The following is a 114,923-nucleotide window of genomic DNA, read 5'->3' on the forward strand; positions in this document are numbered from 1 at the left end:
TCGACCACGTTCTGCACCGCCTGCAGCACCACTTCCTCTTCGCCTTCGGCGTAGACCACGCGCTGCTTGTCGGTGCGTGCACGGTCGTACACCGGCTTCATCATCAGGCTGGTGCGGTAGACGAACTGGGCCAGTTTGTCACGGTAGGCGCCCATGTCGGCGATCGGCCGGGCGGCCACGCCCGAGTCCATCGCGGCCTGGGCCACGGCAGCGGACAGCTCCACCAGCAGGCGGCGGTCGAACGGGCGCGGGATCAGGTACTCGCGGCCGAAGCTCGGGGTTTCACCACCGTAGGCCGAGCCCATGTCGGTCGCGGCGCGGCGTGCCAGCGCGGCGATGGCGCGCACGCAGGCGATCTTCATTTCCTCGTTGATCGCGGTGGCGCCCACGTCCAGCGCACCGCGGAACAGGTACGGGAAGCACAGCACGTTGTTGACCTGATTCGGGTAATCCGAACGGCCGGTGCCGATGATCGCGTCCGGACGCGCCGCACGCGCCACTTCCGGCATGATTTCCGGGGTCGGATTGGCCAGTGCGAAGATCACCGGGTCCGGCGCCATGGTCTTGACCATTTCGGCGGTGAGGATGCCGGGCGCCGACAGGCCCAGGAAGATATCCGCGCCGTCGACGATCTCGGCCAGGGTGCGCTTGTCGGTGTCGCGTGCGTAACGCTGCTTTTCCGGGTCCAGATCGGTACGACCGGTGTGGATCACGCCCTCGCGGTCGAACGCCAGGATGTTCTCCGGCTTCAGGCCCAGCTGCACCAGCATGTTGACGCAGGAAACGCCCGCCGCGCCCATGCCCGTGGTCGCCAGCTTCACCTCCTCGATCTTCTTGCCGGTGATCGCCATGGCGTTCAGCACCGCCGCGCCGACGATGATCGCCGTACCGTGCTGGTCGTCATGGAACACCGGGATCTTCATGCGCTCGCGCAGCTTGCGCTCGACCACGAAGCATTCCGGCGCCTTGATGTCTTCCAGGTTGATGCCGCCGAACGTCGGCTCCAGCGAGGCGATGATGTCGACCAGCTTGTCCGGATCGGTTTCGTCCACTTCGATGTCGAACACATCGATGCCGGCGAACTTCTGGAACAGCACGCCCTTGCCTTCCATCACCGGCTTGCCGGCCAGTGCGCCGATGTTGCCCAGGCCCAGCACCGCGGTGCCGTTGGAGATCACCGCCACCAGGTTGCCGCGGGCGGTCAGCTCGCTGGCCTGCTGCGGGTCGGCCTTGATTGCTTCACAGGCGTACGCCACGCCCGGCGAGTACGCCAGCGACAGGTCGCGCTGGGTCAGCATCGGCTTGGTCGCGGAGACCTTGATCTTGCCCGGCGGGGACATCCGGTGGTAATCGAGGGCGGCCTGTTTGAAATCTTCGTTGGACATCGACGTTGGATACATGAATGGGCAAGAGGGACAGGGGATCATACCCCCGTTGGGGCGCCCGGACCTGTCGCTATCCTGTCGCAGGCATGCTGCGACCGCACAATTCCCTGGCGTATGCGACAACCTGGAGCCACCAGCTTCGGCGCTGCCGATGACAGCCATGGGACGCCTTGAAACGCCGCGGGGCCGCACCACTCACGTGACCGGCCCCGCGGTACCACACACCTGGATCAGCCCTTGGCGGGCAGTGCCTCCGGCACGGCATCGACCGGCGGCGGCAGTTCGCTTTCGCGACCATCCAGCGCCAGCTTCAGGCGGTCACGGTCCAGTGCGCCTTCCCAGCGCGAGACCACCACCGTGGCCACGGCATTGCCGATGAAGTTGGTCAGCGAGCGGCATTCGCTCATGAAGCGGTCCACGCCGAGGATCAGCGCCATGCCGGCCACGGGCACTTCCGGCACCACGGCCAGGGTGGCCGCCAGGGTGATGAAGCCGGCACCGGTGACGCCGGCCGCGCCCTTGGAGCTGAGCATGGCGACCAGCAGCAGCGCGATCTGGTGGCCCAGGGTCAGTTCGGTGTTGGTGGCCTGGGCGATGAACAGCGCCGCCAGGGTCATGTAGATGTTGGTGCCGTCCAGGTTGAACGAGTAGCCGGTGGGGACCACCAGGCCCACCACCGACTTGCTGCAGCCGGCCCGCTCCATCTTCTCCATCAGCGACGGCAGCGCCGACTCGGACGAAGAGGTACCCAGCACCAGCAGCAGTTCGGCCTTCAGGTAGCGCGCCAGCTTGAACACCGAGAACCCGCACAGGCGGCAGACCACGCCCAGGATGACCGCCACGAACAGGAAGGCGGTGATGTAGAACGAACCGACCAGCCAGGCCAGGTTGATCAACGACCCCACGCCGTACTTGCCGATGGTGAAGGCGATCGCGCCGAAGGCACCGATCGGAGCAGCCTTCATCAGCATGTGCACCAGCTTGAACACCGGAGCCACCAGCGCTTCGAGGAAGTTCTGGATCGGCTTGCCCTTCTCGCCGACCGACGCCAGCGCGATGCCGAACAGCACGGCCACGAACAGCACCTGCAGGATGTTGCCGTCCACGAAGGCGCTGATCAGCGTCTTCGGGATGACATCCATCAGGAAGCCGACCAGGGTCAGGTCATGCGACTTCTCGACGTAGCTGTGCACCGCGGTCTGGTCCAGCTCGGCCGGGTTGATGTTCATGCCCGCGCCAGGCTGTACCACGTGGGCCACGATCATGCCCACGACCAGCGCCAGCGTGGAGAAGAACAGGAAGTAGGCCATGGCCTTGGCGAACACGCGGCCGACCGTACGCAGATGGGTCATGCCGGCAATGCCGGTGACGATGGTCAGGAAGATCACCGGCGCGATGATCATCTTCACCAGGTTGATGAAGGCATCGCCGAGCGGCTTCATCTTCTCGCCGATCAGGGGTTCGTAATGGCCGAGGATGGCGCCCAGGACGATCGCCACGATCACCTGGAAGTACAGCTGGCGGTAGATCGGCAACGGCTTTGCAGGCGCCGGGGCAGCGGTCGGGATGTGCATGGCGGACTCCGGGGAAGGGCGTTTTCAGGCACGTATGGCCCCGGAACTGCATGGGAGCCGATACCGTGGAAGCTGGTCACCGCCCCCTCGCTCCACGCGCAGGGTGGCGACCAATGGACGCCTTTGTACGCGCCGGGCACGCCAACGCAGATAACCTATTGGTACTAGCCCCCCGGTTCAGGTGGCCGGGACCCCTAAACTGGCCCGGCATCGCACCGCGCCGGGAGGCCGGTGGCGCGGGCTGAACGGCCCGCAGCGTCCCTGCCCAAGTTCCGGCCCTGGCGGCCGTTGTTGTCCTGACCCTACGCAATCCGAGAGAGCCGCACCCAACATGCGCCCCATTCCCACCCTGCTGGCCCTGTCGCTGGCCGCCCTGCCCGCCTTCGCGTCCGCTGCCGATTTCGACAACTGGCCGACCAAGTACGCGTTCGGCGACGGCACCGAGCTGGCGGCCACCGCCAACATTGCCTACGACTACAACGATTTCTCCTCCGGCAGCGGTCTGGAGGATGACGATGCCGTGCGCCGCAAGGAATTCGGCGCCACACTGAAGAAGAAGGGCGTGTACGACGCGATGGTGTACTACGACTTCCAGGCCGACACCTGGCTGGACGTATTCCTGCGCCTGGAGAGCAAGGCCTTCGTGGGCCGCGACATCGGCCGCTTCCGCTTCGGCTACATGAAGACGCCGGTCGGCCTGGATGCCAACACCTCCTCGCGCGCCGGTACCTTCCTGGAGACCGCGCTGCCGGTGCAGGCGTTCTACGCCGGCCGCCGCACCGGTGTGGAATGGGTGCTTGAGCGCCCGCAGTACCTGCTGCAGGCCGGTGCCTACGGCGGCAAGGACCTGCAGGGCGACAACCCCGGCACCACGCAGGCGGTACGTGCGGTGTGGACGCCGGTGAAGGCACCGGGCGATGTGATCCACCTGGGCCTGGCCTACTCGCAGGAAAACCCGCGCGGCTACCGCGATGGCCGTGACGTCCATCACGAGGCCAGCGCACGGTTGCGCGCGCGCCCGGAAGCCGGCCTGACCGACATCCGCTACGTGGATTCCGGCGCGCTGGTGACCGCCGACCAGATCCGCCGCACCGGCCTGGAAGGCATCTGGATCCGTGGCCCCTTCTCGCTGCAGGCCGAAGCGCTGCAGGCCACTGTCACCCGCAACGACGGCAAGCCCGACTACACCGGCCACGGCCAGTACGCGATGGCCAGCTGGGTGCTGACCGGCGAGTCCCGTCCGTACAACGCCGGCGCCGTGGCCAACATCAAGCCCGCCCACGACTACGGCGCGGTCGAGCTGGTGGCACGCTACAGCCGCCTGGATCTGGACGACGGCAGTATCCTCGGGGGCCGTCAGCACGACCTGACCCTGGGCGCGAACTGGTACCTGACCAGCCATTTCAAGTTCCAGGCCAACTACGTCAAGGTCGATGCCAGCCGCCGCGGTGTGCACAGCACCCCGGAGATCTTCGAACTGCGCGCACAGATGCACTTCTGATCCGCGCCACGGTGCGGAATCCGGCGGGCATGCACGTCATGCCCGCCCTCACTGCGTAGACTGCCGCCATGTACTGGCTCGGCCGCCACCGGATGCTGCTGCTGACCCTCCTCGCGCTGGCCGGAGGCACCGTGCTGTGCGCGATCGCGGCGGGCCACTACGCGTGGCGCAGCGCCCTGGCGGCCGAGAGCACGCAGGTCCAGCGCCAGCTGCAGCTGTACGGCCAGGGCCTGCAGCAGCGTATCGACCGCTTCGGCACCCTGCCGCAGGTGATGGCACTGGACCCGGACCTGCTGCGCGTACTGCGCACGCCGCCCTCGCCCGCCGAGCGCCAGCAGCTGAACCTGAAACTGCAGCGCGCCAACCAGGTCACCCGAACCTCCACCCTGACCCTGGTCGGCCGCGATGGCGTCGCGGTCGCGGCCAGCAACTGGGACCAGCCGACCACCAACGTCGGCGAGGACTACAGCTACCGGCCCTATTACCAGCAGGCCCTGGCCCACGGCCGCGGCCGCTTCTACGGCATCGGCATGACCACCGGCGTGCCCGGCTATTTCATGTCCGAGGCGATCGTCGACGACCGCGGCCAGCGCATCGGCGTGATCGTGATCAAGATCGAGCTGTCGGCACTGGAACAGGAGTGGCTGAACAGCCCGGACGTGGTGCTGGCCAGCGACAACCATGACGTGGTGTTCCTGTCCAACCGCGATGCCTGGCGCTACCGCCTGCTGCGGCCGCTGGGCGCGGACGAGCGCCGCGAGATGCTTGATGCCCGCCAGTATGCCGACCGCTCGTTGCAGCCCCTGCGGGTGCGTACCGAGGATGTGCTGGCCGATGGTGGCCGCATGGTGCGCCTGCTCGACCCGGTGCTGCCGCAGGCGATGCTGTGGCAGAGCCTGGCGCTGCCCGACGAACACTGGAACCTGCATCTGCTGCACGATGCCAGTGCCGCCACCAGCGCCGGACGCGGTGCCGCCCTGGCCGGCGCCGCTGCGTGGCTGGCACTGGGGTTCCTGCTGCTGTTCGTGCAGCAGCGCCGGCGCCTGGCCCGGCACCGCCAGCGCAGCCGCAGCGAACTGGAAACCCTGCTCAAGCAGCATGCACAGGAACTGCGCACCGCCCAGGACGGATTGCTGCAGGCTGCCACCGATGCCGACAGCGGCCTGAGCCGCAGCCTGGAGCACCTGCCGCAGGGCGTGGTGATCATTGATCGCGAACAGCGCCTGGTCGCCTGGAATTCGCGCTATCTGGAACTGTTCCGCTTCCCGCCGGGGCTGGTCCGTGTCGGCCGGCCCATCGAAGAGTTGTTCCGCTACAACGCACGCCGCGGCCTGCTCGGGCCGGGGCCGATCGACGAGGCCATCGAGCGTCGCCTGAACCACCTGCGCAGTGGCCGCCCGCACATGCGCGAGAGCGAAAAGGACGATGGCACCGTTCTGGAGATCCGTGGCAATCCGCTGCCTGATGGCGGCTTCGTCACCAGCTACGCCGACATCACCAGCTACAAGAACGCTGCACGCGAACTGCGGTCACTGGCCGATGCGCTGGAACACCGCGTGGCCGAGCGCACCCATGACCTCGACGAGGCCCGCCGCGAAGCCGAACAGGCCAACCGCTACAAGACACGTTTCGTCGCATCCGCGGTGCACGACCTGCTGCAACCGTTGAACGCCGCGCGCATGTTCGTCTCCGTGCTGCGCGGCAAGCTGACCGACCCGGCGCAGCAGCAGACCACCGACCACATCGATGCCGCACTGGCCGCGCAGGATGCCATCCTCAACAGCCTGCTCGACATCGCGCGACTGGAGTCAGGCAGCCTGCCCACGCGCGTGCATGCGTTCCGGCTGGGCCCGCTGCTGCAGACGCTGGCACGCGAGTTCGGCATCGCCGCGCAGACACGCGGGCTGGTCGTGGACTGGGTGGATACCCGCGCGGTGGTGGTCAGCGACGAAGCACTGCTGCGCCGCATCCTGCAGAATTTCCTGTCCAACGCACTGCGCTACAGCGAGCGTGGCCGGGTGCTGCTCGGCTGCCGCCGGCGCGGAGACCAGTTGTGGATTGAAGTGCATGACCAGGGCCCCGGCATTCCTGATGCGCTGCAGGGTGAAATCTTCGAGGAATTCCGCCGTCTGCACGATGGTCACCAGCGCGGCGCCGGCCTGGGCCTGGCAATCGTCGACCGTATCGGCCGCCTGCTCGGCCATCCGATCCGCCTGCGCTCGCAACTGGGGCGAGGCAGCGTGTTCGCAGTGGGCGTACCTCTTGGCGATGCCAACGCGATTCCCGCTGTTGCGCAGGCACCGGCGCAGGCACAGGAACCGGCGGCAGACAATCCGCTGCGCGGCCGCCGCGTGTGGGTGATCGATGATGATCCGCATGTCTGCGCTGCCAGCCGTGCCCTGCTGGAGCGCTGGGGATGCGAGGTGGTGCTGGCCGATGGCCCCCAGGCCGCGCTGCAGCTGGCCGGCGTGGGGTCCGTCCCGGAGCTGGTGCTGCTGGACGTTCGCATGGGCGACCATCACGGGCCGGTGCTGTACGAAGTGCTGGCCGAGCACTGGCAGGCACGGCCGCCGGTGGTGCTGGTGACCGCCGAGCGCGACGCAGGTCTGCGCGAAATGGCGGCCGAACGAGGCTGGGGCATGATGGCCAAGCCGGTGAAGCCGCCGGCGCTGCGGGCGCTGATGACACAATTGCTGCTGCGACATCGCGGGTAGCGCGGTTCCGCCACGTAGGGCACCGCTGCACACTCCCCGAATGGCATCGTACTCCGCAGATTCCGCTCACGTTGCGCAGGCCATTGTTCGCGCGATACCGGCCGGGCGGGAAAGCCCAGCATGCCCCTCAGATGGGTATGGATGCGCAGTACACAGAAAAATGCGGAATGAAGACAGGTAGTTTCCCGACTGACATGCGCCGCAGAACGGAGGACCATCTCGTGACCTGGCCGATCGGGCGACCACACTCAGCGCAATGGATGGACAAACGTCATCCTGGCAGCGTCGTTCTGGCAGCAGGCCTGGCAATGACAGACAGCGAAGCGCGTGCAGAAAGCGAAACGATCTTCAACGGCGTCAGGTATCGCTGCACAAACAGCTGTGTCGTCACTGTCGGCACAGCCGGAAACTGGAGAGTCACCGACTGCTGCGGCGGAAGAGTGAAGACTGTGTTTCAGACAACTCGTCCGCCGGACTGCAACGGTCCCTTCGATTGCCCTCTGGATTGACTGCCGCGACCCACGACCGAGGATCCACCGTGCGCTTCCCTGACATATCCCGCTCAATCATGCCGTTCGCTCATCTGGCCACTGCAATGCTGCTTTGCTTGTCCTGTGCAGGGTGCACCGACGACAGAACCTCAGACCCCAACGCCAGTCATCGAAATGCGGCGGCGGGACCGGAGCTCAATCAAGACGGATCAAATGCTGCCAGCACAGAACCGCCAACCAAGCGGCCGACAACAGACATTCCGGCGGCGACCATCCAGCACGCAGCATCATCACCCGGGCATCTGCGTTCAGAATCCATGCTCATGTTCGAGCATGGCATCTCAGGCCAGGCTGCTGAAGACCTCCTGCACTCCAGCAGAAGCATGTCAGATGCGATGGATCGCATGGACAAGGACGCTGCGTCCATCCCCGAAGCGCAGGATCTGACCAGGCACTATCGGTCATCACTCACGCGCGCAATGGGTCAGGAGGCCGTACTGGAGCAGCTGTCATGCGGCCTGACCATCTGCCTCGGCATCGCCCGGGCCCGAAGCAACGCCGAGCATGAAGCCTGGGGCCGCAGGTTCGCATCGGATGCATCCTCACCCACCTTCAGCTACGCCGAAGCTTCTGAGAATCTTGGCTCGAGCTACCAGAACAGATTCATCTTCTCCACCGATCCTGCAGCGAACTCGATCGGCGGAAACTGATGGATCAATCAGACTGAAGCATCCCGTTGCATCAGGCCACGAACAACACCCTCTCCGATGAATTTGAAGAAAACAATCTTCGTGCAGATACCGAGCTATCGAGACCCACAGCTGGTGCCCACGCTGAAGGACATGATAGAAAACGCCACCTCGCCATCCCGGTTGCGCATTGTTGTCTGCTGGCAACATGGAGCAGAACAGGATATTCAGATCTTCGAAGCAGCTGGATTCGAACTGATCGATACAACAGACAAAGAAGGCACGACGGTCCACTGCCTTCGGAGGCACGGGGCCAGCATCGAGTTGATCGACATAGATTACGTCCACGCCAAGGGATGCGGCTGGGCCAGAAACATGGCGCAGCAGCGCTATCGGGGTGAGGACTACAATCTTCAGATCGACTCACACCACCGCTTTTCAAGCGATTGGGACGCCAAGATGATGAGCCTGCTCGAGCTTCTGAAGGCGCGCTCACCAAAACCACTTCTGACAGGATACCCCCCAGCTTCGATCCTGGCACCTACCCTGCGGGACGGCAGGAATTCTCCGCCGCAATGATCTTCGACGCTTTCTCACCAACTGCCGTAGTCAGATTGCGATCTGTCCCCCTTCCGCCCCCGGCCCATGCTGACACCGCGTTCGGAGCGAAATTCCTCGCCGGCCAGCGCACCGACAGATCATCAGCTTTCAGTTTTCGTTGAAGAGGTTCTTGCCTGACTGCAGCAGACGAAGCATCGCCGTCTGGATGCCTGCCTCCATCAGCCATTCAATCCTGTCCGCGCATCACCTTCCGGCTCAAGCGCCTTCACCAGCACCGCGGCCTGCGTGCGGCTGTGGCATTCGAGCTTCTTCAGGATCGCGGTGACATGCACCTTCACCGTGTTTTCGGCCAACCCCAGCGTGTAGGCGATCTGCTTGTTGAGCAGGCCATCGGCCAGGCACAGCAGCACCCGGAACTGCTGCGGTGTCAGCTGAGCCAGGCGGCTGGCCAGCAGTGCATCGGCCTCAGAACGCTCGGCCGCCATCGCCGGGAACCACAGGCCACCTTCCAGCACCGCCGTCACCGCCTCGCCAATGGTCTCGGCGGGCGCCGACTTCGGAATGAAACCGGCTGCGCCGAACTGCTGCGCGCGCCGGATCACCCGTGGATGATCGTTGGACGACAGGATCACCACCGGAATGTCCGGATGCGAGCCGCGCACGTGTAGCAGCGCGGAGAAACCGTGGGCACCGGGCATGGTCAGGTCGAGCAGCACCAGGTCCACGTCAGGATGCGCATCCAGCGCCTCGGCGAGCGCGTCGGCACTGGCGACCTCGCGCACCTGGGCAAGCGGCAGGCTCTGCCGCAATGACTGCACCACCGCCGAACGCAGCAACGGGTGGTCATCGGCGATCAGGATGGTGTATTCGCTCATGCGGCCATTGTACGGGCAGCGCACTGCATCCGCCGGGCATGGCCCGGCGCTACCAGGGCATCAGCGCCCGGCGGGCTCCACGCTGCTGCGCCAGGCATCGAGGAACTGGCGCCGCTTGAGCGCGTCCAGGTAGACCAGCAGTCCCGGCCCGAGCTGGATCGGGCGTCGGCTGCGACCGGGCGCATCATCGCGCCGGGCATCGCTGCGCACGATCGGCATCAGCCGCGCCTCGCGCGACAGCACCTGCTGGCCACGCGGCGACAGCAGGTAATCGAGGAAACGCCGCGCCTCCTCCGGATGCGGACCGGTGCGCGGGATCACGGCCGTGCGCAGCACCACCAGCGTGTAGTCCTCCGGCTCGATGATGGCCAGTGGCGCGCCGGCATCGATGCGCGCCTGCGCGTACGAGCCGAGCACGTTGTAGACCAGCGACAGCTGGCCGCTGGCAACCTTGTCCAGCAGCACCCCGGTGCGCTCCTCGCGAACCACCTCGTTGTCGCCGAGCGCCCCGAGCAGCGCACCGGCAATGCTGCCACGCTGCGCATCCTGCGTGGCCAGCAGGTAGCCCACGCTGCTGCGTTCGATGTCGTAGGTGCCCACCCGTCCGCGCAGGGGCGCGCCTTCCGCGCGCAGCAGGTCCAGCAGCTGCCGGCGTGTATGCGGCACCTTGGCAGCAGGCAATGTGCGCGTGTTGTGGACCATCACCACCGGCTCGTAGCTGATCCCGAATGCCTCGCCCCGCCACTGTGCCCAGGCCGGCAGCGCCGCGGTCTGCGCCGAGCGGTGTGGCAGGGCATGACCGTCATTGACCAGCTTGGTCTGCAGGTCCATGCCGCTGGAGATCAGCAGATCCGGCGACGCAGGGCGGGTGCGGTCCTGCAGGTAACGCGCGTACAGATCCTGGGTGATGATGTCCTCGTACACCACTTCCGTGCCGGGATGCAGCCGCTGGTAGTCGGCGATCACCACGGCGAACACCTCGATGTCGGTGGTGCCGTGGATGCGCAGCTGGGCAGTGGCGGTCTCACGTGCGGGGAAACGGCGCACATCGCCGGGTGCAGCCTGCGCAGGCAGAGCCAGCAGCAGCGCGATGACGGCGGCTAACAGGCGGATCATGGGTTGCTCCGGGGCAGGCGGATGGTGGCGATCAGCCCCCCCTGCGGGCGGTTGCTGAGGTCGATATGGCCTGCATGGCTGTCGATCACGCGTTTGACGATGGCCAGCCCCAGACCGGCGCCACCGGATGGCACGCCTTCGCCACGGGCGAATCGCTCGAACACCCGTTCGGCGTCGGCCGCGGCGATGCCCGGGCCGTGGTCGGCAATGGTCAGCACCGCCTGGCCGCCCTCGACCGTCAGTGCGATCTGCAGCGGGCCATCGCCGCCGTACTTCAACGCATTGTCGACCAGGTTCTTGATCGCCTCGCGCAGCAGCAGCGCATCGCCGTGCACATGCACCTGCTCGGAGGTAACGGCCAGCTGCACGCGGGGCACGGGACCGGCCTGCGGCAACGCCTCGTGCAATGCCTGGTGCACGGCTTCCGCCAGGTCCACCGGCGCGAACCGCTGCAGATGCGAACGGTGGATGACGCTGGCATCGCTGAGCAGCTGGTTGAGCAGCCGGCTCATGTGCGTGGCATTGCGCTCGATGGCCTGCAGGCTGCGCCGCATGTCCTGCGGGTCGTCATCATCCAGCGCCAGCTGCGCCTGCGCGCGCAGGGCGGCCAGCGGGGTACGCATCTGGTGCGCGGCTTCCGCCATGAACGCGCGCAGGGTCTCGTTGCTGCTCGACAGCCGCTCCATGAAGCGGTTCAGCGCCGCCACCATCTGGTCCATCTCACGGGGCACACGTGCATCCAGCGGCTTCAGGTCCGACGGTTCACGGCGCGAGAGTTCGCGTTCTACCCTCACCAGTGGCCGGAATGCACGGTGTACACCGAAGGCGACCAGCGCCAGCAGCAGACCGGACAGCACACCGATCGCCAGCAGCGACCGGTTGACCATGTCCTGCGCCACCGCCTCGCGCGCGCGCCGGGTCTGGCCGACCTGCACCAGCACCTCCCCCTGCGCGGACGCAGCAGCGAAGCTGCGGCCCACCACCACGAAGCGCACGGTCTCACCGCTGTAGCGCGCATCGAAGAACTGCGGTTGGCTCCCCGGCCGCCGGGGTGGCACCGGCAGGTCGCCGTAGCCAGTGATCAGCGTGCCGCGACTGTCCGCGACGCGGTAGAACACCCGGTCCTCCGGCGCCATCGCCAGCAGGTCGAGCGCCGCGTACGGCAGGTCGACCTGCCATTGGCCATCGGCCAGCGCCACCGAATCCGCGATGGACAGTGCAGAGGACGCCAGCAGGTGATCGTAGGAGCGATTGGCCGCACGCTGGCCGTAGTCGCGTGCGGCAAACAGCAGGGCGACTGCGAACACCGCCAGCAGCGCACCCAGATACAGCAGCAGGGTCCGCCGCAGCGAACCCGGCGCGGCCGCTGCCGGGCGCGCGTCAGCCATCGCTGTCCACGCCTTCGTCGCGGGCCTCGAGCAGGTAACCGACGCCGCGCACGGTCGTGATGCGCAGCGGCGCGTCGGCGAGCTTCCTGCGCAGGCGGCCGACATAGAGCTCGATCGCGTTCGGCCCGGCCTCGTCATCGAAGCCGAACAGGCCGTTGCCGATCTCATCCTTGCCGACCACGTGGCCCAACCGGCCGACCAGGATTTCCAGCAGACGGTACTCGCGGTTGGGCAGCTCGATGGGCTCGCCATCCAGGGTGACCCGATGCGCAGCATTGTCGAACTGGAAGCCGCCCACCTGCACCACCTCACTGGCCTGGCCGCGGGCCCGTCGCAGCAGCACGCGGCAACGCGCCTCGAACTCGCGGAAGTCGAAGGGCTTGCCGAGATAATCATCGGCACCCACGTCCAGCGCCTGCACGCGGTCCTCGATGCCGTCGCGCGCGGTCAGCATCAGCACCGGCGTGCTGTCGCCGCGCTCGCGCATGCCGGCCAGCACGCGTAGCCCATCAAGCTTGGGCAGGCCGATATCCAGCACCACCAGATCGAAACTCTGGTAGCGCAGCACGCTTGCAGCGGCCAGGCCATCGGCCTGCCAATCCACCGCGTGCCCACTGCGGCGCATGCGACGGATGATCGCATCGGCCAGATCCGGGTTGTCTTCAACCAGCAGCAGGCGCATGGGGACAAGCGTGGGAGGGGAAGCGAATGCTACCGCATGCCGCCCGGCCTGCCCGCCGGGCATGGCCCGGCGCTACCCGGCATCGCGCGGGGATACATCCGCCGGGCATGGCCCGGCGCTACCGGGCATCGCGGGGATGCATCCGCCGGGCATGGCCCGGCGCTACCCGGCATCGCGGGGATACATCCGCCGGGCGTGGCCCGGCGCTACCGGGCGTCGCGGGGGGATGGATGGACCGGCGCGACCGGGCAGCCTGCACGGGGGTAGCGCCGGGCCATGCCCGGCGAGCGCAGCGGCCGCTTTTACGCTGCAACGCACAAACCGCTGACAGGCGGATGACAGCTTGCGCGACCCAGACTGCGGCCGCGCACCATCCGGTGCCCACGATTGCCGCGCGCCTGGCGCGCACCTGGGAGGGTTTGTGGAATTCACGTTTGCCTGGCCGCGTTCCGCCGCCATGATGGCCCTGGCTGCGTTGGCCGCGCCGGCCTTTGCCGCTGAAGACGAGCGGCCGGTCACCGCCACGCTGGGCGGTCGCCTGCACCTGGACTTCGCCACGTTCGACAATGACAACCGCGGTACGCCGAACAAGGATGACACCGAGATCCGCCGCGCCTGGCTGGATGTCTCCGGCAGGTTCTTCGTGGTCGACTACAAGATGGAAGCCGACTTCTCCGGCGACCGTGTAGAAGCCAAGGACGTCTACCTGGCACGCAGCTTCGGCAAGGCCGGCAAGCTGACGGTCGGCCAGTTCAAGCAGTACTTCTCGCTGGATGACCGCACCAGCTCCAACTACGGCAGCTTCCTGGAGCGCGGCAATGCCGGTACCACGCTGGCGCCGCTGTACCGGCTGGGTGCCTCGTGGCAGGCCAATCCGGGTGACTTCACCTGGGCCGCCAGCGTCTACAGCCTGGAGAGCATCGATGCCTGGCAGGTGAAGGGGCGCGCCGTCGGCGGCCGCGTGACCTGGGCGCCCTCGCCCAGCGACGGCGATGTACTGCACCTGGGCCTGTCGCTGGCCCGTGAGGCGTACGACAACCCTGGCGCCAACGGCGTGCCGGCACTGCGCATCCGCCCGCGCCCCGCCGGCCATCTGTCCGATGAGAGCCGCCTGACCCTGGTCGATTTCTCCGCAGGCCGCGATACCGACGTCAACAAGTGGTCGCTGGAGTACGCCCAGGTCCGTGGCCCGTTGTCATGGCAGGGCGAGTTCAGCGGCGCGACCTTCGATGACGGCGCCCAGCGCGGCGACGTCATGGCCGGCTACGGCATGCTCAGCTGGTTCGTTACCGGCGAGAGCCGCGCCTACGACCGCAAGACCGGCCGCTTCGCCAGGGTGAAGGACATCCGTCACAAGGCCGGTGCCTTTGAAGTCGCGCTGCGCTACGACCGGATGTGGGGCGCGCAGCACCTCGACGGCGCTCCCGACCTGCGCCGCGGCAGCACCGAAGCCTGGACGCTCGGCGGCAACTGGTACCTGCGCGACAACCTGCGATTCATGCTCAACGTCATCGAAAGCCGCAACCGTGACCGCCTGGCCGGGATCACGGTGGACCGCACGCGCGCCGTGACCGGCCGCCTGCAGTACGACTTCTGAGCCTCTTCCGCGCCCGCCCCTCCCTTTCCCACGTCCTGTTTTCTCAAGGAGTCCGCAGATGATGCTGAGCATCCTCGGCTTTGGCATGGTCATTACATTCATGTACTTGATCATGAGCAAGCGGCTGTCACCGCTGGTGGCCCTGATCACCATCCCGATCCTGTTCGCGCTGATCGGTGGCTTTGGCGCCGGCATCGACGAAATGATGCTGGAAGGCATCAAGAAGATCGCGCCGACGGGCGTGATGCTGATGTTCGCCATCCTCTACTTCGGCGTGATGATCGACGCGGGACTGTTCGATCCGCTGGTGCGGGTGATCCTGCGCTTCGTCAAGGGCGATCCGATGAAGATCGTGCTCGGCACCGCCGTGCTGGCGATGCTGATCTCGCTCGATGGCGATGGCTCGACCACGTACATGATCACGGTCTCGGCAATGCTGCCGCTGTATCAGCGGCTGGGCATGAACGCGCTGAACATGACCTGCGTGACCATCCTGGCCGGTGGCGTGATGAACCTGACTCCGTGGGGCGGCCCGACCGCACGCGCCGCCACCGCACTGCACGTTGATCCTGCTGATGTGTTCGTGCCGCTGATCCCATCGATGGTGATCGCCTGCGCGGGCGTGCTGCTGCTGGCGTGGTACCTGGGCCTGAAGGAACGCCGCCGGCTGGGCGTGGTGACGCTGCCCAAGGGCGGCAGCTGGATGGACAGCAGCGTGTCCGACGACAGCAATGCGCTGCCGACGGTCGAGGATGCCGAGGACATCAAGCGACCCAAGCTGCTGTGGGTGAACCTGGTGCTGACCCTGGTCCTGATGACCGCGCTGATCGTCGGCGTGCTGCCGATGCCGGTGCTGTTCATGGTCGGCTTCGCCATTGCCCTGGTGATCAACTACCCGAACCTGGCCGAGCAGCGCCGTCGCGTGGTCAACCACGCCGGCAACGTGCTGTCGGTGGTGTCGCTGATCTTCGCGGCGGGCATCTTCACCGGCATCCTCAACAACACCGGCATGGTCGAGGCGATGTCGCACAGCTTCCTGGCGGTGATTCCGGATTCGTGGGGCCCCTATCTGGCGGTGATCACTGCCGTGGCCTCGATGCCGTTCACCTTCTTCATGTCCAACGACGCGTTCTACTTCGGCGTGTTGCCGATCCTGTCCGAAGCCGCTGGCAACTACGGCATCACGCCGGTGGAAATGGCCCGCGCCTCGCTGGCCGGCCAGCCGGTGCATCTGCTCAGCCCACTGGTGCCCTCCACCTACCTGCTGGTGGGCCTGGCCAAGGTCGAGTTCGCCGACCACCAGAAATTCACCCTGAAGTGGGCCATCGCCATCTCGCTGCTGTTGATGGTCGGCAGCCTGCTGTTCGGCCTGTATCCCCTCGCCGCCTGATCCCGTTACCAAGGAGCGTTCCGCAATGACTCTTCGCATCGCTTACGTCACCAGCGGCATGGGCAGTGTCGGCACTGCCATCTGCCAGAGCCTGGCCCGCGCCGGCCATACGGTTGTTGCCGGCTGTGCGCCGAACTCGCCGCGCAAGGCCAACTGGCTGCGCGAGCAGCGCGAGCAGGGCTTTGACTTCATCGCCTCCGAGGGCAATGCCACCGACTGGGCCTCGACCAGCGCCGCCTTCGCCAAAGTGCGCGCGGAAGTGGGTGAAGTGGACGTGCTGGTCAACAACTCCGGAGGCAGCCGCGACCTGCTGTTCCGGCAGATGACGGTGGAGGACTGGAATGCGGTGATCGCCTCCAACCTCAACGCGCTCTTCAACCTGACCAAGCAGGTGGTCGATGGCATGGCCACGCGGGGCTGGGGACGCATCATCAACATCGGTTCGGTCAGCGCCCACAAGGGGCAGATCGGCCAGGTGAACTACGCCACCGCCAAGGCCGCCATGCATGGCTTCAGCCGGGCGCTTGCCGCCGAAGTAGCGTCACGCGGAGTGACGGTCAACACGCTCTCGCCGGGCTACATCGCCAGCCAGGCCATCAGCAGTTTCCCCCCGGATGTCCTGGACCGCCTGGCCGCATCGGTGCCGGTGCGGCGCTTGGGCCGTCCGGAAGAAGTCGCCGGCCTGTGCGCCTGGCTGGCCTCGGACGAGGCGTCGTATGTGACCGGCGCCGATTATCCGGTCAATGGTGGGCTGTACATGGGCTAATGAGCCGCCCTGGGTGCGCCGCCAACGCGGCGGCGCGTACCCGCATGGGTGTTCCGTAAAGAAGCTTTCATGTTCCGTTCGCATAGTGGGGCGGCATCGCGCACGCACGCCGGTGCCCATCCCCCATGCAACGGACCACCATGCAGACTCGACACCTGACGATCGCCGTAGCGATCGCGCTTTCCGCCGCTACCAGCGCCTCCGCCGCCGATACCGACGCCGCGCCCAGCGCGCAGACGCTGGATACCGTCTCGGTGATCGGCCAGGGCGAGACCCGTCAGGTGCAGCGCATCACCAGCGTCGACAAGCAGGTGCTCCCGCCAGGCACCAGCGGCCAGAAGATCCTCGATCGGCTGCCGGGCGTCTCGGTGCAGTCCAACGATGCGTTCGGCGCCAATGAGGAATCGCAGACCATCAGCCTGCGCGGATTCGACAAGAGCCGGCTGGGCTATACCCTCGATGGCATTCCGCTGGGCGACAACAGCTACGGCAACTACAACGGCCTGAGCATCGCCCGTGCGCTGATCGCCGAAAACCTGGCCGGCGCCGAGCTGTCGCAGGGCATCGGTTCACTCGGCGTGGCCTCGACCAGCAATCTCGGCGGCACCATCCAGTACTTCTCGTCCGATCCGTCCACCGAGTTCGGCGGCCGTGCCAGCGTCACCGTCGGCGACGACAATCAGCGCCGTGGTTACCTGCGCGTGGATACGGGCGACCTCAACGGCTTCTCTGCGTATGTCTCCGGCGTTCACCAGGACCAGGACATGTGGGCCGCGCCGCATCAGAACCAGACCACCCGCCAGTTCAATGCCAAGGCCGTGTGGAACGTGGGCGACCATCGTTTTGGCGCGTTCGTGGCGACCTCGCGTGCCAGCCAGGCCAACTACGCCTACCTGTCCAAGGACATGCTGGCCAGGGGCCTGGGCTGGGACTGGAACATCTATGCGCCGGACTGGAACCGCGCGGTGGCCGCCGCCTACTGCGCGCCGGCTACGCGTGATCCGGCGCGATGTGCCTACAGCGGCGGCGTGACCAGCATCGACGATGCGTACTACCAGAGCCGTGCGCTGCGCGATGACAACCTGTACTCGATCGATGCCGACCTTCGCCTGGGCGAGCAGGGCCGCCTGAAGCTGCTGGCCTACCACCATGACAACCGCGGCCAGGGTCACTGGTGGGCGCCGGGCCAGCCGTCCTACCCCGGCACCGACCGGATGCTGCCGATCTCCATCCGCAGCACCAACTACACGATCAACCGCGACGGCGTGACCGCAGCGCTGTCATGGACGGCTGGCATCCACCAGCTGGAAGCCGGCCTGTGGTACGAGCAGAACGACCACAACGTGTCGCGCAATTTCTACTACATCAGCGGTCCGTTCCTGGACGACCTGTACCTGAAGAATCCGGACCGCCTGCTGTTCAACCAGGACTACGACATCCGCACGCAGCAGTTCTACGTGCAGGACCGCATGCGCTTCCTCGACCAGCGCCTGACCGTTGATGTCGGCATCAAGAGCCCGAACACCCGCATGCGTGCCACGGCCCGCCCGGGCGTGGAAACCCGCCTGGCGTCCGGCACGCTGACGGCCAAGGAGTCGGTGCTGCCGCAGCTGGGCGTGGGCTTCAAGCTCAACGCCAACAACGAGCTGTTCGCCTCGTACGCCGAGAACATCGCCGCCTTCGTCGGTGGTGGCAGTGGCGGCCCGTTACAGGTGGCACCGGAATCGTTCGCTGCCAGCGCCGACCTGGAACCGGAAAAGTCGAAGAGCCTGGAGGCCGGTTTCCGCACGTTCGGCGAGAAGTACCAGGCCTCGATCGCCGCCTACAACGTCACGTTCGACAACCGCCTGCTGTCACTGAACCCGTGCTCCAGCATCGAAGTGGGCACCCGACCGGAGTGCGTGACACGCTTCATCAACGTCGGCTCGGTGAAGAGCCACGGCGCGGAACTGACCTTCATCCTCAAGCCGGTCGATGGCCTGCAGTGGTACAACGCGCTGTCCTGGAACAAGACCACCTACGAAGATGACTACATCTCCGGCGGCGCGGTGGTGCCGGTGGCCGGCAAGATCACGGTGGACACGCCGCAGCGCATGGCCTCCAGCGAAATCAGCTGGAACCGCGATGGCTTCTTCGCCAGCCTGCGTGCCAAGTACACCGGCAAGCGTTATTACACCTACACCAACGATCAGTCGGTACCGGGCGTGACCACCTTCGACGCGGGTGCCGGCTATGACTTCGGCCCGGGTCTGGGGCTGCGCAACCTGCGGGTCTCGTTGAACGCGACCAACCTGACCAACAAGCGCTACGCCGGCCAGCTGAGCTCGTTCGCGCCGACCGACCCGGAAGGCAAGCGCTACGCGATCCACGCCAGCGCGCCGCGGCAGGTGTTCATGACGGTGGCGGCAGAGTTCTAAGTCAGAAGCGGGCGCTGCGGCGCATCAAGTGTTCCTGCATGGCGCGGGTAGGCAGGCCCATGCAGGATCCGCCAACGCATGTCACTCCGGCGCCAGCTGGTCCATCCGTATCCGGTTGGCAAACAGCGAAAATGCCAGCATGCCGGCCAGGCCATTGGCCCGGCTGACCCAGTGCGGCAGCCAGCGTGGTGGCTTCAACACCCCGGCCTGGAACAACGGTGCGAACGCGATGGCGTCCTGCAGGCTCATCTTGCCCGCGAACAGCCACCGGCAGACCTGCAGGCGATCCTCGGCCAGCATGTGGCGGAAGAAGGTGTGCACCGATACCAGCCCGCGCAGGTACACGGTGTCCTTGGTGAAGGCCAGCCCGCCGCCGGGGGGCACCCCGCGGAACACGCGCTGGGCCGATGCGAAGCTCTCTTCCGGGTTCTGCCCGGCATCGCAGAAGTAGCGGAACACCTCGATGAAGTCGGCGCCCTCGCGGGCCATCGCGATGGCTTCGGTACGCAGGCTGATCCGCTTCAGGCGCTCGATGTCGATGCTGCCGGTGATCTGCTCGGCAAACGTGGCCAACCCTTCCTGGGTAGCCGTCACCCGGGGTGAGGACAAGGCCAGGCTGGGCAGCACCGGTTGCTCCCGGCCATTCAACGCGGTCAGCGAATGCACCAGCGCTTCGTGATGGAACAGCTGTGCACGATCGTAGGCGCTGAAGCGCGCACTGGTACGCAGTCGGATCCGCGTCGGTCCGGCGGCCGCCTTGGACACCAGTTCCGGGTCCAGCTGCACCTGGATGATGCGCGATTCGAAGAAGGCATCCAGATCGTTCTGCAGCTGCAGTTGCAGCGCGATCGCAGACACCGGCACCTGTTCTTCCGGCGCCAGCAGTTCATGGTCCAGCTCGGCCGCGATCTGGATGAAATGGCGCGCTGCATCGCGCGTGCTCGGGCCATTGCCCGGCAAGGGCTGTTCGGGGGCGCCGAACAGCTGCACCGAACAGGTGTCCACCGCTGCGGTACCCAAGCCCTCCAGCAGGCGTGCGGCCAGGTCCCAGCTGTGCGCGGACTGCTGCACGTAGTGACCCAGGGGATGCCCCGCGTCGCAGTCGGCGGCGATGGCTGCCAAGGTGCGGCGTTCCTCGCTGAAATCCAGCTTCGGGTAGTCCACCTTCGGCAACTGCGGCTGCCCGCGCGCAACGCTGTCCAGGAACGGTGCCTGCACCGTCGCCGGCCAGCTGGTCAGGCCCAGCAGGCGGATGCCACCCACGGCCTCGACCAGCCGCGCATCGAGCGCCGCATGGTGGGCCACCTCGCGATCCAGCACGGCGGTCGTTTCCATGCGCGGACTATAGCGCCCTGCCAGGCCGTGCGCTGTCCACCGCGGGCCCCGGCATCAGCGAGGGCGTTACCCCGGCATCCCGGGATGAATCTCCATGCAGCCGCGCCCGTGGCCGGCTGCCTCATCAACGACGTCGCGGCTTTCCTGCCGGACGGAACTGCTGGCCCTTGCCTTTCCTGCCACCACGTTCCTGCGCGGTCTCGGCCTGGCGCACGGCCAGCTTGGCGGCGGCGGCCGCCACTTCTTCCTTCAGTTTGAAGTAGTTCAGCAGCCGGCTTTCCTCGATCTCGCCCGCGTCGATGGCCGCCCGTACCGCACAACCGGGCTCCTGGTGATGCGAGCAGTCGCGGAAGCGGCACTGTTCGGCCAGTGCTTCGATATCGGCGAAGCCCCCTTCGGCCAGCGTCTCCTCGCCGGTCGGCTTGAGCTCGCGCATGCCGGGCGTGTCGATCAGGCAGGCACCGGTCGGCAACGGCATCAGCGCACGATGGGTGGTGGTATGACGCCCGCGTGAGTCGTTGGCGCGCACCGCATTGGTCTTCATCCGCTGCTCGCCGAGCAGCGTGTTGGTCAGCGTGGATTTGCCGGCGCCGGAGGAGCCCACCAGCACCACGGTGCGGCCCGGCCCCAGCCACGGCTGCAGCACAGCCACGCTGCCAGCATCCAGGCCATTGATGGCATGCAGGGCGATTCCCTGCATTTCCAGCTCTTCCAGCACCGCCAGCGCATCTTCGCTGTATTCGGTCTGGTCGGCCTTGGTCAGCACCACCACCGGTTCGGCACCACCGCCGCCCACCAGCAGCAGGTAACGCTCGATACGCCGCGGATTGAAATCCGCATCCAGCCCGCAGACGATGAACACCGTATCGATGTTGGCCGCGATCACCTGCTGGTGATAATGCTCGCCGGCAGCACCGCGCTTGATCGCGGTGCGACGTGGCAGCAGGGCCACGATGCGGATGCCGTCGAGCAGCACCCAGTCGCCGACCGCCGGCCGCTCATGGCTGGGAAAGCGTGGCCGCTGCCATTCCGGCAGCGATTCGGCCTTGATCGCAGCGTCCGGGGCGTCGGCCACGACATAGTGCGTACGGTGCTGCTCGATCACCCGGGCCGGGCGGGCCTGCGGGTGCTCGGCCATCATGGCCTGCCAGTCGGCCTGCTGCGCCGGGCCTGGCCAGGGCCAGCCGATGGTCTGCAGGGCGGTGAAATCGGGGGTCTGGGTCATCGCCTCCATTCTACCCGTGCTAACGCCGCTCCAGCCCAGCAGCGGCGGGCCCTGGGGGCCTTGCCATGCAGCGCAGCAATTCCGCTACCATGGAACCTCCATGCCATCCGACGGCTCACCGACCATGTCAACCTCCGCGCCCAAGCCCCTGGCCACCCGCGAGCGCCTTTCCGAAGTGCGCTACGAAATCCGCGGAGAACTGGCCCGGCGAGCCCGGGAGCTGGAGGCGCAGGGCCGCAAGCTGATCAAGCTCAACATCGGCAACCCCGGCAATTTCGGCTTCCGCGCCCCGGAACACCTGCAGCGCGCGATCGCCGACGACATGGGTCGCACCGATCCCTATACCCACCAGCAGGGCCTGCCGGTGGCGCGCGAGGCGATCGCTGCCTACTACACCCGTCGCGGCGCTCCCGACGCGCACCCGGACCGTGTGTTCGTCGGCAACGGCGTCAGCGAACTGATCGACCTGTCGCTGCGTGCGCTGCTCAACCCCGGCGATGAAGTGCTGGTGCCGTCCCCGGACTACCCGTTGTGGTCGGCCTCCACCATCCTCAACGACGGCCGGCCGGTGTACTACCGTTGCGCCGCCGAGAACGGCTTCCAGCCGGACCCGAGCGAGATCGAGACCCTGGTGTCCTCGCGCACCCGCGCGATCGTGCTGATCAATCCGAACAATCCCAGTGGCGCCAGCTACCCGCGCGAACTGCTTGAACGCGTGGTGGACATCGCGCGCCGGCACAACCTGCTGCTGCTGGTCGACGAGATCTACGACCAGATCCTGTATGACGAGGCGGTGTTCCAGCCGGTCGCACCGCTGGCGGGCGACCATCCGTGCCTGACCTTCAGCGGGCTGAGCAAGGTGCATCGCGCCTGCGGCTGGCGCGTGGGTTGGGCGCACCTCAGCGGCGATGACGCACGCCTGGGCGACTTCCGCGCGGCGATGGACCTGCTCAGCGCGCTGCGCCTGTGCGCCAATGTGCCCGGCCAGTACGCCATCGAGGCTGCGGTGAACGGGCCCGACACCATTTCGGCACTGTGTGCCCCGGGCGGGCGCCTGTACGAAACCCGCCGCGCGGTGATCGAAGCATGCGAGGCCAGCGAGCATCTGTCGCTGGTGGCCCCCGCCGGCGCGCTGTATGCCTTCCCGGCGGTGGTCGGCGCTGCCGCCAAGGGCTTCGACGATCACACCTTCGCCCTGGACCTGATGGACAACGAGGGCGTGCTGGTGGTGCCCGGTTCCAGCTTCAACGTGCCCTACCGCAACCACTTCCGCGTAACCCTGCTGCCGGAGGCCTCGGTGATGCGCGATGTGTTCGCCCGCATCGACCGCGTGCTGGCCCGCCGCGCCGAGGATGCAACCAAGGTCGTACCGATCAAGCCACGCCGTTCGGTGGCCTGAGTCGTGGGCTTGTCCTATCTGGCGCTGGGCGACTCCTACACCATCGGTGAGGCCGTCGCGGTCGAAGGCCGCTGGCCCCATCAGCTGGCCGCCGCGATGCGCGCACAGGGCGTCGCGCTGGCCGATCCGCAGACCATCGCCACCACCGGCTGGACCACGGACGAGCTCGATGCCGGCATCGACGAGGCCGCCCCGCAGGGGCCGTTCGACTTCGTCAGCCTGCTGATCGGGGTCAACAACCAGTACCGCGGCCGCCCGCTCGACGAATACCGCACGCAGTTCCAGGCCCTGCTGCAGCGCGCGATCGGTTTTGCCGGCGGCCGTACCGATCGGGTGCTGGTGCTGTCGTTTCCCGATTGGGGCGTGACGCCGTTCGGCGCCAGCAGCGGCCGACACCGTGGCCGCATCGGCATCGAAACCGACGCGTTCAACGCGGCTGCGGAGCAGGTCTGCAGTGGCCTCGGCGTCGACTTCGTCGACATCACCGACATCAGCCGCGTCCACGGTCACGACCCGGCGATGATCGCCGAAGACGGTCTGCACCCCTCCGCGCGCATGTATGCATTGTGGAGCGAGCGCGCCTTGCCGGTCGCCCTGCGCCGGCTCGGCGACGCCGGCTGACCCGATGGACGGCACGCCACGGAATGGCACGCCCCTGCCCTGCTCCCCGCTGACCTCCCCGCAGGCCCGCGCGATCGCCGAGGCGTTCCGACCTGCACAGGCCTGGGGCAGCCGCCGCGACTATTACTACACCCGCGGCAAGCTCGGCAGCGATCCGTTGTACGACGGCGTGCTGCAACAGCTGCCCGAGGATGGCCAGCCGGTGCTGGACCTGGGTTGCGGACTGGGCCTGTTCGCGCATGTGCTGCGCCAGCGCGGGCGCGGCCAGCCCTATCTCGGGGTGGACGTGGACGCCGCCAAGATCGAGCGGGCGCGGCAAGCCGGTGAAGGCCTGCCGGCCGTGCGCTTCGAATGCCTGGATGTGCAGGCTGCGCTGCCGTCGCACGTCGGCCATGTACTGCTGCTGGACGTAGTGCAGTACCTGGATGCCGGACCGCAGCAGACACTGCTGCGTGCCGCAAGCGCGCGGGTGTCCCCCGGAGGACGGCTGCTGCTGCGCACGCCGCTGGCGACCGGTGATGGCCGGGACCGCACCACGCGGGTCGCGGACCGCCTTGCCTGGCTGGTGGGCTGGATGGGTACCCGCCCGCGGCACTATCCGCAGCCGACGACCCTGCTGGCGACACTGAGCGAAGCGGGATTGCGCGTCGCCGCACCGCGGCCGCTGCACGGGCGCACACCGTTCAACAGCTGGCTGGTGGTGGCCGAACGGCCTGAGTGACGCCGGGCGTGGCCCGGCGCTACCGGATGCCTGGCTGCCCATTCCCTTGACGGATCAAAGGCAGCGTTGCCTTCAATCCACGCTCATCCAGTGCCTGCAGCACGCGTTCGATGATTACCAGGTTGTGGCCATGGGCGGCCCCCTCATGCAGCAGCACGATGGCGCCCGGGCGAAGATCCGGCAGCAGGCGCTCCAGCACGCGCTCGGGGGTACAGCCGACACCATCGAAGCCGCGGGCGCTCCATCCCACCCGCACCAGGCCCAGGCGGCGCAGCACCGGGCCCACGAACGGATTGGTCATGCCCACCACCGACCGGTACCAGCGCACCGGCGTGCCCGACAATGCCTGCAGCGCATGCTGGCAGCCTTCGATCTCCGCACGCATCGCCTTCGGTCCCAGCCGCCAGAAGCGCGCCTGCGGATGGCTGAAGCTGTGGTTGCCCAGATCGTGCCCGCGGCGCAGGATCTCGGCCACCAGCGCCGGCTGGGCCAGCGCCCGCTCGCCCACCAGGAAGAATGTCGCCCGCGCCTGATGCCGATCCAGCAGATCAAGCACGGCCAGCGTGTCCGCACCGGGACCGTCATCGATGGTCAACCAGACCGCGTCGTCCGCCTGCGCCAGGCGGCTCAGCACCGGCGTGTAGAAGCGGCTGTTGGGCTGGAACACCGGCACGATGAACAGCGCGTGGCTGGCCACCATCAGCGGCAGACCCCAGTGCCATCCCGCCAGCACCCAGGCCAGGATCACCCCCAACTGCGACGCCACCAGCCAGGGCAGCCAGCGCCATGGCCGGGGCGGAATGCGATGCAATGTTCCTGCGCTGCTCATACCCCATGATGCCATGAGGGGTAGAATCGAAGATTCGAATTACTGGACCCCCGACTTCCCATGTCTCTCGATCCTGCCCTGCGTTCGCGCATCGAATCCCTCCTCAACGCCAACCGCGTCGTGCTGTTCATGAAGGGCCAGCCGTCGATGCCGCAGTGCGGCTTCTCGGCCAAGGCCGTGGGCGCGCTGCAGGACCTGGGCGTCGAGTTCGCTCACGTCAACGTGCTGGCCGACCAGGAAATCCGTGAAGGCATCAAGGCCTACGGCGACTGGCCGACCATCCCGCAGCTGTACATCGACGGCGAACTGGTCGGTGGCAGCGACATCGTGCTGCAGATGGCCGCCAGCGGCGAACTGAGCAGCGTGCTGGGCCTGCCCGCACCGGACCGCACCCCGCCGCGCATCACCGTCACCCCGGCCGCGGTGGAGATGCTCAAGGGCGCGCTGGCCGACGCCCCGGGCGCCGCTCTGCAGCTGAGCATCGATGCAGGCTTCCAGCCCAACTTCCAGCTCGCTCCGCATGACGAGGCTGCGATCGCCGCCGAATCCAATGGACTGCGCGTGCAGTTCGACCTGGCCAGCGCGCGCCGTGCCGAAGGCATCACCATCGACTGGGTGGACGACATCCGCGGCAAGGGCCTGGCCATCGACAACCCGAATGCGCCCAAGCCGGTGCAGGAAATCAGCGTGCGCGACGCCGACGACCTGGTGCGCGCCGGCAACGTGATCCTGGTGGACGTGCGCCCGGCTGACGAGCGCGCCATCGCCGCCGTCGGCGTGCCGTTCAAGGTGTTCGACGGCAACGGCCGCGCCGAGCTGGAAGCACTGCCGAAGGACACCGCACTGGCCTTCCTGTGCCACCACGGTGGTCGCAGTGCGCAGGCTGCCGAGCAGTTCCGCGCGCTTGGCTTCACCAAGGTCTTCAACATCACCGGCGGCATCAACGCCTGGTCCGAAGAGGTGGACAACGGCGTGCCGAAGTACTGATCGGCTGCAGCGCGGAACGGGAAAACGCCGGCGCACGCCGGCGTTTTTCGTTTCCTGCCTGTCGCGCGCGTGGCCGGCCCCGCCCGGTCAGCCGGCAAACCCGCCTTCGGCCAGGTAGTCCAGTTCCTCCGGCGTGGGAATGCGGCCCAGCACGGCGTTGCGGTGCGGGAAGCGGCCAAAACGGCGGATGATGTCGCGATGAAGGTCGGCGTACTGCAGGTATTCCTTGTCACCCAGCACGTCGAACATGGCCACCGAACGGTCCTGGTCCAGCGGATCCTCGGAATGCTCGAACGGCAGGTAGATGAAGGCCCGCAGCTTCGGAACCAGCTGCAGGTCCAAGCCTTCCTCGATGGCACGCATGGCGTAGTGCCGGGCCAGCCCATCGGTGGCGTAGGAGTGGGCGGTGCCACGGAAGCAGTTGCGCGGGAACTGGTCCAACAGCAGCATCAGGGCCAGCGCACCGTCAGCGCTGCCCAGCCAGTGTTCGCGCGCACGCGCGGCCGCAGCGAAATGCTCATCGAGGAACAATCGGCGGAACTGCGCGTCGAACGCATCGTCGCGGGCGAACCACTTCGCAGGGCCCGCCTCCTTCCAGAATTCCACCACCTGCGCGGCAACGTCCATTACCTACTCCCGGGCCCGGACGTCCCGCGCCCGGCCCTCATCATCATTCGTCGAAGCGCAGATGGCGGACCGACTTGCCGTTGCGCCGGATAAGCTTAAGCGCCTCGATGCCGATCTGGATATGGTTTTCCACGAACTGGGAGCTGACCTTGGCATCGGAGGCCTCGGTCTTGACCCCGTCGGGAATCATCGGCTGGTCCGAAACCAGCAGCAGGGCGCCGCTGGGGATGTGGTTGGCGAAGCCGGCGGCGAACACCGTGGCCGTTTCCATGTCGATGGCCATGCAGCGCATCGCGCGCAGCCGTTCCTTGAATGCCTCGTCGTGTTCCCAGACCCGCCGGTTGGTGGTGTAGACGGTACCGGTCCAGTAGTCGTGCCCCAGATCGCGGATCATGGTCGAGACCGCGCGCTGCAGGGCGAAGGCCGGCAGTGCCGGTACTTCCGGTGGCAGATAGTCGCCCGAAGTGCCTTCACCACGGATCGCGGCGATCGGCAGCACCAGGTCGCCCAGCTGGTTCTTGCGCTTCAGGCCCCCGCACTTGCCCAGGAACAATACCGCCTTGGGCATCACCGCCGACAGCAGGTCCATGATGATCGCGGCATTGGGGCTGCCCATGCCGAAGTTGATCATCGTGATGCCATCGCTGGTGGCGCTGGCCATAGGCCGGTCCAGGCCGACGATGGGCGCACCGGTCAGTTCGGAGAAGGTGTGCAGGTAGCCGCCGAAGTTGGTCAGCAGGACGTGCGGGCCGAACTGGTCCAGGGGCACGCCGGTATAGCGCGGCAGCCAGTTGTCGACGATTTCCTGCTTGCTCTTCATGCTCGGTCTGGAACGGCGGGGACCGCCTATTTTCGGCCAGTGGGGCGACGCCGTCGAGGCACGCGGTCGCACCCTGTGAAGAAGGTCACTTGGCAAGCCCACCGCTGCCCGGCTAGCGTCAGCGGTTGCTTACGTAGCCGAGGGGATCTGCATGACGTCGACGTTGTTGCGCGCCGGGCTGGGGCTGGCGCTGGTTACGCTGGCCGCCGCGCCAGCACTGGGCGCCTCGCGCTTCATGGCCGATCCTTACCCCAGCACCTATCGGGCGCAGCCCGATGCGCCGGTGCTGATCCACAACGCAACGGTGCTGACCGGCACCGGCCAGCGCCTGGACAATGCCGACGTCCTGCTGCGTGAGGGCCGCATCGTTGCTGTCGGCCAGCAGCTGCAGGCCGAGGCCGATGTCACCCGCATCGACGCGCAGGGCAAGTGGGTCACCCCCGGGCTGATCGACGTGCACTCGCACCTGGGCGTATATCCCAGCCCGGGGGTGGGCGCCCACAGCGATGGCAACGAGATGACCGCACCGGTCACGGCCAATGTCTGGGCGGAGCATTCGGTTTGGCCGCAGGATCCCGGCTTCGCTGCCGCCCTGGCCGGCGGCGTGACCAGCATGCAGGTGCTGCCCGGCTCGGCCAACCTGGTCGGTGGCCGCGGCGTGACCCTGAAGAACGTTCCGGCCATTACCTACCAGGCGATGAAGTTTCCCGGCGCGCCGTGGGGCCTGAAGATGGCCTGCGGAGAGAACCCCAAACGCGTCTATGGCGAAGGCAAGGGTGTGATGCCTGCTACCCGGATGGGCAACGTCGCCGGCTACCGCGCAGCCTTCATCGATGCCGCCGACTACATCACCAAGAACACGCCCAAGGCAGCCAAGCGCAAGCGCTGGTTCGGCAGCGACAAAGGTGACAGCGCGGGCGATGCCGGTGGCAAGCGCGATCTCAAGCTGGACACCCTGGCCGGCGCGATCCAGGGCGACATCCGCGTGCACATCCACTGCTACCGCGCCGATGAAATGGCCACCATGCTCGACCTGGCCAAGGAATTCGGTTTCAAGGTGGCAGCGTTCCACCACGGCGTGGAGGCCTACAAGCTGGCCGACCGGCTGGCGGCGGACGGCGTCTGCGGCGCACTGTGGGCCGACTGGTGGGGCTTCAAGATGGAAGCCTTCGATGGCATCCCCGAGAACATCGCGCTGGTGGACCGGGCGAAGAACAGCTGCGCCATCGTCCATTCCGATTCGCCCGAAGGCATCCAGCGCCTGAACCAGGAAGCCGCCAAGGTCATGGCCGCCGCGCGCCGCGCACGCATGGCCCCGATCACTCCTGAACATGCGATCACCTGGATGACCGCCAATGCCGCCAAGGCGCTGGGCATCGAGCGCCAGACCGGCACGCTGGAGCCCGGCAAGATGGCCGACGTGGTGGTGTGGAACGGCAATCCCTTCAGCTCCTACGCATTGGCCGAGCAGGTCTATGTCGATGGCCGCCGCCTGTACGACCGCAGTGCGTTGCCGGCAACGCCGCAGTCGGACTTCCAGCTCGGGCAGGAGGTGCACTGATGGCCGGTTCCATGCAGATGGCAAGGTCTTCCAGCCGCAACCGGGCATGGCTCGGCGTTGCGATCATGGTGCTGGCAGCCATCACCGGCACGGCATCGGCACAGGATCTGCTGGTGCGCGGCGCGACGGTTCACACCGCCGGCGCACGCGGCAGCCTGCAGCACGCCGATGTGCTGGTGCAGGGCGGCATCATCCGTGCCGTGGGTACGGGCCTGGCCGCACCGGCCGGCACGACCGTGGTTGAAGCCGATGGCCGCCCGCTCACGCCCGCGCTGTTCGGTGGCATCGCCGAGATCGGCATCGAGGAAGTCTCGGGAGAAGCGAGTACGGTCGACAGCAGCCTGAAGATCGGCGAGCAACCGCTGCGTCCGGAGTTCGACGTGACCCTGGCCTACAACCCCGCGTCGGTGCTCATTCCGGTGGCGCGACTGGAGGGCATCGGCTTCACCGCGCTGGGCGCCGTCACCGGCGGTGGCTTCGTGGCGGGCCAGGGCGGGGTGATGCGGCTCGATGGCAGTGCCGACCCGCTGGGTCCACGTGCGCTGTTCCTGCGGCTGGGTGCCGCAGCGTCGGAACTGACCGGTCATTCGCGTGCAGCACAGTGGATGCTGCTGCAGCAGATGGTGGATGAGGCGCGCGGCCAGGTCGCCGCCGATTCACCGCACGCCGTGCTGACACCGGCCGGTCGCCGCACACTGTCGCGCTATCTGGCCGGCCAGGGCCGCATCGTGGTTGAAATCGATCGCGCTGCCGATATCCGTCAGCTGCTGCGCTGGGCTGCACGCGAAAAGGTGAAGATCGCCCTGTCTGGAGCCAGCGAAGCCTGGCAGCTCGCACCGGAGCTGGCTGCGGCCGGCGTGCCGGTGTTCGTCGACGTGCTGGCCAACCTGCCGGCCAGCTTCGACCAGATCGGCGCCACCCTGGAAAACGCGGCACGACTGCAGCGTGCGGGCGTGCCCGTCAGCTTCGTGCAACGTGGCGATGCCTCGCACAACGCACGCAAGATCCGCCAGCTCGCAGGCAATGCGGTAGCCCATGGCCTGCCCTGGGCCGACGGGCTGGCAGGCCTGACCCGGGTTCCCGCACAGGCGTTCGGGGTGGCCGACCAGATCGGCAGCATCGAGCCCGGCAAGCGCGCCGACCTGGTGCTGTGGGAAGGCGACCCGCTGGATGTGGCGCACTATGCCGAACAGGTCTGGATGGGCGGGCGGCCGATGCCGATGCGCTCGCGCCAGACCGACCTGCGCGACCGCTATCTGCAGCGCAACGCGCAGCCCTGACCGACGAGGAAAGCCCCATGGCCCCGCTGCACTGGTACTTCGATTTCGTCTCGCCCTACTCCTACCTGCATTGGCAGAAGGTCAAGCAACTGCCCCAGTTCGCACAGGTACAGCCGGTGCCGATCGCCTTCGGGGCGGTGCTGCAGCAGCTTGGCAATCTCGGCCCGGCCGAGATCCCGGCCAAGCGGCGCTTCATCTACCGCCAGTTGCTCTGGAACGCGCAGGCGGAAGGCGTGACGCTGCGCTTCCCGCCTGCCCACCCGTTCAACCCGCTGGCCGCCCTGCGGCTGTGCCTGGCCGCAGGCGGCGGCGCGCAGGCCGTGAACGTGCTGTTCGACTGGATCTGGCGCGAGGGCAACGCCGCCGACAGCGCCGAGGCGCTGCGCGAACCCGGCGCGCGGCTGGGCATCGCGGATGTGGCGGCCGCCACGGCAACCGCAGAGGTCAAGGAGCAGTTGCGGCGCAACACCGAGGCTGCGCTCGCGGCCGGCGTGTTCGGCGTACCGACCTTGGCCATCGGCGACGAGCTGTTCTGGGGCAATGACGCGCACCCGCTGATGGCCGCTGTGCTGGCCGATCCGGACCTGCTGAAGCAGCCGGAATGGCAGCGGGTGGAGGCCCTGCCGATCGCGGTACAGCGCAGACGCTGAACAGGGCGCCTGCGCTTCCCTCGCGCGCGGGCTCCCGTTTTGAGATATTTTTCACACTTCCGAACCAACAACCGCCCTGGAGGGGGAGCCGCGGATGCGCATCGGAATCGTCGTCGACTCGGCCTGCGACCTGCCGCAGGCGTTCATTGCCGAACACAACATCGTGCTGCTCCCGATCACCGTACGGATCGGCGAAGCCGTACTCGCCGACCATCGCGACGAACAGGCCACGCTCAGCTTCCTGCACGCGCACGTGGCCGAACATGGTGCCGAGGCGGAGACCATCCCCTTCAGCGTCAACCAGATCCGTGACCTGTTCCTGCAGCAGCTGGTGATCGACTATGACCACGTCTTCTGCATGACCATCACCAAGACCCGCAGCCCGATCCACGACAACGCCCTGCAGGCCAGCTTCGCCATCCTCAACGACTACAAGCCGGTGCGGCAGGCCGCGGGCTACAACTCGCCCTTCGCACTGCGCGTGCTCGACACCCAGAACCTGTTCGCCGCGCAGGCGGTGACGGCGGTGGAAGCGGTGCGCCTGCGCGACAGCAACGCCAGCGTGCAGCAGATCCGCGAGCGGCTGGAGGAACTGGCCGGCAACGTGCATGGCTACATGGTCACCCGTGACCTGTATTACATGCGGGCCCGCGCGCGGCACAAGGGCGACCGCAGTGTCGGCCTGCTCAGTGCCGCGCTGGGCAGCGCACTGGACATCAAGCCGGTGCTGCACGGTTACCGCGGTGAGACCGGCCCGGTAGCCAAGATCAAGGGCTTCGACAATGCCGTGCAGAAGCTCTTCGCCGTGGTTGGCCAGCGCGTGCGCAGCGGACTCATGACACCGACAGTCTGCGTCAGCTATGGCGGTGAGCTGGAGGAGCTGCGCGCCCTGCCCGGCTATGCGCAGCTGACGGACGTCTGCGCCACCCACGGCGTCACCGTGTACGAATCGGTGATGAGCCTGACCGGCATGGTCAACGTCGGCAAGGGCGCCGTTACCGTGGGCTTTGCCGATGGACCGCATCGGTTCGAATGAGGGCAGACGACGCCTGCATGCAGGTGCGCCGGATGTACACAAGCATTGCACCGCGTCTATGCCAGCCTTGCCGCACTTCAAGGAGATCACCATGCCTGCGCAGTACCACATCAGCCTTCCCGACCCGTCCAAGGCCCGCGGCAACGACCCCGACCTGTCCTTCCATTCGCAGGGCGCCGCCGGCTTTGCCGAAGAACTGCAGGACGCCCTGCGCAGCGGCGCGCTGTTCGAGCGCTGGAAAGCCAAGCAACCCGATCCGGATGCAGTGGAGCCGCAGTGGGGCGTGACCGACCCGGACGCCACCGTAACCGGTGAGCAGAAGGACCTGCGCATCAACCTGGTGGCCACCACCCGCATCGACAGCGATGTGTTCAAGCAGCGCCTGCGTCTGCTGGCCGGCCATCACTGGGAACTGCGCGACGTGCGTTGAGCGGTGAAAGCGGTGGCGTCTGCAGGGCTTCGCCCGTCGAAGCCCTCATCGCGCGGACGTGGGGCGGGCCTGGCCGTATTCGGCCCGCAGCGCATCGCCACGGATGAAGTCCGTCATCAGCTGGAAGTACCCGGCCGGCTGCCGTGTCGATACACGTTCCCCGGCCGCATCCAGCTCGAACTCGTACATGCCATGATCGGCGTCTGCATACACCGCCGTGGAGATCGGCCGTCCCTGGCCCTGCAGAACCGCAAGACGCCTGAGCGTCTCTCCCGGCGGCGCATCGCGGTCCTGCCCGCCAAAGATCCACAACTGCGGCACCTGCAGATGCGTGAGCACCGGTAAAGGGTCGTAATGGGCCGGCACCCCGTCCAGCAGCCGCGGCCCCTGCTCGCGCGCAGTGACCTCCGGAGTCGACAACAGATACCCGGTAATGTTCCCGCGTACCGCAGGGAACCAGGGCGCATGCTGGTAACGCTGCTTCACCTCCGCCAGTACATCGAATCCCTCGGTGAATCCGCTTTCGACGATGGTCGCCACCGCATCGGCGATCTGCATCGCCTGCGCAGTGGCTTCCGCGCCCTGGCCGGCCCGCTGCATGTCGAAGGCGATCGCCTCGCGGTCTTCCTCCAGCGGCGAGACCGCCAGGCCGAAGCTGATCACGATGAAATCCACAGGCTCGATGCGTGCCGCCAGCGGCGCCACCCAGCCACCCTGGCTGCCGGCCTGGTAGCCGACCCGCTGCGCACGTGCCCCCGCCAGCCGGCGTGCTTCGCGCGTGGCCAGGATCAGATCATTGGCCAGGGTCAGGTAGTTCTGCGTGTACCGCCCGCCAGAGCGTCCCGTGCCCCGCTTGTCGTACGCGAACACGGCGATGCCGGCACTGGCGAACTCGCGCTGCAGCGAGTAGCGCTCCAGCGCGGAGCTGTTCTCCGCACCATGCACCAGCACCACCAGTGGAACCGGCGCATCGCCCGGGGGTAGCGTCAGCCGCCCCTGCAGCGTTGCGCCGGCACCGCTGAAACGGGTGTCGATCTGCCGCAGCGGAATGCGCTCGCCCTTCATTCCATCGACGCTGATGCCGCGCTTCCCACAGTCCGTGAGCACCATCCGGTGCCCGTCCGGCTGCCCGGTCCAGCCGCGGGTACTGATCCAGGCATCGCCCGCGGTGCGCTGCAGTGCGCCGCTGCGACCATCTGGCGTGCGCCAGCGCAGCTGATCACCCGCACCCGGGCCGATGTCCAGCGTACTGCCATCGGCCATCCGGTAGCTCGCAGCGGCGCAAGGCGACGCCGCCGTGGCCGCGACCGCCTGCGCACTGAAGGCCATCGCGCTCCACGCGGCCAGCGACACCAGGGTTCTGTGCATGTCTGCTCCTCTCCACACTGGTGGGTGACGGTGAACCAGCTCCCGCGTGATCGCCAGCGCGGTGCGACGAAGTGCGGGTACCGCCGACGAAGGCGCGTCCGCGGGCGACAGCCACCGGCAGCGGAGCCCCGTTCCCCTGGCGAATGCGTGGGGCGGGGTCTAGCGGCGGTCTGCGCCGGCCGGCGCTTCGCCCTGCATCACCACGCGATTGCGTCCCGCGCGTTTGGCCGCATACAACGCCGCGTCCGCATCGGCGAGCAGCTGCCCGGCATCGGCTGTTGCCGGCGGATGCAGGAATGCGATGCCGATGCTGATGCTCACCCGCCCTTCCGGCAGCTGCAGCGCTTCCACCGCGCGTCGCAGCCGCTCGGCCAAGGCCTGTACGCCGTCCAACGCCGTGCCTGGCACGATCACCGCGAATTCCTCACCGCCGTAACGCGCCACGCTGTCGCCCGCACGCCCGGCGCTGTGCTGCAGCAGCGCCGCCACGGCCTGCAGGCAACGGTCGCCGGCGGGATGACCATGGGCATCGTTGAACGCCTTGAAATGATCGATATCGACCAGCAGCAGCGCCAGTTCGCTGCCGCTCCGCCGCGCCCGGTTCCATTCGGCCTGCAGTTCGGCATCGAACTGGCGGCGGTTGGCTACGCCGGTCAGGCCATCCTGGCGCGCGAGCTGGTCGAGCCCGGCCTGCCGTTCCAGCAGATCGATCTGCAGAAGCGCACTGCGCAGGCTGAAGCCCAACGTGGCCAGAACGAATCCAGCCAATGCCAGGGGCCTGGCATGGTCCACCACCAGGGTGCCCACCACCAGCAACAGCAGCGGCAGGATGATCGGGCCGCCGGCCTGCACCAGCCGGGCCAGCCGCGGCTGCAGCACGAATCCGGTAGCCGGCGACCGCCGCAGTGCCAGCAGCGCGAGCAACAGGAACGGCACGTCGATCAGCAGATCGTTGTAGGCGCCGAAAGACTGTTCGGAAGTGAAGTGGTTGATGTAGTAGGCCACCAGCAGATAGGCCAGCGCGTACAGCGCCAGCGCGCGGAACACGCTGCGTCGCTCCGGGACATCACAGGACACCCAGCGCACGATGGCAAAGACAGCGATGCACAGGTTCTGGATATCGAACATGCGCTGCATGTTGGCCAGCGCCTGGTCGTCGATGCCGACACGGTCGGCAAATGACTGGGTATGCACGAAGAACAGCACGCCCAGCAGGGCCGCCATGATTCCGTCGATCACGCTGATGGCCCAGCGCTCCCGCCGCGAGCGGGCCAGGATGAACACCAGCGGCACGCCATACAGCACGTACAGCAGCAGGCTGGCGCCCGGGGTGATGTCGGGGCGGTCGGCACGGAGTGCATCGAGCATGTTGATGCCCATGCCCCCCGCCCACAGCAGCAGTGCCAGCGCGATGGCACGCCAGCCCAGCGCGGCGCGATCCGCACGCGCGCGCCACAGGCATGCGGCGGCGGCCAGCAGCGGCGCGCCGGTGAGGAACACGAACGAACCCAGGCCTGCCGGCCCCGGCAACAGGGCCACGACCAGGCCATGGCCGAACACGTACAGCAGCGCCAGCACTACCGGCATGCATCCCCCACTGCGCAAGCCTGTCTGCACGCACGATAGCGCGACAGGCCGCCATGGAGGCGTGATCCACGCCACACCTGCTTCCCCTGCCCCTGCGCCGGGCATGGCGCGGCGCTACATCGACGCAGGCGTTCCGTCGCGCCGGGGCATGCGCGGTTGCGTCCCCGGGACCGCAGCTGTCACGCGGGCTATTCAGCCGTGCAGCGCGCGGGCGTGGTGAGCGATGTGCTCGCCGATGAAGCTGGCGATGAAGTAATAGCTGTGGTCGTAGCCATCCTGCAGGCGCAGGGTCAGCGGATGGCCGACGGCGTCGCAGGCCTGCTGCAGGCGCTGCGGCTGCAGCTGGCTCTGCAGGAACTCATCGGCCCCGCCCTGGTCCACCAGCAGCGGCAAGCGTTCGCTGGCCGCAGCGATCAGTTCGCAGGCATCCCACGCGGCCCAGTCGGCGCGGTTGTCGCCCAGATAGGCCTGGAACGCCTTCTGCCCCCAGGGCACCTGGCTGGGGGCAACAATCGGCGAAAATGCCGACACGCTGCGGTAACGCCCCGGATTGCGCAGCGCGACCACCAGTGCCCCGTGACCTCCCATCGAGTGACCACTGATCGCGCGTGCCCCGGTCACCGCGAAGTTCGCCTCGATCAGCGCCGGCAGTTCCTGCGCCACATAGTCATGCATGCGGTAGTGCTTGGACCACGGCTCGCGGGTGGCGTTGAGGTAGAAGCCGGCACCCTTGCCCAGATCGTAGCCCTCCGCGTCGGCGACATCGTCGCCACGCGGGCTGGTGTCGGGCGCGACCAGAATCACGCCATGTTCGGCCGCATAGCGCTGCGCGCCCGCCTTGGTAATGACGTTCTGTTCGGTGCAGGTCAGTCCGCTCAGCCAGTACAGCACCGGCAGCGCCTGCGTTTCCGCCTGCGGCGGCAGGTAAACGGCGAACTGCATGTCGCAGCCCAGCGTGGACGAGGGATGACGGTACACGTCCTGCCAACCGCCGAAGCAGGCACGATGTTCGATGCGTTCCATGGTGTCTCTCCAGAAGGGTGGCAGCCCTGACGGCCTGCCACCCGGGATGGCTCAGTAGTGCACGACCGAACGGATCGACTTGCCTTCGTGCATCAGATCGAAGGCATCGTTGATCCCGTCCAGATCCATGGTGTGGGTGACGAACGGCGCCAGTTCGATGTCGCCCTTCATCGCGTCCTCCACCATGCCCGGCAGCTGGCTGCGACCCTTGACGCCACCGAAGGCCGTGCCCATCCACTTGCGGCCGGTGACCAGCTGGAAGGGACGGGTGGAGATTTCCTGGCCGGCGCCGGCCACGCCGATCACCACGCTCTGGCCCCAGCCACGGTGCGCGCACTCCAGCGCCGCGCGCATCACGTTGACGTTGCCGATGCACTCGAAGCTGTGGTCCACGCCCCAGGTGGTCATTTCAACAATGACCTGCTGGATCGGCTTGTCGAAGTCCTTCGGATTGATGCAGTCGGTCGCACCGAACTCACGCGCCAGCTCGAACTTGGACGGATTGGTATCCACCGCGATGATGCGGCCGGCCTTGGCCTGGCGCGCGCCCTGGATCACGGCCAGGCCGATGCCGCCGAGGCCGAACACTGCCACGCTGTCGCCTTCCTGCACCTTGGCCGTGTTGTGCACCGCACCGATGCCGGTAGTGACACCGCAGCCGAGCAGGCAGACATGTTCCGGGTTCGCCTGCGGATTGATCTTCGCCAGCGAGACTTCGGCCACCACTGTGTACTCGCTGAACGTCGAGCAGCCCATGTAGTGATAGATCGGCTCGCCGTTGTAGCTGAAGCGGCTGGTGCCATCGGGCATCACGCCCTTGCCCTGGGTCGCGCGTACCGACACGCACAGGTTGGTCTTGCCACTCTTGCAGAACAGGCATTCGCCGCACTCGGCGGTGTACAGCGGAATCACGTGGTCACCCGGCTTGACGCTGGTCACGCCCTCGCCTACTTCCACCACGATGCCGGCACCTTCATGGCCCAGCACCACCGGGAACAGACCTTCCGGATCATCCCCTGACAGGGTGAACGCATCGGTGTGGCAGACGCCGGTGTGGGTGATCTTGACCAGCACTTCGCCGGCCTTCGGCGGGGCGACGTCGATCTCGACGATCTGCAGCGGCTGGCCGGGAGCAAAGGCGACGGCGGCACGGGATTTCATGGTGGGATTCTCCAAAGACAGGCAGTAACGGATGGACGACGCTATGCTGCGCCGTTGCTTATTTCAGGTACGAGCGGATCAGCCCGCTCATCTCGCGCACGCGCTCGGCGCGCTGTTCATCGGACGCTGCGGGTTGTCCGAACTCTTCGCGCAGGTGGGCTTCCATCACCTCGGACATCAGCCCGTTGACCGCCCCGCGGATGGCGGCGATCTGCTGCAGGACGGGCCCGCAGTCGGCGCCGGCTTCCAGCGCACGGTCCAGTGCATCGCACTGGCCGCGGATGCGGCGCACGCGGGCCAGGACCTTCTTCTTCTCTTCGGGAGAGTGCGGCATGGCAGGGCCACCCAGGAACTATACTGGGGGATAGTATACACAGGTGACGGAAAGGTACATCCTGCGCCTCAGCGCAGGCGGTGCGCGGGTACGCCCTCGTGCGTCATCTTCACCGGCAGGATGCGGCCCTGCGCGTCGAAGTACAGGCGATCGATCGCGGTGACGCGGGCATTGCGGTCGGTCTGGTCGAGCGGCCGGCGGTGGTAGACGATGTACCACGTGTCATCGCCGGGCGCGTGGATCAGGGAGTGGTGCCCGGCGCTGGTCGCGATGGCCGGGTCCTGCTGCAGGACCCGGCCGATGCGTGTGAACGGCCCGGTCGGCGCGTCGGCGATCGCATAGGCCACCGAGTAGTCCGGCTCGCCCCAGCCGCCTTCGGACCACATGAAGTAGTAGCGACCGCCCCGCTTGAACATCAGCGGACCTTCCACGTACTCCGGCGCCGGCGTGATCTCCTTGAACAGCGTGCCGTCGTCCCAGGGCAGCAGGCCGCTGAAATCCGCCTTCAGGCGCACGATGTTGGCGTGCTTCCAGCCGCCATAGATCATGTACCAGGCACCATCGTCATCCTTGAACACATACTGGTCGATCGGCTGCGCGCCATTGTGGAACGCGCCCACCAGTGGCTTGCCGAGCAGATCGCGGTAAGGCCCTTCGGGCTGGTCGGCCACGGCCACGCCGATGCCACCGGTCTCGCCGTCGTTCTGGATGTCATTGGCGGAAAAGAAGAAGTAGTAGCGCCCGTCGTTGGCCACCACCGAGGGGGCCCACAACGCCTGCCTGGCCCAGGGAATGTTCTCGATGGACAGCACGCTGTCGTGCCGGCGCCAGTGCACCAGGTCAGGCGACGAAAAGGCATCGAAGGCAACCTGTTCTGCATAGGGCCGCGAGCGCGTGGGGAAGATCCAGTAGGTGCTGCCGAATACGGCCGCCTCCGGGTCCGCGTACCAGCCCGGCAGGATCGGATTGCCGGACATCACCGGTGCCTGGCTGTCACGCGCATCCGCGATGCCGACGCCAGTGGCTGCGAGCAGCACGGCCAGTGCGGCCCCCCTCCCCCATTCGCGCAGTCCCATCAGAGCCACTCCCATGCAGGTTCGATCGCTCGAGTCTAGAACGATCGCCGGCGCCTTTCCGCGACACGCTGCCTCAAACCGCGCACCCTCTTGATCGACGGGAATCATCGGCGCATGGTGCCTGGCACAACGCAGGACCCGGGCCATGATCCCCTTCATCATCAATCTGGACGTTCCGGACCTCGCGGCCGCCGAGGCGTTCTACACACGCGCCTTCGGCCTCCATGCCGGGCGCCGTCTCGGCCCGGAGGTGCTGGAACTGCTGGGCGGCCCGACCCCGCTCTATCTGCTGCAGAACGAAGCGGGCAGCGCGGCTACCGTCGACGGTGACGTGCGGGATTACGAACGTCACTGGACCCCGCTGCACATCGACTGGATCGTGGAGGACCTCGACGCCGCGCTTGCCCAGGCGTTGGCGGCAGGCGCGGCGCTCGAGCAGGCGCCACGCGAGCGTTCATGGGGGCGCATCGCAGTACTGGCGGATCCGTTCGGGCACGGCTTCTGCCTGATCCAGTTCAACGGCCCCGGCTACGACGCCTTGCTGGATTGATCGGCGCAGTGCACCGGGCCCGCCGCAGGCATCAACGCACGTAGGCGAACGATTCGTCCAGCCGCTCGAATCCGATCATCTGCTGCACCAGCGCCTGCGCCTGGTCCTCATCGATCTCTCCCTGCTCGATCTCTGCGCTGCGTGCAAACAGGGCCTCCAGCGCAGTGGCCTGGTCGTCCCGCAGCCACGCGCGATGCGAGCCCAGCCAGCGCTGGAGATTGTCGGCCAGGTCACCGTGCGACAACAGCGTGTAGGGGGCCTCGTAGTCCGCCACTGCCTCCACCATCTTGCGGAACAGGAAATCCTGAAGGTTGCGGGCCAGTACGTCAGCGCGATCATCGTCGTGCCACACCAGCAGCACCGGCGGCTCGTCGCAGCCCGGCGCATTGGTCCAGAAGCAGTAGCTGTCACCGGCCCCCGTGCGGGCGAACGGCAGCAGCTGCAGATCCTCGCGCAATGGGTTGTAGTGATCCTCTGCAGTCAGCTCCTGCCAGGCCTCGAGCAGTTCGCCACGCTCAAGCGGCTCGTAATCCTGCGCATACAGCAGAATCGGCGGTACCGGTTGCAGCTCCGGAAGGCACACCTGCGCCCATTGCGGATGGGTCGCCCCCCAGCTCAGCCGGTCTTCTGCATCGAGCCGGTGGTAGAGAGCAGGAAAGGTCTGGCCGGTGGCCAGTTCGATCTCGGCAAGCGTATGCATGAACGTCCCTGTGATTGGATCGGCACGCACTTTACCTCGACAGGCAGCATCCGCGCAGGCACGGATCTATTCGCGCAGCATGTCCACGAATGCGCGCAAGGCCGACGCCATCTGCCGTTGCCTGGGGTAATACAGCACGAAGCTGGGAAACGGTTCGCTCCAGTCCTGCAGTACCGCCACCATCCGCCCGGCTTCGATGTGCGGGCGCGCGGCATCCTCAAGCACATAGGCCAGGCCGAAGCCATCCAGCACCGCGCGCATGATGGTGGTCTGCTCGCTCAGCGTCAGTCGCCCACGCACGTCGATTTCCAGCGACTGCCCGTCGCGGTCGAACTGCCACTTGTACAGGTGACCGCTGGCGAAGCGGAAGCGGATGCATTCGTGCTGCAGCAGGTCGCGGGGATGCTGCGGTGCCGGGTGCTGGCGCAGATACCCGGGCGAGGCCACGATCATGCCGTGCAGGGCCGGGCCCAACGGCACGGCCACCATGTCCTCGGGCACGAACTCATGCAGCCGCACGCCGGCATCGAAGCCTTCGGCAACGATGTCCACCAGCCCATCGTTCTCGGTCAGCTCCAGGCGCACATCGGGGTGCGCGCGCAGGAAGCGGGTCAGGCGTGGGCCGAGCTGGGTCGGCACTGCCGCGCGGGCCGCGTTGATGCGCAGCAGGCCCGTCGGGCTGTCCCTGAACTGGTTCATTTCCTCCAGCGCCTCGTGCACCTGGCCCAGCGCCGGCTGCAACCGGTCCAGCAGGCGCTGCCCGGCCTCGGTCAGGGCCACGCTGCGGGTAGTTCGATGGAACAGGCCCACCCCCAACCGCTCTTCCAGTGCCCGGATCGCATAGCTCACCGCCGAGGTCGACAGGGCCAGCTCGGCGCCGGCCCGGCGGAAGCTGCGGTGGCGGGCCACCGCCGCGAAGGCGGCCAGGTGGGTGAGATTGTCAGTGGCCATGATTGTGCAGTCTGCCTTGATGAATCATGCCGATATCCACGCTTTGTGGGCGGGTATGAGGGGCGTATTGTAAAACGCCTTTCCACAAACCCGCCAAGGATTCCCCATGTCCCTCGCCCATGGTTATGCGGTGCGTACCAATACCGCTCCGCTCGAGCCCTTCACCTTCGAACGCCGCGCCGTCGGCGCCAACGATGTCCGCATCGAAGTGCTGTACAGCGGCATCTGCCACTCCGACCTGCACCAGGCCCGCGACGACTGGGGCGGCGCGGAGTACCCGATGGTTCCCGGCCACGAAATCATCGGCCGCGTGGTCGAAGTCGGTCCGGCCGTCACCCGCCTCAGCGTCGGCGATATCGCCGGCGTCGGCTGCATGGTGGATTCCTGTCGCCATTGCGATGCCTGCGACCACGACCTTGAGCAGTACTGCGAAAAGGGCCCGACCTATACCTACAACAGCCGCGACCGCAATACCGGTGAGCTGACGATGGGCGGCTACTCCGACCACATCGTGGTCGAGCAGCGCTTCGTGGTGAAGGTCTCCGAGACGCTGGACCTGAAGGCCGCCGCGCCGCTGCTGTGCGCCGGCATCACCACCTACTCGCCGCTGCGCCACTGGAAGGTCGGCCCCGGCCAGAAGGTGGGCGTGATCGGCCTGGGCGGTCTGGGCCACATGGGCGTGAAGTTTGCCAAGGCGATGGGCGCCACCGTAGTGATGATCACCACCACCCCGGAAAAGGGCGCCGACGCCAAGCGCCTGGGCGCGGACGAGGTGCTGGTCTCGCGCGATCCGGCGCAGATGAAGGCGCACGCCAACAGCTTCGACTTCCTGCTCAACACCGTGCCGGTCAGCCATGACACCAACCCGTACATGAGCCTGCTCAAGCGCGATGCCACCATGTGCCTGGTCGGCGTCATCACCGAGCTGGACCCGCCCCTGATGGGTGCCAGCGTGATCTTCGGCCGCAAGCACGTCACCGGCTCGGCCATCGGCGGCATGGCCGAGACCCAGGAAATGATGGATTTCTGCGCCGAGCACAACATCGTCAGCGATGTTGAGGTGATCGACATCAAGGATGTCAACCACGCGTGGGAGCGCATGGCGAAGAACGATGTGCGCTATCGCTTCGTGATCGACATGGCCAGCCTCAAGGCCTGACGGCCCGGCTGATGGAATGAAAAACCCCGGCGTCGAGGCCGGGGTTTTTTCTGCGCGCAACACCCGCCGGGCATGGCCCGGCGCTACCGGAATCATGGCGGGCATGACCCGGCGCTACCGGAATCATGGCGGGCATGGCCCGGCGCCACCGGAATCATGGCGGGCATGGCCCGGCGCCACCGGAATCATGGCGGGCATGGCGCGGCGCCACCGGAATCATGGCGGGCATGGCGCGGCGCCACCGGAATCATGGCGGGCATGGCGCGGCGCCGCCGGAGCCCTGGCGGGTAGCGCCGGGCCATGCCCGGCGGCCTCATTCAGTACGCGAATTCCCGGAACACCGGATCCACGTTGCCGTGCCAGCGACCATGGAACAGCGCCAGCTTGCGCTCGGCCGGTGTCAGGCCGGATTCGACGATCTCCTGCAGCACATCCAGGAACTTGCTCTCGTCCTGGCCATCGGCATTGCGCGCGGCGCGGCGCTTCAGGCCCTCAACGGAAATCTTCACCGCCTCGCGCGCCAGATCGCGCACCGTGCCATCGCGGAACGGCAGGTTCATCGCATGCTTCGGCACGCCGTCGCGCAGGACATGGCGCTCGGCCAGGGTGAAGTCACGCACCAGATCCCAGGCCGCATCCAGCGCGGTGTCGTCGTACAGCAGGCCGACCCAGAACGCCGGCAGGGCGCACAGGCGGCTCCACGGACCGCCATCGGCGCCGCGCATCTCCAGATACTTCTTCAGGCGCACTTCCGGGAACGCCGTGGTCGTGTGGTCCGACCAGTCGCGCAGGGTCGGCAACTCGCCCGGCAGCACCGGCAGCCGGCCCTGCATGAAATCGCGGAAGCTCTGCCCGCTGGCATCGTGGTAGATGCCATCGCGGTAGGAGAAGTACATCGGCACGTCCAGCAGGTAATCGACGTAACGCTCATAGCCGAAGCCATCCTCGAACACGAAGTCGAGCATGCCGGTGCGGTCGGCGTCGGTGTCGGTCCAGATGTGCGATCGATAGCTCAGGTAGCCGTTCGGCTTGCCTTCGGTGAACGGCGAGTCGGCGAACAGCGCGGTGGCGATCGGCTGCAGTGCCAGCGAAACACGGAACTTTTTCACCATGTCCGCTTCGCTGGCGTAGTCCAGGTTGACCTGCACCGTGCAGGTGCGGGTCATCATGTCCAGGCCGAGCGAACCGACCTTGGGCATGTACGCGCGCATGATCCTGTAGCGGCCCTTCGGCATCCACGGCATCTCATCGCGCGCCCACTTCGGCTGGAAGCCCATGCCCAGGAAGCCCAGCTGGAGCTCGCCGGCCACCTGCGCCACTTCGTTGAGATGGGTACCGGTCTCCACGCAGGTCTGGTGGATGGTCTCCAGCGCCGCGCCGGACAGTTCCAGCTGGCCGGCCGGTTCCAGCGTCACCGACGCGCCATCGCGCAGCAGGGCGATGGTGTTGCCGTTTTCCTGCACGGGTTCCCAGCCGAAACGGACCAGGCCGTTGAGCAGGGCCTCGATGCCACGCTCGCCTTCAAAGGCCGGCGGTCGCAGGTCGTCCAGGCGGAAGCCGAACTTCTCGTGCTCGGTGCCGATGCGCCACTGCGCGCGGGGCTTTTCGCCGGAGGCGATCACCTCCACCAGCTGCGAGCGGTCGGTAATGGGCGTATCGGCGACGTGGCTGGGGCTCGACAAGGGGAAGACTCGCTGTACGGTGACGGGGGATGTGGGGCTGGGAGCCTTCCATCGCAAGGGCGCACTATAGCGTGGCGCCCCGTCGCAGCATGCGACGGAGACGGGTTTCAGCATCCTACCGACGACCTCTTGACCCTCGTACACTGCAAGGCATGACCCGTCATTCGCGCCATCCGGAACGACACAGGGCCGACCGCGTCGGCTGGCTGCGCGCCGCCGTGCTCGGCGCCAACGACGGCATCGTTTCAGTGGCAGGGCTGGTGGTCGGCGTTGCCGCCAGTGGCGCATCGGCCAGCACCCTGCTGGCCACCGGCCTGGCGGGCACGGTCGCAGGGGCGATGTCGATGGCCGCCGGCGAGTACGTCTCGGTGCAGACCCAGGCCGACACCGAAGGCGCCGACCTGGCGATGGAGAAGCGCGAACTGCAGGACGATCCGCACAGCGAGCTGGAAGAGCTGGCCGCCATCTACCGCCATCGCGGCCTGGCCCCGGCGCTGGCGCGGCAGGTGGCCGAACAGCTCACGGCCCATGATGCCCTCGGTGCGCACGCTCGCGACGAACTGGGCATCACCGATACCCTGCGCGCCCGGCCGCTGCAGGCCGCACTGGCCTCGGCCGCAGCCTTCACCTGTGGGGCGGCCCTGCCGGTGCTGACCGCACTGCTGGCACCGGCCGACTCCGTGGCAGGGGTGACCACCGCCAGCACCCTGCTGGGCCTGTGCGTGACCGGCGCGATGGCGGCCCGCGCCGGAGGTGCGCCTGCCCTGCGCGGCGCCCTGCGCGTCATGTTCTGGGGCGCACTGGCAATGGCTGCAGCCGCCGGCGTCGGCCGGCTGCTGGGAGCCCACGTGACATGACCACGATGCTGCCCGCCGCAACGGCGCTGCTGGCCGAGATGTCTTCGCTGGCCGGTTGTGATCGCGCCGAGGGTTATGCCTGCATCACCGCACGGCGCGAGCATGGCGCCAGCTCGGTGGAGATCCCGCAACCGCAGTTCGCGATCCTGCTGGAAGGACGCAAGCAGGTACGTACCGCACACCAGACGCTGGAGTTCGCGCCCGGCGACATACTGCTGCTGACCCAGCGTTGCCGCATCGACGTGGTCAACCGTCCAGACCCGCGCAGCGGCCGTTACCTCAGCGCCATCGTGCCGCTGTGTGCGGAAGTACTGGCTGCGGCGCGGACACTGTGGAACGAGGAACTGCCCAACGCCGGTCCGTCGATGGCGCGGTTGTCGCTGGCCGAACATGGCGCCGTGCTGCGCCGCTGGCGGCAATCGCTGCAGGATGGCCATTACAGCGACGCCCGGCTGGCCCTGGCCTCGATGGTGCTGACCCTGTGCCGGCAAGGCCACGGCAACCTGCTGCTGCCCACGGCACCGACGCTGGGTGAGCAGATACGGGATCGCGTCGCCGCTGAACCTGCGCGCGACTGGCAATCGCGTGATGTGGAGGAGCAGTTCGCACTGAGCGGCGCCACCCTGCGTCGTCGGCTGGCGGCCGAGCGCACCAGCCTGCGCCAGCTGCTGACCGAGGCACGACTGGCCCACGCCATGCAGTTGCTGTACACCACCGACCTGCCGCTGAAGACCGTGGCCGCGCGCGCGGGCTACCGTTCCGCGGCCAGTTTCAGCAAGCGCTTCGCCGAGCAGTACGGACTGGCTCCTACAGACATCTGAGGGGGTCAGGCAGGGCTGCGCCCTGCACCCGCAGAGGCAACGGCCGAAGCAACAGCAACAGCGGGCTATCCGTGGGAGGGCGGGGCACTGTGGATGGCCAGGACACGCCGTAAACCCATCCATGGGGGCTCGATGGCGCCATCCATGGCGCCAACGGTCCTGCCCACCCACAGTGCCCCGCCTTCGACAGATTCCGGCGGCTGATCGAACGAATTTCCGGGGTCAGATCCGTTTTCCTGCGGAAAACGGATCTGACCCCAAGAGCATTTCCGACAGATCGTGGAAAACTGTCGAAGGCGGGGTGGGTCCGGTTGCGGGGGCGTGAGCGCCATGGATGGCGCGACCGAGCCTACAGGGACGTATTTACGGCGTCCCCCGCAGCCGGACCCACCCCGCCATCCACGGATAGCCCGCTGTTGCTTCGGCCGTTGCCTCTGCGGGTGCAGGGCGCAGCCCTGCCAGCCCCCACTCCCTGAGCATTCCGCGCAGCGGTTTGAGCGCCGCGCGCACGCCGGCCACGGCACGCTAGCCGCAACGGAACCGCCCGTCCTCCATCGAGAACCCTCATGACCCTGCATCACCTGCCGCTGCGCGGCGCCCTGCTGCTGGCCCTGGCTGCGCTGCCGCTGACCGCACTCGCCGAAGCCACCTCACCCGCACCCACCCGGCAGATGCCCGGCGTCTATCACCACCGCATCGGCACCCTGCAGGTCACCGCCCTGTTCGATGGCGTGGTCGCACTCGGCCGGCAGGAAGTGGTCGACGTGCCGCCGACGCTGGTCACCCGCCTGCTGGAAGGCCGCTATGTCCCCGAAGACAGCAAGGGCCTGCAGACCGCGGTCAATGCTTACCTGATCCGCCAGGGCAATCACCTCACTCTGGTCGACACGGGCACCGCGCAGTGCTTCGGTCCCGGCCTGGGCCAGGTACTGGGCAACCTGCGTGCCGCAGGCGTGGATCCCGCCGAGGTGGACGACATCCTGCTGACCCACGCCCATCCTGACCATCTGTGCGGCGTGCTCGACGCGCAGGGCAAGCCGGCCTATCCGAACGCGACGGTGTGGCTGTCCAGGGCCGACGCGGACTACTGGCTCAACCCGGCCAGCGAAACCACCGCACCGGAGGGCGTGCGCTTTGCCTTCCCGCTCGCCCGAACCGCCGTGGCGCCTTATCAGGCCAGCGGCCACCTGCGTACCTTCCAGCCTGGCGATGCCCTCCCCGGCGGTGCCCTGGCGATGGATACCCATGGCCACACTCCCGGCCACGTCTCTTACCGGTTCGACAGCCAGGGCCAGTCACTGCTGGTGTGGGGCGACGTGCTGCACTTCCACGCGGTGCAGTTCGCCCACCCGGAAGCCGCGTTCGAGGCCGATTCGGACCGCAAGGCGGCCACGGCCAGCCGCCGCAGTCTGTTGCAGCAGGCCACCGCCGGGGCGTGGTGGGTGGCGGGTGCGCATCTGCCTTTCCCGGGCCTGGGCCACGTGCGCAGGGAAGGCCAGGCCTATGCCTGGGTGCCGGCGGAGTATTCGCCATTGTGAGGGTCTGCCGACCAAGGTCGGCCCCCACCGATCCGGTAGCGCCGGGCCATGCCCGGCGGGCGAGAGGTTATTCCAGGCCCAGCCAGCCACCGATCACGGCACGGGCTTCGTCCACGCCGGTGCGGTCCTCACCGGAAAACACCTGCACGCTGACGCTGTCGCCGTAGGCCGACTGCAGTTCCTTGCGCACCTTCTGCAGCGTCTGCATCTGCTGGCCGCGGCCCAGCTTGTCGGCCTTGGTCAGCAGCGCATGCGCCGGCAGGCCGCGCTGTACGGCGTAAGACAGCATCTGGCGGTCGTAGTCCTTCAGCGGGTGGCGGATGTCCATCACCACCACCAGCCCCTTCAGTGCCTCCCGGGTACGGAAGTACCTGTCGATGAAGGCCTGCCAGTGCGCCTGCAGCTCCAGCGGCACCTTGGCGTAGCCGTAGCCGGGAAGGTCGACCAGGCTTGCTTCCGGGGTGATCTGGAAGAACACCAGCTGCTGCGTGCGGCCGGGGGTCTTGGAGACGCGGGCCAGGGCATTCTGCCGGGTCAACGCATTGAGGGCGCTGGACTTGCCGGCGTTGGAGCGGCCGGCGAAGGCCACTTCGGCCCCTTCGTCGGGCGGCAGCTGCCGCGCGTTGTGGGCCGAGAGGTGGTAACGGGCGCGTTCAAGGAGCAATGACATGCGCATAGGATCGCATGTTGCGGCGCCGCGCGCCCGTGCCGACGGCCCCAGCGGGGATTTTGCTGCACTGCTTCGTTGACCGTGCGTGGAAACGCCGTTGATAATCCGGGCGATGCCGGCGGCCACCGCCCGGCCCGGTCCATACGGAGCTTTAGCATGCGCCACGCTCGCGTTCTTGCCGTATCCGCCCTTGCCACTGCTGTCGTTGTTGCCGCCGCTGCGTTCGCGCAGACCACGTTGACCCCGCTGCCCGACAACGGGCCGATCAACACCGCCTCGCTGGAGGTGGATTTCAGCAAGACGACCTGGGGCGATGCCAAGGCTGGCCAGGGCAAGGCTGCGGCCTGCGCGGCCTGCCATGGTGCCGACGGCAATTCCACGGTCGAGATGTACCCGTCCATCGCCGGCCAGAGCGAGCGCTATGTCGCCCAGCAGATGGCCCTGATCGCCAACGGCCAGCGAAGCTCCGGTGCGGCAGTGGCGATGGTGCCGTTCGTGCAGAACCTCACCCCGCAGGACATGCGCGACATCGGCGCGTTCTTCGCCACGCAGAAGGCCACCGCCGGCATCGCCGACGACACGGCGGTGACCGAAGGCCCCTACAAGGGCATGAAGTTCTACCAGATCGGCCAGCAGCTGTACCGCGGCGGCGACGCGTCGCGCGGGCTGCCGGCCTGCATGGCCTGTCACGGCCCCAGCGGCGCCGGCAACCCGGGCCCGGCCTACCCGCATATCGGTGGCCAGCACGCCAGCTATGTCGCGCGCCGCCTGCAGGAGTACCAGGCCGGGCAGACCAACGAAACCGACAAGGCACACTTCCAGATCATGGCCGCGGTGGCACAGAAGCTGACCGAACAGGAAGTGCAGGCGCTGTCCAGCTACCTGCAGGGCCTGCACAACCGGGCCGACGACGTGGCCACCGAAGCCACGCCGGCACGACCGGCCGCCGCCCCCTGACCGCCACTGGTCGGCCCGGGCCGCCACCACGGCCCGCGCCTGCGGTATGTTTCCTTCACGCCGGCGACTGCGCCGGCGTTGCTTTTTCAACGGAGATGCGTGTCGATGAGGTTGATTCCCCGCCTGCTGTTGTCCCTGCTGGTGCTGCTGCCGATGGCCGCCAGTGCCGCCCCTGCCGCAGCCCCGCTGGTCGAAGGTCGCGACTACGAGCGCATCGCCCAGGCCGGTCCGTTCCAGCCGCTCGCCGGCAAGATCGAAGTGGTCGAGGTGTTCGGCTACACCTGCCCGCACTGCGCGCGTTTCGAACCACAGCTGGAAGCCTGGGCGGCCAAGCTGCCGGCGGATGTGCGCTTCACTCCGGTGCCGGCGGCGTTCGGGGGCGCCTGGGATGCCTGGGCGCTGGCCTATTACGCCGCCGAAGAAGTCGGCGTCGCCAAGCGCAGCCATGCGGCCGTGTTCAAGGCTCTGCACGAGCAGGGCACCCTGCCGATGCAGAATGTCTCGGCCGATGAGCTCGCCACCTTCTACAAGGCGTACGGCGTGGCGCCCGAGCGTTACACCCAGGCCCTGCGGGGCGACGCCGTGCAGAAGAAGGTCGACGCGGCGCGGGCATTTGCCCAGCGCACCCGCATCCCCGGCACCCCGGCGCTGATCATCAACGGCCAGTATCTGGTCCGCGGTAACAGCTTCGACGACCAGCTGCGCATTGCCTCGGCGCTGATCGCCCAGGTCCGCGCCAACCGCGGCCGCTGAACCAACGCCCACTCCCGACACGGCGCTGTCGCCGCCGCGTGTCATCATTTCCCCCTGGCCGGCGCCCGCCGCCGGCCCCACCATTCCAGATGCTGGAGACGCTTCCATGAAGATCCGCTACGCCCTCGCACTCGCAGCGCTGCTGCCGATCCTGGCGGCCTGCAAGGCCGACGACGGCACCGCCAACACCTCCGCCGCCCCGGCCGAGCCGACCACCACCCCGGCCAGCACCGAGCCCGCTGCGGCACCGGCCGCTGACAGCGCAGGCGCGGCCCCGGCAGCCGAAGGCGAGAAGGCCGCCGAAGCCGCTCCGGCGGCCGCTCCGGCCCCGACCACCACCGCACTGACCGGTCCGGCGCCGGTGGCCGGTGAGGACTACCAGGAAATTCCGAACGGCCAGCCCTTCCAGCCGGTTGCCGGCAAGGTCGAAGTGGTCGAGATCTTCGGCTACGTCTGCCCGGCCTGCGCCGCCTTCCAGCCGCTGGTCGGCCCGTGGAAGGCCGGTCTGCCGGGCGACGTGAACTTCGTCTACGTGCCCGCCATGTTCGGCGGCACCTGGGACGACTACGCCCGTGCCTTCTATGCCGCGCAGACGCTGGGCGTGCAGGAGAAGACCCACGAGGCGCTGTACGCCGCCATCCACTCGCAGAAGACCCTGAAGGGCGAACGCGGCCGTGATTCGGTCGAGGACATCGCCAAGTTCTACGCCGGCTACGGCGTCGATCCGAAGCAGTTCGCCGCTACCATGGGCAGCTTCGCGGTGAATGCCAAGACCAACTCGGCCAAGCAGTTCGCGCAGCGCAGCCAGATCAGCGGCACCCCGTCGATCATCGTCAACGGCAAGTACCTGGTGAAGGGCAAGAGCTTCCCGGACATGCTGCGCATCGCCGACCACCTGATCGCCCGCGAGCGCGGTGCGGCCCAGGCTCACTGATCCAAGAGAAGCTGTCCCCGGCCGTGAATTCCCCCTCTACACGGACCCTGCGCCTGCTGACGGCCAACATCCAGGCCGGCTCCAGTACCCGCCGCTACAGCGACTATGTGACCCGCAGCTGGTCACATGCGCTGCCGGCGGGTCGCAAGCGCAGCAGTCTTGATGCGATTGCCACACTGGCGCGTGGGCACGACATCGTTGGCCTGCAGGAAGCCGATCCAGGCAGCCTGCGTTCGGGCTTCACCAACCAGACCCACTACCTGGCCCAGCGTGCCGGCTTCAACTACTGGAGCCACCAGCCGAACCGGCGCATGGGCGGGGTTGCATCCAGTGCCAACGGCCTGCTGAGCAAACTGGAGCCGGTGGAGGTGCAGGACCACGCCCTGCCCGGCCGCATCGGCGGGCGTGGCGTGCTGCTGGCCAGGTTCGGTGATGGCAGGGACGGCCTGGCCGTGGCCGTGGCCCACCTCTCGCTGGGTGCCGGTTCGCGGATGGCACAGCTCGGTTTCATTGCCGAGCTGCTGTCCGACCACCCCAATGCCGTGCTGATGGGTGACTTCAACTGCCTGGCCGAACGGCCGGAAATGCAGGTGCTGTACCAGAAGACCCGGCTGCAGCCTCCAGGCTGCATCGTGCCGACATTCCCCAGCTGGCGCCCGGACCGCGCCATCGACCACATCCTGGTCAGCAGCAGCCTGCAGACCCGCGCGGTCGAAGCCGTACCGGCGGCCTTCTCGGACCATCTGGCGCTGGCCATGGCCATCGACGTACCGGCCAGCGCCCTGCGCTGATCGGTAGCGCCGGGCCATGGCCGGCGAACGGAACCCAATCCGCCGGGCATGGCCCGGCGCTACCCCGCCTGCATCGCTGGCGCCTTCGACCGCCGCGCCGTCATCGTGCTCCCCACCGAAGCCACCACGGTGCAGCCGATCGCCAGCCACTGCAGTCCATGCAGGTGTTCGTGCAGCAGCAGCATCGCCCACAGCGCGGCCACCGCCGGCTCCATGCTGATCAGGATGCCGAAGGTTTCCTTCGGCAGGCGCTTGAGCGCCATCATCTCCAGCGACATCGGAATCGCACTGGACACCAGTGCCACCAGCAGGCCCGCCAGCAGGATCTTCGGATCGAGCAGGGCCGCGCCGGCATGGATCACCCCGACCGGCACCACCACCAGCGACGCCGCCAGCAGGCCCAGCGACACCGAATGGCCGGCATGCAGGTGGCCGGCGCGCTTGCCGAACACGATGTACAGGCCCCAGCACGCCGCCGCACCCAGTGCATACAGCACGCCCACCGGGTCCAGTGCCGCCGCACCGCCCAGCGGTAACAGCAGGAGCAGGCCGACCACTGCGCATCCCACCCACAGGAAATCGATCGGGCGCCGTGACGACAGCATCGCCACGGTCAACGGCCCGGTGAACTCGATGGCCACCGCGATGCCGAACGGGATCGTGCGGATGGCCATGTAGAACAGCAGGTTCATCAGGCCCAGCGTGAGCCCGTAGCGCAGGATGGTGATCGCATCCGCGCGGCGGGTCTTCCAGCGCCAGGGTCGCCAGAACAGCAGCAGCAACAGTGCGGAGAAGCCCACGCGCAGCGCGCTGGTGCCCTGCGCGCCGATCAGCGGGAACAGGTGCTTTGCATAGGACGTGCCAACGGACAGCGCCGTTACCGAGCCGAGCACCGCCAGCGCCGGCAACATCGGCGCGAATCGTGAAGTCTGCATGCGTCCAGTCTATTGCGTCGACGGCGAGCACTTGGCTCAATTACCGGCCCGTCCATGCAACTTCTGCTCACCATGGCCACTGCCCCCGTGCTGGACAGCTTCGACCGCGCCATCCTCACCCTGCTGCAGCGGGACAACACGCTGCCACAGCGGGAGATCGCCGAAGCCGTGCACCTGTCGACGCCGGCGGTGCAGCGGCGGGTCAGGCGTCTGCAGGACAGCGGTGTGATCGCGGCCAATGTGGCCGTGGTGGCGGCGGCGCGGATCGGCCGACCGCTGACCCTCATTGTCGAGGTGCGCATGGTCAGCGAGCAGCGTGATCGCGTGGCGCCGTTCAAGCAGCGCGTGCAGGACGACCCGGCGGTGCAGCAGTGCTATGCCATCACCGGTGACGGCGATTTCCTGCTGGTGCTTTCGGCCACCTCGATGGAGGAGTACGACACCATCAGCGAGCGGCTGTTCGGTGGCGACGACAACATCGAACGATTCCGCACCGCGGTGGCACTGTCCACGCTGAAGCGCAGTTTCGAAGTCCCCCTGCAATGAACCGGCCTCGACACCCACCGCGCCATACTGGCGCGGCATGAATCCTTCGCCCCGCACACCCTCCACGTCTTCCGCCCGCCTGCTGCGCCGTTGGCTGCTGCGTGCGTTCCTGCTTGTCGTCACCGTCGTTGCCGCCCTGTCCGTCTGGAACAGCCGCTGGGCCGAAGCGCCGAAGATGCTGTGGTCATTGGCCCGGATGCCACCGGCCACCGAGCTGCCGGTACCGGTGGACGGCGTGCGGCCGGGCCAGATCGCCGATACCTTCGGCGCGCCGCGAGGGCGCGACCGCAGCCATGCCGGCATCGACATCTTCGCCGCGCGGGGTACCCCGGTCCGCAGCGCGACCCCGGGCGTGGTTGCCGAGGTGCGGGAAGGCGGCCTGGGTGGCCGTCAGGTCTGGGTGATCGGCCCCGGCCGCGAGCGCTACTACTACGCCCATCTGGAGAGCTGGGCCGCAGGCCTCGCCCGCGGCCAGGTCGTAGCCGCGGGCGATCTGCTCGGCCACGTCGGCGACAGCGGCAACGCCAAGGGCACCCCGCCGCACCTGCACTGGGGCATCTATGGCGCAGACGGCGCGCGGGATCCTCTGCCACTGCTGCGCCGCTAAGCCGCCGGACGGCGGTCGTCCCCGGCAGCCGGACGATCCTGCCCCGCGCGCCCTTGTTCATCGTTTGTAAATAGGAATAGTTCGTATTAACATTCCTTTCGATTACGGCGCCGCCAGGAGGGCGCGCCCGCCTCTCCCCTACCCCTAGCGCCTCGCCTCCTGGATGTCGGCCGAACGCGCATGCTCGTCCAGGAATCCCATGAACCGTCCTGCATTCCGTATCCCGCAGCCACAGCGGCTGTCCGTTGCCGTGCTCGCCGCACTCTGCGCCATCGCCCCGACCGCCTTCGCAGAGACTGCCACCGATGCGACCACCCTCGACAAGGTGGTGGTCAAGGGCGAGCGCGCGGAGGGCTACTCGGTGCGCCGCACCTCGGCCGGTACCCGCTTCGACCTGACGCCGCGCGAGATTCCGCAGTCGGTCAGCATCATCAGCCATCAGCGCATTGAAGATCAGAACCTGGACGACATCATCGACGTGCTGGCCAACACTACCGGTGTGACCAGCACGCAATCGGACAGCGAGCGCACCGAGTTCTATGCGCGCGGCTTCTACATCGACAGTTACCAGTTCGATGGCCTGCCCACGCAGATGGTGCAGAACTGGAGCTACGGCGATTCCGGCCTGGACCTCGCTCTGTATGACCGCGTGGAGGTGGTGCGCGGCGCCACCGGCCTGCTCAGTGGCGCAGGCAACCCGTCTGCCTCGGTGAACCTGATCCGCAAGCATGCCGACAGCGCCGAGCTGGCCGGCAGCGTATCGGTGAACGTCGGCAGCTGGGGCCGTACCCGTACCACCGTGGACGTGGGCAGCGCGCTGAATGCCAGTGGCACCGTGCGTGGCCGGGTGATCGGCAGCTACCTCGACACCGACGCGCAGATGGACCGCTACAACCAGCACAAGACGCTGGGCTACGCGGTGATCGACGCCGACCTGACTCCGGACACGCAGTTGAGCGTGGGCTACGACTACCAGCAGAAGCGCGCCAATGGTGCGACCTGGGGCGGCTTCCCGATGCTGTTCTCCGACGGCTCGGCCACCGGCTACGACGAATCGTTCAACGCCAGTCCGAACTGGACCTACTGGGACACCACCAGCAAGCGCGCGTTCGCCACCCTGCAGCATGCCTTCAGCAATGGCTGGAAGTTCAAGGTCGGTGCGACCCACGATGAGACCAAGGCCGACGACAAGCTGTTCTACCCGGCCTACAACGACTGGACCAGTGGTGCCTCGTTCTTCGACAGGACCACCGGCACCGGCATTTCGCCGTCGGCCGGCTTCTACAACACCGAGCGCAAGGTCAACGCAGTCGATGGCTATGTCGACGGCCCGTTCCGGCTGTTCGGCCGCGAGCACCAGTTCATGGCCGGCCTGAGCTACAACAAGCGCGAGTACGCCAACTACGGCGACTACCAGATTGGCGGCCCCGGCCAGAGCTGGGACCCGTTCACCAGTTATCTTGGCTGGACCGGCGACATCTCCGAGCCGAACTGGAACCCGCTGGCGCTGGCCAGCGAAGGCACCATCACCCAGAAGGCCGGTTACATGGCCACGCGCCTGTCGCTGGCCGACCCGCTGAAGCTCATCGTCGGTGCACGCTACACCGACTGGAAGAGTGAAGGCGAAGGTGCGGACCGCTCACACAAGGTCACCACGCCCTATGCCGGCCTGGTATTGGACATCAACGATACCTTCTCCACCTACGCCGCCTATACCGAGATCTTCCAGCCGCAGACACTGAAGGACCGCAACGGCAGCTACCTCGATCCGGTCGATGGCAAGAGCTACGAAGTGGGCGTCAAGGGCGCCTGGTTCGACAACCGCCTCAATGCTTCGCTGGCGGTGTTCCGCATCGAGCAGGACAACGTGGGCTAGGCCACCGGTGAGCCGGTGCAGGGCAGCCAGAACGAATTCGCCTACCGCGCCGCGCGCGGCACGGTCAGCCGCGGCTTCGAATTCGAACTGAACGGCGAGCTGGCCCCGGGCTGGAACGCGACCTTCGGTGCCTCGCGTTACGTGGCCAAGGATGCCAACGATGCCGACATCAACACCAACCTGCCGCAGACTGCGCTGAAGCTGTTCACCAGCTACACGCCGCAGTCGCTGCAGGCACTGACGGTCGGCGGTGGGGCGAACTGGCAGAACCGCATCTACTATGCGGTGCCGGCCTACGGCCGCATCGAGCAGAACGGCTATGCCCTGGTCAGCGCCTTCGTGCGCTACCGCATCTCGCCGGAGTTCAGCGTGCAGGCCAACCTCAACAACCTGCTGGACAAGCAGTACCTCTCGCAGATCAACGGCTACGGTGCGTACGGCGATGGCCGCAACGGCTCGCTGACGTTCACCTGGTCGTTCTGATCAGCTGCAGGGAATCAGCCGAGCATGGGCTCGGCTCTACACCCGCAAGGCAGCGCCGGAGTGTCCGGCGCTGCCCCTCATCACATCAGAACCGCAGGTCCGCGCGCATGTACCAGTAGCGGCCACGCGGAATGTCATAGGTCGACGCGTCATAGCCGTTCAGCGAGCACGACAGGCAGATCGGCGGATCCTTGTCGAACACGTTGTTCAGGCCAGCGGTCAGCTGCAGTCCCTTCATCCAGTCGATCCTGTAACCCACCTGCAGATCATGGAAGGTGGTCGCCGAGAGCGTGTTGGTGCCCGCCACCTGGTTGCTGCACACCGGGAACGCCACGGCGTCGCCACAGTCTTCGGTCAACTCGGAGATGTGCCGCACCGTCCAGTTCGCGCTCCAGTTGTCCAGTGTCCAGCCAATGCTGGCGTTGCTGGTCCATTCCGGAATCGAGCTGTCGGCCACTTCCACGCCCGGCTTCTGTGGCTGCCGCTGGCCGGCCGCACCGGTGGCCTCGTAACGACCGACGAAGGTGTTCTTCCAGCCCAGCTTGAACTGGCCGATCGAGGTCTGCGGCAGGGTCCAGAACAGATCCACGTCCCAGCCATCGGTCTTGATCGAACCCAGGTTGGTCAGTCGGTTGTTGAAGCTGCTGACCGCGCCGGTGCTGGCACGGGTGATGCCATCGCAGTACACCGGATCCAGCGTATCCACGCACAGGTCCAGCTGGGTCTGCGCGTTGATCGCCTGGATCGCGCCATCGATGTTGTGGCGGTAGAACGTCACTTCCACGTCGAAGCGCTCCGACCAGGAGGTGTTGTTGCCGAACCACGGGCTCCAGACGAATCCGGCACTGAAGCTGCGTGAACGCTCCGGTTCCAGCTCGCGGTTGCCGCCGGTGGTCACCGAGATCTGCGAGTTGGCCTGCTGGAAGCCGGCCGGCACGCCCAGCGCGGCACAGTTGGCGGCGCTGCCACGCGGCGGCGTGCCGCCCAGGCCGATCGAGCACGGATCGAACAGCTGCAGGTCCGCGCGCGCGGCCGAGCCGTACAGTTCGCCGATCGACGGCGCGCGGAAGCCTTCGGCATAGGTGGTGCGCAGCACGAAGTCATCGGTCACCTGCCAGCGCAGGCCGTACTTGGGCGTGAACTCACCACCAAAGGTGGAGTAATCCGAGTAGCGGCCTGCCAGACTCAGGTCGAGCTTCTTGCCCAGTGCCGAGTCGGCGAAGATCGGCACGCTCAGTTCCAGGTAGGCTTCATTGACGTCGTACGAGCCGGAAGTCGGCTGCGACGGCACGCCGTTGTAGTGACCGATCACCGTCAACGGGTCGGGCTGGTACCAGCCTTCGTACTTGCGGTACTCGTAACCGGTGGCGAAGGACAGCGGGCCGGCCGGCAGGTTGAACAGATCGCTGGACAGATTGGCGGTGAACAGGCTCAGCTCGTTCTGGCTGCGGTCGCGTACCACCGGCTGGATCCAGCGCAGCATGTCCGGGGTGATGGAACCGGCACCGCCGAAGATGTTCAGCGGCACGCAGCCCGGCGTCGCCGCACATGCGGCCGGATCGCCCAGCGCCAGGTTGACGTTGTAGATGTTGTAGCTGCCGTAGTTGGTCTGTTCGGCCTTGTTCTTGCTGTACATGCCGTTGACGTCCCAGAACCAGCTGCGGTCGGCCGCCTGGAAGTTGCCGACCAGGCCGGTGGCAAAGTACGTGGTGTTGACCTCCTGCTCGAACACGCGCGCGCCACCTTCCACCGGGCGACGGCCGATCAGGCTCATGTTGCCGGACGACACCAGGTCGAAGCCGAACGGGTTGTAGGGGTTGAGCGCCGAGATGGTGATGTTGTCGGCCAGCGGATTGCCGGTGGCGCCATCGGGGCCGAAGAACAGCGGCTCGGGGCCAGCCTGGTTGGTCGACTCGCGACGGTTGCCCAGTGCCTTGACGTACCACTGCACGTTGTCGGTGATGTCAAAGCGGAACTGGCCGAAGAGACCCTTCCGCTCCGACGGCGTCAGCACCATGTTGTACTCGGCGAAGTTGAAGCGGTCAGCGCTGGTGAAGCAGTGGTAGTCATCGGTGCGGTTGCAGCCCGCGCTGCCGTCGTAGCGCGGATTGCTCACGCCGGTATTGGGGACGATGTCCTGCTCTGCGCCGGTATTGGGATCGACGAAAGCGAAGCGGCCCTGCGGGATACCGCCGCTGCCGAACGCCAGGCCGGTACCGGGAATAGGGAAGCGCGACTGTTCACGGTCCTTCGCATACACCGGATCCTGCTTGGTCCAGCTGGCGCCGAGGAACAGGCTGAAGCGATCACCACTCTTGCCCCAGGCCAGGTCCACGCCCTTCTGCGTGCCGTCGCCCTTGCTGTATTCGCCGTAGTTCAGGGTCACCTGGCCGCCATCGAAATCACGGCGGGTGATGATGTTGACCACGCCGGCGATGGCATCGGAGCCGTACAGCGACGACGCGCCGTCTTCCAGCACCTCGATGCGCTCGACGATGGCCAGCGGAATGGTATTGAGATCGGTCGCGGCGCCGACACCCGACGCCGATGACTCATTGACCCAGCGGATGCCATCGACCAGCACCAGCACGCGCTTGGCCCCCAGGTGGCGCAGATCGACCTGCGCCGAACCCGCACCGACGCCGCTGCCATCCGGGGGGAAGCCAAAGTTGCCGGACGAATTGAACTTGGCATTGAGCGCCGAACCGGAGCCGGTGAGCTGCTGCAGCACTTCGCCGATCGAACTCAGGCCGGTGCGCTCGATGTCGCCGCGGGTCAGGGTCTGGATCGGAACCTGGCCCTCCACTTCAGCGCGCTTGATGCGGGTACCGGTGACCTCGACCGCGTCCAGGTTGGTGGTGGACTGTGCGGCGGCGCCCAGCGGTGCCAGGGCAGTCACGCACAGGGCGACGGCAACCGCCAGGGGGCGGTGGTGCAGGTGATTCATTCGCTCTCTCTCCAAAGGAATGTCGGGACATTGGCTGCCGTACGCCCCTCCTGCATGGCGGCAGCGTCTCCTTTGTAAACAAGTAGTCAAAATCACGGCGTGACGACCGACACCCTTTCACGCGGGCTTGACGCGATTGACGGGCAATCGCCTCAGATAGCGACAGATTGTGTGTCGTGTTCCAGCCTTGGCGCGCTGACCACGCGCCTGTTGCGACAGCAGGTGCCGGCATCCGCGGAGTGCTCCAAAGCACTCTTGGTGGAGGGGCTGTGCATCGACAGCCCCTCGTCCGCTGCTCAGCGCACGAACGCAATGCGCTCCATGCCGGTGGCCTCGGCCGCCGCCAGGATGCGTGCCATCCCTTCGTACTCGGCCGCCGGATCGGTCGCGATGCGCAGCTCCGGCAGGTTGCCGGCATGCTCACCCGCCTGCGCCTGCAGGCGCGACTGCAGATCGGCAATGGCCAGAGGCTGGCCGTTCCAGCTGAGCTGGTTGGCTGCATCCAGACGCAGTTCGATCGGCGGCGGCGGGTCCGGCCGGGCGACCACGCGATCGGTCGCCTGCGGCAACTGCACTGCGATCGGCCGGGCCACGATCGGTGCGGTCACGATGAAGATGATCAACAGCACCAGCATCACATCCACCAATGGCGTGACATTGATCTCCGCCAGCGGGCCATTCCTTCCTGTGCTACTGAACGCCATGTGCCGCTCCCTGCAGCCGGGCGGTTCGCCCGGCTCTGACGTTACGCCGGCATCCCGCCGTTGCGGCAGAGGCTGCATGCACCTGCATTCAGCCGCCGTTGCCTTCGCCTGGCGTGCACGCGATGCGAAACTGAATTCAGCCAGTGCCCGCTATGCTGGCGCCATGACCCGACGCTCTTCGACCGCCCTGTCCCTGCTCCCGCTGGCCTCCCTGCTGCTGATCGGCTGCGCCGGTGCCCAGTCCCTCGATGCCCAGAACGCGCAGCTCAAAGCCGCCATCGCCGCTGCCGAACGCGGCCAGTTCGATCCCGGCCAGGCCGCCGCGCTCAGCCGCCATCCGGCCTATGGCTGGCTGGAGTACGCCAATCTGCGGCGCAACATCGACACGGTCGACACCGCGCAGGCGCAGGCCTTCCTCAAGCGCTACGAGGGCCAGGCCGTGGCCACCTCCTTCCGCAGCGTGTGGCTGCCCTCGGTGGCACGCCGGCAGGACTGGCCCACCCTGCTCGCCAACTGGGCGCCTACCGACAATCTCGGCCTGCGCTGTGCGCAGTTGACCGCGCGACAGGTGACCGGCGGCGTCGATCCGCAATGGATCAGCGACGCCCAGGAGCTGTGGCGCCGGAACGGCAAGTCGCTGCCCGACGGCTGCGATGCAGTGTTCGCCGTGCTGCAGGCCCAGGGGGGCCTGAGCGACGCACTGCGCTGGGAGCGCATCGACGCGGCCGCCGACGCGCAGCAGCCGGCGGTGATGCGCAGCGCCGCGCGCGGACTGCCGGCTGCCGACCTGGCGCTGGCCAACACCTATGCTGCGTTCGTCGACAAGCCCAATGCCAGCGCACTGAACTGGCCGCGCAACGATCGCAGCCGGCGCATCGCCACCGATGGCCTGGTCAAGCTGGCCAAGGCCGATCCGGATGCCACCGAGCAGCAGCTGCCGCAGTACGCGCAGGCCCTGGGCCTGAGTGCCGAGCAGCAGGCCCAGGTGCGCTACCAGATCGCGTTGTGGACGGTTGCCTCCTACCTGCCTGATTCCGCGCGGCGCCTCAATGCAGTCCCCGACGCCGCCTACGACGAGCGCCTGCATGAATGGCGCGTGCGCGAAGCGATGTCGCGTGGCGACTGGCCGGCGACCCTGGCAGCAATCCGCAAGATGGGGCCGAAACAGCGCAACGATCCACGCTGGCGCTATTACGAAGGACGCATGCTGGAGAAGACCGGGCAGGCACAGCAGGCACAGTCTCTGTTCCGGGAGGCCGCGCGCACGCCCACCTTCCACGGCTTCCTCGCGGCCGACAAGCTGCAGCAGGGCTACACGCTGTGCCCGTGGAAACCCAACGACAGCGAACAGGCCAAGGCCGCAGTGGCTCGCGATCCTGCCATCCAGCGCGCCGTGGCGTTGTTCCAGATCGATCGCGCCGGCTGGGCGGTGGCCGAATGGAACAGCGCGCTGTCGCGCTTCGATGACACCCAGCGCCGACTGGCGGTGCGGGTGGCCCAGGACAATGGCTGGTTCGACCGCGCGGTGTTCTCCCTCGGCAAGCAGCCGCAGGAACAGCGCCTGTACGATCTGCGCTTCCCCCTGCACCATGACGCCACGATCCGCCGCGAATCGGCGCGCAATGCCATCGATCCGGCCTGGGTCGCTGCGGAAATCCGCGCCGAAAGCATCTTCACTCCGCGCGCGCGCTCGCCTGCCAATGCGATGGGCCTGATGCAGGTGCTGCCGGCCACCGGTGCCGCCGTGGCAAAGTCCATCGGCCTGACCGGCTACGGCGGTGCCGACAGCCTCTACGACCCCGACACCAACATCGCCATCGGCACCGCCTACCTGCGCCAGCTGATGAACAAGTACGACGGCCTGCCCTATGTGACCATCGCCGCCTACAACGCCGGTCCGACGCCGACGGCACGCTGGCAGAGCCAGCGCCCCAGTTTCGATCCCGACCTGTGGATCGAGACGATCAGCTACAAGGAAACGCGCGAGTACGTCGCGCGCGTGCTGGCCTTCAGCGTGATCTACGACTGGCGCCTCAACGGTGACGCCCTGCCGCTGAGCGACCGCCTGATGGGACGCCTGGTCGACAAGCGCAAGCGCTTCAGCTGTCCGGCGGACGCGGGCCAGGGCGGCGACTGATTCGGCTCTGCGCGCCGGGCATGCCATCATCCCCGCCATGAAGATCTATCTTGTCGGCGGCGCCGTGCGCGACCGCCTGCTGCAGCGTCCCGCCGGCGACCGCGACTGGGTGGTGGTCGGGGCCACGCCCGCGCAGATGGAAGCGCAGGGCTTCAGCGCCGTGGGTCGGGACTTCCCGGTGTTCCTGCATCCGCAGACCGGTGAGGAATACGCCCTGGCCCGCACCGAGCGCAAATCCGGCCGCGGTTATCGCGGCTTCGTGGTCGATGCCGATCCGGCGGTCACGCTGGAAGAGGACCTGCAGCGCCGCGACTTCACCATCAATGCCATTGCCTGCGACGAAGACAGCGGTGCGCTGGTCGATCCTTACGGCGGCGTGCGTGACATCGAGCAGCGCGTGCTGCGCCACGTCGGTCCTGCCTTCGTTGAAGATCCATTGCGCGTGCTGCGCGCGGCCCGCTTCATGGCCCGCTTTGCCCCGCTGGGGTTCACCGTTGCCCCCGAAACCATGGCGCTGATGCGCGAGGTCGCTGCCAGCGGTGAGCTCGACGCGCTGGTACCAGAGCGCGTCTGGCAGGAACTACGAAGGGCGCTGGCAAGCGAACGGCCTTCGGCGTTCCTGCGCACCCTGCACGAGGCGCACGCACTGGGCCCGGTCCTGCCCGAGCTGGAAGCGCTGTATGGCGTTCCGCAGCGTGCCGAGTTCCATCCGGAAATCGACACCGGCCTGCACCAGGAGATGGTCAGTGACATGGCAGCGGGACTGGCCCCGGGCGATGACCTGGTCGGCTTCGCCGCGCTCACCCACGATCTCGGCAAGGGCCTCACCCCGCCGGAGGAATGGCCGCGCCACATCATGCATGAGCAGCGCGGGATCAGGCCGCTGAAGGCGCTGTGCGCCCGCTTGAAGGTCCCGGCCGAACACCAGCAGCTGGCGGAAGCGGTCTGCCGCGAGCACTTGAACGTGCACCGCATCGACGAGCTCCGCGATGCCACCGTGCTGGAGCTGCTGGGTCGCTGCGACGCGTTGCGGCGGCCCGAACGCATCGCGCGCATCGCCCTGTGCTGCGAGGCCGACAAGCGCGGACGGCTGGGATTCGAGGACAGTGACTACCCGCAGGGCGAAACGCTCAAGCGCCTGCATCAGGCGGCGCTCTCGGTACAGGCGCGGGATCTGGAAACGGCGCACCTGAAAGGCCCGGCGATTGGTGAAGCATTGGCCAGGGCGCGGGTGAAGGCGATTGCGGCGGCACGGTAACCCCCGCCATTTTTAGGTTCTTCTCCCGTCTGAGGGGAGAAGGCTCATGGCCGACACGCCAGATCGTGGTTGTCGAGACTACAAACCGGGGCAGGTCAAATGCCGACGCGGCCGATCTTGCGTCAAGTCTTTGGAGCAGCCCACGCCTCAGACTCCGACAGCTTTCGCCCCAAGGCCGCCATTGCCTCATCCGGGGACTTGGGAAGTCGGCCCGTGCTGAAGGTCTTGAACTCTTCGCCCGGGTCCAAAGCGGGGCCGGCATCGTTCATGTATTGACGAATGTGCTCCCAAAGCTGCAGCAACTCGAAATCGTCTCCCCATCCCTTGAAGCCGATGTTCACCTCACTGGCGACCTTCGTGAGGTCGTCTTCACGTCCGAAAACCATCGTCAGGATGTATGTCCAGCGAGCAGAACTCATGCCAGCAGTGACCTCGAGGATCCTGTATGTTCGAGGTTGAAGACTTTCCCAACTGTGCCGTTCAAACCTCACCGGAATAAATTCAAAGATCCGTATGAATGACGGCATCGAAGGAACTGTCACCCAGACATCCTTCGTTTTCCTGTTAAAAATCACCGGGAAATCCGATGGCATCAGCACCAGAATACGAAACAGAACACTGAATCCACTAGTTCCAAAGAGTGCACCGAACAAGGTCCCAAATGCGAAGCCAAACGCAACGCCGGGCTCATGCACCAGAAACTCCCAGCCCCCTTGAGCAAGACAGAGGCACCAAAGAACGAGGACGCGACGAGACCCAGGGCTGGAAGAAATCCGAACCACGCAAGTAATGAAAGACTTGCGGACCCTCTCAGGCCGCTAATCATGATGCCGTTCTCATAGGCCGCCAGAACAACATCGGACGATGAGGGGCCACTGTGAACTTGATCGCCGCCAGTGGAATTCAGGATCCGGCGGGGTTGGGCCACACCAACCTGTCCGGTGCCGTTAGTCCGCTTCTTTGCAAAATCCGTATCAAAGAAGGGCTCCTCGCCCTCCCACTCTTCAACCAGAACGTCGCCATACCGCTTTCTGGGTCTATTCATTCAACCAAAATCCTCTCATAGACCGACCTCCTCTGTTTTTCAGCAGCGGGGCTCTTTAGAGTTCACATTTCATCTGGCCCACCGCCAATAACAGGGCCATTAGGCCCCCGTAATCTCCCAAGCCTCGGATTCCGAGAGCTTTCGTCCCAAGGCCGCCATTGCCTCATCCGGGAACTTGGGAAGTCGGCCCGTGCTGAAGGTCTTGAACTTTTCGCCTTGGTCCAAAGCCGGGCCAGCGTCGTTCATGTATCGGCGAATATGCTCCCAAAGCTGCAGCAGCTCGAAATCGTCTCCCCAGCCTTTGAAGCCGATATTCATTTCACAGGCCACCTTTCGTGGATCATCCTCTTGCCCAAAGACCAGCGTCAGAATGTAAGTCCACCGAGCGGAACTTGCGCCTGGCGTAACCTCAAGAAGCCGGTAGGTACGCGGCTTCAGGCTGGCCCAACTATGCCGTTCGAAGATAACCGGAGAAAGTTCAAATATTCGAAAGAATGATGGCATCGCTGGAACCGCAACCCAAACCTCCTTGAGCTTCCTATTAAGCAAAACCGGAAAATCAGATGGCATGAATACAAGAACACGCAGCAGTACGCTAAATATACTTACACCCGATGTAAAACCAATCACACCAGCAATTGCCAAGCCAATTGCAAGACCTGGCTGATCCATAACCCCCGCCCCGGCCTGAACGATTACATAGGCACACCAAAGCCCCATGAACATCAGCCCGCATGCAGGCAGGAATCCGAACCACGCGAGCAACGAAATGCTCAACGATCCCCTTAGCCCTCCAACGAGTATTCCATTCTCATATGCAGCAACTACAGCATCAGAGGACGATGGACAAGTATGCGCGCCGGTCAGGTCAGAGCCATCCAGGATTCTTCTTGGCTGCGCAACTCCAACTTGCGCGCCACCTTGGCTTCGAGCCCGCGCAAAAACCACATCAAAATAGGGCTCCTCCCCTTCCCATTCCGGGATTGTAACTGCACCTGTTCTTTTGAATGAAGTGCTCACTCAATCACCATTATCTCTTGAATAATTGCATCCCCACCTTCAAGAGCATCCCGGATGGTCAACTCTATTGCCAGCATGGAGAATCTACCACTTTGCACATACCCAGAAATCGTCAGTGCTTCCAGAGCAGTGTGATCGATTTTACCGGCTGACACTCCCCGCCCCCAGTTCTCCCCTGGTCTACCGCTGGTGTCGGTTGAGTACGCAACTATGGTCTCAGCGCCCGCGACACCTTGACCGCGGATCTGAATTCTGATTCCTAGTCGCCTCCTCATTTGCTCCACCAACTTCAGCTTCACAACGAATTCCCTGGTGAACTGCACGTCGGACTCCTGGGCAACCATTCGCCGAACGGCCTCTCCGATGAACACATCGTCAACGCTAGTGATGTTCTTCCAACTAAGCGAACTTCTAAACTGCGCGTCGATCTCAACACCCAGAAGAACCTTGTTAAGCTCCTGCAGCTCTACCTCATTGTTTGACCACGTCGACGCAAACCTGCTCCCCCAAGTGCATCTCGCCGCCCAGTCTTCCATGGGAAGAGTCATGAATAGGGATGCTACAAAGCCCAAGGCAAGACCGATGACAATGAATACGATTCCCCAGCCCAGCCAGGAAGTGGACACACCAAAACCTTTAGCAACTATAGAAACCGCATAAATACTAAGTGCCGCACCCCCTAGGAACATAGATACTGCCTGAAGTGCATGGGCGGTAGTAGCCACTCCTCGCCCATTCTTCAAATCGTCCGCAGCAGCAACAAAAGCCTGCGCCGAATCAATGAACGAACCAATAGCCGCAAACAGAGCAACGGTGGCCTCCAGACGCTTGGCAAGCCCCTTCTTGAGAACATTCTGCGCGTACGATTTCGCGACATCGAGGAATGCCGAGACCACACCTAACCCTGCCGAGAAGAAACTGAAGATGGCATCTCTGCGCTCCTTCGCTGTGCCAACCTCCATCTTCTTCCATGCTTTGGCTACTTCCATCGCGTGAATGATGCCGGCACCGGCACTCATCACCGTGGGCACATCGGCAATCACCTTGGGGGTGGCCGAAGCCAGGCTCATCAGACCGCTGGACCCCATCGTGATGGGAGCAGCCGCAACTACAACTCCCGTCATCATCGATCCCGGTGCTGGCCGCGCATTTGCCACGGATTGCCCCGGCTGGACCGTGGATTGAAGCGCGCGCAGTTGCTCTTCACTCTGGTTGGTCCACAGATGCAGCTTCACTCGCGTATCAGCCGCTTCACCGGCACCTGCCAGCTGGAGAGAGCTTCCGCTTCCAATCACCAGGCTCTTCACGCCATTGCGCTTGCCGGCCGGCGTGTCGGCCGCAGCCGCAGTGAATGCCCTTGAGACCTCCCGCCACGCGCGCCCTGCCATCCGCAGAGGGGCATCAACAATCAGATGTGTAATCTGCGGGGCTGCTCGTTTGACCATACTGCTCAACAAGGCCATGACACGGTCGTACAGAAGCGGGGAGAGCGTCTTCTTCACTTTCCCTGCGCCAAGCGCTACGGCGCCCACCATCGCGATCAGCGGGCTGGCATACGCACGTGCAAGAATCCGCAGCGTGTCAACGTGCTTCACGGCCAACGCGGCCGCCTTCCCGCCCTGGTTGGACTCGCTCAGCTTCTCTGCCAGATCAAGCAGATTGTTGAGAACCTCAGTGGCCTTGTTTCTCTGGCCCTCTTCGACGCTCCACCCGGAAAACTGCTCAAACGCGTCTTTCTGATTGCCCAGCATGGCCCTGACCAGCAGATTGTCCTTGTTGCTGGGATCATCCTTTACGAAGTCGGCGTACCACTCCACAGCCTCGTCGTCGATGGGCCCGCCGTGCAATAGGTTGGCGACCACCTGGCTGTAATAGATGCCATCTTCGGGGCTCGTCTCATCGAAATCGAACCCGGTGACCAGCTTGCGGCCATTCCACGACAGAAGATCGCGGTGATCCCCCTGGATGTGCTTGCGCAGTGCCTTGTCTTCAGCGGAGTACCTACCAAACTCCTTCAGGTAGTCTTCCCAGCCCAGTGACTTTCCGGTGACGGTGTCGCGAGTTTTGCCGGACGCCTTCTTCTTGATCTTATCGATCAGCTCAAGCGCGTCGGCCTCAAAAGCGCCGCCGGCTACGTGCACAGTCCCGTAGCCGTTCTGTCCGCTTGAGGCGACGCCTTTACCCCACGGGCCGTTCATGGGAATGGCGAGCGGCGACCAGCTGGCGGACGAAGGAACGATGCCTGCCTTCTGGCGGGCCTCGAACTCTGTCTTCGTTATCATTTCCGCACGAAGATCCATTGCAGACATCGCAGGCGGATTGCGATCACGGAAGTCAGCCTCCCGCACCCTGGCCTGCTCAACCAGCATCTGCTGAAGCCCCACCAGCGTCACTGCAGTCTGCAGGCGTCGGGCACCGTCCTTCTGCGCCATCAACCACGTCACAGCCTTGCTGGGCAGTGTCAGGCGCAGATGCGCGGCTTCGTGGGCCATGCCGACCGGGTCGCTGACACCCAGGATCAGAGGCTGCCTGGCGGCTGGATCCCTGGATGCGCCCGCGATTGCAGCCGCCGCCGCGGCAACGTCCTTGGCGGACTCGCGCCGCTCTTCGGTCTGCGCATCTTCCGAAGCCGGCTTCTCCGGGACCTTGCCATTCTTGTCCAGCGCTACCTGCCCTGGACGATGGGGATTTCCGCGCAGGCCTTCAAGCATGCGACCGCGCTCGACGTCGTAGTCCGCAATTGCGCCCTGTATCGCACCATCCGTGAGCGCCAGCGCACGGCTGCTTTGACCGGTGGACGCGTTCAGGCGAGTAAAACGCTGGTTCAGAAGCTCCGGGTCTGCCGCGTAGTTCTGCCTTACCTTCACGGATAGCGGCACTTCGCTGAAACCTATCCAGACCTCACCAGCGCGGGAGGGCTCTTTGATGTTGATCAGCATAGCGGCGGCATAGCCCGCCGCGCGCTCACAACTGAAGCGCGGCATTTCCTCTGGCAGAGGTGGATTCTCCAACGGAATGGGGCTGACATAGCCTGCCTCGTCGACAGCGTAAGCCTCCCAACCTTCTCCACCAATCAGCGCATGCATTGCTGGAGTCTGATAGTAGACGTAGACGTACCCTGTCCTCAGCGCGCGCATGACATAGTCGGAGAACTTCAGGTCGGGCGCGGAAAGCCCGGCCATCAGTTGGCGTGTCTGCACGGCTGATCTGGCGGCGTATCGTGCTTCAGCCAGCCCCGGCCGGGTAAGCAACACGGGCAGGCCAGACTTGACACATGACGGGCAACCGCCAGCACCGCACGTCTTGGTTCTCCTGGCAGCGGTGATGGCGTTGCTCGAATATTGATTGCTATCACCTGAAGCCATGAATGCTCTCTCCTTGAGTGGCCTCCAGATGGCGAGCGCCGGACCGGCCTTGTCGGACGGCCAGTGCCATGGCGTCCCACCTGCTATCGGGAATCGCAGCAAGGGCCAAAGCGAGATTCGTGGCCTGTGCCTGGGATGTGGCAACAAGTCGCCGAAGCTCTGGCGACCTGAGAACGTGATTGTCTACCTGCAAGGCGTACGCTCCGAGGAGCACTCGATCATGCAGGCTTTGGGCGCCAGCGGCCTGCGCCTCGGATAGCGCGAACTCGGCCAGATCGAGGTAGTTCGCCGGAACGGTTGGTGCGAATCGCCGCCATCCTCTGAGCATGCTCTGCACAGCCTCGCACTCGTCAAGCATGCTCCCATCGAACTTCCATCGGAGCCCAGTGCGCTCCTGCTGTGGTGTCATTGACACGCGGAGTTCAGCGACACTCGAATCTCGCCCCAACACCAGGATCTGCGTCATGGGTCCTGCCATGAAGGCCTGCTGGGCGGCGTCCAGGCGGCGCCAGAGCCACTTGAGTACCCGCCGATCCGCGAGGCGCAGATACCGGCGTCCCTGCCCGGCTACTCGAATCGTACAGATCGTGGCCCAATGTCTGGCGATCTCATCAGGCTCGGAGTCGAAGCCGATCCAAGGCCCAATGGCGAACCCGTGCTCTGCCTCACTATCGGGGTTCCGCTGCTCTTCCATTGCCTCAAGGCAGGTGGCGTGCAGCAGCGCGACGCCGTCAGAGGTTGCTTCCAGCAGAAGCAGGTACGGAAGGCGCGATGGCGTTTTGTCACGAAGCGGCACATTGATTCTGAGTTTGGTTGCTCCCAGCTCCGCGACAAGCCCATCATCAAGTGGGTCGCGCACCAATGGATCGATGATTGCGCCTGCCCAGCGCGGCTGGCGCGGACCATGCAATCTTTCACCGACATCCCGGATCAACGATTCAAGCGAGTGATGATTCATTTCAGATAGTTGCAGCGCCGGCCGCTGCCAGCTGACTGTCCTTGGTTGGGCACGCTTTGAGATCTGCGGCAAGCACGGGGAGTTGCCCCACCACACTCGCCGGCCCCAGCCATTCCCTCTGGCTCGCCTTGAATTCCACCTTGCCCGGTGCGCCCAGTTCGATGTTGTCGCCCTCGATCCGGATGTAGGCCCCGGCCGCCGTCGCCAGCAGATGCTTGCTCGGTGCCGACAGCTGCACGTCCGCTTCGGTGCTCGCGATGCGCACCTGCGTCTTTGCGGCCACGATCGCCTGGTTCTTGTGCGCACGCGCACTCACCTTGCCCTGTGCCGCATGCAGCGCGATCCCGCGCTCCTGGTTCGGGCTCTCGCCGCTGGGTTCCATGCCGGCGGTGTACAGCACCAGCCCGCCGGCCACGGCCATCGTCAAGGAGCCCTGCGTCATCCAGTTCAGTGCCACGCCGCTGGCCAGCGTGGTATGCGTGCCACTGACCCATACCTGGTCGGCCGGGGTCAGGCTCAGCACGCCGGCCACGCCACTGCCCAGCAGGACCGGCGCACTCCAGCCCGGCGCTTCGCCGTCGCCACCGGCGATGCTGCCCGCCGCGCTGCCACTGTGGGTGGCGCGCAGGGTCTCCTGCAGTTCGGTCAGCGTCGTGTCTACCGGCAGTTCGGCCGCCTCGCCGGCAGCTGCGCCTGCTGCTTGCCTGCCGACTCGGCCAGCTGCTGCAGCAGCTGCTGGCTTTCCTGCAACTGGCTCAGTGCCTGCGGCGCCGCCAGCTGCGGCGTACCCGGCTCGGTGGTCAGCAGCAGGCCACGGCCGGCGCGCAGTGCACCCTGGGCCTGCGTGGACAGCTCCACACCAAAGCCCCGCTCGCCCTCGCGCACGTTGTCCTGGCCGCCCTTGAGATGGCCCAGGGTCAGGGTGGTCTCGTGCTGGGTGGTGGACAGCTGCGCGCGGCCCTGGCCCGGCGTGTCATCGAAGCGCAGCTGCTGGTAGCCGCCCTGCCCGCCCTGGCTGTCGGCCAGCGCCCGGCTCTTGAAGCCGGTATACACCGCGGCGTGATCGTTGCCCTCAAACCACGCCGCCGCATTACCGGTGGCGTTGGCACCGCCACCGTTGATCTGGTTGTGCTGCGCGTCCTGCTGGCCACGGCCGTTGTACACCGCACCGACCACCACCGGGCGGTCGATGTCGCCCTCCAGGAAGGCCACCAGCACTTCCTGGCCGCGCCGTGGCAGCACCACGCCGCCCCAGTTGTCGCCCGCCCATGGGGTCATCACCCGCACCCACGTCCAGGCCCCCCCGGTGGCCGGGGCATTGTCGTCCCCGCCCGGATGGGCCAGCCCGCTGCTGGCGTTGCCGCCGCGCTGCCACGGGAACTGCACCTTGATGCGGTGGTCGCGGTCGGACAGCAGCGGGTCGCCATCGCTGACCACGATCGCACTGAGCGTGCCGGTGATGGTCGGCCTCGGATGCAGATGCGCGCCATGGCCATCGTCGGTCTGTGGCCGGTAGGTCACTTCGGCCGGGATGGCCACGAAGCGGTTGTCGTAGAAGGCGGTGGAGACCTCACCGGGCGCACGTCCATTGGCCAGGGCCCGACAGCGCGCCCGGCAGTGCCGGCGCGGCCACGCTGGACGGACCCAGGGTCTGCTCCAGCGCATCGAATACATCGGCATCGAGGTTGTTGCGCGCCTGGTGCTGCACCGACAGGCACAGGAACTGCGCGTCCTGGCTCACCTGCGGGTGCTGCGACAGCCCGAACCGTGCACCCGGGGCCAGCGTGCGCCACTGGCCGGCACCCTCGATGGTCTGCGCGCGCACGCGCAGCGCATCCAGGTGCTGCTGCGCGCGGCGCTGGCCGCGGGCATTGTCCTGCCAGCCGTAGGGGCCGCAGGTGTCGCGGTCGATGATGCCCAGGTCGTTGGCCTGCCCGCTTTCGGCGCTGGCCTGGCGGCGCTCCAGCGTGCGGTAGTCCCAGGTGGCACGCTGCACCTTGCCCGGACGCCAGCGGTGCGCGGTCGACCACTGCTGCACGCTGTCACTGCGCTCGCTTTCATCGCGCCGATGGAAGCGCACGCTGCCCAGCTCGGCGGTGTCATGGCTGTGATCGGCCAGCACCAGGGTGTGGCTGCCGAAGTCGGCACTGCCGGGGTCACCGGCGTGCTCGAACCAGTAATAGATGCCTTCCTCGGCCAGCAGGCGCTGCAGGAAGGCCGGGTCGCTTTCCTGGTACTGCGTGGTCAGACTGCGCCGCGCGTACTGGCCGGCATCGGCCAGCGACCAGCGCCAGGCCGGGGCCAGACCACCGTAGTCGGCGAAGATGTCCTCGACGATCTCCACGACCGTCCTGTCGTGGAACACATAGCTGTCCACCCGCTGCGACAGGAACGCCAGCCACGGCTGCAGGCGCAGCCGGTAGCGTGCCAGGCCGCCATTGCTGCCCAGCCGCTCGGCGGCGGTGATGCGTCCATGCAACGGCCGCAGGCTGCCGTCGGCCTGTTGCATCTGCAGCAGCGCGCCCTGCCCGATCAGCGGGGCCAGCGGCAGGCCCGCATCCAGCGACAGCGCCGTGATCGTCCACTGGAAACCGATGCCGTCGATCTGTTCGACGCCATCCAGCGTTTCGGCCACCAGCACGTCAGTGCCGCAGGGGGTGTGCAACCTGAGAAAGCGATCGTCGCTTCGCGGCGCTGCAAGCGCCGCGAGCAACGTCGCATGACGGAGGTGATGCGGAAGTCCTTCCATGAGCAACGCGCGTCCGGCTTGAAACGGGCCAGACTGTTCGGCTGCAGGGCACAGAAGAAAGAGTCAAAGACGACAACGCAGACATGCCAGCGCGGAGACTCACGCACAGCACTGCCAATTCTCTGTCGATGAAAACCTCAAAGTGATCGTCGAATCACTTCTTAGCGGCAAACCCGGTCCTTATGCGACACCACATGTGAGCGCATCCGGATCTACCACCGGCATCGGTGTGGTCAGTGCGCCATGCCCCGCGTGATCGCAGCAGCGCGCTGCTTCAACTGCGCCACGGCATCGGGAATCATCTCCATGCCCACGTCCAGGCCGGGGTTCAGCACCAGGCCGACACCGTCGCCGATTCCGGCCAGCAGCGCATGCACCGCGATCGGCATGGCATGCGCGAACTGCGGCAGCTGTTCGTGCCACAGGCCGGCGCGCTCGGGGGCGGTGAACACCGCGAACATCGGCTCGCCACTCTCGCTGGTCAGCACCAGGGGCGAGATGCTCTCATCCCATGCGCCGTCTTCGCCGATGGCCTTGTCCAGCAGCACGAACGCCGTCGAGGTCAGCAGCCCATCGAGGAACTGCGACGCGGTCAGCGTGCCATCCTGGGCCTGCAGCAGGCGCACCTCGAGGTCGTTGAGGGGTTCGAACGGGGTGTCGTGGTCCATGGTCGCTTCCGCTACGTGATTGCAGGAGAGACTTTAACAGGCCGGGCCCTCGAGCGATGAACCGGTGCAAGCGGCGCCTCCCACGGTTCGCCTTCCTGCGTGCAGATCAACGCCCCGAGCAGGTGGGCTGGGCCAGCAGCCAGTCCTGCGCGGCCCGCAGACCGGACGCTCCGGGGGCGGTGGGCTGATCCGGCTGCAGCTGGCGACCGTCACCCTGCCCCTGGCGGTCGGTCATGACATTGACGGTCAGCAGCAGCATGCTGCCATCCACCAGGGGCACGGGTTGATTGCCGGTGGAATAGCCTGCACTGGGCTGGCCGAAACTGCGGCTGCCGGGCTGGCCGCGGAAGGCCAGCGCCACGGCCTCGCCCGAACTGGCAGTACGCGGGCCGAACACTACCGCGACCGGTGCGGGACCGCCGCGCAGCGCATAGGCCGCCTGGCGCGAGCGAAGCCGCGAATTCGCGCCATCCAGGACCTCTCCGTCGCGTTGTCGCCACGGCCGTTGCCCTTCGGCGCTGCGGAAGCCGCCGATCACGGCCCCTTCCTTATCCGGGGTGCCCTGCAACAACGGCAGCAGGCCCAGCAGCATGGGCCACATGTTGCCGCCGCCATTGCCGGACAGATCGACCACCCAGCCGCACCGCGTGCCGTCATCCAGGGCCACGATGCGGTGCTGCAGCGCCAGCGCGTAGGTTCTGCGAGCGTCATACCGTGCCTGCTCGCCCACCTGAGGATCGTCCAGGAACGGGCTCACCTGCAGTACACCGACGCGCGCATCGGCCTGCCACGGCATTGGCGACGCCGCATCCTGGCCGGCCTTCGAGCGTTGCGCACGCCCGGAACGCTGGCGTTGCAGGCTGGGCGGAATCCAGCGGCCATGGCCGCCCGTGCTGCGGGTAGCGGCGTCATCCAGCAACTGGCGCCGGCCAGCATCATCGGTTGCGGCGGCCAGCGTCGCGCGTACACCGGCCCAATCGACACGGTCGCGATACAGCGCGCGCGCCTCCAGCACCTGCAGCATCTGCACCTGCGCCTCCGGTGAGGGCAGTTCAACCGCGGATGCCAAGGCCGTTGCGGCCATCGTCTGCGCAGCCCAAAGCACGACCACCGTCGCACCCGCGCGCCGCACTCCGTTGCAGATCTGCATACGACGTTCCTTGCCGTTGAGTCAGGCGCCCAGCATAGCGGGTTGATGATCGGCACGGCCATCGCGCAGGTTGTCGTATCTGACCTAGCTGGCACCGCAGGCATTGCGCGATGCCGACACGGCGCTCCGGGCGCGAGGAAGGCAGCCGATACGAACACACACATTGCAACTTTGCCCATGTCATCGCGCTGTAGACCGCGCGACGGTGGCATCTGCCAGCGCCCCTGTGCTGGCCGGGATTGGCGTCCCGAATGAAGCTTTTCAACGGCGGGCTTGCGACAACATCGCGGGCCCGAATAGTGCACCCTCCGTCGTTCTGCGGCGGGCGGTGCGTGGGGATCTCCGGATCCGCCGGCTTTTTCTCCGTTGAAAAGCTTCACCGGCACGCCAACCCGCACCGCCCGCCACCTTGCGTCCTGCAGGTGGACTCGCCTGTGAGGTTGCTGCCATGACCCTGCCCCATCCCACCCATCCCCGCCTGCACGCGCTGCTGGGCGACGCCCTGCCTGGGCTGCGGCTGCCCGCCGCTGCCGCCGACATCCTGGAAGATGCGCTGGCCGCAGCCCACGAGAACGTGCCGCAGCCTGCATTCTTCGCCCGGTTACGCAGCATCGCGCGCGGCGACGGTGCCAACGGCCAACCTTGGCCCGAAACGCGGATCACGGAAGCGAGGGCGCGTGATCTGGCCGGCGCTACGCGCTGCCTGGCCGCAGTGTCTTCCTGCGCAGGACTGCTGCTGGCCGCGCAGGCGGCGCGGGAGATGGACGATGCCCGAGCGCACTGCCCGCCGCAGGTGGAAGAAGGGCTGCTGCACGCGGTACAGGTGCTGGCCGATCACGCGGGGGCGCTGGTGGAGCCCGCAGCGGCAGTCCCCGGCCGGCAATGAGCCGAGTTGGCCCTGCTCCACCGCAGGTGCGTCCATACCCCGGCGCTGTCAGATCTTGAGATAGATCCTGCGCCGGTCCAGCCACCACGCAACGCCCCACCACAGGGTGACGAAGGCCAGGGCCTGCAGCATCGACGCCAGCTCCAGCGCACCCGGCATCGCCGCCGCCAGCTGCTGCCAGACCCAGCCCCAGGCGCCGGTTGCCAACAATGCCACCGACATCACCGAGGCCCCCAGGTACGCGGTGATCGCGTTGACCCCAAAACGACGGCCCCACGCGGGCCAGCCCTTCTGGTCGATCAGCACATGCGCCAGCCACAGGGCCAGCGCCGCAAGACCTCCGGTCCACAGCACGTAGCTGGGCGTCCACAGCTGCTTGTTCAACGGCAGCACAATGGCAAGCAGCAGGCCCAGCACTGCCGTTGCGGCGCCCACTCCTGCCAGCGCCACGGCGCGACCGCTGCGCAGCAGTGCGCCGGCCAGCAGGCCCAGGGTGGTGCTGGCCAGCGCGCCCAGCGTGCTCAGCAGCCCTTCCGGGTCATGGCCAAGCCCGGTATCGGCGTGCCACTGGTAGATCCACGGGGCGAACAGCGCGGTATCCAGACGGCTGGCCGGGTTGGTCCATGGCGCCAGATCACCGAGGCCGAGCAGCAGCACGGTATAGCCCACCAGCAGCCCGACAAGCACCCCGACCTGCACGTGCAGCCGCGCATACACCGCCAGCAGGCCAACCAGCGCCGCACACACCGCGATGCGTTGCAGCACGCCCCATATGCGGAAGTGATGCGTATCCAGCGCCCACCAGATCAGCAGATGCAACAACGCGCCGGCTAGCAGGATGCGCAACGCGCGCTCCAGCACGCCACGCGCCAGTGTGGGTCGCACCGACGCATCGAGCGCGCGCGGTGCCACGCTGAAGGCCATCGACACGCCCACCAGGAACAGGAAGAACGGGAACACCAGATCGGTGGGCGTGCAGCCATGCCAGTCCGAATGACGCAGCGGTGCGAACACCGCACTCCAGTCGCCCGGGTTGTTGACCAGCAGCATCGCCGCCACGGTGATGCCGCGCAGGGCGTCGATCGAGCCCAGGCGCGCTGACGGCGCAGCACTCATCAGGCGGCCTCGTACTGTCCGGCAATCCAGGTGCCCCGCACCTGCAGGGCATCGTCCAGCAGCACCAGGTCGGCCTGGTAACCCTCGGCGATGTGGCCCAGCCGGTTGTCCACATTGAGGAACTGCGCCGGATAGGTCGAGGCCATGCGCGCCGCTTCGGCAAGCGGCTGGCCGAGCATCTGCACGGTGTTGCGCACGGCCGTGGCCATGTCCAGTGCCGAGCCGGCCAGCGCGCCAGCTGCGTTGCGCACCACCCCATCGACGGCAGTGATGGTCTCGCCATACAGCACATAGCTGGGATCATCGGCGCCGACCGGCGGCATCGCATCGGTCACCAGCAGCAGGCGACCGCGTGGCTTGGCCGCCAGCGCTACCCGCAGGCTGGCCGGATGCACGTGCACGCCGTCGACGATGATGCCGATCCAGCTGTCGCGATCTTCCAGCGCGGCACCCACCGCACCCGGCTCCCGGCCCTGCAGCGGCGACATCGCGTTGTACAGATGGGTGAAGCCGCGCACACCGGCATCCAGGCCGGCGCAGATCTCTTCGTACGTTCCAGCGGTATGTCCAGCCGCGACGATCACCCCGCGCTCCACCAGTGCGCGGATCGACTCCAGCGGTACCCGCTCCGGCGCAAGGGTGAGCAGGGTCACGCCATTGTCCAGCGAGGCGGCCAGCGCGATCTCCTCCGCATCGGGCACGCGGAACTTGCTGGCGTCGTGGGTCCCCTTCCGTGCCGGGGCGATGTACGGCCCTTCCAGATGGATGCCGATGACACCGGGTACGCCTTGAGCGATGGCTTCGCGCAAGGCGGCGATCGCCTCGCGCATCACCGCCACGTCATCACTGATCAGCGTCGGCAGCATCGCGGTGGTGCCGAAACGGCGGTGCGCCTGCGCGATGGTGCGCAGGGCCGCCACGTCCGGCGTGTTGTTGAACAGCGCGCCGCCACCGCCATTGACCTGCACGTCGATGAAACCCGGCAGCAGCCAGCCGCCGCCGAGATCGACCTGCTCGGCCGCCTGGCCCACCTGCGGCGCGGCATCGGGGAGCAGCGCGCTGATCTTCCCGTCCTCGATGAGCACTGCCAGGTCATCGCGGAAATCATCCCCGACCAGGATGCGGGCATTGCGCAGCACGGTTGCCATCACACGGTCTCCGTGACCTTGTTCAGATGCGGCGGCAGGTCCGGGTTGAACCCGCGGCGCAGCGCCAGCGCATTGATCGCACGGTAGAAACTCTGCACGGTGAGCAGCGGGGCGCACAACGGATGCGGCGCGGCAGCCACCGGCAGGTTGCCTGCGGCGCCGGCCATCCATACCTGCGCACCACGCGCTGAGAACTCCTCCACCACGGCACGTGTGCCCGCGCCGGTCTCATCGGGCTGGGCGAAAGCCAGCACCGGGAAGCCGCGGCCGACCAGCGCCATCGGGCCATGCTTGACCTCGGCCGAGCTGTAGGCCTCGGCATGCAGACTGCAGGTTTCCTTGAACTTCAGCGCCGCTTCCTGCGCCGCGCCAAGCCCAAGCCCACGCCCGAGCACGAACAGGTTGGTGGCGTCCACCAGGCCATCGGCCAGCGCCGTCCAATCGCACTGCCATGCCTCGCGCAATGCATCCGGCAGCAGCTCCAGCGCAGCGCGCAGGCCACTGTCCTGCTTCCAGTACGTGGCCAGCTGCAGCAGTGCCGCAAGCGACGCCAGGTAGCTCTTGGTCGCGGCCACACTCTTCTCCGGGCCCGCATGCAGCGGAATCACCGTGTCGGCCAGCTGCGCCAACGGCGAATCCTCGACATTGACCAGTGCGACCACGCGCGCGCCGGCGGCCTTGGCCGCTTCGGCATTGCGCAGCAGATCCGGACTCTTGCCCGACTGCGAGATGACGATGAACAGTGCACCGCGCAGCTGCAGCGGCGCGGCATACACCGAGCCCACAGACGGCGAGGCGGAGGCGACCACCAGGCCCAGCTGGGTTTCCAGCAGGTACTTGCCGTAGGTGGCGGCATGATCGGAGCTGCCGCGCGCGCAGGTGACCACGAACGGGGGTGGCGCGGCGCGCAGGCTGGCAGCCAGCGTCTCCATCGTGGCGTGGTTGCGCGAGAACTGGCGGGCGACGACGTCGGCCGCTTCAGCGGCTTCGGCGAACATCAGGGTGGAGGTGGGGTCGGACAGCGACATGGCGGGCTCAGGCAGGATCGGAAGGGAGTGGGCGGGCGCCGGCGGGACGCATCGGCGCGGTCGATCCGCGCACGATCAGCTGCGGCACGAAGCCCTGGTTGTGCAGCGGTGCCGGCGCGTCGTCATAGGCATCGCTGCGTAGCTGCGCGATCAGCAGGCGCGCGGCGTGGCGTGCGATGTCCTCGGTGGCCTGCTTGGCGGTGGTCAACGGCGGCCAGGACTGGCGCGAGAACGGGCTGTCCTCGAAGCCGGCGATGGACAGGTCGTAGGGCACGTTCATTCCCGCCGATTTGGCAGCGGCCAGCACACCCGCAGCGATTTCATCGTTGGAACCGAAGATGGCGGTGGGCGGTTCGCGCAGCGCCAGCAGGCGGCGCGCGCCCCGGAAGCCGTCGTCGAAGGTGTAGTCGCCCTGCACCACCAGATGCTTGTCCACGGTCATGCCGTAGTCCTTCAGCGCCGCTTCGTAGCCGGCATAACGTTCGCCGGAAGAGCGGTGCGAGCTGCCACCCCACAGGAAGCCGATGCGCTGATGGCCCAGCTGGATCAGATGCTCGGTGATCTCGTAGGCCGCTTCGCGGTCGTCGACGAACACGCAGGCTCCGTCCGCCGGGTCCTCGGTCGCCGCGATGATGCGCACCAGCTTGATGCCGCGTGCGGTCAGCGCCTGCACCAGATCGCGGCGCTCGGACATCGGTGCGGTCAGCACCAGGCCGGCCAGGCGCGAGCGCTGTACCCAGTCGGCCAGTTCATCGGCCAACAGGGGCGAGCTCGAGTCGCAGGGATGGATCTGCAGGCCGAAGCCGGTCTCCCGGCACGCGGCCAGCACGCCGTTCTGCACGCCAATGATGTGGTACGGGTTGGGGTTGTCGTAGACCAGCCCGATCACGAAAGTGGTCCCGCTGCGCAGGTTGCGCGCGGACGGATCGGGCTCGTAGTCGAGCTCGGCGATCGCCCGCAGCACCCGTGCGCGGGTGGCCTGCATCACGGAGGGCTCGTTGTTGATCACCCGCGAGACCGTCTTCAGAGAGACCTTGGCCTTCTCCGCGACGTCCTTGATGGTCGCTCTGCGCATGGGTTTTCCCTGGGGTTGGCTGCCGTCCATCATCGCCTATCAGCGCTCCTGCGGCAGGCCGGCGCGGTGGCCGATGACCGAGTAGAACAGGATGTACAGGTAGCACGGCACCATCAGCAGCACGAACACCAGCTGGAAATCGATGTGCTGCTTGAGCACGGCGAACAACTGCGGAATGATCGCGCCACCGGCGATACCCATCACCAGCAGCGCCGAGCCGGTCTCGGTGAAACGGCCCAGGCCACGGATCGCCAGCGGGAAGATGGCCGGCCACATCATTGCGTTGGCAAAGCCCAGCAGGGCCACGAAGGCCACCGAAACGTAGCCGTGGGTGGCCCAAGCACCGAGGCAGAACACCACGCCCAGTACCGCCGAAACGGTCAGGTAGCGCGACTGCGAAACCACCCGGGGAATCAGCAGCAGGCCCACCACGTAGCCAGCCAGCATCGCCGCCAGGGTCAACGAGGTGAACATCTTGGTCTGGTCCAGCGGCAGGTCGAAGCCGTGGCCATAGGTACCGATGGCATCACCGGCCATCACTTCCACGCCGACATACACGAACAGGCAGAGCACGCCCAGCCACAGGTGCGGGAACTGGAAGATGCTGCTGCGCTCGGCTGCGCCGGCGGCCATCGGGGTGGCGTTGGCCTCGGAGGACTTGATCTCCGGCAGCGGCGAGAACAGTACGGCGACGGCCAGCAGCACCAGCAGGCCGGCCATCGCCAGGTACGGCGCATGGATCTTGGCGGCGAACTCATTGAGCAGGGCCACCTTGGTGACCGCGTCGGCCGCCTGCACCTGCTTGTCCAGGTCACCGATGCCATGCAGCACCAGGGTGCCGATCAGCACCGGCGCCAGCATGCCGGCGATCTTGTTGCAGATGCCCATCAGCGCGATGCGACGCGCTGCGGTCTCGATCGGGCCGAGGATGGAGATGTAGGGATTGATCGCCGTCTGCAGCAGGGCCAGGCCGCTGCCGATCACGAACAGCCCGCCCAGCGCGCCGGGGTACCAGCGCTGCGTCGCGAATTCACCGAAGAGTGCCGCGCCGCCGGCCATCACCAGCAGGCTCAGGCTGAGGCCCTTCTTCATGCCGGTGCGGCGCAGGATCCACGACGACGGCAGGGCCAGGAAGAAATAGGACAGGTAGAACACCATCAGCACCAGGAAGGCGCCGACCTCGCTGAGCTCGAAGGCCAGCTTGACGAAGGTGATCAGCGGGCCGTTGAGCCAGGTGAAGAAACCGATCAGGAAGAACAGGACGCCGACGATGGCGATGGAGGTGGCCACGTTCGGGCGCGCGCTTGCAGCGGGGACGGCGGACATCAGGAGGGCTCCTGCGGCGACGGTCGCAGAACGCGGCGTCGGAGAGTGGCTGGGAACAACGTTGTCACATTCTTTCGATGGACAACGGCGGTTTGTCAACTTCCCTCCGCGGGGCAGCGCAGGCCATGCTGCATCGCGCAACCGCCGCGTGCGGTCGCGTGCTGAATGCGCTGGAGCCGTTGAGCCCCGTGCAGCAAGGGCTCCGGCGTGAAGGCGCTGTTCACGCGATGGAAACGTTTACCGCACACCCCATTCGTTGCGCCGCAGCAACGAAAGTGTCACGAACTCGTTGACATCGTTGTCAGCGGGGTTACAGACTCCGCCCAACAGCCGGCCTCACCCTCGGATCCGGCCCCCTCTTCAGCAGGAGCCCGCGTGACCGCCAGCCATCCCGCCCCGGCCCATGTCCTGTCCCGCCTCGCGCCCTCGTTCCTGGCCGCCGACGTCGGCGGCACCCATGTGCGTGTCGCCCGGGTCCAGGCCAGCGGCGATGCCGCCCATCCGGTGCAGGTGCTGGAATACCGCAAGTATCGCAATGCCGACCACGCCGGCCTGAGTGCGATCCTGTCCGACTTCCTGGGCGACGGCCCGCGCCCGGCGCATTGCGTGGTGGCCACGGCCGGTTATGCGCGCGAAGACGGGACGGTCATCACTGCCAACGTGCCCTGGCCGCTGTCCGCGCGGCAGATCGAGGCCGACGTCGGCGTACAGCATGTCCACATCGTCAACGACTTCGAAGCGGTGGCCTATGCCGCGGCACAGGTCGACGCCAGCGGCGTCCTGCACCTGTGTGGGCCGGAAAGCGCCCCGCGCGGACCGACCCTGGTGGTCGGTCCGGGTACGGGCCTGGGTGCGGCACTGTGGATCCCGACCGCCCATGGCCCGGTCGTGCTGGCTACCGAAGCCGGGCAACCGACGCTGGCCGCCAGCACCGAACTGGAAATGGCCATCGTCCGCCACATGCAGCGCGAGCGCGCTCACGTGTCGATCGAGCACGCAATCTCCGGCCCCGGCCTGATGAACCTGTACCGCGCGGTGTGCGCCCTGCAGGGACAGCAGCCCACCCTGGCCAGTCCGGACGCGGTCACCGCCGCGGCGATGGCCGGCACTGATGCGCACGCACGCAAGGCGCTGGATGTGTTCTGCGGCCTGCTCGGCAGCACCATCGGCGACATGGCCCTGTTCTACGGCGCCCATGGGGGCGTCTATCTGGCCGGCGGCATCCTGCCGCAGATCCGCGAGTACCTGCGCACCAGCACCTTCGTCGAGCGCTACCTGCAGAAGGGGCCGATGGGCGAAGCACTGGCACGCATCCCGGTGAAGGTGGTCGAGCACGGCCAGCTGGGCGTGGTCGGTGCTGCCAGCTGGTACCTGCAGCAGTCGGCCGCCTGACACCGCAACAGGCTTCAACGCAATCGCAGCACGCAGTACGTGGCACGCCAATGCACGGGACATCGCCGCCGCCCCGCGCACGTCAACGCAACCGCAACCGAACACCGCCGCCGGCACCCAATCGAGTGATGAGGAGAGACATCATGAACACCCGCAAGACCCTGCTTTCGGCCGCCATCGTCAGCTGCCTCGCTTTCAGCGCACATGCCCAGCAGGCTGCGCCGACCGCAACCGACCTGGACACCGTGACCGTCACCGGCATCCGTGGCTCGATGGAGAAGTCGCTGGATACCAAGCGCGAAGCCAACGCGCGCGTGGAAGTGGTGACCGCCGAAGACGTCGGCAAGCTGCCGGCGCACAATGTGGCCGACACCCTGCAGCGCCTGCCCGGCGTCAACATCAGTTCGTCCAGCGCCGACGAAGGCGGCTTCGATGAAGCCGACCGCGTCAGCCTGCGTGGCACCAGCCCGAGCCTGACCCAGACCCTGATCAACGGCCACACCGTCGGCTCGGCCGACTGGTTCGTGCTCAGCCAGGGCAACAACGTCGGCCGCAGCGTCAGCTACTCGCTGCTGCCCTCCGAGCTGGTGAGCTCGGTGGAAGTGAACAAGTCCTCGCAGGCCAAGCTGCAGGATGGCGGCACCACCGGTACCGTCAACATCATCACCCGCAAGCCGCTGGAGTTCGCCAAGCCCTTCAGTGCGGAAGCCTCGGTGGGTGCGGTCCGTTCGGACCAGGCCAAGTCGACCGACCCGCAGTACTCGGCGCTGTTCAACTACAAGAATGACGCCAACAACTTCGGCGTGATGCTGCAGGCCTTCTACCAGAAGCGCGAGCTCCGCCGCGAGGCGCAGGAAATCCCGGGCGGTTTCACCCGGATCGGCGCCGATGATCCGGTGGCCCTCACCAATCCGGACCTGATCGGCGTGGCCGTCCCCGGCCTGCTGGGTTCGACCCTGTTCGAACAGACCCGCGAACGCAAGGGCGGGCTGGTGACCATCCAGTTCAAGCCGACCGATACGCTGAACCTGTCGCTGAGCGGCTTCTCCTCCAAGCTGGAAGCCAACAACTACAACCGCAATTTCATGCTGTGGGGCGGCAACTTCGCCAAGTCGCAGGCGCCGAACCCGGGCTACACCGTGACCGACGGCGTGCTGAGCAATGCCACCTACGCGGGCGTCCCGGGCACCAACTACGGTGTCTACGACATGATCTACCGTGAAGCCACGGCCAAGACCAACTACGTCACGTTCGACGCCGACTGGCAGATCAACGACACCCTGGACATGAAGTTCCAGGCCGGTACCACCAAGGGCACCGGTGAAACCCCGCGCCAGTTCATTGCTGAAGTCACGCTTGGCCAGGGCGGCGGTGCCAGCTGGGCAACGCACGGCGCCGGTTCGCCGGTGGACTGGAACATCGGCGGCGACATCAGCCCCAGCGGCGTCACCAGTTTCGGCACGTGGGGCAACCAGCTGGTCCGCGCCGAAGACAAGGAAGACTGGGCCACGCTGGACTTCAGCCAGTATTTCGGCACCGGCGTGCTGAACTCCGTGGACTTCGGCGTGCGCTTCGCCGACCACGAACGCGAAGCGCTCTCGCCGGAAGGTGCGACCCCGGGTGACATCTGGTCCGCACTGCAGGGCAGCGCCACCGCCAACTATCCCAGCGGCTTCGCCGGTGATGTCGGCGGCACCTTCCCGCGCAACATCTGGTACTACACGCCGGATGCACTGAAGAACGCGATCATCAACAACTCCACCTGGCTGGCCGGCAACGATGGCCCCACCGGCCGCCACAACTACGGTGCCGAGTGGAAGGTGAAGGAGAAGAACTTCGCCGGCTACGTGCAGGCCAACTTCAGCGGCGACTGGTGGAGCGGCAACGTCGGCCTGCGCTACGTCAACATCAAGCAGGACATCGACACCTACAACGCGGTCAGCAATGCCGCCGATGCCGATGTGAGCAGCCTGTTCGGCATGTGGGAGCGCACCGCCTTCCAGAACAAGCGCAACCGCGTCCTGCCCAGCGCCAACATCAAGTTCGACCTGGACGACAGGCTGGTGCTGCGCGTGGCCGCGTCGCAGACCCAGACCCTGCCGGATTATTCGGCCCTGGGCGCTTCGTCGTGGGGTTCGGACCTGAACAAGACCGGCGGCGGTGGCAACCCGAACCTGAAGCCGACCCTGTCCACGAACTTCGACGCCAACCTGGAGTGGTACTTCATGCCGCGCGGCCTGCTGTCGGTCGGTGCGTACCACATGGACATGAAGGACTACATCGCCTTCGACGTGGTCTCGCGCCAGCTGTACAGCGAACTGACCAACCAGCTCGAGACCTACCAGATCTCCACCCCGATCAATGCCGACGGCAAGGTCACCGGCGTGGAAGTGGCCTATGAGCAGCCGATCGGCGAGTACTTCGGCATCAACGCCAACTACACCTACGCCAACGGCACCACGGCCCACACCTGGTCCGACGGTTCGCACAACCTGCTGGGTACCTCGAAGAACACCTACAACGTGGGGGCCTATTTCGAGAACGAGCGATTCGGAGCACGCGTCAGCTACACGCACCGCTCGTCGTTCCTGATCAGCCTGTCGGGCACCAACCCTTACTACCAGGATGATTTCGGCACGCTGTCGGCCTCGTTGAGCTACAAGGCCACCGACTGGCTGAGCATCAGCCTGGATGCGCTGAACCTCAACAACCCGACCTACAAGTACTACCAGACCGCGGCCATTCCGACGTCGTTCTACAGCAACGGCCGCCAGTACTACCTCAACTTCCGCTTCAAGTACTGATCCATCGGCCGCGTCATCGCCGAGTCGTGCACGCACGCCGGGCCTGGGTCATTCCGGGCCCGGCGTTTTTCATGTATAGCGTTCATCGCACCGTTTCAAGGAGTCGTTCCGATGGTCAAGCCCTTCCACGCCAGGATGCACGGCGCACTGCTGCTGGGCAGCCTGTTTGCCCTGCTGCCGGCCCTGCCGGCCTTCGCCGCCGATCCGGTGCCCGCCGCTGAAGCTCCTGGCCCGCAGCTGCGCGCCAACAGCCTGATGCTGATTCCTGCCCCCGCCAGCGTGCAGCCCGGCCAGGGCAGTGGCATCACTGTGTCCGCCACGACCGCGCTGTACGCAGACGGCGAGGCCGCACAGCGGGTCGCCACCCAGTTCGCCGACCTGCTGGCGCGCAGCGGCGGCCCGCGACTGGCGCTGGCTACCGGCAAGGCTGCGGCCAAGGCCGGCGGCATCCGCTTCCAGATCATTCCCACCTTCCGCGACAGCGGCGAGAGCTACACGCTGGACAGCACCGCGCAGGGCGTGCTGGTGCAGGCCGGCAACGAGACCGGCCTGTTCTACGGCGCCACCACGCTGGCCCAGCTGGCCACCGGCGGCAGCCAGGGCGCGCTGCCGGCCGTGCAGATCCAGGATGCGCCGCGTTTCCCCTGGCGGGGCTTCATGCTCGACTCGGCGCGCCATTTCCAGAGCCTGGACGAGATCAAGCGCGTGCTTGATGCGATGTCCGCGCACAAGCTCAACACCTTCCATTGGCACCTGACCGATGACCAGGGCTGGCGCATGGAGATCAAGCGCTACCCGAAGCTGACCGAGGTCGGCAGCTGCCGCCTGCCGGCCGGCGATGGCGGCATCGATCCGGTGACCAGACAGGAGTACCCGTACTGCGGTTTCTACACGCAGGAGCAGATCCGTGAAGTGATTGCCTATGCAGCCAAGCTGCACATCCAGGTGATTCCAGAAATCGACGTGCCGGGCCATGCCACGGCCGCGATCGCCGCCTATCCGGAGCTGGGCTCGATCAGCACGCCGCTGAAGCCGATCAGCGAATGGGGCGTGTTCCCCAACCTCTTCAACGTGGAAGACAGCACCGTGAGCTTCCTCGAGAACGTGCTGGAGGAGGTGATCGCACTGTTCCCGGCGAAGTACGTTCATGTGGGCGGCGACGAGGCCGTAAAGGACCAGTGGGAGGCGTCCGCGCAGATTCAGCAGCGCATGCGCGAGCTGGGCATCAAGGATGAGATGGCCATGCAGAGCCACATCATCAAGCGCCTGGAGACATTCCTGGAGGAACACGACCGGCGCCTGATCGGCTGGGACGAAATTCTCGAGGGCGGGCTGCCCCCCCAGGCTACGGTGATGTCCTGGCGCGGTATCGAAGGCGGCCTGGCCGCTGCCAGCGCCGGCCATGACGTGATCATGTCGCCGGTCGGCTACCTGTACCTGGACTACCTGCAGACCGCCTCGCCCAATGAACCGCCGGGCCGTCCCACGCAGGTCAACCTCGGCAAGCTCTACAGCTTCGAGCCGGTGCCGGACGAACTGCCCGCCGACAAGCGCGGACACATCCTCGGCCTGCAGGCGAACATGTTCACCGAGCACACCCGCAGCTATGCGCGGCTGCAGCACAATCTGTTCCCGCGCCTGGCGGCGGTGGCCGAGACCGGCTGGAGCCCGCCCGGGAAGCGCGACTTCCGCGACTTCCTGGCACGCCTGCCGTCACAGCTGCAGCGCTACCGCGCATGGGGACTGGCCTATGCACAGACGCCGTTCGAAGTGGGCGTGGAGTACCACGATGATCGCGCCGCAGGCACGGTGACGGTGTCGCTGGCCAACCCGCTGGGCTACGAGGTGCGCTACAGCACCGATGGCCAGCCGGTGACCGCGCAGTCGCCGCTGTACCAGCGGCCGCTGACCGCGAAGGTGCCCGCCACGGTACAGGCCGCAGCGTTCTACCAGGGCCGGATGCTGGCCGCAGAGCCCACCGTGGCCGCATTCACTCCGCAATCGCTGCTTGCCCGCCGCAGCGACGAACTGCTCAGCTGCGTTGGCAACAAGGGCCTGGTGCTGCGCCTGGAAGACGATGGCCCGCGCGAGGGCGCACGCGCGGTCTTCAACGTGGACATCTTCCAGCCCTGCTGGCGCTGGCCACAGGCGCAGCTGGACGGCATCGGCAGCGTGGAGGTGCGCGCCGGTCGCATCCCCTACTACTTCCAGCTGGCGCATGACGAGCCGAACCGTCGCTTCGAGAAGGCCAGGCGTGCGCACGGCGAGATGCTGATCCGCCGGGGCAGCTGCACGGGCAAGGTGCTGGCCGAAGTCCCGCTGCCGGCCACGCCCGATGCCGATGGCTTCGTGAGCCTGCGTGCGACGCTGCCGAAGGGCACGCATGGCACCGACGACCTGTGCATCAACTTCACCGGTGATACCCGCCCGGCGATGTGGGTGCTGGACGAAGTGACGCTGCAGAAGTAACCGGAAGGCTGTGGAGCCGGGCCATGCCCGGTTCCACTTCAACCAGGGAAGGCGTGTCAGCCCCGCCAGCGCAGCAGGAGGTCGCGCAGCGGGGTCAGCGCGAGGCCCAATCCGGCAAGAACGCCAACCGTGTTGGCGAGGGCGTCCATCGGGTCGGCCATTCGGTCGCGTGTCAGCGCCCCCTGTGCGAACTCGATGCCGATTCCCATCAGCACCAGGCCCAGCCCGACCCACAGCAGCGGACGTCCTTGCCGGAACAGCTGCACGCCACTGCCGGACAGAATGAAGTACGCCAGGAAATGCTCGACCTTGTCGCCGTTCTCCGGCACGGGAATCGGTGGCGGCGGAATCAGGCAGACCACGATCACGAACAGCACGGCCAGCACCCACAGCGCAGTCCATAGCCGCGGCCGCCGCAGCGGCTTGATCATGCGCGCCGTCGCGCTCACAGGCGCCAGCTCAGATCGCCCAGCGCGAACGCCGGCTCGAAGTCGATTCCACGCTGCAGGCCGATCGCCTGGAAGCGCTCGCCCATGCCGGTAGGCAGGGTCAGCTTCTTCACCTGGTCGCGCAGCTGGATGCGCCCCACCTCATCGGTACGCTCCTCGGCCAGGCTCAGCACCTGGTCCAGGCCATTGCCGATCAGGAAGCTGGCCTGGCTGCAGTACCCCGCCAGCTCGAAGCCACCGTGCAGGCCCGCTTCGGCCATCGCGGTGAAGTCCACCGAGGCCGTGATGTCCTGCAGGCCCGGCCAGCGATGCACGTCGTTATGCACGTGGTGGCGGTAGAAGGCGCGCACCGTGCCGTCGTCGCGATCGTGCTGGTAGAACTCGCTGCGGCTGTAGCCGTAGTCGATGAACAGCATCGCGCCACGTTGCAGGCCGCCAGCCACTGCCTGCAGCCAGTACGGCAGCTGCGGCAGCACCTCCGAGCGGTATCCGTCGGCGAAGGGCCTTTCGAGATAGCGTTCGATGTGGCGCACGGCGCCGTTGAGCAGAATATCGGCCGGCTGCGCGCCACGGATGAAGTTGCCCTCCGCGTCCAGTTCCACGGTCTCCTCGTAGACCTCGCCGTCCCTGATCAGGAAGCGCGGGGTCGGAAGTGCGTCGATCACCTCGTTGGCGAACACCACACCTTCCCAGTCCTCTTCGAACGGACGCTCGATCCAGTCCACGCGCGTGGCCAGCTCTGCCGGCAGCGCCTGTTGCAGGCGCTGCTGCTGGCGCTGGCGCAGGTCGGCACTGGGTTCAAGGATGGCATAACGCGAAGGCACCGCATCCAGCTCGGCCAGCCGCAGCAGCACGGCTTCGGCGAAGGCACCGGTGCCGCCACCCAGTTCCAGCATCCGCGACTGCGCACCGAGCTGGGCGAACACCGGCGCCAGCGCATTGGCCACGCTGCCGGCGAACAGGCCGCCCAGCTCGGGCGCGGTGGTGAAGTCACCACCGCCACCGAACTTGCTGGAACCGGCGCTGTAATAGCCCCACCCGGGTGCGTACAGGCACAGTTCCATGAAGCGGGAAAACGGCATCGCGCCCCCCTGGGCGAGGATTTCAGCGCGCAGTGCGGCGGCCAGCTGGTCGCTGTGGGCCAGGGCGTCGGCATCGGGCAGAGGGAAGGTAGGCTGCATGGCGTCTTCGAATGCGGTGACAATGGTGCACAGGATAGCCGAGCCTTGGAGGACCCTCGATGAGCGAAACCGCCCCCGTGGCCCTGATCACCGGCAGCGCGCGCCGGATCGGCGCCGCCATCGCACGCCAGTTCCACGCCTGTGGCTGGTCGGTGGTGCTGCATGCCAACACGTCCAGCGCCGAGCTGCAGCAGGCCGCCTTCGACCTGGACAACGTCCGTCCGGGCAGTGTGCTGGCCCTGCAGGCCGACCTGCGCGATGCCGGCGCCCTGCCCGATCTGGTCGAGCAGGCCGTGGCCCACTTCGGCCGCCTCGATGCGCTGGTCAACAACGCGTCCAACTTCTTCCCCACCCCGCTTGGCCAAGTGACGGCCGAAGCAATGGATGAACTGTACGCGGTCAATGCGCGTGCGCCGCTGCTGCTGTCACAGGCGGCCGCGCCGTACCTGCGCCGCCAGCAGGGCTGCATCGTCAATCTGACCGATCTGCACGGCACCGACCCGATGCGCGACCATGTGGCCTACACCATGGCCAAAGCCGCACTGGAGATGGCCACCCGGTCACTGGCGCTGGAACTGGCGCCGAAAGTACGGGTCAATGCAGTCGCCCCCGGTGCGATCCTGTGGCCCGAGCAGGGAAAGGACGATTTCGCCCGCGAGGCCCTGCTGGCGCGCACGCCGCTGGCACGCACCGGCACGGTCGAGGAGATCGCCGAGGCGGTGTACTGGCTGGTGGCCGAGGCCAGCTTCGTCACCGGACACACCCTGCGCGTGGATGGCGGACGCACGGTGAGTTGAAGTCCGCCGGGCATGGCCCGGCGCTACCGATCCACGTGGGCGAGCGCAGCGCCCCTAATTCCAGGTCAACCACCTCGAATGCCTCGCCAAACTGCGCATGTGCGCGCCACAGCGCCGCCAGGGCCAGGCCGCTGACCGGGTCGATGAAGTCCGGGGCGATGTCCGCCAGCGGCTTCAGCACGAAGGCGTGCTTCAGCTCGGGGCGCGGAATGCGCAGATGGCCCGGGCCTTCCACGATGTGGTTGCCGTAGAACACCACGTCGATGTCCAGGGTACGGTCGGAGAAGCGCGGACCACTGCGATCACGACCGTGGGCGTCTTCCAGTGCGTGCAGCCAATCATCCAGCGCCTGCAGCGGCAGATCGGTCTGGATCAGCACGCCATTGTTGAGGAAGGCCGGGCCATCGAAGCCGACCGCGGCCGTGCGGTAGGCCGGAGACACCTGCAACGCGCCGAAACGCTCGCGCAGGGCCGCCACCGCGGCGTGGAGATGGCGGCGGGGCTGGACGTTGCTGCCCAGGCTGAGGAGCACGGTGGTCATGCGGTTCAGGTGACGGGTCTGGGGGGCGTGGGCATGCCGTCGTCACGGCGGCCTGCCTACAATCCGGGACGCACATGATAGGGCACCGACATGACCTATTGCGTTGGAATCGAGGTGGACCAGGGCCTGGTCTTCGCCGCCGACACCCGGACCAATGCCTCGCTGGACGATGTGCGCGTGCACCGCAAGCTGCACGTGTTCGAGTATCCCGGCCAGGCGGCCTACGTGTTGATGGCGGCTGGCAACCTGGCCACCACCCAGTTGCTGGTCTCGCGCCTGGCCCGGGACGCCGGCGAGCGGCGCACGCCCAACCTGCGCGACATGACCCATCTGTTCGAAGCGGCGGCCTATGTCGGTCGCCTGCTGGTGGACAGCCAGGTGCACGGCGGCCACAGCGAGCACGGCCATGACGGCGTCAACACCCAGGCCACGCTGATCTTCGGCGGCCAGGTCGCCGGCGAACGCCCCGGCCTGTACATGATCTACCCGCTGGGCAATGCCATCGCCGCCTCGCCGGAGACCCCCTACCTGCAGATCGGCGAGTCCAAGTATGGCAAGCCGATCCTCGACCGCATCCTCAGCCCGGCCACGCGCCTTGAGGACGCCGCGCGCACGGCGATCGTGTCGCTGGATTCGACCATCCGTTCCAACCTCTCGGTCGGCCTGCCGATCGATCTGGCATTGCTGCGCGACGGCGAGCTGCGGATCGCCCAGCAGCTGCGGCTGGGCGCGGACTCGCCCCTGTACGCGGACATCCACCAGAACTGGTCACGGCGGCTGGAACAGGCCGTGGACAGCCTGCCACGCTTCCCGTGGGAGACCCCGGAACGGCCGGCGTGACCTGCCGCCGGGCATGGCCCGGCGACGCAAATTCAGCCCAGTGCCTCTGCCACTGCGCGGAACACCTGCTGCATCTGCAACGGCTTGCGCAGCACATGCACCTCGATGCCATCAGGGAACGCATCGGCCGGAACGTCCACTGACGCGTCTTCCAGCACCAGCGCCGGCCCCCGGTAACCCAGTCCGGCCATTTCGCCCAGCAGCTGGCTGGCCGGCAGCAGTTTGGAGCCGGCATCGGCGATCACCAGCGCCGGCATCGCCTCCTGCTGCATCCAGCGCAACGCCGCCGGTCCATCGGAAGCCAGCTGCAGCTGATATCCCTGGCTGGACAGCGCGTTGCCCAGCAGCGACAGGCGCGTGGCTTCGCCATCGACCACCAGGATCGACTGGCCACTGCCCAGTGCCACCAGCTGCTCGATCGGCTCGCCGCTCTCGATGGCGTCACGCATCGGCAGGCGCAGCTCGAAACAGGTGCCCTGCCCGGGCTGGCTGGTGACCGTGATGCTGCCGCCAGCACCTTCGACGATGCGCTTGCAGGAAATCAGGCCCAGGCCGGTACCGTCCGCCTTGGTGGTGAAGAAGGGATTGAACAGATGCGAGAGCGTATCGGCATCCATGCCGATGCCTTCATCGGCCACGGCGATGCGCATCCAGTCCACACCGTCGCGCTCGCCGGCATGGCTTGCGGTCAGGCTCAGGCGGCCGCCGCTGGGCATTGCCTGGATCGCATTGAGTGCCAGGTTCAACAGCACCTGCTGCAGCTCGGTGTAGTTCGCATCGACCGCCAGGCCCTCATCCTCCACCTGCAGGTGCAGGCGCACCGCATCGGGCACGTTGCTGCGCAGCAGCAGCGCCACCGCGTCGAACAGACCGTCGATCTGCACGCGTTCGCTGGGCTTGCGCGAGCCGCGGACGAACGACAACATCGATTCCGCCATTTCATGACCGCGGCGGCCGCACTCGGCGATCACATCCGCAAGGTGGTGCAGCTGCGGATCATCGGTGCGCGCCTTCAGCAGGTCCGGCATGATCAGCAGCGGCTGCAGGATGTTGCGCAGGTCGTGGCTGAGGCCAGCGGCGAGCAGCGAAAGGCTTTCCAGCCGTTGCGCGCGCATCAGCTCGGTCTCCACGCGCGAACGCTCCACCGCGCTGCGCGCCTCGCGGATCGCACGGGCCACCGCCGACGGCAGGCGCGCCGGCTGGTGCTTGATGATGTAGTCGTTGGCGCCCTTCTGCAGCGCCGCCACTGCATTCTCCTCACCCATCGTGCCCGAGACGAAGATGAAGGGAACATCCGGCGCCGTCTCGCGCACGATGCGCAAGGCATCGTCGCCGGAGAAACCGGGCATGCTCAGGTCGGACAGCACGATATCCGGCTGGAAGGCGGCCAGCGCCTGGCGCAGTTCCGCCTCGCTCTCAACGCGCTCGAAGCGGGCTTCCAGGCCCGCATCCAGCATCTGTTCGGACATCAGCTCGGCGTCTTCCGGCGAATCCTCCACCAGCAGGATGCGCAGTGCCCCGAGGGAGGGACCGGTCAGGGGCATGGGCTTACTCGAGTTCCGGTGCCTGGTTGATCAGTGCCCAGAACTTGCCCAGGGTCTGCACGGCACCGAAGAACTGGTCCACGTCCACCGGCTTGACCACGTAGGCGTTCACGCCCATGTCCCAGCTGCGGGCCAGATCGCTCTCTTCGCGCGAGGACGACAGGATCACCACGGGAAGGCGCTTGAGCTCCTCGTGCTCACGGATCTGCCGCAGCACTTCCAGGCCGTCCATGCGCGGCATCTTGATGTCCAGCAGCAGCACCGCCGGCAGGCCCTCCTCGCGGCTGGCGAAGGTACCGCGCCGCAGCAGGTAGTCCATGACCTCCACGCCGTCCTCGACGTGCACGATGGGATTGGCCAGACGGGCTTCCTGCAGGGCGTCGATCGCCATCTCGGCATCGGCCGGGCTGTCTTCGGCAAGAAGGATGGTGCGCAGAGTCGTCATGCGGAGGGACCTTGTTTGTCCGCGTCGAGCGCGGGAGGCAGGTAGAAGTGGAAGGTTGCGCCGGCGTCCGGCTCGGCTTCGGCCCAGACCCGGCCTCCATGACGGGTCAGCACGCGGCGTACGCTGGCCAGGCCGATGCCGGTACCGGGGTAATCACTGGCCTTGTGCAGGCGCTGGAACACGCCGAACAGCTTTCCGGCATAGGCCATGTCAAAGCCTGCGCCATTGTCGCTGACCGTGAACTGATGGCCGCCATCGGGCTGCGGCTGGTAGTCCACGCGGATCTTCGCCGGTTCGCGGTTGCTGGAATACTTGACCGCGTTGCCGAGCAGGTTCAGCCACACCTGGCGCATCATGTTCTCATCGGCCACCACGATCGGCAGCGGTGCGATGTTCCATTCGACGTGATGGACCTGGCCACTGCTTTCAGCCTCGGCCTGCAGGTTGGAATCGAGCATCGCACGGGTATCGGACACCAGCGACTGCATGTCCACTGTCTGCTGGCGCATCGCTGCGCGTCCCAGCCGCGAGTAGACCAGCAGATCGTCGATCAGTGTCGCCATGCGCCGCGCCGAGCTGGAGATCACCCCAAGGTAATGCAGGCTCTTCTCGTCGGCGCTCTCGCCCAGATGGCGCGACAGCTTGTCGGAGAAGCCGGCAACGTGGCGCAGCGGCGCGCGCAGGTCATGCGACACCGAGTAGCTGAATGCTTCCAGCTCGCGATTGACCTCCGAGACCTGCGCCACCTTGCCTTCCAGCTGGCGGTTCAGTTCCTCCACACGCGACTGCACGGCGCGCTGCACGGTGACATCGCTGACGGTCAGCAGCACCACTTCATCGTCGGTATCCGGCAGCGGCATGCGCCGGGCGTTGAGCAGCATGTAGCGCACCACGCCCTCGGAGGTGCGCTGTTCGTGCTCGAAGTCCCACAGCTCGCGCCCGCGCAGCAGCACATCGATCAGGCGCTGGCGCACGACGGTATCCCGCCAGGCGCCGTCGCCGACGTCATCCAGCAGCAGGCCATCGGCACGTTCGTCCTGCAGGCCGTACAACTCGGCAAAGGCCGGATTGTGCAGCTGCACGCGCAGCTCGCGGTCGAGCAGCACGATCGGCTCGCGCACGGTCTGCAGTACTGACGCGGCGCGCGCGGCCGAGCGCAGCGACTGCCGCTCGGCCTGCAGGCGTCGACCGATCTGCCGCTGCAGCAGCCAGAGCACCAGGCCGAGCAGCGCCAGCTGTACCACCAGCGAGCTCCACGAGACGAATTCGGTCTGCCTGCGCTGCCGAGCAGCCTGTTCGGCCCGCTCGGCCAGCAGCGCCCGCTCGCTGTTCTGCAGCTCTTCAACCAGGCTGCGGATCGGGTAACGGGTACTCAGGTCCTGTACCAGCGTGCGCTGGTCACTGTTCGGTTCGGCCTTGGCCAGCGCGCGCGCCACCGCCAGCCGCCCTTCCAGCATGGACTCGATGCGACCGATGCGGATCAGCTGCTCAGGATTATCGCGTGTCATCCGGCCCAGCTCTGCGAGTCGGCCGGGAATCTCGTTGGCCTTGGCCATGCGCTCGCGCAGGCCGGGCGCGTCCACGCCCTTGGACAGCGTCAACGCCGCCGACTCGACATCGCGCACATCGGCCTGCAACTGTTGCAGCGCCACGCCAACCGCCTGGGTATGCGTCACCCAGGCCATCGCTTCTTCGTTCTCACGCTGAAGCTTGCGCTGGGTCAACCACGGCACGACGATGATCGCGGCGGCGGCCAGCGCCAGGGCCGGCAATCGCCAGCGATCCCAGATGTCGTCACTGAACACCAGCGCCATAGTTCCTCATCAGCACGGCCGCAGAGGGATGGGCCCGGAGAGGCCCAGCTGCGGCGGAACCGGCAATATAGCGCAGGCGGTCACACCTCTGGAATGTCCGGCCCCGGCAGCTGAACGGTCCAGAAAACATCATGGGTGGAGCCGGGACTGGCCCGGCTCCACCGTCATGCAGCTGTACTGCGGCGCCCCGGCGGGGCGGCGCCCGGAATCAGCGCTTGGCCGCCGCGCTGACCTTCAGCGCGCTGGCATCAACGCGGGTGACGCCCTTGATGCCCTTGGCCGTGGTGATGGCCTTGTCATGCTCGGCCTGGGTCGCCACCGTGCCGCTGAGGCTGACGACGCCATTCACGGTTTCCACCTTGACCTCGGTGCCCGGCACATTGCTGCTGGCCAGCAGGTCGGCCTTTACTTTGGTGGTGATCCAGGTGTCGGTCACCGGCTCGTTGGAGTCGTGGCGATCAGCGTGGGTCATCGCCGAATGGTCGGTGGCGGGCGGACTCTTGGCTGCCGGATCCTTGGCGAATGCAGCCGAGGAGGACAGCGCCAGGCCCAGGGTGAGGGCCGAAGCAATCAGCGTACGGGTCGGGTTGTTCATCGTGTGTTACCTCCTGCGGAATGTGGAGCCAGTGTGGCCGCTGCGCCGTGCAGCAGACGTGGCGCTGCGGTCATGCCGCCGTGAATCGAGCCGGTTTTCAACGCAACCGTTCAGCTTTGGATCCTGGCCCCTGTCGTTTACCCTGCATGCCTGATCTGCGCGGAGCACTGCCATGCGCCCTGACCTGCAACTGGCCCTGATCGGGTACGGCCTTGCCGGCCGCGTTTTCCACGCGCCGCTGATCCAGCACACCCCGGGACTGACCCTGCACAGCGTGGTCAGTTCGCAGCGCGACCTGCTGCTGCGCACGTTCAGCGATGTACACGTGCGCGCGGCACCGCAGGACGTATTCGACGATCCGGCGGTGGACGCGGTGGTGATTGCCACGCCGAATGACCAGCACGCACCATTGGCGATGGCAGCGCTGGCCGCAGGCAAGCATGTGCTGGTGGACAAACCCTTCGCACTGGACGTGGCCGAAGCCGAAGCCGTGCTGGCGGCGGCGCGCGATGCAGACCGCATCGTCACGGTGTTCCAGAATCGCCGTTTCGACGCCGATTTCCTGACGCTGCAGGCCTTGCTGGCCGAAGGTGCGCTCGGCGAAGTCGCCGAATGCCATGCGCATTTTGATCGCTACCGCCCGCACGTGCGCGAGCGCTGGCGGGAGCAGGAGGGGCCTGGCAGTGGCCTGTGGTATGACCTTGCACCGCATCTGCTGGATCAGATGCTGGTGCTGTTCGGCTGGCCGCAGGCGATCGACGCAGACCTGGCGGTGCAGCGCGAAGGCGGCAGTGGCATCGATTACTTCCATGCGGTGCTGCATTACCCGAGGCACCGCGCGATCCTTCATGCCGGTTCGCTGGTGGCGGCACCGACGCCCCGGTTCGCTGTGCACGGCAGCCGCGCCAGCTGGATCAAGCAGGGCCTGGACGTACAGGAAGCACAGCTGCGCCGCGGCGTTGCGCCGGGCGCGCCGGGCTGGGGCATCGACCCGCGTCACGGCGAGCGGGTGTACTGCGATGCCGAGGACAACGTGCAACGCAGCACGGTCGACAACCTGCCGGGCGACTATCGCCGCCTGTATGCCCAGTTCGCTGCGGCGATGCAGGGTGACGGTGAACCCACGGTCAGCCCATTGCAGGCGCTGCAGGTAATGCGCTTGCTGCAGGCTGGCAGGGACAGCGCTTACGAGGCCCGGCGCATCGCACTGAACTGATCGCGGTCCGCGGCCCGGAACCCCACGGCAGCGCCGAAGGGCTCCGGTCCTGGCGCTTACGACTTCTTGATCGCGTGCCCACCGAACTCGTTGCGCATCGCCGCCAGCAGGCGGTCAGTGAACGAATTCGACTCGCGCGACCGCAGGCGTTCCAGCAGCGAGAGCGTGATCACCGGCGCCGGCACATCCAGCGCGATCGCTTCGGCCACGGTCCAGCGGCCTTCACCGGAATCCTCCACGTAGGGGGCGATGCCATCCAGCGACGGATTGCGCTTGAGCGCCTCGGCACTCAGGTCCAGCAACCACGAACGCACCACGCTGCCATGGCGCCAGACCTCGGCAACCTGCGCCAGGTCCAGCTCCATGTCCTGCTTGCGTTCCATCAGTGCGAAGCCTTCGGCGTAGGCCTGCATCATTCCGTACTCGATGCCGTTGTGGACCATCTTGGTGAAATGGCCCGCACCGGGAGGACCGACACGTGCCCAGCCCCGATCCTCCGCCGGCGCCAGTGTGCGCAGCAGCGGCGCAACCTGCTCCACCACCTTCGCCTCACCGCCGACCATCAGGCTGTAGCCCTCCTGCAGGCCCCAGATGCCGCCGCTGGTGCCGCAGTCGACATAGCCCAGGTCGTCCTCGGCCAGCGCCTTGGCGCGGCGGATCGAGTCCTGGTAATTGGAGTTTCCGCCGTCGATGACGATGTCACCCTCGGCCAGGTGCGGGGTCAGCTGGCCGAGCGTCTGGTCGACCGTTTCGCCCGCCGGCACCATCAACCACAGCACGCGCGGCACCGGCAGCGCGGCAACTGCGGCGGCGAGCGAATCGACCACTTCTATGCCGGCCTCCGCGGCGCGCTGGCGGGCGCCTTCGCCCGGGTCGTAGCCGACCACGCGGTGGCCGCCGCGATGCAGGCGCTGGGCCATGTTGGCGCCCATGCGGCCAAGGCCGATCATTGCAATATCCATTGTTTCACCTTCAGTTGGGGTCTAGGGTCAGGCTGCCTGGCCTGCCGGTTGACGCACAGTGGCGCAGCTGCGCCTCGCGCCAACGCCGGTAGAGCGTGGTATGCAGATTGTGCACCGCCAGGTCGATCGAAAACGGCGTTCGTGGATTGCGGTCGAGCAGCCGGGCGATGTGGTAGCCGATGGGACGTATACCTCGCGGATGCACGTAGATCACGAACTGCTGGTAGAACGGATCGTCCAGCACCTGGTCCATGCGTGCCAGGCGGGCGTGGTAGCGCGCTGGAAGGCGCGCCCGCAGTCCGGGGTCGCGTTCGAACAGGAGCCGCTCGAAATAGCGCCGCCCCACCCGCGGCAGCCCCTGCGCCAGTTGCCACAGCTCGGCGTTGCGCTGGTCGTACCAGGCCAGGCCTCCGTGGCGGGCAAGCGCCTGTGCTGCATCCGGCCCGACGTCGACCACGACGAAGTTCTCGGCCTGGTTGCTCAGATCGTCCAGCGTGCTCTTGTCGTACACGTGTTCGATGAAGCCCGGCAGGCCCGCGAAGGCCTGACGTCCCCTCGCCGAGGTGCGCACGGCCTTGCCGTCGGCCAGGAAGTCGCCCGCATGCGCACCGAGCAGGACACTGTCGGTGCCGTGCAGCGCGATGAAGGTGCCGATCGACAGTTCGCCTGCGGTGAACTCCGCGTCGAACGCAGCATCGCCATACAGCTCACGCTGCGTTGCCAGCTGCGCGACCTGGCGGCCGACACCGCATTCGGCACGCACCGCACCGCCATAGAAAGCCTGCAGCGCGCGGCTGTTGCCATCCACGGGAACGTAGCCGCGGCCGAAGCTGCGCACGCGTTGCCACCCCTGCGCCCGTGCGCCCTGCATCCCGAAGCCGATCCAGCCCAGCTGTGCGCCGGAGAAGCGGAACTGCGGATTGCCCTGCAGCGACGTGGCGGCCCGCCGGGTCGCCGCGCCCAGTTCGAAGGCATAGGCACAGACCGTGGCAGGATCCTCCAGCAGCTGCTGCAGCAGCGCCTCGCGCTGCGCCCCGTCCAGCGTCTGCGGCCATCGCACACGCAGATCACCCGCGGCCTGCGCCTCGGCCAGCGATGCCCGGGTGCACACCGGGCCACCCTGGATCTGCGGCGCACTGACCGCAGCCACTTCAAACCGCCAGCCCAGCCGCTGCAGCAGGCCCTGCGTGCAGTCCGCGGCCGCCGCCGCGCTGCCTGCCGGCGAAGCCAGCAGCAGGGCCATGACCATCAGCCCACGCCGCACGCTCAACCCTGATCCGTCGCCGCCGCCGGCTCCGATACGGGGGGAGCGGGCAGCCGTTCCGGAACCGGCGGCGCCTCACCGGGGGCGGCCGGCAGGTACTGCTGCAGGCGCTGGAAGAACCGGCGGTAGAAGTCGGCATCGGTGATGGTGCTGCTGGCGACCTTCACCAGGGAATCGTCATTGCTGCCGAACGGCAGCGATACCGAACCCAGCGCGCCCACGCCCACGCTGGCCGAGGTCGGGCTCTTCTTCAACGCATACCGGTCCTGCACCGCGCTGACGAACACCAGCGACTGGCTGCCACGCGGCGCGCAGGAGATGCGGAGTACCAGTTGCTCGTGATCGTCCTCGCGTGGCTGGAAGTTCTTGCTCCCCTCCACCTGCGCGTCATCGACGCGGGCGATCGCATAGCCCTGGCTGAGCAGGGCCCGTCGCGCCGCTTCACAGGCATCGGCCGGGCGGCTGTCGACCGTCCGGGAGAAGGTGTCACCGGAATCGAAGGACTCGCGCAGCACGGTGCTGTCGGCGGCGCGGCCACCGCAGGCCGACAGGATCAGGGCACTGGCAATACCGACGGCAACGCTGCACAGAGGGGAGACCCGCATGGGAACTCCTGCGAGAAAGGTCGCTGCCAGGGTAGTCCCGCCCCCGTGTGCGGCAGGTCGACAGCACCGCTGGCGGCACGCGCTGTTGCTCCCGGTTCATGCACCGGCAGCCCCGGGGCATGGCCCGACAGCTGCCGCCAACGGCTGCGCTCGCCGGGCATGGCCCGGCGCTACCCGTGAACGCAGACGGGGCCGGCATTGCCGGCCCCGTGGGGTACTTCATGTCACGCGTGGCTCAGTCGGCCCAGCGACCGGCCCCGGTGGACTGCGGCAGCACCTGCGCCGACAGCGGGCGATCATTGGCCAGCAGATTCACCGCATCGGCCAGGATCGCAGCGGATTCACGCAGCAGCGGGTCCGGTCGCTTCTCGGCGGCCTTCTCACGGGCGGCATCCTTGACGATATCGCGCTCGTTGCCGGTCAGGCCGTCATCGCTGCTGTCATCGGCCAGCGGATCCAGGGCCAGGCCCAGCTCCTTGCGCATGATCTGGCGCTCCTTGCGCTGGGTGTCCTGGCGTTCCCGCTCGGCACGACGCGTCGCTTCATTGAGCGAGACATACTTCTTCGCCGCTTCGGCACGGAACTGCTCGACATCCTCGTTCCACCACACGAATTCCTTGTCGGTGGCGATGCGTGCCTCGTGGCGGGTTTCCAGCTTCGGCAGCAGCGGCGCGAAGTTGCCGTACTGCGTATGCGGCACCGCGGCGATGCGGGTCCACGGCAGGGCATTGTCGTAGGTGCTTTCGCCGAACTCGGTGGCATCGACGCTGGCCGGGAACGCCAGGTCCGGCACCACGCCCTTGTGCTGGGTGCTGCTGCCGCTGATGCGGAAGAACTGGGCGATGGTCAGCTTGACCTGGCCGAAGCGCTGCGTTTCGCCGCTCGGCCAGCGATCAAGGTCGACGATGTTCTGCACGGTGCCCTTGCCGAAGGTGGTCTCGCCGATCACCAGGCCGCGGCCGTAGTCCTGGATGGCACCGGCGAAGATTTCCGACGCCGAGGCCGAACCACGGTTGACCAGCACGGCCAGCGGGCCGTCCCACGCCACGCCCTGATTGCGGTCGCTGTTGACGGTGATGCGGCCGCCCGATTCACGCACCTGCACCACGGGGCCCTGTTCGATGAACAGCCCGGTCAGTTCGATCGCCTCGTCCAGCGAGCCACCACCGTTGTTGCGCAGGTCCAGCACCACGCCGTCGAGCTTGTCGTTCTTGAAGCCCGCCAGCAGCTTGGCCACATCGCGCGTGGCCGACGCGTAATCGGCGGCATTGCGGCGACGGCCCTCGAAGTCCTGGTAGAAGGTCGGCAGCTTGATCACGCCGATCTTCCGTGCCGGCTCGCCGTTGGCGGCCGGAATGGTCATGGTTTCACCCTTGGCGGCCTGCTCGGCCAGGCGCACCTTCTGCCGGGTCAGGACCAGGGTGTGATGCTTGCCATCGGCGCCCTCCTCGGCCGGGATGAACTCCAGCTTGACCTGGGTATCCTTGGCACCGCGGATCTTGGCCACGACATCGTCGATGCGCCAGCCGATCACATCCTCGACCACGCCCGACTTGCCCTGACCGACGCCGACGATGCGGTCACCCGGCTTCAGGGTGCCATCCACGGAGGCCGGTCCGCCAGCGATGATCTCGCGGATCACCACCATGTCGTCCTGGCGCTGCAGCTGCGCACCGATGCCTTCCAGCGACAGCGACATCGCCTGGTTGAAGTTCTCGGCGGTACGCGGAGTGAAGTAGTCGGTGTGCGGATCGACCGCACTGGTGTAGGCGTTGAGGAAGAACTGGAAGACATCCTCGCCCTTCAGCTCGTTGACCGACTTCTCCAGCGTCGCGTAGCGCTTGTCGAGTGTCTTGCGGATGTCGTCCGGCTTCTTGCCGGCCAGCTTCAGGCGCAGCCAGTCATTCTTGACCGACTTGCGCCACAGTTCATCCAGCTCGGCATTGCTGGCCGCCCACGGCACCTTCTTGCGGTCGTACTCAAAGCGCTCGTCGGTGGTGAAGTCCGGCTCCTGCCTGAGCAGCTTGCGTGCGTAGGCCACGCGCTCGCCTACGCGCTGCTTGTACACCGCGAAGACCTGGAAGGCCGGCTCGAGTTCACCGCCACGGATGGCATTGGCGATGTTCGCCTCGAAGGGTGCGAAGCGCGCCACATCGGCCTGGGTGAAGTACTGCTTGCCGCCGTCCAGGGTCTCCAGGTAACGCTTGAACACATCCTTGGAGGTGGCTTCATCGAGCGCACGCGGACGGTAGGCGTACCGGCTGTCGGACAACAGGCCATATACCAGCTTGGAGGTGGTCACCTGATCGGCGGTCGCCGCAGCCGGCAGCGCCGGCGAATCGGCCTTGGCCGACAGCGCCAGCGGCGCTACCAGCGCCAGGGCCATCAGGAATGCGGGGGCTTTGAATTTCATGAACGTGCTCGAAGGCGCCTTGCCAAGGGGGAGACTGCGTGGTGTTCAGACATCACGACAGTGCCGAAAGTTGCCGGGTTTGTCACCCGCCCGCATTCGGTGGAAAACCAGCCTAGCGGGGCCGGTGTAGCAAATTGTGAATGCAGGCGAAGGCGTGCGGACCAACGGTCCGCGCCCACCACGGTGGTAGGCACGCCCATCGGTAGCGCCGGGCCATGCCCGGCGAGCGCAGAGGGAAAGAACCGCCGGGCATGGCCCGGCGCTACCGGTCAGGAAACGCCGGCGCCCTTGGCCTGCACGTCGGCGTGGTACGAAGAGCGCACCATGGGGCCGGAGGCGACGTGGCTGAAGCCCAGCTCATACCCGTAGTCTTCCAGCGCCTTGTAATCCTCGGGCGTCCAGTACTTCAGCACCGGGTGGTGGTGCGCGGTCGGCTGCAGGTACTGGCCGATGGTGATCATGTCCACGTCGTGGGCACGCAGGTCACGCATCGTCGCCTTGATCTGCTCGAAGTCCTCGCCCAGACCCAGCATGATGCCGCTCTTGGTCGGCACCTGCGGGTGCTGGGCCTTGAAGTTCTTCAGCAGCGTCAGCGACCACTGGTAGTCCGCGCCCGGGCGCACGTTGCGGTACAGGTCCGGCACGGTCTCGATGTTGTGGTTGAACACGTCCGGCGGGTTCTGCGCGAGGATGTCCAGCGCGCGCTCCATGCGGCCCTTGCCGCGGAAGTCCGGGGTCAGCACTTCGATGCGGGTACCCGGCGACTTCTCACGGATGGCGGTGATGCAGTCGACGAAGTGCTGGGCACCGCCGTCGCGCAGGTCATCGCGGTCGACACTGGTCACCACCACATACTTCAGGCCCATGTCGGCCACCGTCTGGCCGAGGCTGGCCGGCTCGTTGGCATCCGGCGGCTTGGGCCGGCCGTGGGCGACGTCGCAGAACGAGCAGCGGCGGGTGCAGACCTCGCCCAGGATCATGAAGGTCGCCGTACCGTGGCCGAAGCACTCATGGATGTTCGGGCAGCTGGCTTCCTCGCAGACCGTCACCAGGCGGTTCTCGCGCAGCTTGGCCTTCAGGTTCTGGACCGCATTGCCCGAGGGAATGCGCACGCGGATCCAGGAGGGCTTGCGCAGCACCGGTGCATCGGCGAACTGAACCGGCGAACGGTTGATCTTGTCCCCGCCCAGCTGCTTGACGCCGGCCTGCAACGGTGCGGCGGTCGGAATGTCGCCCTGCACGATCTGCAGGGGAATGGTGCGGGCAGTGGTTTCAGTCATGGCAGTTCCGGGGAGCGGTCACGCGGCCGCAGAGAGATCAGGCAGTTCGGGCACGTGCTGCAGCCGCAGGCCGAACTGGCGGGCCAGCTGTTCCAGCAGCACCGTCTTGACGGCATCCATCCCGGACGGCCCGCCCAAGTCTACCACCGAGGTCACCTGCAGCCCCTGATAACCACAGGGGTTGATGCGGTGGAAGGGTTCCAGGTCCATGGCCACGTTGAAGGCCAGGCCATGGAAGGTGCAGCCACGGCGCACGCGGATGCCCAGCGCGGCAATCTTGGCATTGCCAACGTAGACGCCCGGGGCACCTTCGCGGCGTTCGGCACCGATGTTCCATTCGGCCAACGTATCGATGATGGCCTGCTCGATGCGGCACACGTAGTCGCGCACGCCGATGCCCAGGCGCGGCAGGCGCAGCAGCGGGTAGATCACGATCTGCCCCGGCCCGTGGTAGGTGACCTGGCCGCCGCGGTCCACGTGCAGCACCGGGATCGCCCCCGGGGCCAGCACATGCTCGTCCTTGCCGGCCTGGCCGAGGGTGAACACCGGATCATGCTCCACCACCCACAGCTCGTCGGTCGTCTCGTCAGCGCGCTGATCGGTGAAGCGCTGCATCGCCCGCCAGACCGGCTCATAGGCCTGGCGGCCAAGGTCGCGCACCAGCGCCGGACGCGGCGGGCGGTTTTCCGGAGCGGCGTCGGCCGGGCAGCTGTCGGCTACAGCGTCCACTTCACTTCCGGGTGATCGCGCAGCGCCCGATGGGCAGCGTCGTACTGTTCGCGGGTCTCGGCCTTGAACACCAGCCGGACCGACACGTACTTGCCATTGGACGAATGCTTCCAGCTGATGCGCTCGTTCACGACGTCCAGGCCTTCGGCCTGCAGCAGTCGGGGAAGCTCATGCTCCAGGCCGCGGTTGGCCGGGCCCATAGCGCTGAGCTCGAACTGGCCGGGGAACTGGAAGCCGTGGTCGGGGTTGTCGGACTTGATTTCCATGGACCCATTATCGGGCCGCAGGGCAACAAACCCAAGAGTATTCATCCAGGTCAAGACGGACACCGGCAGGCCGCTGCGTTGCACCTGAATTCCCATTCAGCTTCCTGCTGCGCGGGGGCGCGGCGAGCCCCCGGCGCCGGTTGTCGTCACGAGACAATGTCGTTTTCGGAACAGACAAGTGACCGGGACACGCTCGTACCGTCACGCGGGCCGGGGTACCGTGTCGTTGCATATAACGACAGACGACCACCCCTTTCCCCATGAGCATTCCATCCATGCGTAGCGTCGCAGCCCTCGGGCTGTCCGGCCTCCTGGCCGCCGCCCTCCCCCTTGCCGCGCAGGCCGCCGAACAATGCGGCCCCGATGCCATGCGTGAGCACCCGCCACAGATCAATTTCCGCGTTGACAACGACCTGTTCGGCGGCCGCCACCAGGACCAGGGGTATACCAACGGCGCCGAACTGACCTTCGTATCACCGAACCTCGTCGATTACACCGACGATCCCTGCCTGCCGCGCCTGGCGCGCTGGGTCAACGGCTATCTGGAGCGCCTGCACCCGGGCCGGTTCGAACAGCAGAACATGATCTTCAGCATCGCCCAGGGCATCTTCACCCCGACCGACTTCACCCGGAAGGACCTGATCAAGGATGACCGCCCCTACGCGGGCGTGCTGATCGCCAGCTTCGGCTACAACGCGCGCAGTGGTGATCGACTGCAGACCACCCAGCTTACGCTGGGCGTTGTCGGTCCGTGGGCCCAGGGCAAGCAGGTGCAGAACGCCGTGCATGAGGTGCTGGGCGACGAGAAATTCCAGGGCTGGGACAACCAGCTGCACAACGAGCCACTGTTGATGCTGACCCATGAGCGGATGCGGCGTTGGCCGGGCGATGCCAGCGTCAACGCGGGCGGCTGGGGCTGGGACGCGATCAGCCACTACGGCGGCTCGGTCGGCAACCTGGCGACCAAGGCCAACATCGGTGGCGAAGTGCGCTTCGGCTGGAAGCTGCCGGATGACTTCGGCAGCACGCCGCTGCGTCCTGCCGGCGAGAACACCGCGCCGACCCGCAGTGGCAGGCCGAGCGGCTGGTCATGGCACCTGTTCGCCACCAGCGATGCTGCCTGGGTGATCCGCGACATCACGCTGGATGGCAACACCTTCCGCAACAGCCACAGCGTCGACAAGCGCCACATCGTGGCCTACGGCGGCTACGGAATCGCGGTGATGCGCGGTCGCTGGAAGTTCGCGGCGGCGCGCTACCACAGCACCCGCGAGTTCAACGGCCAGCGCGAGGCACCGGTGTTCGGCAGCTTCACCATCAGCCGCTCGCTCTAGCACAGTGCGGACGCCCGGTCCGCACGCCGGTTGCAACGGAAAAGGCCGGCATGCGCCGGCCTTTTCCTTTTCACGTCATCGCATGGCGCCGCGGATCATTCCGATTCCCACCACATCCAGAAGCTGTCCCACAGGCGCTTGAAGAAGCCGGCCTGCTCGACGGCAGCCACCGCCACCAGCGGCGCTTCGGCCACCACCTTGCCATCCAGGCTCACCTTCACCGTGCCGATCTGCTGGCCGGCCGTGAACGGCGCTTCCAGGGTCTTGGGCACATCGATGCTCGGCTTCAGGTCGTTGTAGCGGCCACGCGGCACGCTGACCAGCATCGGCTGGGCCACGCCCAGCTGCACCTTGTCACTGGTGCCCTTCCATACCTTGTGCTCGGCGACGGCCTTGCCCGGCTCATACAGGCGGTGCGTTTCGAAGAAGCGGAAGCCCCAGTTCAACAGCGCCAGGCTGTCATCGGCGCGCTGCTTCTCGGAGGCGCCGCCCAGCACCACCGCGATCAGGCGCTGGTCGCCGCGCTGCGCCGAACTCATCAGGCAGTAGCCCGCCTCGGAAGTGTGCCCGGTCTTGATGCCATCGACACTGCCGTCGCGCCACAACAGCAGGTTGCGGTTGGGCTGCTTGATGTTGCCGACCTGGAATTCCTTGATCTTGTTGTACGCGTAGGTTTCCGGGTAATCACGCACCATCGCCCGGCCCAGCAGCGCCAGGTCATAGGCGGTGCTGTGGTGGCCCGCGGCGGTCAGGCCGTGGGCGTTGACGAAGTGCGAGTTCTTCATGCCGATCTTGGCGGCGTAGCTGTTCATCAGCGAGGCGAAGGCTTCCTCGCTGCCCGCCACGTGCTCGGCCAGGGCGATCGCGGCATCGTTGCCGGACTGGATGGCCATGCCCTTTTCCATGTCTTCCAGGCGCGCGGTCTGGTTCACCGGGAAGCCGCTGTAGCTGCCGTCGGTACCCGCACCGCCTTCGCGCCAGGCGCGCTCGCTCATCATCACCTGGTCATCCGCACGGACCTTGCCGTTCTTGACCTCGGCGGCGATCACGTAGGAGGTCATCACCTTGGTGATGCTGGCCGGCGCCAGCTGCTCGTGGATGTTCTCGCCCGCCAGCACCTGGCCGGTGGCGTAGTCCATCAGGATCCAGGCCTTGGACACACTCGGCACCGGGGCCGGTGGCGTGGCCACGGTGGCCGGAGCCGCAGCGGCGGCAGGTGCAGGTGCGGCCGGGGTCGGCAGCGGCGTCTGGGCAGAAGCCAGGCCCACCACCAGGGTGGCGGCCAGGGCGGTGGCGGCGGAACGGAAATTCATTGGACAGCGGGCTCCAGGGACGGCCGGGAATGGAGGGGGAACAGAAAGGCCATTGTAGGCCGGGGTGGCCCGGGCCGGCAGCACCGACCCGGGCGGGATCAATCCTTGACGATCTGCGGCGATCCAAGGCCCAGACCGGCGATGCGGCCGACAAGTTCCGCGGCACTGGCATGATCGCTGGCGGGTACGCGCAGACGGAAGAGCGTGCGGCCACCGGCGGCGATGTCGCTGATGGTCGCGCCGACGATGCCGGCCGCATTGAGCTGGCCCATCGCACGATTGGCGTTGTCACGGTTGGAGAAGCTGGCCACCTGCACCATCACCGCACCCACCACCTGCTGCGACAGCGTGGGGCTGCTGGCCGGTGCCGCGGAAGCACGCGGCGCCGTGGCGGCGACCCTCGCCGGCGCAGCGGCAGGTGCCGCAGTGCGGACGGCCACTGCACTCGGCGGCAGGCTGCTGACCGCCACATCCGGCAGCGTGCTGACCACCGCCTGCGTGGTGGCCGGTTGGCCCCGGGTCGGCGCCGCATCGGCAGGCAGGCGTTTGACCAGGCGGTCGATGTCACTGTCAGCCGCCGGGCGCGTGGCGGCAGCGCTGGCCATCGTCGTCGCCGCACCAGCAACGGCAGCGGCTTCGGCCGCCCGACGCTCGCGGCGCGACGGCTTCTGCGCCAGCAGATTGCCCTCACCCGGCTGCAGCGCGCGCACTTCCACGTTGCCGGTACCGCGCTGGGTGATGCCCAGGCGCACCGCAGCGGCATAGCTCAGATCGACCACGCGGCCATCGTGGAACGGGCCGCGGTCATTGACCCGCACGATCACCGACTCGCCGTTGTCCAGATTGGTCACGCGGGCGAAGCTGGGCAGCGGCAGCGTCTTGTGCGCAGCGGTGAACTGGTACATGTCGTAGACCTCCCGGTTCGAGGTCAGGCGGCCATGGAACTTGGCGCCGTAGTACGACGCCGTACCGCGCTCGACATAATCGCGGGTATCGTCGAGCACCTTGTACGACTTGCCCAGCACCACGTACGGCGATTTGTTGCCGATGGCCGAGCGGGTTTCAGCCGTCACTTCCGGCTCGGGAATGCAGGCCACGTTCGGAATGTAGGTCGGCGTGCTGTCTTTCACGCCCGGCCGGTACAGGCCGCCGGCGGTGTAGTTGCCCCGCGTGTTCGGGTCTTCCTTGGCCGCCGCATAGGGCGATCCCTCCGGACAATGCGCCGGGCGCGTGCCCCTGCCCTGCACCACCGTACCGGAAGGCGTTCCACCGTGGCCGGCAGTGGCCGGCTTCTTCGGCGCGCTGCTGCAGGCGGCCAGCGCGAGGACGATCAATCCAGGGACCAGCCATCTGATGTTCATGCCGGGGGCAGCTCCTGTCCGGCAATGGCCTGCGACAACTGGAACACGGCCATCGCATACATCTTCGAGAGGTTGTAGCGGGTGATCGCGTAGTAGTTCTGGAAGCCCAGCCAGTACTGCTTGCCGGTGCTGCCCTCGAGCGTAACCGGAGTGGCCGTCGCACCCGGCTGTACCGGTGCGGCAGGCTGATAGCCACGTTGGGCCAGATCGGCCAGCGACCAGGTCGGTGCCCACTCGGTCGGATTGAATTCCTCGCGCCCCGGAGCGAGTGTCGCCGGCACGGCCACCTGTCCGCCCCGGACCCAGCCTCCCTTCTTCACGAAGTAGTTGGCAATGGAGGAAAACACGTCGTCGTAGCTGTTGAACAGGTCACGGCGACCGTCACCGTTGCCGTCCACGGCATAGTCCAGGTAGCTGGACGGCATGAACTGGCCCATGCCCATCGCACCGGCATAGCTGCCCTTGAGCGTGGTGATGTCGAGTTTCTCCTCGCGACCCAGTTCAAACAGCTTGGCCAGTTCATCACGGAAGAACAGCTCGCGGCGCACCTCGCGTTCCAGCTTCTCCGGATCGCCGCTGCGCGGGTAGTAGAAGGCCAGCGTGTACAGCGCATCGAGCACGCGGTGGTTGCCGGCATTCCTGCCATAGCTGGTCTCCACGCCGATGATCGCCACGATCACCTCGGCCGGAACACCGGTGCGCTGCTGCACGCGATCCAGCTCGGCGCGGTGTTCGGCGAGGAAGGCACGGCCCCCCTCGATGCGCGCCTTGCTGATGAACATCGGCCGGTATTCGTTCCAGGGTTTCACCCGCTCGGCCGGGCGCGACATCGCGGCGATGATCGGCTGGCGCACCTGCGCCTGGTCGAGCACGCGACGGATCTCGTCGGGCTGGAGTCCGTAACGCTTGGCGGTATCGGCGATGAAGGTGGCGCGCGCGGTCTCGAACGGAACCGGCGTGAGATCGACCGGCGGCGCGGTGGCGGCGGTGGCTTCCGGTGCGGCCTCGGCCGGTCCCTTGGGCTTGCTGGCCGGATGGTGCGGCGTGCTGCTGGCCTGCGGTGAAGACGGTGGAGATGTCGGCTGGGTCGCGCAGGCGACCAGGCCGAGGGTAAGCATGCAGGCCAGAGTGCGTCGAATCATCGTCGCAGGTTAGCAGGTCATGGATGAATTAAAACCCCTAACACCATGAATCACAACGATTTGCTTGCAAGCAGTCGAAATTGTGAAAACGATGTGAGCGATCCATCGTATTCAGTTGAGAGGTTGCCGGTTGCGTCCCCATCCCCGCAGACGCAACCGGCGACCGGATCCGGTCGATACGCGCGCGGCTGCCGCTCCCCAGTGGCAGTACCCCGCGCGCTCTGTATCCGTTGGATCAGTACTGCTTCCCGCCCGACGCCCCCTCGCGCTGCAACGATAGACGGCGCGCCGTGCCGAACGGGCCGCCATTGTGCAGGCCGTTTACGACAAGTCCATTGATCAAAATCAACGCAGTGTAAAAGTGTGAACCAGATAACGTTTTTTTAGGACTTTGGTCGGCGGAGCTGCTGTTGCGCGTCTTCATGGGAACGCTTCCATGAAGAGCGTTGCGCAAGCGTTGGACGGCCCCGGCCCTGCCCGAAACGCAGACGTGCAGCTGCCTGCGTCGGCCGCGCGCTCCCGGAGGTGCTAGCCGTAGCCGCCGTGCACGGGATTGTGGCTGCGCACCGCCATCACCAGCCCGAAGCCGGCCAGCAGCGAGACGGCCGACGTACCGCCATAGCTGATCAACGGCATCGGCACGCCCACCACCGGCAACAGACCCGAGATCATTCCGCCATTGACCAGCACGTAGACGAAGAACGCCAGGCCGGTGGCACCGGCCAGCAGCCGCGAATAGGAGTCGCGCGACTGGCTGGCAATCCACAGGCAGCGCCCGATCACCACCAGGTACAGCGCCAGCACGACGGCCACGCCGATCCAGCCGAATTCCTCGCTCAACACCGAGAATGCAAAGTCGGTGGTCTGCTCGGGAATGAAGTTCAGGTGCGACTGCGAGCCTTCGCCCCAGCCCTTGCCGTCGAACCCGCCGGAACCGATCGCGATCTTCGACTGGATGATGTTCCAGCCCGCGCCCAGCGCATCCATTTCCGGGTCGAGGAACATCATGATGCGGTCCTTCTGGTAGGGCCGCAGCAGCCAGAACCAGGCCAGCGGCGCAACCGCGGCCACGCCGCCCACGCCCAGCCCCACCCACCACCATGGCAACCCGGCCAGCAGCAGCACGAACACGCCGCTGGCGGCGATCAGCACGCCCGTGCCGAAGTCCGGCTGCAGCATCACCAGACCGGTCGGCACGCCGATGATGACCAGCGACACCAGCACCGTATTGATGCGTGGTGGCAAGGGCACCCGGTGCAGGTACCAGGCCACCATCATCGGCAGGCTCACCTTCAGCAGTTCAGCCGGCTGCAGGTAGAAGAACTTCAGGTCCAGCCACTGCCGGCCGTATTTGCCGGTACCGAGCACGAACACCGCCAGCAACGGGATCATCGAGATCGCGTAGATCATCGGCGTCGCCGAACGGATGCGCAGGATCGGTACCCGCGAGATGGCCCACAGCGCGGCCATGCCCACGGCGAAGCGGGCGCCCTGCGCCATTACCAGGCTGTCGCCGCCTGCACTCTTCAGCGTGGCCAGGCCGATCATCATCAGCGCGCCCAGGGCAAGGCACAGCACCCAGTCCAGCGTGCTGAAGAAGCGCCGCAGCATGTCCCCGGCCCATCGCAGGAAGGCCTTCATCGCGTCGCCTCCGCAGCCGCCGGTGGACGCGGCGCGGCAGGCAGTGCCGGTGCCGGCGCAGCGGGTGTTCCCGGCTGCGGCTGGGGCTGCGGGGCCGCAGCGCCGATCAGCACCGGATGCTCACCGACCTGTGCGGCGGCAGCATCCCCCGCCTGGCGGGCGCCCACGTCCTCGTTGTCGAAAGCGGTCGCACCGATGGCGGTGGTGCCGCGTTCGCTGTCCAGCGGCTGGATGCCATCGGGCATCTTGCCCAGCAGCCAGGCATCGAACACCTTGCGTGCGATCGGCGCAGCTGCCGAGCCGCCGTAACCGCCGCCTTCCACCGCGATCGCCAATGCGATCACCGGCTGATCAGCCGGCGCGAAGCCAACGAACAGCGCACGGTGGCGCAGGTGCATCGGCAGGCTCTTGGGATTCACCGCTGCCGTGCCACGGCGGCTGACCACCTGCGCGGTGCCGGTCTTGCCGGCCATCACGTACGGCGCCCCGACCGCCACCCGCCAGCCGCTGCCGCCGGGCTGCATGGTCGCCATCATGCCTTCGCGCACGGCCTGCACGTTGTTCGGATTGGGGCTGACCGGCTTGCTGTCGCGTGCCGGCACCCCGGTCCACTCGCTGTCGAACCCTTCGCGCTGCTGGATGACCAGGTGCGGCGTGCGCAGCTGCCCGCTGGCCAGACCGCTGACGCCCCGCGCCAGCTGCAGCGGAGTGACCTTCCAGTCGCCCTGGCCGATGCTGATGTTGACTGTATCGCCGGGGTACCACGCTTCCTTGCGGGTCTTCCGCTTGTACGCCGGTGACGGCAGGATGCCGCCGATCTCGCCGGTCAGGTCGATGCCGGTCGGCTGGCCGAAACCGTAATAGTCCATGTAATGGTCGAAACGCTCGATGCCCAGGTCCAGCGCCAGCCGGTAGTAATAGGTATTGACCGAATTTGAGATCGACTTGCGCAGGTCGGTCCAGCCATGGCCGCCACGGTTGGCATCGCCCCAGCCGCGGCTGGTGCCGGGCAGGTAGAACATGCCGGTGGACAGGATCTTGTCTTCCGGGCGGCGCACACCGGCGTCCAGACCGGCCAGTGCGATCAGCGGCTTGAGCGTCGAGCCGGGGGCCACGCCGCCCAGTACGAGACGGTTGAACTGCGGGCGCGACGGATTGTCGTTCAACGCTTTGAAGTCGGCGTGGGAGATGCCGTTGACGAACAGGTTCGGGTCGTACGACGGCAGGCTGACCATCGCCAGGACCTCGCCCGTGCGCGGGTCCATCGCGACCGCCGAGCCTTCCTGGTCGCCGAAGGCGGCAACCATCGCCCGCTGCAGGTCGGCGTCGATCGACAGGCGCAGGTCGACACCGGACTGCGCGGCAACGCGGCCGATGGTGCGGATCGCACGGCCCTGCACGTTGGTCTCCACCTGCTCGTAACCGACCTTGCCGCGCAGCTGCTGCTCGTAATAACGCTCCAGGCCCGACTTGCCGATGTGGGTCAACGCGGCATTGCCCTCGCCAAGGATCTCCAGATCCTTGTCATCGACACGACCGACGTAGCCGATGATATGCGCGAACAGATCGCCGTACGGATAACGACGGGTCAGGTAGGGCTCCAGCTCGACACCCGGGAAGCGCCAGCGATCGACGGCGAAGCGTGCCATCTCATCGTCGGTCATGCGCAGCTTGAGCGTGACCGGCAGGAACTTCCGGCGCGCCTTGCGCGACTTGTTGAACGCCTCCAGCTCTTCCGGACTGATCTCGATGATCTTTGCCAGTCCTTCCAGCGTGGCATCCATGTCCTTGACCTTGTCCGGGGTCACGTCCAGGCGGAAAGCCGGCACGTTCTCAGCCAGCAGGCGGCCGTTGCGGTCGTAGATCATGCCGCGCCCCGGCACCACCGGCCGCGGCTTGATGCGGTTGGCTTCCGAACGGGTGGCGTAGATGTCGTGGTCCAGCACCTGCAGCTTGAAGTACCAGCCGCCCAGCCCGAGCAGGCAGACCAGCACCCCCAGGAAACCCAGCGCCGCACGACGGCGGAACTGCTCGGCTTCGGCGTGCGGGTTCTTGACCTGGCGGCGCGGAATCATGGCTCAACGCCCGCGTTTGCCGAAACGCACCGCGTCCAGCAGCACGAATACCAGCGGCCACAGGCCCATGCCCAGCAGCGGCGCCCACCAGTACGACCACGGCAGCGTCGGCTCATCCACCACGATGTGCACCAGCGCGCTGACGATGCGGTCGTTGAACAGCAGGCCACCAATGGCGAGCATCTGCTGGGACATCGGGAAGAAGCGGATGCGGGCGCGGAAGCGCTGCAGGATGAAGGCCAGCATCACCAGGCGCAGCGCTTGTTCACCCAGCACCCCGCCATACAGCAGGTCGGCGACAACGCCACTGGCGAATGCGATGCCGAGACCAACGCGCTCGGGCGTTTCGATCACCCAGTACGCCAGCACCAGCGCCAGCCAGTACGGGCGCAGCGGCTGCAGCAGGGCCGGCAGCGGCAGCAGGCCCAGCAGCAGGGCCACCACCAGACTGGCCGGCAGCACCCAGGGATTGTCGCGCAGGCGGCTCATCGCTGGACCCCTGCGGCGGCGGCCGGTCCGGTTGCCGGCTGCGGATCCGGGGCGGTCGAAGACGCCGGAGTGACGGCCGGCGCCGACGGCTGCCCTGCGCGGGTGTCTGCCGGTGCTGCTGCCGGTGCTGCTGCCGGCGTTGCCGGGACTGGCACGGTTGCCGCATTGGCTGGCCCGCCTGGCGCGGTGTCCTCCAGCTGCAGGCGTACTTCCGGCGGGATGCGGATCGCTGCGCCCGGGCGCAGCAGCAGCACATCGCGGCCGCGGTCGAGCTGTGCGGCCGGCTTCAGCTCACCGACCAGGAAGGCATGGGTGTCATCCGGGCGCAGCGCGGTGATGGTGCCGACCGGGAAACCGGCCGGGAAACGGCCACCGAGACCGGAGGTGACGATCTCATCGCCCACTTCCACCCCGGCACTGAGCGGGATGTCGCGCAGTTCCAGCGTATCGCCGCGACCGTAGACGATCAGGCGGACACCGTTGCGGGCCACGGTCACCGGCACGGCATGGTCGGGGTCGGTCAGCAGCAGCACGGTAGAGGTGCCGCCGGTAACGCTGATCACCTGGCCCATCAGCCCACCGGCGTCGATCACCGCCTGGCCGACATGCACTCCCTCGCGGCTGCCTGCGTCGAGTACCAGACGCTGTTTCACCGGGTCCAGGTCGATATCGAGGATCGGCGCCAACTGCACGTCCAGTCCGCTGCGCTCGGCCACGTTCAGCAGTTCGCGCAGCTGGGCATTGTCCAGCGCAGCGGTCTGCAGACGGGTCAGGCGGGCGTTGGCCAGCAGCAGCTGGTTGCGCAGCTCGCGGTTCTCGCTGACCAGCTGGCTGTGGCTGGCCGCGTTGTCCTTGACCTGGCTGCCCAGCTTGCCCGGCAGGCCTGCCAGGGCCCAGACCGGCTGCACCAGGGTGTTGGCCTGTTCACGCAGGCGCGCCAGCCAGCCGGCCTGGTCGTCGAGGACGATCAGGGTGATGGCCAGCGCGAGATAGGCCAGCAGCCGCAGCGGGCTGGCGGCATCACCGGATCGGGAAGCAACGGGAGGACCGGCGTAGGGCGGCACGGCAACGATTCAACTGGCAGAAGGCGGAGGGGAAACACGCGGACGCCCCGCCGGTGCCGGCCCGCCAACGCGACGGGCCGCACCCCGGAGGGGCGCTGCGGGCAGGAACGGCCGGGACGGCTTATTCCGGCGCAAAGAACTCGTTGCCGTGCATGTCGACCAGCTCCAGCGCACGACCACCGCCGCGGGCCACGCAGGTCAGCGGATCGTCGGCCACCTGCACGTGCAGGCCGGTCTCCTCGGAGATCAGGCGATCCAGGTCGCGCAGCAGGGCGCCACCACCGGTCAGCAC

General features: G+C 66.9%; 96 protein-coding genes and 2 pseudogenes (2 of these 98 running past the window's edge). 39 read left to right on the forward strand and 59 right to left on the reverse strand.

Features of this window, described 5'->3' with window-relative positions; all coding sequences use genetic code 11:
• On the reverse strand, positions 1-1,385 hold the 5' portion of the coding sequence (locus ACZLIF_RS17165) for an NADP-dependent malic enzyme (RefSeq protein ID WP_065175119.1). It extends 907 nt beyond the left edge of the window; only the first 1,385 of its 2,292 coding nucleotides appear in the window; it begins with the start codon at positions 1,383-1,385; the stop codon falls past the left edge of the window.
• Positions 1,386-1,615: 230 nt separating this feature from the next.
• The gene (locus ACZLIF_RS17170) at positions 1,616-2,959 is read right to left on the reverse strand and encodes a dicarboxylate/amino acid:cation symporter (RefSeq protein ID WP_053517411.1); all 1,344 of its coding nucleotides are present in this window, start codon (positions 2,957-2,959) and stop codon (positions 1,616-1,618) included.
• Positions 2,960-3,290: 331 nt separating this feature from the next.
• On the opposite strand from ACZLIF_RS17170, the gene ACZLIF_RS17175 reads away from it, so the two are divergent.
• From ACZLIF_RS17175 to ACZLIF_RS17190, 4 genes are all read left to right on the forward strand, one after another.
• A complete protein-coding gene (locus ACZLIF_RS17175; protein WP_074899754.1) occupies positions 3,291-4,460 on the forward strand; it encodes an OprO/OprP family phosphate-selective porin in 1,170 nt (389 codons plus the stop codon).
• Between the two features lie 68 nt (positions 4,461-4,528).
• Complete coding sequence (locus tag ACZLIF_RS17180) at positions 4,529-7,174, forward strand: hybrid sensor histidine kinase/response regulator (protein ID WP_128989904.1); 2,646 nt, start codon at positions 4,529-4,531, stop codon at positions 7,172-7,174.
• 538 nt (positions 7,175-7,712) lie between these two features.
• Complete coding sequence (locus ACZLIF_RS17185; RefSeq protein WP_128989902.1) at positions 7,713-8,375, forward strand: hypothetical protein; 663 nt, start codon at positions 7,713-7,715, stop codon at positions 8,373-8,375.
• Positions 8,376-8,432: 57 nt separating this feature from the next.
• The gene (locus ACZLIF_RS17190; protein WP_128989900.1) at positions 8,433-8,933 is read left to right on the forward strand and encodes a GlcNAc-transferase family protein; all 501 of its coding nucleotides are present in this window, start codon (positions 8,433-8,435) and stop codon (positions 8,931-8,933) included.
• Positions 8,934-9,133: 200 nt separating this feature from the next.
• Here the strand turns inward: ACZLIF_RS17190 and ACZLIF_RS17195 are convergent, their stop codons facing one another.
• From ACZLIF_RS17195 to ACZLIF_RS17210, 4 genes are read right to left on the reverse strand one after another with little or no spacing between them, the layout of a single operon-like run.
• Entirely contained in the window at positions 9,134-9,790 is a 657-nt protein-coding gene (locus ACZLIF_RS17195) for a response regulator (RefSeq protein ID WP_128989898.1), read from the reverse strand.
• A gap of 60 nt (positions 9,791-9,850) precedes the next feature.
• Entirely contained in the window at positions 9,851-10,906 is a 1,056-nt protein-coding gene (locus ACZLIF_RS17200) for an ABC transporter substrate-binding protein (protein ID WP_478462136.1), read from the reverse strand.
• A complete protein-coding gene (locus ACZLIF_RS17205; RefSeq protein WP_128989894.1) occupies positions 10,903-12,294 on the reverse strand; it encodes a sensor histidine kinase in 1,392 nt (463 codons plus the stop codon). Before ACZLIF_RS17205 ends, ACZLIF_RS17200 begins: the two co-directional genes overlap by 4 nt.
• Entirely contained in the window at positions 12,287-12,976 is a 690-nt protein-coding gene (locus tag ACZLIF_RS17210) for a response regulator transcription factor (RefSeq protein ID WP_053517418.1), read from the reverse strand. The genes ACZLIF_RS17205 and ACZLIF_RS17210 overlap by 8 nt, the downstream gene beginning before the upstream one ends.
• Positions 12,977-13,433: 457 nt before the next feature.
• On the opposite strand from ACZLIF_RS17210, the gene ACZLIF_RS17215 reads away from it, so the two are divergent.
• The 4 genes from ACZLIF_RS17215 (at position 13,434) to ACZLIF_RS17230 (ending at position 19,146) form a co-directional block, all read left to right on the forward strand.
• Entirely contained in the window at positions 13,434-14,573 is a 1,140-nt protein-coding gene (locus ACZLIF_RS17215) for an OprO/OprP family phosphate-selective porin (RefSeq protein WP_478462650.1), read from the forward strand.
• 61 nt (positions 14,574-14,634) lie between these two features.
• Complete coding sequence (locus tag ACZLIF_RS17220) at positions 14,635-15,963, forward strand: CitMHS family transporter (RefSeq protein ID WP_053517450.1); 1,329 nt, start codon at positions 14,635-14,637, stop codon at positions 15,961-15,963.
• Between the two features lie 25 nt (positions 15,964-15,988).
• A complete protein-coding gene (phbB, locus tag ACZLIF_RS17225) occupies positions 15,989-16,729 on the forward strand; it encodes an acetoacetyl-CoA reductase (protein ID WP_053517420.1) in 741 nt (246 codons plus the stop codon).
• A 140-nt stretch (positions 16,730-16,869) separates the two neighbouring features.
• Positions 16,870-19,146, forward strand: coding sequence for a TonB-dependent receptor (locus tag ACZLIF_RS17230; protein WP_128989892.1), 2,277 nt, complete (start codon positions 16,870-16,872; stop codon positions 19,144-19,146).
• Between the two features lie 81 nt (positions 19,147-19,227).
• Here the strand turns inward: ACZLIF_RS17230 and ACZLIF_RS17235 are convergent, their stop codons facing one another.
• Together ACZLIF_RS17235 and rsgA are read right to left on the reverse strand one after the other, a co-directional pair.
• The gene (locus ACZLIF_RS17235; protein WP_065175125.1) at positions 19,228-20,481 is read right to left on the reverse strand and encodes a flavohemoglobin expression-modulating QEGLA motif protein; all 1,254 of its coding nucleotides are present in this window, start codon (positions 20,479-20,481) and stop codon (positions 19,228-19,230) included.
• 124 nt (positions 20,482-20,605) lie between these two features.
• On the reverse strand, positions 20,606-21,715 hold the full coding sequence (gene rsgA / locus ACZLIF_RS17240) for a ribosome small subunit-dependent GTPase A (protein WP_065175126.1): 1,110 nt from the start codon (positions 21,713-21,715) through the stop codon (positions 20,606-20,608).
• 115 nt (positions 21,716-21,830) lie between these two features.
• Here rsgA and ACZLIF_RS17245 point away from each other — a divergent pair, with 115 nt between their 5' ends.
• Genes ACZLIF_RS17245 through ACZLIF_RS17255 form a run of 3 tightly spaced genes read left to right on the forward strand, consistent with a single transcriptional unit; the run spans position 21,831 to position 24,447 of the window.
• Complete coding sequence (locus ACZLIF_RS17245; RefSeq protein ID WP_065175207.1) at positions 21,831-23,105, forward strand: pyridoxal phosphate-dependent aminotransferase; 1,275 nt, start codon at positions 21,831-21,833, stop codon at positions 23,103-23,105.
• 3 nt (positions 23,106-23,108) lie between these two features.
• A complete protein-coding gene (locus ACZLIF_RS17250; RefSeq protein ID WP_065175127.1) occupies positions 23,109-23,726 on the forward strand; it encodes an SGNH/GDSL hydrolase family protein in 618 nt (205 codons plus the stop codon).
• 4 nt (positions 23,727-23,730) lie between these two features.
• Positions 23,731-24,447 carry a class I SAM-dependent methyltransferase gene (locus ACZLIF_RS17255; protein WP_128989890.1) on the forward strand — a complete coding sequence of 239 codons (717 nt, stop codon included), beginning with the start codon at positions 23,731-23,733 and terminating at the stop codon, positions 24,445-24,447.
• A gap of 19 nt (positions 24,448-24,466) precedes the next feature.
• Here the strand turns inward: ACZLIF_RS17255 and ACZLIF_RS17260 are convergent, their stop codons facing one another.
• Complete coding sequence (locus ACZLIF_RS17260) at positions 24,467-25,276, reverse strand: polysaccharide deacetylase family protein (RefSeq protein WP_128989888.1); 810 nt, start codon at positions 25,274-25,276, stop codon at positions 24,467-24,469.
• A gap of 60 nt (positions 25,277-25,336) precedes the next feature.
• On the opposite strand from ACZLIF_RS17260, the gene grxD reads away from it, so the two are divergent.
• Positions 25,337-26,263 carry a Grx4 family monothiol glutaredoxin gene (grxD, locus tag ACZLIF_RS17265; RefSeq protein WP_128989886.1) on the forward strand — a complete coding sequence of 309 codons (927 nt, stop codon included), beginning with the start codon at positions 25,337-25,339 and terminating at the stop codon, positions 26,261-26,263.
• Positions 26,264-26,350: 87 nt separating this feature from the next.
• Here the strand turns inward: grxD and ACZLIF_RS17270 are convergent, their stop codons facing one another.
• Together ACZLIF_RS17270 and ACZLIF_RS17275 are read right to left on the reverse strand one after the other, a co-directional pair.
• Positions 26,351-26,890: a DUF924 family protein gene (locus ACZLIF_RS17270; RefSeq protein ID WP_053517429.1), complete on the reverse strand. Its 540-nt coding sequence runs from the start codon at positions 26,888-26,890 to the stop codon at positions 26,351-26,353.
• Positions 26,891-26,933: 43 nt separating this feature from the next.
• Positions 26,934-27,710, reverse strand: a complete 777-nt coding sequence (locus ACZLIF_RS17275) for an AMP nucleosidase (RefSeq protein ID WP_053517431.1) — start codon at positions 27,708-27,710, stop codon at positions 26,934-26,936.
• 151 nt (positions 27,711-27,861) lie between these two features.
• On the opposite strand from ACZLIF_RS17275, the gene ACZLIF_RS17280 reads away from it, so the two are divergent.
• From ACZLIF_RS17280 to ACZLIF_RS17300, 5 genes are all read left to right on the forward strand, one after another.
• Positions 27,862-29,271, forward strand: coding sequence for an amidohydrolase (locus ACZLIF_RS17280; protein ID WP_478462138.1), 1,410 nt, complete (start codon positions 27,862-27,864; stop codon positions 29,269-29,271).
• A gap of 65 nt (positions 29,272-29,336) precedes the next feature.
• Entirely contained in the window at positions 29,337-30,551 is a 1,215-nt protein-coding gene (locus ACZLIF_RS17285; protein WP_478462652.1) for an amidohydrolase family protein, read from the forward strand.
• A 17-nt stretch (positions 30,552-30,568) separates the two neighbouring features.
• Positions 30,569-31,201, forward strand: coding sequence for a 2-hydroxychromene-2-carboxylate isomerase (locus tag ACZLIF_RS17290; RefSeq protein WP_065175131.1), 633 nt, complete (start codon positions 30,569-30,571; stop codon positions 31,199-31,201).
• A 94-nt stretch (positions 31,202-31,295) separates the two neighbouring features.
• Positions 31,296-32,237: a DegV family protein gene (locus tag ACZLIF_RS17295; protein WP_053517434.1), complete on the forward strand. Its 942-nt coding sequence runs from the start codon at positions 31,296-31,298 to the stop codon at positions 32,235-32,237.
• A 91-nt stretch (positions 32,238-32,328) separates the two neighbouring features.
• Positions 32,329-32,667, forward strand: a complete 339-nt coding sequence (locus tag ACZLIF_RS17300) for a hypothetical protein (RefSeq protein ID WP_053443843.1) — start codon at positions 32,329-32,331, stop codon at positions 32,665-32,667.
• A gap of 45 nt (positions 32,668-32,712) precedes the next feature.
• Here ACZLIF_RS17300 and ACZLIF_RS17305 read toward each other — a convergent pair whose 3' ends face one another.
• From ACZLIF_RS17305 to ACZLIF_RS17330, 6 genes are all read right to left on the reverse strand, one after another.
• Positions 32,713-34,035 (reverse strand): alpha/beta hydrolase family protein, encoded by a 1,323-nt coding sequence (locus ACZLIF_RS17305; RefSeq protein WP_241685995.1) that lies wholly within the window; start codon positions 34,033-34,035, stop codon positions 32,713-32,715.
• Between the two features lie 159 nt (positions 34,036-34,194).
• The gene (locus ACZLIF_RS17310; RefSeq protein WP_128989884.1) at positions 34,195-35,622 is read right to left on the reverse strand and encodes a GGDEF domain-containing protein; all 1,428 of its coding nucleotides are present in this window, start codon (positions 35,620-35,622) and stop codon (positions 34,195-34,197) included.
• 192 nt (positions 35,623-35,814) lie between these two features.
• The gene (fghA, locus tag ACZLIF_RS17315; RefSeq protein ID WP_065181736.1) at positions 35,815-36,645 is read right to left on the reverse strand and encodes an S-formylglutathione hydrolase; all 831 of its coding nucleotides are present in this window, start codon (positions 36,643-36,645) and stop codon (positions 35,815-35,817) included.
• A 51-nt stretch (positions 36,646-36,696) separates the two neighbouring features.
• Positions 36,697-37,806, reverse strand: a complete 1,110-nt coding sequence (locus ACZLIF_RS17320; RefSeq protein WP_065175135.1) for an S-(hydroxymethyl)glutathione dehydrogenase/class III alcohol dehydrogenase — start codon at positions 37,804-37,806, stop codon at positions 36,697-36,699.
• Positions 37,807-37,864: 58 nt separating this feature from the next.
• On the reverse strand, positions 37,865-38,140 hold the full coding sequence (locus ACZLIF_RS17325) for a metal/formaldehyde-sensitive transcriptional repressor (protein ID WP_053517440.1): 276 nt from the start codon (positions 38,138-38,140) through the stop codon (positions 37,865-37,867).
• Positions 38,141-38,208: 68 nt separating this feature from the next.
• Positions 38,209-39,216: a glycoside hydrolase family 43 protein gene (locus ACZLIF_RS17330; RefSeq protein ID WP_206733989.1), complete on the reverse strand. Its 1,008-nt coding sequence runs from the start codon at positions 39,214-39,216 to the stop codon at positions 38,209-38,211.
• Between the two features lie 145 nt (positions 39,217-39,361).
• Between ACZLIF_RS17330 and ACZLIF_RS17335 the strand changes: the two genes are divergently transcribed.
• Positions 39,362-39,766, forward strand: coding sequence for a VOC family protein (locus ACZLIF_RS17335; protein ID WP_128989882.1), 405 nt, complete (start codon positions 39,362-39,364; stop codon positions 39,764-39,766).
• A 31-nt stretch (positions 39,767-39,797) separates the two neighbouring features.
• On the opposite strand, the gene ACZLIF_RS17340 is transcribed toward ACZLIF_RS17335, so the two are convergent.
• Together ACZLIF_RS17340 and ACZLIF_RS17345 are read right to left on the reverse strand one after the other, a co-directional pair.
• Positions 39,798-40,466, reverse strand: a complete 669-nt coding sequence (locus tag ACZLIF_RS17340) for an SMI1/KNR4 family protein (RefSeq protein ID WP_128989880.1) — start codon at positions 40,464-40,466, stop codon at positions 39,798-39,800.
• Between the two features lie 66 nt (positions 40,467-40,532).
• Positions 40,533-41,417: a LysR family transcriptional regulator gene (locus tag ACZLIF_RS17345; protein WP_128989878.1), complete on the reverse strand. Its 885-nt coding sequence runs from the start codon at positions 41,415-41,417 to the stop codon at positions 40,533-40,535.
• A gap of 106 nt (positions 41,418-41,523) precedes the next feature.
• Here ACZLIF_RS17345 and ACZLIF_RS17350 point away from each other — a divergent pair, with 106 nt between their 5' ends.
• Complete coding sequence (locus ACZLIF_RS17350; RefSeq protein ID WP_053517445.1) at positions 41,524-42,576, forward strand: NAD(P)-dependent alcohol dehydrogenase; 1,053 nt, start codon at positions 41,524-41,526, stop codon at positions 42,574-42,576.
• Between the two features lie 317 nt (positions 42,577-42,893).
• On the opposite strand, the gene ACZLIF_RS17355 is transcribed toward ACZLIF_RS17350, so the two are convergent.
• Positions 42,894-44,258, reverse strand: a complete 1,365-nt coding sequence (locus tag ACZLIF_RS17355) for a glutamate--cysteine ligase (protein WP_065175138.1) — start codon at positions 44,256-44,258, stop codon at positions 42,894-42,896.
• A gap of 152 nt (positions 44,259-44,410) precedes the next feature.
• Here ACZLIF_RS17355 and ACZLIF_RS17360 point away from each other — a divergent pair, with 152 nt between their 5' ends.
• From ACZLIF_RS17360 to ACZLIF_RS17370, 3 genes are all read left to right on the forward strand, one after another.
• Entirely contained in the window at positions 44,411-45,115 is a 705-nt protein-coding gene (locus ACZLIF_RS17360; RefSeq protein ID WP_065175139.1) for a VIT1/CCC1 transporter family protein, read from the forward strand.
• Complete coding sequence (locus ACZLIF_RS17365) at positions 45,112-45,936, forward strand: helix-turn-helix transcriptional regulator (protein WP_128989876.1); 825 nt, start codon at positions 45,112-45,114, stop codon at positions 45,934-45,936. The genes ACZLIF_RS17360 and ACZLIF_RS17365 overlap by 4 nt, the downstream gene beginning before the upstream one ends.
• Positions 45,937-46,502: 566 nt before the next feature.
• Entirely contained in the window at positions 46,503-47,474 is a 972-nt protein-coding gene (locus ACZLIF_RS17370) for an MBL fold metallo-hydrolase (RefSeq protein WP_128990477.1), read from the forward strand.
• 67 nt (positions 47,475-47,541) lie between these two features.
• Here ACZLIF_RS17370 and yihA read toward each other — a convergent pair whose 3' ends face one another.
• Complete coding sequence (gene yihA, locus ACZLIF_RS17375) at positions 47,542-48,144, reverse strand: ribosome biogenesis GTP-binding protein YihA/YsxC (protein ID WP_053519877.1); 603 nt, start codon at positions 48,142-48,144, stop codon at positions 47,542-47,544.
• 156 nt (positions 48,145-48,300) lie between these two features.
• On the opposite strand from yihA, the gene ACZLIF_RS17380 reads away from it, so the two are divergent.
• The 4 genes from ACZLIF_RS17380 (at position 48,301) to ACZLIF_RS17395 (ending at position 51,579) form a co-directional block, all read left to right on the forward strand.
• A complete protein-coding gene (locus tag ACZLIF_RS17380) occupies positions 48,301-49,101 on the forward strand; it encodes a c-type cytochrome (protein ID WP_065175142.1) in 801 nt (266 codons plus the stop codon).
• Positions 49,102-49,206: 105 nt separating this feature from the next.
• A complete protein-coding gene (locus tag ACZLIF_RS17385; protein ID WP_053519865.1) occupies positions 49,207-49,854 on the forward strand; it encodes a thiol:disulfide interchange protein DsbA/DsbL in 648 nt (215 codons plus the stop codon).
• Positions 49,855-49,960: 106 nt separating this feature from the next.
• On the forward strand, positions 49,961-50,788 hold the full coding sequence (locus tag ACZLIF_RS17390) for a thiol:disulfide interchange protein DsbA/DsbL (RefSeq protein ID WP_128990475.1): 828 nt from the start codon (positions 49,961-49,963) through the stop codon (positions 50,786-50,788).
• A gap of 53 nt (positions 50,789-50,841) precedes the next feature.
• A complete protein-coding gene (locus ACZLIF_RS17395) occupies positions 50,842-51,579 on the forward strand; it encodes an endonuclease/exonuclease/phosphatase family protein (RefSeq protein ID WP_180875876.1) in 738 nt (245 codons plus the stop codon).
• Between the two features lie 59 nt (positions 51,580-51,638).
• On the opposite strand, the gene ACZLIF_RS17400 is transcribed toward ACZLIF_RS17395, so the two are convergent.
• Positions 51,639-52,514: an EamA family transporter gene (locus ACZLIF_RS17400; protein ID WP_065175144.1), complete on the reverse strand. Its 876-nt coding sequence runs from the start codon at positions 52,512-52,514 to the stop codon at positions 51,639-51,641.
• Between the two features lie 72 nt (positions 52,515-52,586).
• Here ACZLIF_RS17400 and ACZLIF_RS17405 point away from each other — a divergent pair, with 72 nt between their 5' ends.
• The 3 genes and pseudogenes from ACZLIF_RS17405 (at position 52,587) to fhuE (ending at position 56,026) form a co-directional block, all read left to right on the forward strand.
• Entirely contained in the window at positions 52,587-53,060 is a 474-nt protein-coding gene (locus tag ACZLIF_RS17405) for an Lrp/AsnC family transcriptional regulator (RefSeq protein ID WP_128990473.1), read from the forward strand.
• Positions 53,061-53,097: 37 nt separating this feature from the next.
• Positions 53,098-53,667: a M23 family metallopeptidase gene (locus ACZLIF_RS17410; protein WP_053519870.1), complete on the forward strand. Its 570-nt coding sequence runs from the start codon at positions 53,098-53,100 to the stop codon at positions 53,665-53,667.
• Between the two features lie 199 nt (positions 53,668-53,866).
• Positions 53,867-56,026: pseudogene (gene fhuE, locus ACZLIF_RS17415) on the forward strand (ferric-rhodotorulic acid/ferric-coprogen receptor FhuE).
• An 85-nt stretch (positions 56,027-56,111) separates the two neighbouring features.
• On the opposite strand, the gene ACZLIF_RS17420 reads toward fhuE, so the two are convergent.
• Both ACZLIF_RS17420 and ACZLIF_RS17425 read right to left on the reverse strand, forming a co-directional pair.
• Positions 56,112-58,973 (reverse strand): TonB-dependent receptor, encoded by a 2,862-nt coding sequence (locus ACZLIF_RS17420; protein WP_053519872.1) that lies wholly within the window; start codon positions 58,971-58,973, stop codon positions 56,112-56,114.
• A gap of 296 nt (positions 58,974-59,269) precedes the next feature.
• Entirely contained in the window at positions 59,270-59,677 is a 408-nt protein-coding gene (locus ACZLIF_RS17425) for an ExbD/TolR family protein (protein ID WP_128990471.1), read from the reverse strand.
• A 163-nt stretch (positions 59,678-59,840) separates the two neighbouring features.
• Here ACZLIF_RS17425 and ACZLIF_RS17430 point away from each other — a divergent pair, with 163 nt between their 5' ends.
• Both ACZLIF_RS17430 and ACZLIF_RS17435 read left to right on the forward strand, forming a co-directional pair.
• Positions 59,841-61,814 (forward strand): transglycosylase SLT domain-containing protein, encoded by a 1,974-nt coding sequence (locus ACZLIF_RS17430; RefSeq protein WP_128990469.1) that lies wholly within the window; start codon positions 59,841-59,843, stop codon positions 61,812-61,814.
• Between the two features lie 37 nt (positions 61,815-61,851).
• Positions 61,852-63,072: a multifunctional CCA addition/repair protein gene (locus ACZLIF_RS17435; RefSeq protein WP_128990467.1), complete on the forward strand. Its 1,221-nt coding sequence runs from the start codon at positions 61,852-61,854 to the stop codon at positions 63,070-63,072.
• A 122-nt stretch (positions 63,073-63,194) separates the two neighbouring features.
• Here the strand turns inward: ACZLIF_RS17435 and ACZLIF_RS17440 are convergent, their stop codons facing one another.
• The 7 genes and pseudogenes from ACZLIF_RS17440 to ACZLIF_RS17470 all read right to left on the reverse strand — a co-directional run bounded on the left by ACZLIF_RS17440 (position 63,195) and on the right by ACZLIF_RS17470 (position 74,027).
• Entirely contained in the window at positions 63,195-63,767 is a 573-nt protein-coding gene (locus tag ACZLIF_RS17440) for a DUF6708 domain-containing protein (RefSeq protein WP_478462142.1), read from the reverse strand.
• 449 nt (positions 63,768-64,216) lie between these two features.
• Entirely contained in the window at positions 64,217-65,137 is a 921-nt protein-coding gene (locus ACZLIF_RS17445) for a hypothetical protein (RefSeq protein ID WP_128990463.1), read from the reverse strand.
• Positions 65,134-68,502: a T6SS effector BTH_I2691 family protein gene (locus tag ACZLIF_RS17450; RefSeq protein ID WP_164972406.1), complete on the reverse strand. Its 3,369-nt coding sequence runs from the start codon at positions 68,500-68,502 to the stop codon at positions 65,134-65,136. The genes ACZLIF_RS17445 and ACZLIF_RS17450 overlap by 4 nt, the downstream gene beginning before the upstream one ends.
• Entirely contained in the window at positions 68,489-69,460 is a 972-nt protein-coding gene (locus ACZLIF_RS17455) for a DUF4123 domain-containing protein (protein ID WP_128990461.1), read from the reverse strand. Before ACZLIF_RS17455 ends, ACZLIF_RS17450 begins: the two co-directional genes overlap by 14 nt.
• 1 nt (position 69,461) lies before the next feature.
• Positions 69,462-72,209: pseudogene (locus ACZLIF_RS17460) on the reverse strand (type VI secretion system Vgr family protein).
• Between the two features lie 233 nt (positions 72,210-72,442).
• Positions 72,443-72,877 (reverse strand): SseB family protein, encoded by a 435-nt coding sequence (locus ACZLIF_RS17465; RefSeq protein ID WP_005411035.1) that lies wholly within the window; start codon positions 72,875-72,877, stop codon positions 72,443-72,445.
• 106 nt (positions 72,878-72,983) lie between these two features.
• Positions 72,984-74,027, reverse strand: a complete 1,044-nt coding sequence (locus tag ACZLIF_RS17470) for a S41 family peptidase (RefSeq protein WP_128990017.1) — start codon at positions 74,025-74,027, stop codon at positions 72,984-72,986.
• Positions 74,028-74,475: 448 nt separating this feature from the next.
• Here ACZLIF_RS17470 and ACZLIF_RS17475 point away from each other — a divergent pair, with 448 nt between their 5' ends.
• Positions 74,476-74,913: a hypothetical protein gene (locus ACZLIF_RS17475; protein WP_128990015.1), complete on the forward strand. Its 438-nt coding sequence runs from the start codon at positions 74,476-74,478 to the stop codon at positions 74,911-74,913.
• Positions 74,914-74,961: 48 nt separating this feature from the next.
• Here ACZLIF_RS17475 and ACZLIF_RS17480 read toward each other — a convergent pair whose 3' ends face one another.
• Genes ACZLIF_RS17480 through ACZLIF_RS17500 form a run of 5 tightly spaced genes read right to left on the reverse strand, consistent with a single transcriptional unit; the run spans position 74,962 to position 80,606 of the window.
• Positions 74,962-76,029 carry an acyltransferase family protein gene (locus ACZLIF_RS17480; protein WP_128990013.1) on the reverse strand — a complete coding sequence of 356 codons (1,068 nt, stop codon included), beginning with the start codon at positions 76,027-76,029 and terminating at the stop codon, positions 74,962-74,964.
• A complete protein-coding gene (nagA, locus tag ACZLIF_RS17485) occupies positions 76,029-77,177 on the reverse strand; it encodes an N-acetylglucosamine-6-phosphate deacetylase (RefSeq protein ID WP_128990011.1) in 1,149 nt (382 codons plus the stop codon). Before nagA ends, ACZLIF_RS17480 begins: the two co-directional genes overlap by 1 nt.
• Complete coding sequence (locus tag ACZLIF_RS17490; RefSeq protein WP_053519280.1) at positions 77,177-78,205, reverse strand: SIS domain-containing protein; 1,029 nt, start codon at positions 78,203-78,205, stop codon at positions 77,177-77,179. The genes nagA and ACZLIF_RS17490 overlap by 1 nt, the downstream gene beginning before the upstream one ends.
• A gap of 7 nt (positions 78,206-78,212) precedes the next feature.
• Positions 78,213-79,280, reverse strand: a complete 1,068-nt coding sequence (locus ACZLIF_RS17495) for a LacI family DNA-binding transcriptional regulator (RefSeq protein ID WP_065181755.1) — start codon at positions 79,278-79,280, stop codon at positions 78,213-78,215.
• Between the two features lie 39 nt (positions 79,281-79,319).
• Entirely contained in the window at positions 79,320-80,606 is a 1,287-nt protein-coding gene (locus ACZLIF_RS17500) for a sugar MFS transporter (protein ID WP_065181756.1), read from the reverse strand.
• A 375-nt stretch (positions 80,607-80,981) separates the two neighbouring features.
• On the opposite strand from ACZLIF_RS17500, the gene ACZLIF_RS17505 reads away from it, so the two are divergent.
• The 3 genes from ACZLIF_RS17505 to ACZLIF_RS17515 all read left to right on the forward strand — a co-directional run bounded on the left by ACZLIF_RS17505 (position 80,982) and on the right by ACZLIF_RS17515 (position 87,271).
• Positions 80,982-81,998 carry a glucokinase family protein gene (locus ACZLIF_RS17505; RefSeq protein ID WP_478462146.1) on the forward strand — a complete coding sequence of 339 codons (1,017 nt, stop codon included), beginning with the start codon at positions 80,982-80,984 and terminating at the stop codon, positions 81,996-81,998.
• Positions 81,999-82,141: 143 nt separating this feature from the next.
• On the forward strand, positions 82,142-84,802 hold the full coding sequence (locus ACZLIF_RS17510) for a TonB-dependent receptor (protein WP_053519286.1): 2,661 nt from the start codon (positions 82,142-82,144) through the stop codon (positions 84,800-84,802).
• A gap of 111 nt (positions 84,803-84,913) precedes the next feature.
• Positions 84,914-87,271 (forward strand): family 20 glycosylhydrolase, encoded by a 2,358-nt coding sequence (locus ACZLIF_RS17515; RefSeq protein WP_128990007.1) that lies wholly within the window; start codon positions 84,914-84,916, stop codon positions 87,269-87,271.
• A 56-nt stretch (positions 87,272-87,327) separates the two neighbouring features.
• Here ACZLIF_RS17515 and ACZLIF_RS17520 read toward each other — a convergent pair whose 3' ends face one another.
• Both ACZLIF_RS17520 and ACZLIF_RS17525 read right to left on the reverse strand, forming a co-directional pair.
• Positions 87,328-87,702, reverse strand: a complete 375-nt coding sequence (locus ACZLIF_RS17520) for a VanZ family protein (RefSeq protein ID WP_128990005.1) — start codon at positions 87,700-87,702, stop codon at positions 87,328-87,330.
• A 14-nt stretch (positions 87,703-87,716) separates the two neighbouring features.
• The gene (locus tag ACZLIF_RS17525) at positions 87,717-88,901 is read right to left on the reverse strand and encodes a class I SAM-dependent methyltransferase (RefSeq protein WP_128990003.1); all 1,185 of its coding nucleotides are present in this window, start codon (positions 88,899-88,901) and stop codon (positions 87,717-87,719) included.
• Positions 88,902-88,960: 59 nt separating this feature from the next.
• Between ACZLIF_RS17525 and ACZLIF_RS17530 the strand changes: the two genes are divergently transcribed.
• Positions 88,961-89,698: a pteridine reductase gene (locus ACZLIF_RS17530; protein WP_053519294.1), complete on the forward strand. Its 738-nt coding sequence runs from the start codon at positions 88,961-88,963 to the stop codon at positions 89,696-89,698.
• Here the strand turns inward: ACZLIF_RS17530 and folK are convergent.
• Entirely contained in the window at positions 89,652-90,239 is a 588-nt protein-coding gene (gene folK / locus ACZLIF_RS17535) for a 2-amino-4-hydroxy-6-hydroxymethyldihydropteridine diphosphokinase (RefSeq protein WP_478462147.1), read from the reverse strand. The genes ACZLIF_RS17530 and folK overlap by 47 nt on opposite strands.
• Before the next feature lie 90 nt (positions 90,240-90,329).
• Between folK and ACZLIF_RS17540 the strand changes: the two genes are divergently transcribed.
• Positions 90,330-91,079 (forward strand): proteasome-type protease, encoded by a 750-nt coding sequence (locus ACZLIF_RS17540; RefSeq protein ID WP_128990001.1) that lies wholly within the window; start codon positions 90,330-90,332, stop codon positions 91,077-91,079.
• Positions 91,080-91,111: 32 nt separating this feature from the next.
• Here ACZLIF_RS17540 and ACZLIF_RS17545 read toward each other — a convergent pair whose 3' ends face one another.
• The 4 genes from ACZLIF_RS17545 to ACZLIF_RS17560 form a co-directional block, all read right to left on the reverse strand.
• Entirely contained in the window at positions 91,112-92,623 is a 1,512-nt protein-coding gene (locus tag ACZLIF_RS17545; RefSeq protein WP_074899805.1) for an ATP-binding response regulator, read from the reverse strand.
• Positions 92,624-92,627: 4 nt separating this feature from the next.
• Positions 92,628-93,068 carry a response regulator gene (locus ACZLIF_RS17550; protein ID WP_053519303.1) on the reverse strand — a complete coding sequence of 147 codons (441 nt, stop codon included), beginning with the start codon at positions 93,066-93,068 and terminating at the stop codon, positions 92,628-92,630.
• Positions 93,065-94,882: a sensor histidine kinase gene (locus tag ACZLIF_RS17555; RefSeq protein WP_128989999.1), complete on the reverse strand. Its 1,818-nt coding sequence runs from the start codon at positions 94,880-94,882 to the stop codon at positions 93,065-93,067. Before ACZLIF_RS17555 ends, ACZLIF_RS17550 begins: the two co-directional genes overlap by 4 nt.
• A gap of 208 nt (positions 94,883-95,090) precedes the next feature.
• Positions 95,091-95,477 (reverse strand): BON domain-containing protein, encoded by a 387-nt coding sequence (locus tag ACZLIF_RS17560; protein ID WP_128989997.1) that lies wholly within the window; start codon positions 95,475-95,477, stop codon positions 95,091-95,093.
• Between the two features lie 172 nt (positions 95,478-95,649).
• Between ACZLIF_RS17560 and ACZLIF_RS17565 the strand changes: the two genes are divergently transcribed.
• Positions 95,650-96,693, forward strand: coding sequence for an oxidoreductase (locus ACZLIF_RS17565; RefSeq protein ID WP_128989995.1), 1,044 nt, complete (start codon positions 95,650-95,652; stop codon positions 96,691-96,693).
• Between the two features lie 56 nt (positions 96,694-96,749).
• Here the strand turns inward: ACZLIF_RS17565 and gnd are convergent, their stop codons facing one another.
• The 7 genes from gnd to ACZLIF_RS17600 form a co-directional block, all read right to left on the reverse strand.
• Positions 96,750-97,655, reverse strand: coding sequence for a phosphogluconate dehydrogenase (NAD(+)-dependent, decarboxylating) (gene gnd / locus ACZLIF_RS17570; protein WP_053519312.1), 906 nt, complete (start codon positions 97,653-97,655; stop codon positions 96,750-96,752).
• Between the two features lie 10 nt (positions 97,656-97,665).
• Positions 97,666-98,904 (reverse strand): hypothetical protein, encoded by a 1,239-nt coding sequence (locus ACZLIF_RS17575; protein WP_128990021.1) that lies wholly within the window; start codon positions 98,902-98,904, stop codon positions 97,666-97,668.
• 17 nt (positions 98,905-98,921) lie between these two features.
• Positions 98,922-99,524 carry a DUF2242 domain-containing protein gene (locus ACZLIF_RS17580; protein WP_053519316.1) on the reverse strand — a complete coding sequence of 201 codons (603 nt, stop codon included), beginning with the start codon at positions 99,522-99,524 and terminating at the stop codon, positions 98,922-98,924.
• Between the two features lie 235 nt (positions 99,525-99,759).
• A complete protein-coding gene (locus ACZLIF_RS17585) occupies positions 99,760-101,937 on the reverse strand; it encodes a carboxy terminal-processing peptidase (RefSeq protein WP_053519630.1) in 2,178 nt (725 codons plus the stop codon).
• Positions 101,938-102,206: 269 nt separating this feature from the next.
• On the reverse strand, positions 102,207-103,217 hold the full coding sequence (gene lipA / locus ACZLIF_RS17590) for a lipoyl synthase (protein WP_065175161.1): 1,011 nt from the start codon (positions 103,215-103,217) through the stop codon (positions 102,207-102,209).
• Between the two features lie 18 nt (positions 103,218-103,235).
• Positions 103,236-103,946 (reverse strand): lipoyl(octanoyl) transferase LipB, encoded by a 711-nt coding sequence (lipB, locus tag ACZLIF_RS17595; protein ID WP_053519632.1) that lies wholly within the window; start codon positions 103,944-103,946, stop codon positions 103,236-103,238.
• Positions 103,934-104,212, reverse strand: a complete 279-nt coding sequence (locus tag ACZLIF_RS17600) for a YbeD family protein (RefSeq protein ID WP_053519645.1) — start codon at positions 104,210-104,212, stop codon at positions 103,934-103,936. The genes lipB and ACZLIF_RS17600 overlap by 13 nt, the downstream gene beginning before the upstream one ends.
• Positions 104,213-104,487: 275 nt before the next feature.
• Here ACZLIF_RS17600 and ACZLIF_RS17605 point away from each other — a divergent pair, with 275 nt between their 5' ends.
• Positions 104,488-105,546 carry a lipid A deacylase LpxR family protein gene (locus tag ACZLIF_RS17605; protein ID WP_206733991.1) on the forward strand — a complete coding sequence of 353 codons (1,059 nt, stop codon included), beginning with the start codon at positions 104,488-104,490 and terminating at the stop codon, positions 105,544-105,546.
• Between the two features lie 95 nt (positions 105,547-105,641).
• Here the strand turns inward: ACZLIF_RS17605 and ACZLIF_RS17610 are convergent, their stop codons facing one another.
• The 9 genes from ACZLIF_RS17610 to ACZLIF_RS17650 form a co-directional block, all read right to left on the reverse strand.
• Positions 105,642-106,859 (reverse strand): D-alanyl-D-alanine carboxypeptidase family protein, encoded by a 1,218-nt coding sequence (locus ACZLIF_RS17610; RefSeq protein WP_053519634.1) that lies wholly within the window; start codon positions 106,857-106,859, stop codon positions 105,642-105,644.
• Between the two features lie 98 nt (positions 106,860-106,957).
• Positions 106,958-108,220: a septal ring lytic transglycosylase RlpA family protein gene (locus ACZLIF_RS17615; RefSeq protein ID WP_128989991.1), complete on the reverse strand. Its 1,263-nt coding sequence runs from the start codon at positions 108,218-108,220 to the stop codon at positions 106,958-106,960.
• Entirely contained in the window at positions 108,217-109,362 is a 1,146-nt protein-coding gene (mltB, locus tag ACZLIF_RS17620; protein WP_128989989.1) for a lytic murein transglycosylase B, read from the reverse strand. Before mltB ends, ACZLIF_RS17615 begins: the two co-directional genes overlap by 4 nt.
• 235 nt (positions 109,363-109,597) lie before the next feature.
• Positions 109,598-109,786 (reverse strand): hypothetical protein, encoded by a 189-nt coding sequence (locus ACZLIF_RS17625; protein ID WP_128989987.1) that lies wholly within the window; start codon positions 109,784-109,786, stop codon positions 109,598-109,600.
• 104 nt (positions 109,787-109,890) lie between these two features.
• On the reverse strand, positions 109,891-111,003 hold the full coding sequence (gene rodA, locus ACZLIF_RS17630) for a rod shape-determining protein RodA (RefSeq protein WP_053519637.1): 1,113 nt from the start codon (positions 111,001-111,003) through the stop codon (positions 109,891-109,893).
• A complete protein-coding gene (mrdA, locus tag ACZLIF_RS17635) occupies positions 111,000-113,078 on the reverse strand; it encodes a penicillin-binding protein 2 (protein ID WP_128989985.1) in 2,079 nt (692 codons plus the stop codon). Before mrdA ends, rodA begins: the two co-directional genes overlap by 4 nt.
• Positions 113,079-113,081: 3 nt before the next feature.
• Positions 113,082-113,567 carry a rod shape-determining protein MreD gene (gene mreD / locus ACZLIF_RS17640; protein ID WP_053519639.1) on the reverse strand — a complete coding sequence of 162 codons (486 nt, stop codon included), beginning with the start codon at positions 113,565-113,567 and terminating at the stop codon, positions 113,082-113,084.
• The gene (gene mreC / locus ACZLIF_RS17645) at positions 113,564-114,631 is read right to left on the reverse strand and encodes a rod shape-determining protein MreC (protein WP_128989983.1); all 1,068 of its coding nucleotides are present in this window, start codon (positions 114,629-114,631) and stop codon (positions 113,564-113,566) included. The genes mreD and mreC overlap by 4 nt, the downstream gene beginning before the upstream one ends.
• Positions 114,632-114,752: 121 nt before the next feature.
• Positions 114,753-114,923 carry the final stretch of a rod shape-determining protein gene (locus ACZLIF_RS17650; RefSeq protein ID WP_005411077.1) on the reverse strand. It continues 876 nt past the right edge of the window, so only the last 171 of its 1,047 coding nucleotides appear in the window; its start codon lies beyond the right edge, outside the window; its stop codon occupies positions 114,753-114,755.

The sequence above is a fragment of the Stenotrophomonas sp. 2201_Sma genome, assembly GCF_056486685.1.

Excerpts from the sequence above, each read along its gene's own strand:
- ACZLIF_RS17170 (WP_053517411.1), bottom strand. The coding sequence starts at position 2,959 with ATGCACATCCCGACCGCTGCCCCGGCGCCTGCAAAGCCGTTGCCGATC.
- ACZLIF_RS17175 (WP_074899754.1), top strand. The coding sequence starts at position 3,291 with ATGCGCCCCATTCCCACCCTGCTGGCCCTGTCGCTGGCCGCCCTGCCC.
- ACZLIF_RS17180 (WP_128989904.1), top strand. The coding sequence starts at position 4,529 with ATGTACTGGCTCGGCCGCCACCGGATGCTGCTGCTGACCCTCCTCGCG.
- ACZLIF_RS17190 (WP_128989900.1), top strand. The coding sequence starts at position 8,433 with ATGAATTTGAAGAAAACAATCTTCGTGCAGATACCGAGCTATCGAGAC.
- ACZLIF_RS17195 (WP_128989898.1), bottom strand. The coding sequence starts at position 9,790 with ATGAGCGAATACACCATCCTGATCGCCGATGACCACCCGTTGCTGCGT.
- ACZLIF_RS17200 (WP_478462136.1), bottom strand. The coding sequence starts at position 10,906 with ATGATCCGCCTGTTAGCCGCCGTCATCGCGCTGCTGCTGGCTCTGCCT.
- ACZLIF_RS17205 (WP_128989894.1), bottom strand. The coding sequence starts at position 12,294 with ATGGCTGACGCGCGCCCGGCAGCGGCCGCGCCGGGTTCGCTGCGGCGG.
- ACZLIF_RS17210 (WP_053517418.1), bottom strand. The coding sequence starts at position 12,976 with ATGCGCCTGCTGCTGGTTGAAGACAACCCGGATCTGGCCGATGCGATC.
- ACZLIF_RS17215 (WP_478462650.1), top strand. The coding sequence starts at position 13,434 with ATGATGGCCCTGGCTGCGTTGGCCGCGCCGGCCTTTGCCGCTGAAGAC.
- ACZLIF_RS17220 (WP_053517450.1), top strand. The coding sequence starts at position 14,635 with ATGCTGAGCATCCTCGGCTTTGGCATGGTCATTACATTCATGTACTTG.
- phbB (WP_053517420.1), top strand. The coding sequence starts at position 15,989 with ATGACTCTTCGCATCGCTTACGTCACCAGCGGCATGGGCAGTGTCGGC.
- ACZLIF_RS17230 (WP_128989892.1), top strand. The coding sequence starts at position 16,870 with ATGCAGACTCGACACCTGACGATCGCCGTAGCGATCGCGCTTTCCGCC.
- ACZLIF_RS17235 (WP_065175125.1), bottom strand. The coding sequence starts at position 20,481 with ATGGAAACGACCGCCGTGCTGGATCGCGAGGTGGCCCACCATGCGGCG.
- rsgA (WP_065175126.1), bottom strand. The coding sequence starts at position 21,715 with ATGGAGGCGATGACCCAGACCCCCGATTTCACCGCCCTGCAGACCATC.
- ACZLIF_RS17245 (WP_065175207.1), top strand. The coding sequence starts at position 21,831 with ATGTCAACCTCCGCGCCCAAGCCCCTGGCCACCCGCGAGCGCCTTTCC.
- ACZLIF_RS17255 (WP_128989890.1), top strand. The coding sequence starts at position 23,731 with ATGGACGGCACGCCACGGAATGGCACGCCCCTGCCCTGCTCCCCGCTG.
- ACZLIF_RS17260 (WP_128989888.1), bottom strand. The coding sequence starts at position 25,276 with ATGAGCAGCGCAGGAACATTGCATCGCATTCCGCCCCGGCCATGGCGC.
- grxD (WP_128989886.1), top strand. The coding sequence starts at position 25,337 with ATGTCTCTCGATCCTGCCCTGCGTTCGCGCATCGAATCCCTCCTCAAC.
- ACZLIF_RS17270 (WP_053517429.1), bottom strand. The coding sequence starts at position 26,890 with ATGGACGTTGCCGCGCAGGTGGTGGAATTCTGGAAGGAGGCGGGCCCT.
- ACZLIF_RS17275 (WP_053517431.1), bottom strand. The coding sequence starts at position 27,710 with ATGAAGAGCAAGCAGGAAATCGTCGACAACTGGCTGCCGCGCTATACC.
- ACZLIF_RS17280 (WP_478462138.1), top strand. The coding sequence starts at position 27,862 with ATGACGTCGACGTTGTTGCGCGCCGGGCTGGGGCTGGCGCTGGTTACG.
- ACZLIF_RS17285 (WP_478462652.1), top strand. The coding sequence starts at position 29,337 with ATGGTGCTGGCAGCCATCACCGGCACGGCATCGGCACAGGATCTGCTG.
- ACZLIF_RS17290 (WP_065175131.1), top strand. The coding sequence starts at position 30,569 with ATGGCCCCGCTGCACTGGTACTTCGATTTCGTCTCGCCCTACTCCTAC.
- ACZLIF_RS17295 (WP_053517434.1), top strand. The coding sequence starts at position 31,296 with ATGCGCATCGGAATCGTCGTCGACTCGGCCTGCGACCTGCCGCAGGCG.
- ACZLIF_RS17300 (WP_053443843.1), top strand. The coding sequence starts at position 32,329 with ATGCCTGCGCAGTACCACATCAGCCTTCCCGACCCGTCCAAGGCCCGC.
- ACZLIF_RS17305 (WP_241685995.1), bottom strand. The coding sequence starts at position 34,035 with ATGCACAGAACCCTGGTGTCGCTGGCCGCGTGGAGCGCGATGGCCTTC.
- ACZLIF_RS17310 (WP_128989884.1), bottom strand. The coding sequence starts at position 35,622 with ATGCCGGTAGTGCTGGCGCTGCTGTACGTGTTCGGCCATGGCCTGGTC.
- fghA (WP_065181736.1), bottom strand. The coding sequence starts at position 36,645 with ATGGAACGCATCGAACATCGTGCCTGCTTCGGCGGTTGGCAGGACGTG.
- ACZLIF_RS17320 (WP_065175135.1), bottom strand. The coding sequence starts at position 37,806 with ATGAAATCCCGTGCCGCCGTCGCCTTTGCTCCCGGCCAGCCGCTGCAG.
- ACZLIF_RS17325 (WP_053517440.1), bottom strand. The coding sequence starts at position 38,140 with ATGCCGCACTCTCCCGAAGAGAAGAAGAAGGTCCTGGCCCGCGTGCGC.
- ACZLIF_RS17330 (WP_206733989.1), bottom strand. The coding sequence starts at position 39,216 with ATGGGACTGCGCGAATGGGGGAGGGGGGCCGCACTGGCCGTGCTGCTC.
- ACZLIF_RS17335 (WP_128989882.1), top strand. The coding sequence starts at position 39,362 with ATGATCCCCTTCATCATCAATCTGGACGTTCCGGACCTCGCGGCCGCC.
- ACZLIF_RS17340 (WP_128989880.1), bottom strand. The coding sequence starts at position 40,466 with ATGCATACGCTTGCCGAGATCGAACTGGCCACCGGCCAGACCTTTCCT.
- ACZLIF_RS17345 (WP_128989878.1), bottom strand. The coding sequence starts at position 41,417 with ATGGCCACTGACAATCTCACCCACCTGGCCGCCTTCGCGGCGGTGGCC.
- ACZLIF_RS17350 (WP_053517445.1), top strand. The coding sequence starts at position 41,524 with ATGTCCCTCGCCCATGGTTATGCGGTGCGTACCAATACCGCTCCGCTC.
- ACZLIF_RS17360 (WP_065175139.1), top strand. The coding sequence starts at position 44,411 with ATGACCCGTCATTCGCGCCATCCGGAACGACACAGGGCCGACCGCGTC.
- ACZLIF_RS17365 (WP_128989876.1), top strand. The coding sequence starts at position 45,112 with ATGACCACGATGCTGCCCGCCGCAACGGCGCTGCTGGCCGAGATGTCT.
- ACZLIF_RS17370 (WP_128990477.1), top strand. The coding sequence starts at position 46,503 with ATGACCCTGCATCACCTGCCGCTGCGCGGCGCCCTGCTGCTGGCCCTG.
- yihA (WP_053519877.1), bottom strand. The coding sequence starts at position 48,144 with ATGTCATTGCTCCTTGAACGCGCCCGTTACCACCTCTCGGCCCACAAC.
- ACZLIF_RS17380 (WP_065175142.1), top strand. The coding sequence starts at position 48,301 with ATGCGCCACGCTCGCGTTCTTGCCGTATCCGCCCTTGCCACTGCTGTC.
- ACZLIF_RS17385 (WP_053519865.1), top strand. The coding sequence starts at position 49,207 with ATGAGGTTGATTCCCCGCCTGCTGTTGTCCCTGCTGGTGCTGCTGCCG.
- ACZLIF_RS17390 (WP_128990475.1), top strand. The coding sequence starts at position 49,961 with ATGAAGATCCGCTACGCCCTCGCACTCGCAGCGCTGCTGCCGATCCTG.
- ACZLIF_RS17400 (WP_065175144.1), bottom strand. The coding sequence starts at position 52,514 with ATGCAGACTTCACGATTCGCGCCGATGTTGCCGGCGCTGGCGGTGCTC.
- ACZLIF_RS17405 (WP_128990473.1), top strand. The coding sequence starts at position 52,587 with ATGGCCACTGCCCCCGTGCTGGACAGCTTCGACCGCGCCATCCTCACC.
- ACZLIF_RS17410 (WP_053519870.1), top strand. The coding sequence starts at position 53,098 with ATGAATCCTTCGCCCCGCACACCCTCCACGTCTTCCGCCCGCCTGCTG.
- ACZLIF_RS17420 (WP_053519872.1), bottom strand. The coding sequence starts at position 58,973 with ATGAATCACCTGCACCACCGCCCCCTGGCGGTTGCCGTCGCCCTGTGC.
- ACZLIF_RS17425 (WP_128990471.1), bottom strand. The coding sequence starts at position 59,677 with ATGGCGTTCAGTAGCACAGGAAGGAATGGCCCGCTGGCGGAGATCAAT.
- ACZLIF_RS17430 (WP_128990469.1), top strand. The coding sequence starts at position 59,841 with ATGACCCGACGCTCTTCGACCGCCCTGTCCCTGCTCCCGCTGGCCTCC.
- ACZLIF_RS17435 (WP_128990467.1), top strand. The coding sequence starts at position 61,852 with ATGAAGATCTATCTTGTCGGCGGCGCCGTGCGCGACCGCCTGCTGCAG.
- ACZLIF_RS17450 (WP_164972406.1), bottom strand. The coding sequence starts at position 68,502 with ATGGCTTCAGGTGATAGCAATCAATATTCGAGCAACGCCATCACCGCT.
- ACZLIF_RS17455 (WP_128990461.1), bottom strand. The coding sequence starts at position 69,460 with ATGAATCATCACTCGCTTGAATCGTTGATCCGGGATGTCGGTGAAAGA.
- ACZLIF_RS17465 (WP_005411035.1), bottom strand. The coding sequence starts at position 72,877 with ATGGACCACGACACCCCGTTCGAACCCCTCAACGACCTCGAGGTGCGC.
- ACZLIF_RS17470 (WP_128990017.1), bottom strand. The coding sequence starts at position 74,027 with ATGCAGATCTGCAACGGAGTGCGGCGCGCGGGTGCGACGGTGGTCGTG.
- ACZLIF_RS17475 (WP_128990015.1), top strand. The coding sequence starts at position 74,476 with ATGACCCTGCCCCATCCCACCCATCCCCGCCTGCACGCGCTGCTGGGC.
- ACZLIF_RS17480 (WP_128990013.1), bottom strand. The coding sequence starts at position 76,029 with ATGAGTGCTGCGCCGTCAGCGCGCCTGGGCTCGATCGACGCCCTGCGC.
- nagA (WP_128990011.1), bottom strand. The coding sequence starts at position 77,177 with ATGGCAACCGTGCTGCGCAATGCCCGCATCCTGGTCGGGGATGATTTC.
- ACZLIF_RS17490 (WP_053519280.1), bottom strand. The coding sequence starts at position 78,205 with ATGTCGCTGTCCGACCCCACCTCCACCCTGATGTTCGCCGAAGCCGCT.
- ACZLIF_RS17495 (WP_065181755.1), bottom strand. The coding sequence starts at position 79,280 with ATGCGCAGAGCGACCATCAAGGACGTCGCGGAGAAGGCCAAGGTCTCT.
- ACZLIF_RS17500 (WP_065181756.1), bottom strand. The coding sequence starts at position 80,606 with ATGTCCGCCGTCCCCGCTGCAAGCGCGCGCCCGAACGTGGCCACCTCC.
- ACZLIF_RS17510 (WP_053519286.1), top strand. The coding sequence starts at position 82,142 with ATGAACACCCGCAAGACCCTGCTTTCGGCCGCCATCGTCAGCTGCCTC.
- ACZLIF_RS17515 (WP_128990007.1), top strand. The coding sequence starts at position 84,914 with ATGGTCAAGCCCTTCCACGCCAGGATGCACGGCGCACTGCTGCTGGGC.
- ACZLIF_RS17520 (WP_128990005.1), bottom strand. The coding sequence starts at position 87,702 with ATGATCAAGCCGCTGCGGCGGCCGCGGCTATGGACTGCGCTGTGGGTG.
- ACZLIF_RS17525 (WP_128990003.1), bottom strand. The coding sequence starts at position 88,901 with ATGCAGCCTACCTTCCCTCTGCCCGATGCCGACGCCCTGGCCCACAGC.
- ACZLIF_RS17530 (WP_053519294.1), top strand. The coding sequence starts at position 88,961 with ATGAGCGAAACCGCCCCCGTGGCCCTGATCACCGGCAGCGCGCGCCGG.
- folK (WP_478462147.1), bottom strand. The coding sequence starts at position 90,239 with ATGACCACCGTGCTCCTCAGCCTGGGCAGCAACGTCCAGCCCCGCCGC.
- ACZLIF_RS17540 (WP_128990001.1), top strand. The coding sequence starts at position 90,330 with ATGACCTATTGCGTTGGAATCGAGGTGGACCAGGGCCTGGTCTTCGCC.
- ACZLIF_RS17545 (WP_074899805.1), bottom strand. The coding sequence starts at position 92,623 with ATGCCCCTGACCGGTCCCTCCCTCGGGGCACTGCGCATCCTGCTGGTG.
- ACZLIF_RS17550 (WP_053519303.1), bottom strand. The coding sequence starts at position 93,068 with ATGACGACTCTGCGCACCATCCTTCTTGCCGAAGACAGCCCGGCCGAT.
- ACZLIF_RS17555 (WP_128989999.1), bottom strand. The coding sequence starts at position 94,882 with ATGGCGCTGGTGTTCAGTGACGACATCTGGGATCGCTGGCGATTGCCG.
- ACZLIF_RS17560 (WP_128989997.1), bottom strand. The coding sequence starts at position 95,477 with ATGAACAACCCGACCCGTACGCTGATTGCTTCGGCCCTCACCCTGGGC.
- ACZLIF_RS17565 (WP_128989995.1), top strand. The coding sequence starts at position 95,650 with ATGCGCCCTGACCTGCAACTGGCCCTGATCGGGTACGGCCTTGCCGGC.
- gnd (WP_053519312.1), bottom strand. The coding sequence starts at position 97,655 with ATGGATATTGCAATGATCGGCCTTGGCCGCATGGGCGCCAACATGGCC.
- ACZLIF_RS17575 (WP_128990021.1), bottom strand. The coding sequence starts at position 98,904 with ATGGTCATGGCCCTGCTGCTGGCTTCGCCGGCAGGCAGCGCGGCGGCG.
- ACZLIF_RS17580 (WP_053519316.1), bottom strand. The coding sequence starts at position 99,524 with ATGCGGGTCTCCCCTCTGTGCAGCGTTGCCGTCGGTATTGCCAGTGCC.
- ACZLIF_RS17585 (WP_053519630.1), bottom strand. The coding sequence starts at position 101,937 with ATGAAATTCAAAGCCCCCGCATTCCTGATGGCCCTGGCGCTGGTAGCG.
- lipA (WP_065175161.1), bottom strand. The coding sequence starts at position 103,217 with ATGACTGAAACCACTGCCCGCACCATTCCCCTGCAGATCGTGCAGGGC.
- ACZLIF_RS17600 (WP_053519645.1), bottom strand. The coding sequence starts at position 104,212 with ATGGAAATCAAGTCCGACAACCCCGACCACGGCTTCCAGTTCCCCGGC.
- ACZLIF_RS17605 (WP_206733991.1), top strand. The coding sequence starts at position 104,488 with ATGCGTAGCGTCGCAGCCCTCGGGCTGTCCGGCCTCCTGGCCGCCGCC.
- ACZLIF_RS17610 (WP_053519634.1), bottom strand. The coding sequence starts at position 106,859 with ATGAATTTCCGTTCCGCCGCCACCGCCCTGGCCGCCACCCTGGTGGTG.
- ACZLIF_RS17615 (WP_128989991.1), bottom strand. The coding sequence starts at position 108,220 with ATGAACATCAGATGGCTGGTCCCTGGATTGATCGTCCTCGCGCTGGCC.
- mltB (WP_128989989.1), bottom strand. The coding sequence starts at position 109,362 with ATGATTCGACGCACTCTGGCCTGCATGCTTACCCTCGGCCTGGTCGCC.
- ACZLIF_RS17625 (WP_128989987.1), bottom strand. The coding sequence starts at position 109,786 with ATGAAGACGCGCAACAGCAGCTCCGCCGACCAAAGTCCTAAAAAAACG.
- rodA (WP_053519637.1), bottom strand. The coding sequence starts at position 111,003 with ATGAAGGCCTTCCTGCGATGGGCCGGGGACATGCTGCGGCGCTTCTTC.
- mrdA (WP_128989985.1), bottom strand. The coding sequence starts at position 113,078 with ATGATTCCGCGCCGCCAGGTCAAGAACCCGCACGCCGAAGCCGAGCAG.
- mreD (WP_053519639.1), bottom strand. The coding sequence starts at position 113,567 with ATGAGCCGCCTGCGCGACAATCCCTGGGTGCTGCCGGCCAGTCTGGTG.